This window comes from Bacillus sp. JHAA (genome assembly GCF_036961585.1).
Taxonomy (GTDB): Bacteria; Bacillota; Bacilli; order Bacillales; family Bacillaceae; genus Bacillus; species Bacillus velezensis.
In genome coordinates this window covers 229,675-345,017 of sequence record NZ_JBAMDE010000001.1, presented here as the reverse complement: position 1 = coordinate 345,017, position 115,343 = coordinate 229,675, and the positions used below count along the sequence as shown (strand labels likewise).

At 47.6% G+C, this 115,343-nt stretch carries 112 protein-coding genes, 1 other RNA gene, 1 pseudogene, 1 riboswitch and 1 other annotated feature (2 of these 116 only partly in view); of the genes and pseudogenes, 81 read left to right on the top strand and 33 right to left on the bottom strand.

Translation table 11 applies throughout. The features are described 5' to 3' along the window. A protein-coding gene (gene lutP / locus V7728_RS01755) for an L-lactate permease LutP (RefSeq protein WP_099567107.1) crosses the window boundary here: on the bottom strand, window positions 1-1,224 show its 5' portion. Its footprint begins 453 nt before the window's first position; only the first 1,224 of its 1,677 coding nucleotides appear in the window; the start codon lies at window positions 1,222-1,224; its stop codon lies beyond the left edge, outside the window. A 205-nt stretch (window positions 1,225-1,429) separates the two neighbouring features. On the opposite strand from lutP, the gene V7728_RS01750 reads away from it, so the two are divergent. The 5 genes from V7728_RS01750 to V7728_RS01730 all read left to right on the top strand — a co-directional run bounded on the left by V7728_RS01750 (window position 1,430) and on the right by V7728_RS01730 (window position 6,449). Beyond that, a complete protein-coding gene (locus tag V7728_RS01750; protein ID WP_015240627.1) occupies window positions 1,430-2,149 on the top strand; it encodes a FadR/GntR family transcriptional regulator in 720 nt (239 codons plus the stop codon). A gap of 30 nt (window positions 2,150-2,179) precedes the next feature. Continuing rightward, the gene (locus V7728_RS01745) at window positions 2,180-3,370 is read left to right on the top strand and encodes an aminotransferase-like domain-containing protein (RefSeq protein ID WP_099567106.1); all 1,191 of its coding nucleotides are present in this window, start codon (window positions 2,180-2,182) and stop codon (window positions 3,368-3,370) included. A 182-nt stretch (window positions 3,371-3,552) separates the two neighbouring features. After that, window positions 3,553-4,269, top strand: coding sequence for a (Fe-S)-binding protein (locus V7728_RS01740; RefSeq protein ID WP_007613889.1), 717 nt, complete (start codon window positions 3,553-3,555; stop codon window positions 4,267-4,269). Window positions 4,270-4,296: 27 nt separating this feature from the next. Next, a complete protein-coding gene (locus V7728_RS01735) occupies window positions 4,297-5,727 on the top strand; it encodes a LutB/LldF family L-lactate oxidation iron-sulfur protein (RefSeq protein WP_007407375.1) in 1,431 nt (476 codons plus the stop codon). After that, window positions 5,727-6,449: a LutC/YkgG family protein gene (locus tag V7728_RS01730; protein ID WP_015240625.1), complete on the top strand. Its 723-nt coding sequence runs from the start codon at window positions 5,727-5,729 to the stop codon at window positions 6,447-6,449. Before V7728_RS01735 ends, V7728_RS01730 begins: the two co-directional genes overlap by 1 nt. Window positions 6,450-6,484: 35 nt before the next feature. On the opposite strand, the gene V7728_RS01725 is transcribed toward V7728_RS01730, so the two are convergent. From V7728_RS01725 to V7728_RS01715, 3 genes are all read right to left on the bottom strand, one after another. Beyond that, on the bottom strand, window positions 6,485-7,813 hold the full coding sequence (locus V7728_RS01725) for a GntP family permease (protein ID WP_099567105.1): 1,329 nt from the start codon (window positions 7,811-7,813) through the stop codon (window positions 6,485-6,487). 26 nt (window positions 7,814-7,839) lie between these two features. Further along, complete coding sequence (gene gntK / locus V7728_RS01720) at window positions 7,840-9,384, bottom strand: gluconokinase (protein ID WP_007407372.1); 1,545 nt, start codon at window positions 9,382-9,384, stop codon at window positions 7,840-7,842. Between the two features lie 172 nt (window positions 9,385-9,556). Beyond that, complete coding sequence (locus V7728_RS01715; RefSeq protein WP_025285307.1) at window positions 9,557-10,414, bottom strand: MurR/RpiR family transcriptional regulator; 858 nt, start codon at window positions 10,412-10,414, stop codon at window positions 9,557-9,559. 74 nt (window positions 10,415-10,488) lie between these two features. Here V7728_RS01715 and V7728_RS01710 point away from each other — a divergent pair, with 74 nt between their 5' ends. The 4 genes from V7728_RS01710 to V7728_RS01695 all read left to right on the top strand — a co-directional run bounded on the left by V7728_RS01710 (window position 10,489) and on the right by V7728_RS01695 (window position 13,512). Continuing rightward, window positions 10,489-10,842, top strand: coding sequence for a hypothetical protein (locus V7728_RS01710; protein ID WP_145956852.1), 354 nt, complete (start codon window positions 10,489-10,491; stop codon window positions 10,840-10,842). A gap of 74 nt (window positions 10,843-10,916) precedes the next feature. Beyond that, entirely contained in the window at window positions 10,917-11,804 is an 888-nt protein-coding gene (locus V7728_RS01705) for a Cof-type HAD-IIB family hydrolase (RefSeq protein WP_025285306.1), read from the top strand. Next, window positions 11,801-12,469, top strand: a complete 669-nt coding sequence (locus V7728_RS01700; protein WP_072589591.1) for a YczE/YyaS/YitT family protein — start codon at window positions 11,801-11,803, stop codon at window positions 12,467-12,469. Before V7728_RS01705 ends, V7728_RS01700 begins: the two co-directional genes overlap by 4 nt. Window positions 12,470-12,537: 68 nt before the next feature. Continuing rightward, window positions 12,538-13,512, top strand: coding sequence for a LacI family DNA-binding transcriptional regulator (locus V7728_RS01695; RefSeq protein WP_099567104.1), 975 nt, complete (start codon window positions 12,538-12,540; stop codon window positions 13,510-13,512). A gap of 29 nt (window positions 13,513-13,541) precedes the next feature. Here V7728_RS01695 and V7728_RS01690 read toward each other — a convergent pair whose 3' ends face one another. Continuing rightward, complete coding sequence (locus V7728_RS01690) at window positions 13,542-14,849, bottom strand: N-acetylglucosamine-6-phosphate deacetylase (protein WP_099567103.1); 1,308 nt, start codon at window positions 14,847-14,849, stop codon at window positions 13,542-13,544. Between the two features lie 680 nt (window positions 14,850-15,529). Continuing rightward, window positions 15,530-15,769, top strand: a binding site (T-box leader). Between the two features lie 61 nt (window positions 15,770-15,830). Here V7728_RS01690 and V7728_RS01685 point away from each other — a divergent pair. Next, window positions 15,831-17,171 carry an amino acid permease gene (locus V7728_RS01685; RefSeq protein WP_025285304.1) on the top strand — a complete coding sequence of 447 codons (1,341 nt, stop codon included), beginning with the start codon at window positions 15,831-15,833 and terminating at the stop codon, window positions 17,169-17,171. Between the two features lie 34 nt (window positions 17,172-17,205). On the opposite strand, the gene V7728_RS01680 is transcribed toward V7728_RS01685, so the two are convergent. After that, a complete protein-coding gene (locus tag V7728_RS01680; RefSeq protein ID WP_025285302.1) occupies window positions 17,206-18,123 on the bottom strand; it encodes a DMT family transporter in 918 nt (305 codons plus the stop codon). 97 nt (window positions 18,124-18,220) lie between these two features. Between V7728_RS01680 and V7728_RS01675 the strand changes: the two genes are divergently transcribed. Further along, on the top strand, window positions 18,221-19,099 hold the full coding sequence (locus tag V7728_RS01675; protein WP_099567102.1) for a LysR family transcriptional regulator: 879 nt from the start codon (window positions 18,221-18,223) through the stop codon (window positions 19,097-19,099). Window positions 19,100-19,130: 31 nt separating this feature from the next. On the opposite strand, the gene V7728_RS01670 is transcribed toward V7728_RS01675, so the two are convergent. Beyond that, window positions 19,131-19,538, bottom strand: coding sequence for a hypothetical protein (locus V7728_RS01670; protein ID WP_335371327.1), 408 nt, complete (start codon window positions 19,536-19,538; stop codon window positions 19,131-19,133). 275 nt (window positions 19,539-19,813) lie between these two features. Between V7728_RS01670 and V7728_RS01665 the strand changes: the two genes are divergently transcribed. Next, entirely contained in the window at window positions 19,814-20,821 is a 1,008-nt protein-coding gene (locus tag V7728_RS01665) for an LLM class flavin-dependent oxidoreductase (protein ID WP_007409952.1), read from the top strand. Window positions 20,822-20,856: 35 nt separating this feature from the next. Here the strand turns inward: V7728_RS01665 and V7728_RS01660 are convergent, their stop codons facing one another. Beyond that, window positions 20,857-21,945, bottom strand: coding sequence for a GntR family transcriptional regulator (locus V7728_RS01660; protein WP_007409953.1), 1,089 nt, complete (start codon window positions 21,943-21,945; stop codon window positions 20,857-20,859). A 256-nt stretch (window positions 21,946-22,201) separates the two neighbouring features. Between V7728_RS01660 and V7728_RS01655 the strand changes: the two genes are divergently transcribed. The 17 genes from V7728_RS01655 to V7728_RS01575 all read left to right on the top strand — a co-directional run bounded on the left by V7728_RS01655 (window position 22,202) and on the right by V7728_RS01575 (window position 41,855). Then, the gene (locus tag V7728_RS01655; protein WP_003151605.1) at window positions 22,202-23,596 is read left to right on the top strand and encodes a sugar porter family MFS transporter; all 1,395 of its coding nucleotides are present in this window, start codon (window positions 22,202-22,204) and stop codon (window positions 23,594-23,596) included. Between the two features lie 264 nt (window positions 23,597-23,860). Continuing rightward, window positions 23,861-24,895 carry a gapA transcriptional regulator CggR gene (gene cggR, locus V7728_RS01650; RefSeq protein WP_003151607.1) on the top strand — a complete coding sequence of 345 codons (1,035 nt, stop codon included), beginning with the start codon at window positions 23,861-23,863 and terminating at the stop codon, window positions 24,893-24,895. Between the two features lie 33 nt (window positions 24,896-24,928). Further along, window positions 24,929-25,936 (top strand): type I glyceraldehyde-3-phosphate dehydrogenase, encoded by a 1,008-nt coding sequence (gene gap / locus V7728_RS01645; RefSeq protein WP_007409954.1) that lies wholly within the window; start codon window positions 24,929-24,931, stop codon window positions 25,934-25,936. Between the two features lie 321 nt (window positions 25,937-26,257). Next, on the top strand, window positions 26,258-27,442 hold the full coding sequence (locus V7728_RS01640) for a phosphoglycerate kinase (RefSeq protein WP_003151616.1): 1,185 nt from the start codon (window positions 26,258-26,260) through the stop codon (window positions 27,440-27,442). Between the two features lie 25 nt (window positions 27,443-27,467). Continuing rightward, complete coding sequence (tpiA, locus tag V7728_RS01635; RefSeq protein ID WP_099567100.1) at window positions 27,468-28,229, top strand: triose-phosphate isomerase; 762 nt, start codon at window positions 27,468-27,470, stop codon at window positions 28,227-28,229. After that, window positions 28,222-29,757, top strand: a complete 1,536-nt coding sequence (gene gpmI, locus V7728_RS01630; protein ID WP_003151620.1) for a 2,3-bisphosphoglycerate-independent phosphoglycerate mutase — start codon at window positions 28,222-28,224, stop codon at window positions 29,755-29,757. The genes tpiA and gpmI overlap by 8 nt, the downstream gene beginning before the upstream one ends. Before the next feature lie 27 nt (window positions 29,758-29,784). Further along, window positions 29,785-31,077: a phosphopyruvate hydratase gene (gene eno / locus V7728_RS01625; RefSeq protein WP_007409956.1), complete on the top strand. Its 1,293-nt coding sequence runs from the start codon at window positions 29,785-29,787 to the stop codon at window positions 31,075-31,077. Window positions 31,078-31,245: 168 nt separating this feature from the next. Continuing rightward, the gene (locus V7728_RS01620) at window positions 31,246-32,526 is read left to right on the top strand and encodes a M28 family peptidase (RefSeq protein WP_099567099.1); all 1,281 of its coding nucleotides are present in this window, start codon (window positions 31,246-31,248) and stop codon (window positions 32,524-32,526) included. Window positions 32,527-32,791: 265 nt separating this feature from the next. Next, window positions 32,792-34,126: a nucleotide sugar dehydrogenase gene (locus tag V7728_RS01615; protein WP_043020631.1), complete on the top strand. Its 1,335-nt coding sequence runs from the start codon at window positions 32,792-32,794 to the stop codon at window positions 34,124-34,126. A 48-nt stretch (window positions 34,127-34,174) separates the two neighbouring features. Then, a complete protein-coding gene (locus tag V7728_RS01610; RefSeq protein WP_012118481.1) occupies window positions 34,175-35,305 on the top strand; it encodes a DegT/DnrJ/EryC1/StrS family aminotransferase in 1,131 nt (376 codons plus the stop codon). Beyond that, window positions 35,302-36,231 (top strand): NAD-dependent epimerase/dehydratase family protein, encoded by a 930-nt coding sequence (locus tag V7728_RS01605; protein ID WP_099567098.1) that lies wholly within the window; start codon window positions 35,302-35,304, stop codon window positions 36,229-36,231. The genes V7728_RS01610 and V7728_RS01605 overlap by 4 nt, the downstream gene beginning before the upstream one ends. Beyond that, entirely contained in the window at window positions 36,197-37,453 is a 1,257-nt protein-coding gene (locus V7728_RS01600) for an aminotransferase class V-fold PLP-dependent enzyme (RefSeq protein ID WP_099567097.1), read from the top strand. The genes V7728_RS01605 and V7728_RS01600 overlap by 35 nt, the downstream gene beginning before the upstream one ends. A gap of 11 nt (window positions 37,454-37,464) precedes the next feature. Beyond that, window positions 37,465-38,346 (top strand): GNAT family N-acetyltransferase, encoded by an 882-nt coding sequence (locus tag V7728_RS01595; RefSeq protein WP_015240612.1) that lies wholly within the window; start codon window positions 37,465-37,467, stop codon window positions 38,344-38,346. Then, window positions 38,319-39,077, top strand: a complete 759-nt coding sequence (locus V7728_RS01590) for a WbqC family protein (RefSeq protein ID WP_007409964.1) — start codon at window positions 38,319-38,321, stop codon at window positions 39,075-39,077. The genes V7728_RS01595 and V7728_RS01590 overlap by 28 nt, the downstream gene beginning before the upstream one ends. After that, on the top strand, window positions 39,040-39,717 hold the full coding sequence (locus V7728_RS01585; RefSeq protein ID WP_053574060.1) for a PIG-L deacetylase family protein: 678 nt from the start codon (window positions 39,040-39,042) through the stop codon (window positions 39,715-39,717). Before V7728_RS01590 ends, V7728_RS01585 begins: the two co-directional genes overlap by 38 nt. Before the next feature lie 7 nt (window positions 39,718-39,724). After that, on the top strand, window positions 39,725-40,645 hold the full coding sequence (locus V7728_RS01580; RefSeq protein ID WP_082998449.1) for a sugar phosphate isomerase/epimerase family protein: 921 nt from the start codon (window positions 39,725-39,727) through the stop codon (window positions 40,643-40,645). Further along, window positions 40,620-41,855: an MFS transporter gene (locus tag V7728_RS01575; RefSeq protein ID WP_082998450.1), complete on the top strand. Its 1,236-nt coding sequence runs from the start codon at window positions 40,620-40,622 to the stop codon at window positions 41,853-41,855. The genes V7728_RS01580 and V7728_RS01575 overlap by 26 nt, the downstream gene beginning before the upstream one ends. Before the next feature lie 43 nt (window positions 41,856-41,898). Here the strand turns inward: V7728_RS01575 and V7728_RS01570 are convergent, their stop codons facing one another. Continuing rightward, window positions 41,899-42,360, bottom strand: coding sequence for a GNAT family N-acetyltransferase (locus V7728_RS01570; protein ID WP_082998451.1), 462 nt, complete (start codon window positions 42,358-42,360; stop codon window positions 41,899-41,901). 131 nt (window positions 42,361-42,491) lie between these two features. On the opposite strand from V7728_RS01570, the gene V7728_RS01565 reads away from it, so the two are divergent. After that, window positions 42,492-44,282, top strand: a complete 1,791-nt coding sequence (locus tag V7728_RS01565; protein WP_099567096.1) for a zinc ribbon domain-containing protein — start codon at window positions 42,492-42,494, stop codon at window positions 44,280-44,282. Between the two features lie 41 nt (window positions 44,283-44,323). On the opposite strand, the gene V7728_RS01560 is transcribed toward V7728_RS01565, so the two are convergent. Further along, window positions 44,324-45,034 (bottom strand): hypothetical protein, encoded by a 711-nt coding sequence (locus tag V7728_RS01560; RefSeq protein WP_099567095.1) that lies wholly within the window; start codon window positions 45,032-45,034, stop codon window positions 44,324-44,326. Between the two features lie 436 nt (window positions 45,035-45,470). Here V7728_RS01560 and V7728_RS01555 point away from each other — a divergent pair, with 436 nt between their 5' ends. Then, on the top strand, window positions 45,471-46,103 hold the full coding sequence (locus V7728_RS01555) for an NAAT family transporter (protein ID WP_007409973.1): 633 nt from the start codon (window positions 45,471-45,473) through the stop codon (window positions 46,101-46,103). A 20-nt stretch (window positions 46,104-46,123) separates the two neighbouring features. On the opposite strand, the gene V7728_RS01550 is transcribed toward V7728_RS01555, so the two are convergent. Beyond that, window positions 46,124-46,681: a GbsR/MarR family transcriptional regulator gene (locus tag V7728_RS01550; protein ID WP_099567094.1), complete on the bottom strand. Its 558-nt coding sequence runs from the start codon at window positions 46,679-46,681 to the stop codon at window positions 46,124-46,126. A 260-nt stretch (window positions 46,682-46,941) separates the two neighbouring features. On the opposite strand from V7728_RS01550, the gene opuCA reads away from it, so the two are divergent. From opuCA to opuCD, 4 genes are read left to right on the top strand one after another with little or no spacing between them, the layout of a single operon-like run. Continuing rightward, window positions 46,942-48,081, top strand: a complete 1,140-nt coding sequence (gene opuCA, locus V7728_RS01545) for an osmoprotectant ABC transporter ATP-binding protein OpuCA (protein ID WP_099567093.1) — start codon at window positions 46,942-46,944, stop codon at window positions 48,079-48,081. Window positions 48,082-48,101: 20 nt separating this feature from the next. Then, window positions 48,102-48,755, top strand: a complete 654-nt coding sequence (locus V7728_RS01540; RefSeq protein WP_003151654.1) for an ABC transporter permease — start codon at window positions 48,102-48,104, stop codon at window positions 48,753-48,755. A gap of 37 nt (window positions 48,756-48,792) precedes the next feature. After that, entirely contained in the window at window positions 48,793-49,686 is an 894-nt protein-coding gene (opuCC, locus tag V7728_RS01535) for an osmoprotectant ABC transporter substrate-binding lipoprotein OpuCC (RefSeq protein ID WP_087920808.1), read from the top strand. 17 nt (window positions 49,687-49,703) lie between these two features. After that, window positions 49,704-50,378 (top strand): glycine betaine/carnitine/choline/choline sulfate ABC transporter permease OpuCD, encoded by a 675-nt coding sequence (gene opuCD / locus V7728_RS01530; protein ID WP_012118473.1) that lies wholly within the window; start codon window positions 49,704-49,706, stop codon window positions 50,376-50,378. Between the two features lie 34 nt (window positions 50,379-50,412). Here the strand turns inward: opuCD and V7728_RS01525 are convergent, their stop codons facing one another. Beyond that, a complete protein-coding gene (locus V7728_RS01525) occupies window positions 50,413-50,946 on the bottom strand; it encodes a GbsR/MarR family transcriptional regulator (RefSeq protein WP_003151660.1) in 534 nt (177 codons plus the stop codon). 285 nt (window positions 50,947-51,231) lie between these two features. Between V7728_RS01525 and V7728_RS01520 the strand changes: the two genes are divergently transcribed. The 9 genes from V7728_RS01520 (at window position 51,232) to V7728_RS01480 (ending at window position 59,075) form a co-directional block, all read left to right on the top strand. Further along, window positions 51,232-52,377 carry a betaine/proline/choline family ABC transporter ATP-binding protein gene (locus V7728_RS01520; RefSeq protein ID WP_031378328.1) on the top strand — a complete coding sequence of 382 codons (1,146 nt, stop codon included), beginning with the start codon at window positions 51,232-51,234 and terminating at the stop codon, window positions 52,375-52,377. Window positions 52,378-52,393: 16 nt separating this feature from the next. Further along, on the top strand, window positions 52,394-53,047 hold the full coding sequence (locus V7728_RS01515; protein ID WP_099567092.1) for an ABC transporter permease: 654 nt from the start codon (window positions 52,394-52,396) through the stop codon (window positions 53,045-53,047). Window positions 53,048-53,061: 14 nt separating this feature from the next. Next, entirely contained in the window at window positions 53,062-53,979 is a 918-nt protein-coding gene (locus tag V7728_RS01510) for an osmoprotectant ABC transporter substrate-binding protein (protein WP_015240602.1), read from the top strand. Window positions 53,980-53,997: 18 nt separating this feature from the next. Further along, entirely contained in the window at window positions 53,998-54,675 is a 678-nt protein-coding gene (locus tag V7728_RS01505; protein ID WP_025285282.1) for an ABC transporter permease, read from the top strand. 110 nt (window positions 54,676-54,785) lie between these two features. Then, complete coding sequence (locus V7728_RS01500) at window positions 54,786-55,499, top strand: lantibiotic protection ABC transporter ATP-binding protein (protein WP_025285281.1); 714 nt, start codon at window positions 54,786-54,788, stop codon at window positions 55,497-55,499. Beyond that, window positions 55,496-56,230, top strand: coding sequence for a lantibiotic immunity ABC transporter MutE/EpiE family permease subunit (locus tag V7728_RS01495; RefSeq protein WP_099567091.1), 735 nt, complete (start codon window positions 55,496-55,498; stop codon window positions 56,228-56,230). The genes V7728_RS01500 and V7728_RS01495 overlap by 4 nt, the downstream gene beginning before the upstream one ends. Then, window positions 56,227-56,997, top strand: a complete 771-nt coding sequence (locus tag V7728_RS01490; protein ID WP_099567090.1) for a lantibiotic immunity ABC transporter MutG family permease subunit — start codon at window positions 56,227-56,229, stop codon at window positions 56,995-56,997. The genes V7728_RS01495 and V7728_RS01490 overlap by 4 nt, the downstream gene beginning before the upstream one ends. Window positions 56,998-57,018: 21 nt before the next feature. Next, window positions 57,019-57,681, top strand: a complete 663-nt coding sequence (locus tag V7728_RS01485; RefSeq protein ID WP_007613820.1) for a response regulator transcription factor — start codon at window positions 57,019-57,021, stop codon at window positions 57,679-57,681. Continuing rightward, window positions 57,672-59,075: a sensor histidine kinase gene (locus V7728_RS01480; protein ID WP_099567089.1), complete on the top strand. Its 1,404-nt coding sequence runs from the start codon at window positions 57,672-57,674 to the stop codon at window positions 59,073-59,075. The genes V7728_RS01485 and V7728_RS01480 overlap by 10 nt, the downstream gene beginning before the upstream one ends. An 84-nt stretch (window positions 59,076-59,159) precedes the next feature. Here the strand turns inward: V7728_RS01480 and V7728_RS01475 are convergent, their stop codons facing one another. The 3 genes from V7728_RS01475 to V7728_RS01465 all read right to left on the bottom strand — a co-directional run bounded on the left by V7728_RS01475 (window position 59,160) and on the right by V7728_RS01465 (window position 60,425). Further along, window positions 59,160-59,477: a winged helix-turn-helix transcriptional regulator gene (locus V7728_RS01475; protein WP_003151672.1), complete on the bottom strand. Its 318-nt coding sequence runs from the start codon at window positions 59,475-59,477 to the stop codon at window positions 59,160-59,162. 81 nt (window positions 59,478-59,558) lie between these two features. Continuing rightward, window positions 59,559-59,990, bottom strand: a complete 432-nt coding sequence (locus tag V7728_RS01470; protein ID WP_003151674.1) for a helix-turn-helix domain-containing protein — start codon at window positions 59,988-59,990, stop codon at window positions 59,559-59,561. Window positions 59,991-60,014: 24 nt separating this feature from the next. Then, window positions 60,015-60,425, bottom strand: coding sequence for a helix-turn-helix domain-containing protein (locus V7728_RS01465; protein ID WP_003151677.1), 411 nt, complete (start codon window positions 60,423-60,425; stop codon window positions 60,015-60,017). 195 nt (window positions 60,426-60,620) lie between these two features. Here V7728_RS01465 and V7728_RS01460 point away from each other — a divergent pair, with 195 nt between their 5' ends. The 8 genes from V7728_RS01460 (at window position 60,621) to V7728_RS01425 (ending at window position 66,804) form a co-directional block, all read left to right on the top strand. Continuing rightward, window positions 60,621-60,806 (top strand): helix-turn-helix domain-containing protein, encoded by a 186-nt coding sequence (locus V7728_RS01460; RefSeq protein WP_087920807.1) that lies wholly within the window; start codon window positions 60,621-60,623, stop codon window positions 60,804-60,806. Window positions 60,807-60,929: 123 nt separating this feature from the next. Next, entirely contained in the window at window positions 60,930-61,160 is a 231-nt protein-coding gene (gene secG / locus V7728_RS01455) for a preprotein translocase subunit SecG (protein ID WP_003151681.1), read from the top strand. A 118-nt stretch (window positions 61,161-61,278) separates the two neighbouring features. After that, the gene (locus V7728_RS01450; protein ID WP_007409986.1) at window positions 61,279-62,019 is read left to right on the top strand and encodes an alpha/beta hydrolase; all 741 of its coding nucleotides are present in this window, start codon (window positions 61,279-61,281) and stop codon (window positions 62,017-62,019) included. 18 nt (window positions 62,020-62,037) lie between these two features. Beyond that, the gene (gene rnr / locus V7728_RS01445) at window positions 62,038-64,371 is read left to right on the top strand and encodes a ribonuclease R (protein ID WP_099567088.1); all 2,334 of its coding nucleotides are present in this window, start codon (window positions 62,038-62,040) and stop codon (window positions 64,369-64,371) included. A gap of 139 nt (window positions 64,372-64,510) precedes the next feature. After that, window positions 64,511-64,981 carry an SsrA-binding protein gene (gene smpB / locus V7728_RS01440; protein WP_003151688.1) on the top strand — a complete coding sequence of 157 codons (471 nt, stop codon included), beginning with the start codon at window positions 64,511-64,513 and terminating at the stop codon, window positions 64,979-64,981. 167 nt (window positions 64,982-65,148) lie between these two features. Further along, window positions 65,149-65,511, top strand: a transfer-messenger RNA (tmRNA) gene (gene ssrA, locus V7728_RS01435). Window positions 65,512-65,589: 78 nt separating this feature from the next. Further along, entirely contained in the window at window positions 65,590-65,895 is a 306-nt protein-coding gene (locus tag V7728_RS01430; RefSeq protein WP_099567087.1) for a barstar family protein, read from the top strand. A 114-nt stretch (window positions 65,896-66,009) separates the two neighbouring features. Next, complete coding sequence (locus tag V7728_RS01425; protein WP_082998460.1) at window positions 66,010-66,804, top strand: SDR family NAD(P)-dependent oxidoreductase; 795 nt, start codon at window positions 66,010-66,012, stop codon at window positions 66,802-66,804. 38 nt (window positions 66,805-66,842) lie between these two features. On the opposite strand, the gene V7728_RS01420 is transcribed toward V7728_RS01425, so the two are convergent. Beyond that, window positions 66,843-67,733 (bottom strand): LysR family transcriptional regulator, encoded by an 891-nt coding sequence (locus tag V7728_RS01420; RefSeq protein ID WP_082998461.1) that lies wholly within the window; start codon window positions 67,731-67,733, stop codon window positions 66,843-66,845. Between the two features lie 151 nt (window positions 67,734-67,884). On the opposite strand from V7728_RS01420, the gene V7728_RS01415 reads away from it, so the two are divergent. From V7728_RS01415 to V7728_RS01375, 9 genes are read left to right on the top strand one after another with little or no spacing between them, the layout of a single operon-like run. Next, window positions 67,885-68,424, top strand: coding sequence for a GNAT family N-acetyltransferase (locus V7728_RS01415; RefSeq protein WP_012118461.1), 540 nt, complete (start codon window positions 67,885-67,887; stop codon window positions 68,422-68,424). Next, the gene (locus V7728_RS01410; RefSeq protein ID WP_069007348.1) at window positions 68,421-69,233 is read left to right on the top strand and encodes an amino acid ABC transporter substrate-binding protein; all 813 of its coding nucleotides are present in this window, start codon (window positions 68,421-68,423) and stop codon (window positions 69,231-69,233) included. The genes V7728_RS01415 and V7728_RS01410 overlap by 4 nt, the downstream gene beginning before the upstream one ends. A gap of 25 nt (window positions 69,234-69,258) precedes the next feature. Next, on the top strand, window positions 69,259-70,071 hold the full coding sequence (locus tag V7728_RS01405) for an amino acid ABC transporter substrate-binding protein (protein WP_012118459.1): 813 nt from the start codon (window positions 69,259-69,261) through the stop codon (window positions 70,069-70,071). 22 nt (window positions 70,072-70,093) lie between these two features. After that, complete coding sequence (locus tag V7728_RS01400; RefSeq protein WP_012118458.1) at window positions 70,094-70,816, top strand: amino acid ABC transporter permease; 723 nt, start codon at window positions 70,094-70,096, stop codon at window positions 70,814-70,816. A gap of 15 nt (window positions 70,817-70,831) precedes the next feature. After that, window positions 70,832-71,539 carry an amino acid ABC transporter permease gene (locus V7728_RS01395; RefSeq protein ID WP_020956345.1) on the top strand — a complete coding sequence of 236 codons (708 nt, stop codon included), beginning with the start codon at window positions 70,832-70,834 and terminating at the stop codon, window positions 71,537-71,539. After that, window positions 71,536-72,315: an amino acid ABC transporter ATP-binding protein gene (locus V7728_RS01390; protein WP_069007347.1), complete on the top strand. Its 780-nt coding sequence runs from the start codon at window positions 71,536-71,538 to the stop codon at window positions 72,313-72,315. Before V7728_RS01395 ends, V7728_RS01390 begins: the two co-directional genes overlap by 4 nt. Continuing rightward, on the top strand, window positions 72,312-73,319 hold the full coding sequence (locus V7728_RS01385) for an LLM class flavin-dependent oxidoreductase (RefSeq protein WP_082998462.1): 1,008 nt from the start codon (window positions 72,312-72,314) through the stop codon (window positions 73,317-73,319). Before V7728_RS01390 ends, V7728_RS01385 begins: the two co-directional genes overlap by 4 nt. An 11-nt stretch (window positions 73,320-73,330) precedes the next feature. Next, a complete protein-coding gene (locus V7728_RS01380; protein ID WP_072589568.1) occupies window positions 73,331-73,618 on the top strand; it encodes a glutaredoxin family protein in 288 nt (95 codons plus the stop codon). After that, window positions 73,615-74,943 (top strand): LLM class flavin-dependent oxidoreductase, encoded by a 1,329-nt coding sequence (locus V7728_RS01375; RefSeq protein ID WP_099567085.1) that lies wholly within the window; start codon window positions 73,615-73,617, stop codon window positions 74,941-74,943. The genes V7728_RS01380 and V7728_RS01375 overlap by 4 nt, the downstream gene beginning before the upstream one ends. Before the next feature lie 201 nt (window positions 74,944-75,144). Here V7728_RS01375 and V7728_RS01370 read toward each other — a convergent pair whose 3' ends face one another. From V7728_RS01370 to V7728_RS01360, 3 genes are read right to left on the bottom strand one after another with little or no spacing between them, the layout of a single operon-like run. Continuing rightward, a complete protein-coding gene (locus V7728_RS01370) occupies window positions 75,145-75,930 on the bottom strand; it encodes an amidohydrolase family protein (protein WP_099567084.1) in 786 nt (261 codons plus the stop codon). Between the two features lie 3 nt (window positions 75,931-75,933). After that, on the bottom strand, window positions 75,934-76,350 hold the full coding sequence (locus tag V7728_RS01365; RefSeq protein ID WP_007410005.1) for a carboxymuconolactone decarboxylase family protein: 417 nt from the start codon (window positions 76,348-76,350) through the stop codon (window positions 75,934-75,936). Then, window positions 76,350-77,567 carry an MFS transporter gene (locus V7728_RS01360; RefSeq protein ID WP_099567083.1) on the bottom strand — a complete coding sequence of 406 codons (1,218 nt, stop codon included), beginning with the start codon at window positions 77,565-77,567 and terminating at the stop codon, window positions 76,350-76,352. The genes V7728_RS01365 and V7728_RS01360 overlap by 1 nt, the downstream gene beginning before the upstream one ends. A gap of 103 nt (window positions 77,568-77,670) precedes the next feature. On the opposite strand from V7728_RS01360, the gene V7728_RS01355 reads away from it, so the two are divergent. Next, entirely contained in the window at window positions 77,671-78,522 is an 852-nt protein-coding gene (locus tag V7728_RS01355) for a helix-turn-helix transcriptional regulator (RefSeq protein ID WP_007410007.1), read from the top strand. Between the two features lie 354 nt (window positions 78,523-78,876). Continuing rightward, on the top strand, window positions 78,877-79,512 hold the full coding sequence (locus tag V7728_RS01350; RefSeq protein WP_015240584.1) for an FMN-dependent NADH-azoreductase: 636 nt from the start codon (window positions 78,877-78,879) through the stop codon (window positions 79,510-79,512). A gap of 44 nt (window positions 79,513-79,556) precedes the next feature. Here the strand turns inward: V7728_RS01350 and V7728_RS01345 are convergent, their stop codons facing one another. Further along, window positions 79,557-80,597: an oxidoreductase gene (locus tag V7728_RS01345; RefSeq protein WP_099567081.1), complete on the bottom strand. Its 1,041-nt coding sequence runs from the start codon at window positions 80,595-80,597 to the stop codon at window positions 79,557-79,559. A gap of 138 nt (window positions 80,598-80,735) precedes the next feature. Between V7728_RS01345 and csoR the strand changes: the two genes are divergently transcribed. The 6 genes from csoR to V7728_RS01315 all read left to right on the top strand — a co-directional run bounded on the left by csoR (window position 80,736) and on the right by V7728_RS01315 (window position 87,295). After that, a complete protein-coding gene (gene csoR, locus V7728_RS01340) occupies window positions 80,736-81,041 on the top strand; it encodes a copper-sensing transcriptional repressor CsoR (protein ID WP_003151723.1) in 306 nt (101 codons plus the stop codon). A gap of 75 nt (window positions 81,042-81,116) precedes the next feature. After that, entirely contained in the window at window positions 81,117-81,323 is a 207-nt protein-coding gene (gene copZ, locus V7728_RS01335; RefSeq protein ID WP_015240581.1) for a copper chaperone CopZ, read from the top strand. Window positions 81,324-81,406: 83 nt separating this feature from the next. Next, the gene (locus V7728_RS01330) at window positions 81,407-83,836 is read left to right on the top strand and encodes a heavy metal translocating P-type ATPase (RefSeq protein WP_099567080.1); all 2,430 of its coding nucleotides are present in this window, start codon (window positions 81,407-81,409) and stop codon (window positions 83,834-83,836) included. Between the two features lie 149 nt (window positions 83,837-83,985). Next, window positions 83,986-86,097, top strand: coding sequence for a heavy metal translocating P-type ATPase (locus V7728_RS01325; RefSeq protein WP_099567079.1), 2,112 nt, complete (start codon window positions 83,986-83,988; stop codon window positions 86,095-86,097). 117 nt (window positions 86,098-86,214) lie between these two features. Next, the gene (locus tag V7728_RS01320; RefSeq protein ID WP_099567078.1) at window positions 86,215-86,886 is read left to right on the top strand and encodes a DsbA family protein; all 672 of its coding nucleotides are present in this window, start codon (window positions 86,215-86,217) and stop codon (window positions 86,884-86,886) included. Continuing rightward, window positions 86,876-87,295, top strand: a complete 420-nt coding sequence (locus V7728_RS01315) for a disulfide oxidoreductase (RefSeq protein ID WP_007410015.1) — start codon at window positions 86,876-86,878, stop codon at window positions 87,293-87,295. The genes V7728_RS01320 and V7728_RS01315 overlap by 11 nt, the downstream gene beginning before the upstream one ends. Window positions 87,296-87,328: 33 nt before the next feature. On the opposite strand, the gene V7728_RS01310 is transcribed toward V7728_RS01315, so the two are convergent. Further along, entirely contained in the window at window positions 87,329-88,129 is an 801-nt protein-coding gene (locus V7728_RS01310) for a zinc-dependent metalloprotease (protein ID WP_015418210.1), read from the bottom strand. Between the two features lie 222 nt (window positions 88,130-88,351). Between V7728_RS01310 and V7728_RS01305 the strand changes: the two genes are divergently transcribed. The 5 genes from V7728_RS01305 to V7728_RS01285 all read left to right on the top strand — a co-directional run bounded on the left by V7728_RS01305 (window position 88,352) and on the right by V7728_RS01285 (window position 97,536). After that, window positions 88,352-88,960, top strand: coding sequence for a trimeric intracellular cation channel family protein (locus tag V7728_RS01305; protein WP_007410017.1), 609 nt, complete (start codon window positions 88,352-88,354; stop codon window positions 88,958-88,960). Between the two features lie 170 nt (window positions 88,961-89,130). Continuing rightward, complete coding sequence (helD, locus tag V7728_RS01300) at window positions 89,131-91,446, top strand: RNA polymerase recycling motor HelD (protein WP_099567077.1); 2,316 nt, start codon at window positions 89,131-89,133, stop codon at window positions 91,444-91,446. A 174-nt stretch (window positions 91,447-91,620) separates the two neighbouring features. Then, window positions 91,621-93,429: an assimilatory sulfite reductase (NADPH) flavoprotein subunit gene (locus V7728_RS01295; RefSeq protein WP_007410019.1), complete on the top strand. Its 1,809-nt coding sequence runs from the start codon at window positions 91,621-91,623 to the stop codon at window positions 93,427-93,429. A gap of 27 nt (window positions 93,430-93,456) precedes the next feature. Further along, window positions 93,457-95,172: an assimilatory sulfite reductase (NADPH) hemoprotein subunit gene (gene cysI, locus V7728_RS01290; RefSeq protein WP_003151735.1), complete on the top strand. Its 1,716-nt coding sequence runs from the start codon at window positions 93,457-93,459 to the stop codon at window positions 95,170-95,172. 348 nt (window positions 95,173-95,520) lie between these two features. Next, on the top strand, window positions 95,521-97,536 hold the full coding sequence (locus V7728_RS01285) for a Na+/H+ antiporter (protein ID WP_039253862.1): 2,016 nt from the start codon (window positions 95,521-95,523) through the stop codon (window positions 97,534-97,536). 39 nt (window positions 97,537-97,575) lie between these two features. Here the strand turns inward: V7728_RS01285 and V7728_RS01280 are convergent, their stop codons facing one another. Then, a complete protein-coding gene (locus V7728_RS01280) occupies window positions 97,576-98,061 on the bottom strand; it encodes a hypothetical protein (RefSeq protein ID WP_012118436.1) in 486 nt (161 codons plus the stop codon). A gap of 221 nt (window positions 98,062-98,282) precedes the next feature. On the opposite strand from V7728_RS01280, the gene V7728_RS01275 reads away from it, so the two are divergent. Further along, window positions 98,283-99,113, top strand: coding sequence for an aldo/keto reductase (locus V7728_RS01275; protein WP_007410023.1), 831 nt, complete (start codon window positions 98,283-98,285; stop codon window positions 99,111-99,113). A gap of 32 nt (window positions 99,114-99,145) precedes the next feature. On the opposite strand, the gene V7728_RS01270 is transcribed toward V7728_RS01275, so the two are convergent. The 7 genes from V7728_RS01270 to modA all read right to left on the bottom strand — a co-directional run bounded on the left by V7728_RS01270 (window position 99,146) and on the right by modA (window position 105,778). Continuing rightward, window positions 99,146-100,291 carry an ABC transporter permease gene (locus V7728_RS01270; RefSeq protein ID WP_082998473.1) on the bottom strand — a complete coding sequence of 382 codons (1,146 nt, stop codon included), beginning with the start codon at window positions 100,289-100,291 and terminating at the stop codon, window positions 99,146-99,148. A 1-nt stretch (window position 100,292) separates the two neighbouring features. Then, complete coding sequence (locus V7728_RS01265; protein WP_082998474.1) at window positions 100,293-101,387, bottom strand: ABC transporter permease; 1,095 nt, start codon at window positions 101,385-101,387, stop codon at window positions 100,293-100,295. Between the two features lie 23 nt (window positions 101,388-101,410). After that, complete coding sequence (locus V7728_RS01260) at window positions 101,411-102,346, bottom strand: ABC transporter ATP-binding protein (RefSeq protein WP_015240573.1); 936 nt, start codon at window positions 102,344-102,346, stop codon at window positions 101,411-101,413. Between the two features lie 119 nt (window positions 102,347-102,465). Then, complete coding sequence (locus V7728_RS01255) at window positions 102,466-103,569, bottom strand: sensor histidine kinase (protein WP_170919552.1); 1,104 nt, start codon at window positions 103,567-103,569, stop codon at window positions 102,466-102,468. A 5-nt stretch (window positions 103,570-103,574) separates the two neighbouring features. After that, the gene (locus V7728_RS01250; RefSeq protein ID WP_099567076.1) at window positions 103,575-104,222 is read right to left on the bottom strand and encodes a response regulator transcription factor; all 648 of its coding nucleotides are present in this window, start codon (window positions 104,220-104,222) and stop codon (window positions 103,575-103,577) included. A gap of 94 nt (window positions 104,223-104,316) precedes the next feature. Next, on the bottom strand, window positions 104,317-105,000 hold the full coding sequence (modB, locus tag V7728_RS01245; protein WP_082998477.1) for a molybdate ABC transporter permease subunit: 684 nt from the start codon (window positions 104,998-105,000) through the stop codon (window positions 104,317-104,319). Then, window positions 104,981-105,778: a molybdate ABC transporter substrate-binding protein gene (gene modA, locus V7728_RS01240; RefSeq protein WP_082998478.1), complete on the bottom strand. Its 798-nt coding sequence runs from the start codon at window positions 105,776-105,778 to the stop codon at window positions 104,981-104,983. The genes modB and modA overlap by 20 nt, the downstream gene beginning before the upstream one ends. 117 nt (window positions 105,779-105,895) lie before the next feature. Here modA and V7728_RS01235 point away from each other — a divergent pair, with 117 nt between their 5' ends. Continuing rightward, complete coding sequence (locus tag V7728_RS01235) at window positions 105,896-106,822, top strand: substrate-binding domain-containing protein (RefSeq protein WP_082998479.1); 927 nt, start codon at window positions 105,896-105,898, stop codon at window positions 106,820-106,822. A gap of 30 nt (window positions 106,823-106,852) precedes the next feature. Here the strand turns inward: V7728_RS01235 and V7728_RS01230 are convergent, their stop codons facing one another. After that, the gene (locus tag V7728_RS01230) at window positions 106,853-108,709 is read right to left on the bottom strand and encodes an LTA synthase family protein (RefSeq protein WP_039253879.1); all 1,857 of its coding nucleotides are present in this window, start codon (window positions 108,707-108,709) and stop codon (window positions 106,853-106,855) included. A 41-nt stretch (window positions 108,710-108,750) separates the two neighbouring features. Then, complete coding sequence (locus V7728_RS01225; RefSeq protein ID WP_003151759.1) at window positions 108,751-109,233, bottom strand: metal-dependent hydrolase; 483 nt, start codon at window positions 109,231-109,233, stop codon at window positions 108,751-108,753. Between the two features lie 183 nt (window positions 109,234-109,416). On the opposite strand from V7728_RS01225, the gene sspJ reads away from it, so the two are divergent. Both sspJ and V7728_RS01215 read left to right on the top strand, forming a co-directional pair. Next, a complete protein-coding gene (gene sspJ / locus V7728_RS01220; protein ID WP_007410034.1) occupies window positions 109,417-109,557 on the top strand; it encodes a small acid-soluble spore protein SspJ in 141 nt (46 codons plus the stop codon). A 122-nt stretch (window positions 109,558-109,679) separates the two neighbouring features. Next, a riboswitch (Lysine riboswitch) is annotated at window positions 109,680-109,860 on the top strand. A 110-nt stretch (window positions 109,861-109,970) separates the two neighbouring features. Beyond that, the gene (locus tag V7728_RS01215; protein ID WP_007613722.1) at window positions 109,971-111,383 is read left to right on the top strand and encodes an amino acid permease; all 1,413 of its coding nucleotides are present in this window, start codon (window positions 109,971-109,973) and stop codon (window positions 111,381-111,383) included. 51 nt (window positions 111,384-111,434) lie between these two features. Here V7728_RS01215 and V7728_RS01210 read toward each other — a convergent pair. Together V7728_RS01210 and V7728_RS01205 are read right to left on the bottom strand one after the other, a co-directional pair. Then, a pseudogene (locus V7728_RS01210) lies at window positions 111,435-111,641 on the bottom strand (class I SAM-dependent methyltransferase); the annotation flags it as partial. Between the two features lie 209 nt (window positions 111,642-111,850). Continuing rightward, on the bottom strand, window positions 111,851-112,789 hold the full coding sequence (locus tag V7728_RS01205) for an iron-hydroxamate ABC transporter substrate-binding protein (protein WP_012118425.1): 939 nt from the start codon (window positions 112,787-112,789) through the stop codon (window positions 111,851-111,853). A 247-nt stretch (window positions 112,790-113,036) separates the two neighbouring features. Between V7728_RS01205 and V7728_RS01200 the strand changes: the two genes are divergently transcribed. The 3 genes in view from V7728_RS01200 to V7728_RS01190 are tightly spaced (at most 18 nt apart) and all read left to right on the top strand, a layout consistent with a single transcriptional unit that may run on beyond the window. Then, window positions 113,037-114,074, top strand: coding sequence for a FecCD family ABC transporter permease (locus tag V7728_RS01200; RefSeq protein ID WP_189318620.1), 1,038 nt, complete (start codon window positions 113,037-113,039; stop codon window positions 114,072-114,074). Then, the gene (locus tag V7728_RS01195; RefSeq protein WP_033574859.1) at window positions 114,074-115,084 is read left to right on the top strand and encodes a FecCD family ABC transporter permease; all 1,011 of its coding nucleotides are present in this window, start codon (window positions 114,074-114,076) and stop codon (window positions 115,082-115,084) included. The genes V7728_RS01200 and V7728_RS01195 overlap by 1 nt, the downstream gene beginning before the upstream one ends. A gap of 18 nt (window positions 115,085-115,102) precedes the next feature. Next, window positions 115,103-115,343 carry the 5' end (the start) of an ABC transporter ATP-binding protein gene (locus V7728_RS01190; protein WP_012118422.1) on the top strand. 563 nt of this gene lie beyond the right edge of the window, so only the first 241 of its 804 coding nucleotides appear in the window; its start codon is at window positions 115,103-115,105; its stop codon lies beyond the right edge, outside the window.

Here is a 115,343-nt window from a genome sequence, read left to right as displayed (position 1 = left end):
CGTTTCTATAAACGCTTCGCCCCATGTCTTCCACGACATGCCGAGGGCGAACTTGGAGATGACGGCGGCAGTCAGAATCGCCGTCCCCGCTGAACCGAAAAGCTCAAGTTTGTACACGGCTTCAATCGGCGTGCCGTCCGCCTGAAGAATCTGCTGATTTACAAATGGGACGGGAGGCGTGAAGGTCAATGCACGCCCGGCTGCATTCAGCCAGGAAAGCCACATTGACGTTCCTTCGTAATGACCGGTTAAGGCAGCCTTCACGCCGGGAATCCCCCAAACGGATATCATGGCCGTCAGAAGAAGGAAAGGAGACCACGCTTTAAACACCGCGGCGCCCCCGTACTTGATCGGCGCCCGGTCAGCGGCCGCTGCTGATTCCCGTTCTGCCGCGAAACGAAAGGCCGTTTTCGGTTTCCAAAATTTCAAAAACACAGCGAGCGCGGCCATGGAAACAAGCGCCGACAGCACATCCGGAAGCTCAGGCCCTAAAAAATTCGAGCTTGCGTACTGCACGGCCGCAAAGGAGACGCCGGAAACAAGAATGGCCGGCCATATCTCAAAAGCCTTTTTAAACCCGCTCATCAAAATGATTAAGTAAAGCGGAATAAAGACGGATAAAAACGGAAGCTGCCGGCCGACCATTTGGGAAATTTCCATTGCCGGTATCCCGGTCGGACCTTCGACGGCGGTAATCGGAATGCCGATCGCGCCGAAGGCAACGGGCGCCGTATTGGCAATCAGGCAAATTCCCGCTGCATACAGCGGCTGAAAACCAAGTCCGACGAGCAAAGCGGCCGAGATCGCGACGGGTGCGCCGAAACCGGCGGCGCCTTCTAAAAACGCCCCAAATGAAAAGGCGATGAGCAGCGCCTGCAAACGCCGGTCATCTGTAATTGAGAGCACCGAACTCCGGATAATCTCAAACTGTCCCGTTTTCACGGTGATTTTATACAGAAAGACCGATGTGACGATAATCCAGCCGATCGGAAGCAGCCCGTACACCGCTCCCTGAGAAGCGGACATCACCGCTTTTTCCGCCGGCATGCCGTAAACAAATACAGCGATTAAAAGTGAAACGGCTAACGTTAAAAGCCCCGCGATGTACCCCTTCATCCGTTTCACCGCAAGCGCCCAAAAAAAGAAGATAATCGGCACGAGCGCGCAAGCTGCCGATAAAAGCAAATTTCCCCCTAAAGGAGCGTACCCCTGTGTCCATTGCATCCCTAAAAAACCCCTCCTTATGTCATGTAAGCGATTACTTTTTATGATAAGGTCATCTGATGACCGGGTTAATTAGCATTATATTTTGAAAGTTTTGAAAGTACAATACTTTTCTTGAACAAATTGTCTGAACCTGTCGGCGGTGCGAAAAAAGAAGTATAATAGACGATAAACATCAAGATTCACAAGTGACGGGGTGATCGCGTTGAAATATAAACAAATTAAAACGAAAAAAATCTACGAGGAAGTCGCTGACGCATTGCTGGAGAAGATAAAAGCGGGCGAGCTTAAGCCGGGTGAAAAGCTTGATTCCGTTCAGGCGCTTTCTGAGAGTTTTCAGGTCAGCCGCTCGGCGGTCAGAGAAGCGCTGTCGGCTTTGAAAGCGATGGGGCTCGTCGACATGAAGCAGGGAGAAGGCACATACATAAGAGAATTTGAGCCGTCTCATGTTTCCCAGCCGCTTTCTTCCGCCCTCTTGATGAAAAAAGAGGACGTCAAACAGCTGCTCGAAGTCAGAAAGCTGCTTGAACTCGGCGTCGCCGCCATGGCCGCTGAAAAACGCACCGAAGACGATTTACAAAAAATCCGCCAAGCTCTCCTGGAGATGAAAGATATTGACGGAGACGAAGAATTGGGCGAAAAAGCGGATTTCTCCTTTCACATGGCGCTGGCGGAAGCATCACAAAACGGGCTGCTCAAGCATCTCATGAATCATGTCTCCGCGCTCCTTTTGGAAACAATGAGAGAAACGAGAAAAATTTGGCTGTTTTCTAAACGAACGAGCGTGCAGCGATTGTATGAAGAGCATGAACGCATTTACAGCGCCGTCGCCGCCAAAGACGCGGATGAAGCGGAAGCCGCGATGACCGCGCACCTGACGAATGTGGAAGAAGTGCTGGGGGCTTATTTTGAAGAAAATGTATAGAAGCTGACTTGTGAAAGGGGATAACATCACATGCAGGCCGAATCTTTTTTTTCTGACCATGTAAAGAAAGCTCTGACAAACGATCCTCCCGGGGAATGGATGCCGGCAGTTCCGAAAGCGTGCATCCCCCTGCATTCCGGCTATCCCGATCCCGCACTCGTTCCTGATAAGGAGCTGAAAGAAGCCGCCGCCCGCCTTCTGGATGAGGAGCGCGATCTGCCGCTGCATTATATGGGAAGCCCGAGGACGGCCGTATTAAAAAAGCAGATTCAAGAACGGGTAGCCATCCGCGGCATTCACTGTCGGGACGATGAGCTGCTCGTGACGTCAGGCGCCTGTCAGGCGATAGATCTGGCTGCACGGGTTTTCCTCGATGAACAAACCGCCGCTGCCGTTGAAGCTCCGGTCTACATGGAAGCGCTCGAGATTTTTAAAAATTACACACCGCATATCATGAGCGTTCCGACAGATCAAGAGGGCCTGCAAACAGAAACATTAGCGTTCATGCTTGAGGAAAGAAAACGAAAAGGGCTTCTGCTTCCCCGTCTTCTCTACACGATACCCGCTTTTCAGAATCCTGCGGGAACCGTAATGTCAGCGAAGCGGAGAACCCGCCTGCTTCAGCTTGCCGAAACGTATGATTTTCTCATCTTGGAGGATGATGCATACGGAGAGCTCGGATTCACCGATATTCCGCCGCCCTTGAAAGCCATGGGTCAAAACGGCCGGGTGCTGTACGCCGGTTCATTATCAAAAGTCATCGCCCCGGGTATGAGGATCGGCTGGATTGCAGGGAACGCTGCATTCATCACGGCATTGTCATGGTTAAAAAAAGACTTAGGCCACCCGTTTTCCCAAGCGGTGACCGCCGTCTATCTGGAACAAACGAATGTTGAAAAACGGCTCGCCGTCTTGCGGGAAGCATATCAAAGCAAACGTGACGTTTTGCTCGCCGCATCAGCTCGATATCTTCCGGAATCCGCATCCTGGCACGTGCCTGAAGGCGGTTACTTTGTATGGGTGAAAGTGCCGGGAGCGGATACATCCGCAATGCTGGAGAGGGCTCTGTCTCACGGCGTTTCCTATGTACCCGGTAAATATTTTTTTCTGCATCAGGAAGACGGTGCGGAATATCTTCGCCTGTCGTTCAGTTATGCCGGTAAAGCCGCGATAAAAGAGGGTGTGCAAAAACTGGGACGTCTGCTGGAAAACGGGATGTAGAGCAGCTTGAGGAGCTTTCGGGCTTCTCTTTTTTTTGTCCCCTTCAGCGCATCGGACGAAAGGATTTTTCAGAAAAACCTTCCAATCCATATTCAGAATAGTGTAGGATATTCATAGAGCTTTCCCAAAAACAGGTCATCAGATGACCGGATCACATATTGAGGATGAAAGAGGGGTTCATCATGAAAGTCTCATTATTTGTCACGTGCCTTGTGGATATGTTCCAGACCAATGTCGGAAAGGCGACGGTTGAGGTGCTGGAACGGCTCGGGTGTGAGGTGGATTTTCCCGAGGGGCAGATTTGCTGCGGGCAGCCCGCATACAACAGCGGGTATGTGACGGATGCGAAAAAAGCGATGAAGCGGATGATTGCCGCGTTTGAAGAAGCGGAGTACGTTGTCAGTCCGTCAGGTTCCTGTACGACGATGTTCCGTGAATATCCGCATCTGTTTCAGGACGATCCGAAGTGGGCGGCAAAAGCGCAGCAGCTTGCGGACAAAACATATGAGTTAACGGATTTTATCGTCAACGTTCTCGGGGTGGAGGATGTCGGGGCGGTGCTGCATAAAAAAGCGACAGTCCATACATCGTGCCATATGACGAGGCTGCTCGGCGTGTCGGAGGAGCCGATGAAGCTTTTGCGCCATGTCAAGGGGCTCGAGCTGACCGCGCTTCCCGGAAAACACCAATGCTGCGGATTCGGAGGAACGTTTTCTGTGAAAATGGCGCAAATCTCTGAACAAATGGTGGATGAGAAGGTCGCCTGCGTGGAAGACACGGAGGCCGAGGTGCTGATCGGAGCGGATTGCGGATGTCTGATGAATATCGGCGGGCGTCTTGACCGTAAGGATAAAAACGTCAGAGTCATGCACATCGCCGAAGTGCTGAACAGCAGATAACACGAGAAACAACAAGGGGGGAAAATCATGGCGATGAAAATCGGTACCGCCGCTTTTAAAGAGCGGGTATCAGAAGGAATAGATAATGAGTTTATGAGAGGAGCCGTCTCCGGAGCGCAGGAACGGCTCAGGACAAGAAGGCTTCAGGCGGCCGAAGAATTGGGAAACTGGGAGGATTGGCGTTCCCATGCGGAAGAAATCAGACAGCATGTGCTGGACAATCTTGATTTCTATTTGGAACAGCTCGCCGAAAACGTCGCCAACAGAGGCGGACATGTCTTTTTCGCCGAAACGGCGGAAGAAGCGTCCTCCTATATCCGCGATGTCATCCGGCAGAAAAACGCTAAAAAAATCGTAAAATCCAAATCCATGGTGACAGAAGAAATCAATATGAACGAAGTGCTTGAGGAAGAGGGCTGTGAAGTCACAGAAACGGATCTCGGCGAATACATTCTCCAGATTGACGATCACGATCCGCCGTCACATATCGTTGCTCCCGCTCTTCACAAAAACAAAGAGCAGATCCGTGACGTGTTTAAAGAGAGACTCGAATACAAACAGACGGAAAAACCGGAAGAGCTCGTCATGCACGCGCGCAGCGTTCTCCGGAAAAAATTTCTCGAAGCGGATGTCGGCATTACAGGCTGCAACTTTGCGATCGCGGATACCGGATCGGTCAGTCTCGTGACGAACGAAGGAAACGGCCGCCTTGTGTCCGCGCTGCCGAAGACGCAGATCACCGTAATGGGAATGGAGCGGATCGTTCCGTCATTTTCTGAGTTTGAAGTGCTTGTCAGCATGCTGACGAGAAGCGCCGTCGGCCAGCGGCTTACAAGTTACATTACGGCGCTGACGGGACCCCGGCAGCAAGGAGAAGCGGACGGGCCTGAGGAATTCCACCTTGTGGTTGTGGACAACGGGCGTTCCCGCATACTCGGCACGGAATTTCAATCGGTGCTGCAATGTATCCGCTGCGCCGCCTGCATCAACGTCTGTCCCGTGTACCGGCATGTCGGCGGACACTCGTACGGGTCCATCTATTCGGGTCCGATCGGCGCCGTCTTATCGCCTCTTCTCGGCGGATATGACGAATACAAGGAGCTCCCGTACGCATCTTCCTTATGCGCGGCCTGTACGGAAGCATGTCCCGTTAAAATTCCGCTGCACGAGCTGCTGCTCAAGCATCGGCAGAACATCGTGGAAAAAGAGGGCAAAGCGCCGATCAGCGAAAAACTGGCGATGAAAGCCTTCGGGCTCGGCTCGTCATCCCCGTCCCTTTATAAAATGGGATCGAAATGGGCGCCTGCCGCCATGACGCCGTTTACGGAAGATGACAAAATATCAAAAGGGCCGGGGCCGTTAAAAGAATGGACGGCAATACGGGACTTCCCGGCGCCGCATAAATCGAGATTCAGAGATTGGTTTAAAGACCGGGAAAAACAAAAGGGGGAAGAATGATGATGAAAGGGACGGTTACACATCAGGAATCCTTTTTAAACCGGATCGCCGAACGTCTGGGCAGAGAGCGCAGGAAATCAGGCGTGTCCCTGCCTGAATGGAAGTATCAGCCTCAATATCAAACGCATGCGGGCTGTACGGAAGACGATCTTGTCACGATGCTGAAAGACCACTGCGTCAACATTCATACCGAACTGATCGAAACGGATGCAGCCGGGCTTTACGACGCTTTGCGCACGCAGGTGAACCGCTTTGAAGGAGGGCCTGTCATCATTCCGAAGGACAGCCGGTTTGAAACGTACGGCTTGCAGACCCTTATGACAGAAGAGTGGCCGGACGAAGGGATTCCCGTTTGGGAATGGGACGCGGAACAAGGAGCGAAAAATATTGAAAAAGCGGAACAAGCGAATGTGGGCATTACATTCAGCGAGATCACGCTTGCGGAATCAGCCACCGTCGTTTTGTATGCGTCAGAGCATGCCGGCCGTTCTGTCAGCCTGCTTCCGACCACCTATATCGCAATCATCCCGAAATCTTCCATTGTGCCGAGAATGACACAGGCCAGCGATATATTGAAACAGCAGATCAGAGACGGCGTCACCGTTCCTTCCTGCATTAACTATATTACTGGGCCGAGCAACTCGGCCGATATCGAAATGGATTTGGTTGTCGGCGTCCACGGACCCGTTAAAGCCGCTTATATCCTCGTGAATGACCGATAAAAAAACAAACCCCGGTTTGCGGCCGGGGTTTGTTTTTATATAAACGCGTTAATGATCATGATAAAACAGATTGCACTGACAGAAATAATCGTTTCCATCGCCGTCCATGTCAGGAATGTTTCTTTGACCGTCATTCCGAAATACTCTTTAATGAGCCAGAAACCGGAGTCATTGACATGTGAAAGAATCAAAGAGCCCGCTCCCGTTGCCAATACGAGAAGCTCACTGCTGACGCCCGGCATGACAGATGCAATCGGTGCAACAATGCCGGCCGCCGTCATCATGGCGACAGTCGCTGAACCTGTGGCGACACGGATGACCGCCGCGATCGTCCAGCTTAAAAGAACGGGAGAGAAGCTTGAGTGTTTCGCCATGTCAGCGATATACGTGCCGACGCCTGAATCAATCAGGACGTTGTTAAAAGCGCCGCCGGCTCCGATCACAAGCAGAATGGAAGCAATCGGTCCCAGACAGTCATTGCTGAATTTTAAAATGCTTTCTCTGTCAAAGCCCTGATAAAAACCAAGGCTGAAAAAGGAGTAAACCGTGGCGATCAAAAGCGCCGTGACAGGGTCGCCAATAAATTTAAAAGTTTCATAGAGCGTGCTTTTTTCCGGAAGCGCAATTTCGGCAAGCGTTGCCATAAGCATCAGGATCACCGGTACCAATATCGTAAACAATGTATTTGCGAATCCCGGAAGCTTGCGTTTTTCATTCCGTTCAATAAATTGTTTTTTCAACAGTTCGGGAACGGGTTTATGAATGCGCCTACCAATCCATTTTCCGTAAAGCGGCCCCGCGATGATGGCAGTCGGAATCCCAACGATTAAAGAAAACAAAATCGTTTTTCCGACATTGGCGTGATAAATGCCGACAGCCGCCATCGCCGCCGGGTGGGGCGGAACCAATCCGTGCACGACGGAAAGTCCCGCAAGGAGCGGAATCCCGATCGTCACTAATGAAACCCCGGTTTCAATCGCAATCGTAAACAAAAGCGGCACGAGCAGGACGAAGCCGACCTGGAAAAAGACCGGGATGCCGACAATAAAAGCGACGGCCATCATCGCCCAATGCACTTTCTTTTTGCCGAAGCGGCCGATCAGGGTGTGGGCGATACGCTCCGCACCGCCTGATTCAGCCATCATTTTTCCGAGCATCGTCCCGAGGGCCAGCACGATCGCAAGCAGCGACAGCGTATTGCCGAGCCCGGTTTTCATCGAAGCGATAATGTCCGGCAGATTCATGCCCGTTGCGAAACCGACAAGGATGGATGTAATCAAAAGACTGATAAACGGATTTAATTTAGCGACCGTAATCAATAAGAGTAAAACGATAATAGCGGCAATGACAATAAACAGTAACATGACCTTTTCACCCTTTCAAAGAAGAATTAACGGCTTTGTTTGAGCTGAAATTCACTGATGACGTCAAATTCATCTTTGAGCTTGTCATACAGCCGCTCGTATAAGTAAAACAGCTCAATATATGTTTCGCTGTTTTTGACGTTCGGTTCATGGCGGTGAGAAATTCTGATCCAGTCCTGAACATCCTCGATCCGTTCCATTTCGCCAAGGCTGTGCAAAGCGAGAACGGCCGCTCCGAGCGCCGAGGCTTCGTAACTTTCCGGAACGAGGACTTCCCGTCCCATCGTATCGGACAAAATCTGCCTCCACAGCGGCGATCTCGCAAATCCTCCCGAAGCCCGCACGTCTTTTGCGGGGCCCGCCAAATCTCTCAGTGCGACACCGATTGAAAAGACGCTCATGATGACGCCTTCCAGCACCGCTCTGATAAAATGCTCCCGTTTATGGCGGAGGCTGATGCCGAAAAACGTTCCGCGGGCATTCGGATTCCAAAACGGCGCGCGCTCCCCTGATAAAAACGGCAGAAACAGCAATCCCTCAGAGCCTGCGGGCACTTTATCAGCGATATCAATCATTAAATCATACGGATCAATGCCGAGCCGCTTCGCCGTTTCGACTTCCGGAGAAGCGAATTCGTCTCGAAGCCAGCGCAGCATAATGCCTCCGTTATTCGTCGGGCCTCCGATGACCCAATGCTTGTCAGTCAGCGCGTAACAGAATGTCCGCGCTTTTTCATCCGTAATCGGCGCATCCGTCACCGAACGCACGGCTCCGCTTGTTCCGATCGTAACGGCCACTTCGCCTTTGCCGATCGCGCCGACTCCAAGGTTGGCGAGCACGCCGTCATTTGCGCCGATAATAAACGGTGTATCCGCATGAATGCCCATCCGTGCAGCGATTTCCGGCGCAAGGCCGCGCAGCTGATGAGTGGTCGGCACGATGTCCGACAGCTGATCTTCCCGGATTCCGGCAATCCGGAGCGCTTCTTCATCCCAGGAAAGCGTATCTAAACGGAACAGCCCTGTTGCCGAAGCGATCGAATAATCGACGACATAAGTCCCGAAAAACTCGTGCAGAATATATTCTTTAATACTGATGAATTTGGCGGTTTTCGCGAATGTCTCCTTGTCCTGTTCTTTCATCCACACAATTTTGGAAAGCGGAGACATCGGGTGAATCGGCGTACCCGTTCTTTTATAAATATCAAAACCGTTCATCTCTTTTAAAATCCGTTTTGATTGCTCGGCGCTGCGGTTGTCCGCCCAAATGATGCTTTTGGTCAGCAGGCCGCCGTTTTGATCGACAGCTATCAATGAGTGCATGGCGGTGCTGATGCCGATTGCAAGCAGATTGTCAGGGCTCAGTCCGGCCTTTGTGACGGCGCCCCTGATGCTTCCGATAACCGCTTCCAGAATGTGCTCAGGATCCTGCTCGGCCCATGCCGGCTTTGGCTGTATTAAATCATAGTGAACCGAATGCTTGGCTAATACTTTGCCTCTTGGTCCGAACAGAACGGCTTTCGTACTGGTCGTGCCGATATCCAGACCGATAACAGCTTGGGTTTCCTTCATAATATATCCCGCCTAATCTGATTGAATAATAAGATAGATTAATAATGTATGCCCTTACAAAGTCAATTATAGGAATAATTTTTTTATAAATCAACGATGAAGAAGAAAATTTTTTTCATAAAATTGCCTCAATTCCCGCTGTATCGGCATTCTCTCTTTTGAAAAATAAATATTACAAACGTTTGTGCGCGATCATTTTTCTGATTTGCTGCAAGTTGGCGAGCGTTTTCTCCTGCCGCAGCCGGGCCGTGGCGAAATACAGTGTATCAATGACCGACAGCTGGGCAAGCCTTGCGGACATTGCTTCCGTTCTGAAAGCCGTCTCCCTTGTTGATGTATACAGCACCACGTCGGAAATCTGGGTGAGCGGCGACTTTTGGTAGCTTGTAATGCCGATCGTGCCGGCGCCGAGCGATTTGGCCGTTTTCACCGCGTCGAGCACGTCCTTGTTGCTTCCCGAATGAGAAATGCCGATGACTGCGCTTTCGGGACCGAGAAGACCCGCTGACATCGCCTGAAAGTGAGAATCCGTGTGCGCGATGCAATTTATACCCGTACGCATAAATTTATGATATGCGTCAGTGGCGATCAGCCCGGAACCGCCGTTTCCGTAAAATTCAATTCTGTCCGCGCGGTGGATCATTTCTACCGCTTTTTCAACGTCGGCCGGATCTAATAAATGAAAGGTATCGGTCAGACCGGAAATGTTTGTGCGGAAAACTTTCCGGATGATGACTTCGATATCGTCGTCGGGGTTCATTTCTTCATGAATGTGCTGCACCGGCTCCTGAACGATCTCCTGAGCAAGCGCGATTTTTAAATCCTGATAGCCGGAAAAACCGAGCCGTTTGCACAGCCTGAAAATCGTCGCTTCAGAGCTTTTCGTTTTTTCCGCCAGCTGAATGATGGAAAGGTGAATCACGTCTTTCGGTTCCTTCACGATATGGTCTGCAATCGCTCTTAATTTTGGCGACAAACCTTTGCTGGCCGCCTGAATCTTCCCGATGCTGCTTGAATTCACAGGGGTCATGCTATAACCTCCCTACTCGAATGTAAACGCATACTTTTATGATAAAGCAAGTTCTGGCATAAGGGAATCAGGTTTTGCTTTCTTTACCGCAAATGAAAGAAAAGAGACAAGTATATCGGGGACACCGCCTCAATGACACTTCATACATCCGATTTTCACAAAAAGTGATCGTTCTCTGGAAAGTGCCGGTGCCCAAGTCGCCGGCCATAAGTCAAACTCATGATGGAAAGCTGTCCTGCTACAGTCCGGTTTCTAGTGAGTTGCCAGCGCTTGAAATTCCAGATGAATTTCTTCAAATTAGTGTTCCGCCATTAGCAGTCAGTTCTTTATTAACTGGATTGAGCAAAAGAGAAGGATCATTAAGCAGGAGAACACTTGAGAAGCACAGGTCTAATCAGCTTCTGGAGAAAAACTTCAAATTAATATAATAATCTAATTGCTCTGAAACGCGTACCATACATTATACTTTCAATGATTTTTAAACTCTGAGGAGGAAATTCACATGAAAGTAATTGCAATTGACTTAGATGGCACGCTGTTATCAGAGAACTTAACTATCCAAGAACAAGATGTAAGAGCTTTAAAGCTTGGACAAAAACAAGGTCATCTTGTAACAATCGCTACAGGGAGAGCTTTATTTGATGCAAAACACATCATCAATAAATATGATTTGGATTTTCCGATTATTGCTTCAAACGGCGCTCAAATTGATGTGGGAAATCAGGTAATATTCGAACATTTTATGGATTCAGATGTAATCCAACCTATCATAACATGGTTAAATAAAGAGGAAATCTATTATCAGCTTTACTTATCTGACAAAATTGTCGTATCAAATCAAGGAATTCAGCAGCTTGAAAAAGAACTTTACAATACGGTAATGGAAGAACCTCATTTTAATCAAGAAGTATTTTGGAGTTCTATTAAAGCTCAAATCCATCAATACGGGTTAGAGGAAATACCGGGTACAATTGACCCTATCGATTATCGGTATGTCATAAAATGTATGATCGTTTCGCCAAACCAAAGAAAATTAAAAAAAGCTAAAGAATATTTTGGACAACTGAAGGAGTGTGCCGTAACGAGTTCAGGAGCATTCAATCTTGAAATCACAAGTGCAGGAGTAGATAAAGGAGCGTCATTAAATAAACTTTGTGAACATTATGGAACGGATGCGCGGAATGCAATCGCAATAGGTGATAATTTAAATGATCTGCCTATGTTTCATGCAGCAGGAATAGGGATAGCCATGGGAAATGCAGATAAGAAGCTTATTCAATTGGCTGCTTTTAAAACGTTATCGAATGATGAGTGTGGTGTATCTTATGCTTTTGATCATTACATTCTGACGAAAGAAGAAGACCCTAAACCGCGGAGTATACAGCCATGAGCCATTTTGTGAAAAGGTGTTTAATCTATATTGTCGGATTGTTTATTTTATCCGTGGGGGTTGTATGTATGATTAAATCTAATACCGGAATTGCCCCCTGGGATGCTCTAAACGTGGCTTTATCAGAACTCATTGGCCTTACAATCGGGTCATGGGTTTTCATTGTCGGAGGAATCCTTATCTTTATAAACAGCCTCATAAAAATGCGGTTTCCTAATCTAGCCGGTTTTATTCCGATTTTTATTATTGGAAGTTTTGTTGACCTTTTAAACCTAAAGGTTCTTTCGTTCTTAAAAACAGATGCTGTCATTCTTCAATGGAGTTTATTTTTGATAGGGTTGTGTATATTGGCTATGGGAATCGCTATTTATTTAAGAGCATCTTTTCCTTCGATACCGAATGATGAATTAATGTTGGCTATTACTGAACGCACAGGTTGGGGTATTAATATTACAAAGACGATAGGGGAAGCTTTAGCTTTTGTGCTTGCAATCATTCTTCAGGGGCCGATTGGGATAGGGACCATCATTGTGTTGCTATGTCTGGGGATATTAGTAGGTTTATTTGACAAACTATTACACAAGATGGGGAAGCCTCGTTCTATTTATAGTGTGGGACAGGAAGGCGCACATATTCATGCAGGCCATGATAAAACAATTCATTAAATGCTTATTTTCCCTTGTGTTGTTCAGTGTAAAATCCTGATAACGCTGTCTAAGAAGGAGTAACAGTAATGACAAACATTACAGAGATAGCAAAGAAAGCGAACGTTTCTCGGACAACAGTTTCCAGAGTTCTCAACAATCATCCTTATGTAAAACCTGAGAAGCGGGACGCTGTGTTAAAAGCTATGAAGGAATTAAATTATGTACCAAATTTCAACGCGATTAACCTATTCAGGGGGAAGACAAATGTATTCGGAGTCATTGTTCCTAAAATCAACCATCCGTTTTTCAGTAAACTGATTGCCGGAATAGGCGAAGAGTGTAATAAACATAATTACAGTTTACTTGTGCACCAATCAAATAACGATCCTGAACAAGAAATGGAGTTTTTTAACAGATTGAAATACAAACTGATTGACGGTCTTATTTTGGGATCCTGTGTAAGCCCCCCTCACGTACTCGACGAGATATCTGAGTTTGGCAATATTGTTTCCTGTGAAGCTTCTGCAAGCAAACAGGTTGCACATATATTTATTAATCATGAGTCAGGAATTAAAATGGCAATTGATCATCTGCGAAATCGAGGACATCAATCCATTGGTCTGTGTATAGGAAATCCTAAGAGCGGTGTTGGCATAAGCAGAAAAAAATCATTTTTTCACTTTCAAAATGAATACGGATTGAAATGGAGTGATAATTGGTACTTTGAGGAACAGTACACTATTGAGAATGGTATAGAAATAGCAAAATTATTGCTAAATAAGTCACCTCGTCCTGCGGCAATGGTTGTAGGAAGTGATTATGTTGCGGCGGGGATCATTTATGAAGCGAAAAGACAGGGAATACGAATACCTGAAGAACTGGCGGTTATAGGATTTGATAATCAGCCGATATCTAAGGTAATAGAACTTTCAACGATACATCAACCTATTAAAGAGTTGGGACAAACAGCAGCAAATTTATTATATAACTTAATGAATAACAAAGATGTCTCCAATATAAATAAGTTGAACCTAAAACTTATTAAAAGAAAGTCAACTTAAAAAGACCACTTTATGGTGGTCTTTTTTGCTTAGCGCAGAATCAGTTCTGGGGCAGGCGCTTTGAAATGAGTTCTTTTTTTCGTTTCATCTATAAAACTGAAGGGCTTCAAGGAAAGGTTTTCAAGTTCATTTAGGAAGTGACAAGCTTTTAATGGTACAAATGATGTCATATTCCATACAACTTTCTCATTAAAACCTATAGCACGAATATTATGCATAAGCCGATCAATTGTGTAAGACCCTGCTGCTACATACCCTTTTCCTTGATACCACAGATTATTCCCTTCAATTTTCTCCAGTGATTGGCCGCACATGGAATCTGTGTCAATGCGATCTGTCATTGCTATAATACCCTTAGAGCCAACAAGTTCTACAACCCGCCGTGCAACTTCTAAGTCTACATGTTCACTATTAAAATTCATACAAATGGTTAATAGACCTTCTTTCGCGGCTCTCATCAAAGTACCGGGAACTTCTCCGACAAGTGTGTTTATATTATCTATGTTCCATTTATCTAACCGAGCATCTTTTAACCCCTCTAATCTATGTACTCTTTCTTGGGGTGTTCTCCAGGTGTGTTTAAAATTGTTCGGCATATCATTAAACAAATGATCTGTTAAAACGGCATCTGATCCAGTGTAATTGCTGCGTTTTTGCGCTGTATCTATAACTTTCATTATAAGTTCAGAGGTTTCCTCCGGGTATGCTTTTTGGAAGTGACCCAGCGCCGGTTTTACTCCAGCCTCCACAAGTGTATCTACAATCCATTCTAAACTCGGATGTTCTTCGGTGATATATTTCTTTAGATAGGAGTTTTCAGTCATAGCATCTGGGGACAGTACAGTATAAATAAGACCGTATTCTCCGCAAGAAGCGATCTTTTCCCATTCTTCTTTTAAGGGTGCCCAATTCCCTTTTTCCGGTGTGCCTACAAAGCTGGCCAATAATGGTCCTTCTAGTGAAATACCTAAAATATTACGGTAACGTCCCTTTCTCTTTTGTGTATGGAACTCTTTCATAAAGGCTGCAAATTGATCTAATTGATTATGAGGAAGAAAAATAGAGGGTACACAGAAAATCCCTTCTATTTCAGCTAGTGTATTGATCTTTTCAATATCTAATTGATCTAAATTGCTAAAATCATAGTGACCGATTCCATGACAATGAAATTCTACTGGAAGAGATGGAACTAAATAAGAACCTGATCTCTTAAAAATTCCTTCTCCTCCAATGTCGAAGTTCAGCCATTCGTTATCACTATAAGTTATATCAGCGATTTTCATTACTCCATTTGTTTCAAGGTAAGCTGGGCTATTAAATGATGTGCTAGACTGCATAGGAAACGCCTCCTGGAAATGTTTATTTAGTATTCAGTGAAGACACATCATCATCTTAAAGTATGAAACCCGTACCATATCAACCTTTTATTATCAATTTTTGTAAAAATATAGGTTTTTTATTCAACTTTCTACACCTGATGTTGCTCGTTATTGTTATTTGTATCCTGAAAATCTCCTTTAAACACTCAAAAACACTAGCTGTAACGCCACAAATGCTTCTATACTGTTTCGTGTTACGCCAACTAGTGTTCTCCACGAGTTTAATTTGTGGAATTGGTTTCATGTCAATAGCTTTAATAAATGGAATATGACTTCCGGGTATAGAACCTTGTGGAGTCATTGGAGTTGAACGATTAGAAATGATATGCAGTTACTAAGCTGGGATACCAGCATAAGAGTAAAACCTTTCATATTTCTGCTAACTTTTTGCCGCTCAGTCCATATATCGTAGAAAACCTTTCGTCGGAATTTCTGTTTGAACAATATACATAAAGTGCTGATTACGCTATATTAGGGGCCGGCTCACCCCGCATATGAATATAAACATGGTCAGTCAAAATGTCTTAAATAGGTGATAAGAAAACCAGCGGAAAAAATTAGTATTGACTTTGAAAATAGAAGACTGTATATTATGTTACTATATTCAGAAAATAAAAACTCAAGAGATTCATTTAACATAAAACACTGTGAACGGGAGCAGTAAAAGAATCCAGTCAGAAAAAGAGAGCCGCGGGTTGGTGCAACGCGGACTGATTGTTCTTTGAACTCGCCCGGAAGTGGCAGGGCGGAACGGAATTATCGGAATATTCCCTATGTCCTAACGGCTGACCTTCGTTAAAAGGTTTTTAAGCTGGATTCCGGATATTCGGGATCAACAAGAGTGGTACCGCGGCTGCCTGAGGCACGCCGTCTCTTTTCCCAAAGAGGCGGCGTGCTTTTTTATGTGATGAACACTTTTTGCGAGAGGGCGTGTGATAGATGGAAAAGGACAAGCAAACGTTAAAACGGACGATGTCGTCCAGACACATTATGATGATGGCGCTTGGAGGCGCAATCGGGGCCGGGCTCTTTAAAGGCAGCAGCACGGCGATTGATGAAGCGGGGCCGTCCGTGCTGCTGGCCTACCTCCTCGGCGGAATCATTCTGCTGTTTATTATGCAGGGGCTGGCCGAAATGGCTGTCAGAAACAAACATGCAAGGACGTTCCGTGATTTGGTTCAGCAGTCTCTCGGGTCGTACGCTGCATACTTTTTAGACTGGATCTATTGGAAAATGTGGGTGCTCAATATTGCCGCTGAGGCGGTCGTAGCCGCCATTTTCATTCAATATTGGCTGCCGGAATGTCCGATATGGATATTGGCTTTGATCATTTCCATTGTGGTGACGGTCGTAAACATGCTTTCTGTGAAACTGTTTGCCGAGACGGAGTACTGGCTCGCGCTCATTAAAATTACAGTGATTGTCATCTTTATTTTATGCGGGATTCTGCTATTATTTTTCTCATTCGGCAATCACACGGCGCCGGGGCTGTCTCATTTAACGGATCACGGAGGGTTTTTCCCGCATGGAGCGGGGGGTGTCATTACGGCGATGCTCGTCGTGATCTACTCATACGGCGGAACGGAAATCATCGGCGTCACGCTGGCGGAGACAAAAAACCCCGAAAAGGTGATCCCGAAAGCTGTCCGAAGCACGTTAACGCGGATTGTCGCTTTTTACTTGCTGCCGTTTTTCATCATCGTCAGCCTGATTCCTTGGAATCAAGTCAACAGCGTTCCCGAAAGCCCGTTTGTCATAGTATTTAAGATGATCGGAATTCCGGGTGCCGACCATATTATGAATGCCGTCATTCTTCTTGCGATTATCTCGTCTATGAACTCGGGACTGTACGGATCATCCCGCGTCTTGTTTACGCAGGCTTCTGACGGCCGGCTGCCGAAAATCTTTTCAAAACTATCGAAGAAAAAGGTTCCCGTCTATGCGATTCTGACTTGTACGTCATTTTTATATGTAGGCGTCCTGATTTCTTTATTCGCAGGAAGCCAGACGTTTAATTATTTGATGGGTTCCCTTGGCTATACCGTGCTGTTCATCTGGCTGATTATCGGATTCGCCCATTTGAAATCAAGAAAACATTCAACAAAACAGCCGGCTTATTACGTCAAATGGTTCCCGTACACGACATGGTTTGCGGTGCTTGCGCTTTTGGCCATCCTGATCGGCGTAATTGCGACGACATCCATCGTCATCACATGCATCACTGCGGCCATCTATCTCCTCATTACGGCTGCGTATCTCGTGAAAGGGAGACGTCAATAAATAAAAAAACTCTTGCCCCGCGGCAAGAGTTTTTTTAATGAACGGCCTTTTTTTCTGCGGCCAGAGCAGGTGTTTTCAGTTTCTTCGGTGTTATATTCACAAAACAAATGCTTGTGACGATCAGAAGCAGTCCGGCTAAAAGGCTGACGGTCAGCGGCTCATGCAGGAATATCGAGCTGACGGTAATGGATATGAGCGGGATCAGGAAGGTGTAAGAGGCAACCTTGCTTGCTTCCCCTGAACCGACAAGCGTAAAAAAGGCGAGCCAGCCGAGCGCGATAACAAAAACTGAAATGAACAGAAGGCTGAGAATGAACGGAGCTTTCCATTGAATCGCTGAAAAGCTTTCTGAAAAATGGCCGGAGCTGACAAGCAGCAAGCCGCCGATCAGAAGCTGCAGAGCGACCATCCAGATAGAGTCCGCGCGTCCGCCCGTTCTTTTCACATATACCGTGCCGAGCGCCCAGCTGACCGCAGAGCCTAAGGCCAAAAGAATGCCGGCGATGGAAATATGGCCTCCGAAACCGGCTGCGCTGATGACGGCGACACCGGCAAAGCCCAGAATAAGACCGGCTATTTTTAAAGGATACATCGATTCCCCGAGCCACAGCCAAGAAAAAACGCCCATTAACACCGGCTGGAAAAACACGATGGCTGAAAATAAGCCGGCAGGCAGGTAATTCAAGCCGACCGTTTGCAGGCCGTAAAATAAAGTAATATTTAAAATGGCAGAAATAAGATAGATCGGCCACGTTTCTTTAAAACGCAGCTTTTTAAAACGGGGCAGCGCCACCATTAATAATAGAAGTCCGCCGATCAGCGTGCGGATTCCGGCAAACAGAAGAGGCGGCGAATAGGCAAGCGCGGCTTTTGTCAGCGGCCAGTTAATTCCCCACACCGTGACTAGAAACGCCAGCATAAGAGCCGTCTGTATTTTCGAAAGCTGTTTCACGTCGTTCACTCCTTGTAGAACAATTCCATCATATGATACGGTAATCAGTAAGATAAATAAAATGAATCTTTTTTATAAGGAGCATAAGTAAAACGTTATGACGATTACACAACTGCGGGTTTTTGTTCAAATCGCTGAAACGGGAAGCTTTACAAAAGCGGGGCAGGCGCTGAATATGACGCAGCCCGCTGTCAGCCATGCCATCTCTGCGCTTGAGTCAGAGCTCGGCATCAAGCTGATCATCCGCGAGCGCCGCAACGGCGTAAGGCTCACGGACACGGGCGGAAAAATTCTCGTCCATATCAGAGAGGTGCTCAAAGGCATAGAAAAAGCCGAGCAGCTGGCGGCCGCGGAAAGAGGGCTTGAACAGGGAACAATTCATATCGGCACATTTCCGGCCGCTTCCGCTTATTTCATTCCAAAGCTGATCAGCATGTTTAAAAAGCGGTATCCGAAGCTTGAATTGGTGCTTCATGAAGGAACGGTCAACGAAGTAAAGGAATGGCTCCGCTCCCGGGTAATAGACGCAGGTATTACTCTTTTTCCTACGGAAGACATGGAATATCTGCCGTTGAAAAAAGATAAAATGGCCGTCGTGCTTAGAAATGATCATCCGCTTTGCAGCTGTGAGTCAATCACTCTGAAAGACCTTGACTGCCAGCCGATGATCATCTGTGACGGAGGGTACGAATCACCGCTTATTGATATGTTTAGGGAGGCAGGATCTGTGCTGACTTCCGCATTCACTGTTTACAATGTCAATACGTCTATCAGCATGATCAAAGAAGGGCTGGGGATTGCGATATTATCACAAATGTCTATGTCGGGAATATCGCTGCCGGACAATGTCGTGACGAGAGACCTGAATCAGGCGGTGTACCGCGATGTTCTGCTTGCCGTTCCTTCCGTAAAGGAAGCTTCATTGGCGGCAAAACTTTTTATTCAAATCGCGCAGGAACTCACAAAGAATGAATAAAAAGACCCTAATCATCTTAGGGCCCTGAATCTTATCGGTTAATTTTAAAAGAGTTTGTCGTATTGACAAGTTTTGAACCGCTGAACGTGGCTTTGACACGATAATAACCTCTCTTGCATCCTTTTAAAGGGAATGACTTAGTTACGTGATATTTGAAAGTGAAGCTTGTCTTTTTGCAAGTCGTCCATTTCTTTCCTGACTTTCGCTGTAAGTATAGGTTTCCTTTAAAAGTTCGATCTGACGGATACGCTGTACTGAGAGTAAAATCGACACTTTTCGCTTTTTTCGTGTAGTAGGAGGCATCGGTAAATCCGCTTACATTTAAATGCTGCTGAGTGCCGGAGTAAAAGTCTGCGGCATATGCCTTATCGGTGTTTCCTGTAAAGAAGATTGCTGCCAGTAAAGCTGTTGTAAGTGCCATTAAGATTTTTTTACGCATATAGACTATGACTTCCTTCCTATTCAATATCATACATATCTTAACATTATTGGGTCTGTTCTTTCAACGATAGATTTTCATTTTTATAGGATGAAAAGCTCATCATATCTGAATGTAATAGATTCATTCATAAAGAGTTCACTAGTGACGACCGCTGACTGATTGTTCGAAGATCATCGAATCAAATTGTTTAACTCACGGGAAAAGCTGTGGTAAGGTGTGTGGTAGAGACCTTGTTTAAGATCTGCTTACACTAAACCGCAAAGGAGAAAACGATGGCTGAACATACATTGAAAGATACTGCGTTTTCCGTATTGAATTTATCGCCGGTCGTACAGGGGGGAACGGTTGCTGAATCGTTCCGCAACAGCATGGATTTAGCGCGCCGCGCCGAGGAGTGGGGCTATAACCGCTATTGGCTTGCGGAGCATCATAATATAGAAGGAGTTGCCAGCTCGGCAACGGCGGTGCTGATCGGCCACATCGCCGGAGGCACGAAAAAAATCCGCGTCGGTTCTGGGGGTATTATGCTGCCGAATCATTCTTCACTTGTGATCGCGGAGCAATTCGGAACCCTTGAAACGTTGTATCCGGGGCGGATTGACCTGGGGCTCGGACGCGCGCCGGGGACCGACCAATTAACGGCGAGAGCCTTACGAAGAAACATAAACAGCGGGGAAGATTTTCCAGAGCAGCTTGAAGAATTGAGAAATTACTTCAAACCGACAGGCAATGTGCGCAATCAAGTCCGCGCCATTCCGGGCGAAGGGCTGGACGTGCCGATCTGGCTTTTGGGCTCAAGCGGCTTCAGCGCGCGTCTTGCGGGAGAGCTCGGGCTTCCGTTCGCCTTTGCGGCTCACTTTTCACCGAAAAACACCGTGCCCGCCCTTGAGCTGTACCGCAGCTCCTTCCGTCCGTCAGACGTACTGGATCAACCGTACGCGATGGTCGGCGTCACCGTCATTGCCGCCGATACGGACGAAAAGGCGGAGCATCTGGCAACATCGCATTATCAAAGATTTTTAGACCTCGTCCGCGGCACGCCGAACCAGCTGAAGCCTCCTGTTGAAGACATGGATCAAATCTGGTCGCCGTATGAAAAAGCGATGGTCAATGAACAGCTCAGTTCAACGATCGTCGGCGGACCGGAGCGTGTGAAGGAAAAGCTGGAAAGCTTCATCCGGACAACACAGGCGGATGAAATCATGGTGAATTCAGAAAGCTTTGAGCATGCCGACAGAATGAGATCATTTGAGATCATCGCCGAATTAAAAAACAGCTGAGCAAAAAAAGCAATGTGCCGCGCACATTGCTTTTTTTATTCGCCGATCCGCTTGACTGAATTCCGGATGACGAGTTCCGGTTCATACACGACGTCATCCTTCTTCGGTTTTTTATGCTCTAAGCAGTCGATGACGTATTTTGCCGCCGCTTTCCCCATAATGGATTTCGGATGCTTGACAGAGGTGAGCTTCACCTCGGAAATCTGGGCGAAATGTGAATCGTCATAGCCCATGACCGATACGTCATCAGGCACCTTTAACCCAAATTCCCTGAGAAGATTAATCGTCTTCAGCGCAATTTCGTCATTGTAGCAAAGAATGGCCGTCGGGTGTGATCCGCTGTTTTGCTCAAGGGTATGCTTAATTTTTTGGAGAAGCACGGTTTCTTTTTCTTCAGTCGTGTAAGTGACGATCATGTCCGGAGACGGGAAAATCCCGCGCTCCCGATGCGCCTGCAGATAGCCGTTCATCCGTTTGACGCCCTGCGTGTCATCCGCTTTAAAGATTCCCATAATGTGCGTGTGGCCGAGGGACATGACGTATTCGCAAGCCATCATGCCGCCTTTGACATCATTGACGGAAAAGCTTGGTGCGGCCAGCTCCGCATAAGAGGCGTTAATCATGGCAAACGGAATGCCGTTTTTCTCCAGATTGAGATAGTAGCCGATGTTGGGCGTCTGCAGCGCGCTTTTCGTAGGCTCGACAATCAGCCCGTCTATATTTTTGGACAGCAGGTTTTCAAGACCGCGCCGCTCACTTTCTGTATTGTTGTTGGTGCTCGTCAGCAGCATGGAATAGCCCTGTTCGCTTAAATAAGATTCGATTCCCCTGATGATGCTCGGGAAAATATAGTCTGATATGTACGTTGTAATGACGCCGATCGTTTTGTTTGAATGCATGGCTGATTTCGCCGTGCGTGAAGCGACAAAGGTGCCTCCGCCCTGAACGCTGTACAGCAGCCCCTGCGAGACCAAATCTCCGATCGCCTTTCTGATGGTATGGCGGCTGACGCCGAACTGCTGCATCAGCTCATTTTCCGTAGGCAGCTTTTCGTCCGGCTGTATTTTTCCCTGATTCAGCCATGAACAAATTTCTTCTTTTACTTGAGCATATTTCGGTAGCATATCAATTCCTCCAAAATGTATACGGACAAATTCCAGTATAACATAGTAAGCCCTTTCATCAAGCTGTAAAAATAATTGACAGATTATGAAAAACTGCTTATTCTTTATTTGTACGTACTAATTTCCCTTATTTTTAGATAAAATTCTTTATAAGTACGTACAAATGTGGCGGTTCTGAAGAAAACAAAGCAACATCAAGCGCCGCACTCAGATTTGTAAGCGTTTTTATTCTATTATTCGCGGGAGGGTAAAATTCATGAAGAATCACCCGGCACCAATTGGCTCAAATGTACCTGTCACTCGGCAGCATTCCAAGTGGTTTGTCATTCTCATCTCATGCGCGGCCGGACTGGGAGGGCTTTTGTACGGTTATGACACGGCGGTGATTTCCGGCGCTATCGGTTTCCTGAAAGATTTGTACCGCTTAAGTCCTTTTATGGAAGGGCTCGTGATTTCAAGCATTATGATCGGCGGTGTTTTCGGCGTCGGGATTTCCGGATTTTTGAGTGACCGTTTCGGACGGAGAAAGATTTTGATGGCAGCGGCGCTGTTGTTTGCGGTGTCAGCGGTTGTCTCTGCGCTTTCTCAAAGTGTGTCTTCCTTAGTGATCGCCAGAGTCATCGGCGGTCTGGGAATCGGCATGGGCTCCTCGCTTTCTGTCACGTATATTACCGAAGCCGCTCCGCCGGCCATACGCGGCAGTCTGTCTTCCCTGTATCAGCTGTTTACGATATTAGGGATATCCGGCACTTATTTTATTAACCTCGCCGTCCAGCAGTCCGGCTCGTATGAATGGGGAGTGCACACCGGCTGGCGGTGGATGCTCGCTTACGGCATGATTCCGTCCGTCATCTTTTTTATCGTGCTGCTTATCGTGCCGGAAAGTCCGCGCTGGCTTGCGAAAGCGGGGCGCCGAAATGAAGCCCTCGCCGTGCTGACGCGCATTAACGGCGAGCAGACCGCGAAAGAAGAAATCAAACAAATCGAAACGTCTTTACAATTAGAAAAAATGGGTTCATTGTCTCAGCTGTTTAAGCCGGGGCTGAGAAAAGCGCTTGTGATCGGGATTCTGCTGGCTTTATTCAATCAGGTCATCGGCATGAACGCAATTACGTATTACGGGCCGGAAATTTTCAAAATGATGGGTTTCGGACAGAATGCGGGGTTTATCACGACATGCATCGTCGGTGTCGTTGAAGTGATTTTCACCATTATCGCGGTTCTTTTAGTCGATAAGGTAGGCCGGAAAAAGCTGATGGGGGTCGGATCTGCCTTTATGGCGCTGTTCATGATCTTAATCGGGGCATCCTTTTATTTTCAGCTGGCGAGCGGTCCGGCTTTAGTCGTCATCATATTGGGATTCGTCGCCGCTTTCTGCGTATCAGTCGGGCCGATTACATGGATCATGATTTCGGAGATCTTTCCGAACCACCTCCGCGCACGCGCCGCCGGTATTGCGACGATATTCTTATGGGGGGCCAACTGGGCGATCGGCCAGTTCGTGCCGATGATGATCAGCGGGTTAGGGCTCGCGTACACCTTCTGGATATTCGCCGTCATTAATATTCTCTGTTTCTTGTTTGTCGTGACGATCTGCCCTGAGACGAAAAATAAATCATTAGAAGAAATAGAAAAACTCTGGATAAAATGAAAGCGTTTTACGACAAAAGTCCGCTCCGGCGGGCTTTTGTCTGTCACCTTCATTCCGTTTCTGTATATAATGACTGTATCAAGGAGATACTGGAAAATCCTGCGAAGAATGTCGAGGAATTGACCTTTAACAGTTGAATTAACAATGTCATCCTGTTAAAATAATTAAAGAAAGCAGACATAATTTTTTTTGGCTATGATGGGACGTTTTTTGTCATAGCGGGACATTTTCTGTCCAGTATGAATAGGAAGGAACGTTTGAGTCATGAACCAGTTAATACAAGCTCAAAAAAAATTATTGCCTGATCTTTTGCTTGTGATGCAGAAAAGATTTGAAATCTTGCAGTATATCAGGCTTACCGAACCGATCGGCCGCAGAAGTCTTGCAGCCAGCCTCGGATTGACCGAGCGCGTTCTCAGAAGCGAGGTTCAGTTTTTGAAAGAACAGAATCTCATCGATATTAAAACAAACGGCATGACAATGACGGAAGAGGGCTATTCACTGCTTTCGATTCTGGAAGATACGATGAAGGATGTTTTAGGGTTGACGCTTTTGGAAAAGACATTAAAAGAGCGGCTTAATCTGAAAGACGCCATTATCGTTTCCGGAGACAGCGACCAATCTCCTTGGGTCAAAAAAGAATTAGGGAGAGCGGCCGTTGCATGTATGAAAAAGAGATTTTCAGGCAAAAATATCGTCGCTGTAACCGGCGGTACGACAATTGAAGCCGTCGCCGATATGATGACGCCGGATTCAAAAAACCGCGAGCTCCTGTTTGTGCCCGCAAGAGGCGGTTTAGGCGAAGATGTGAAAAACCAGGCGAACACCATATGCGCGCATATGGCGGAAAAGGCTTCAGGCACTTACCGGCTTTTGTTCGTTCCCGGGCAGCTGTCACAAGGCGCCTACTCATCTATTATTGAAGAACCTTCCGTAAAAGAGGTGCTTCACACGATTAAATCAGCGAGTATGCTCGTTCACGGAATCGGCGAAGCTAGAACAATGGCGGAGCGAAGAAACACGCCTTTGGAAGATTTGAAGAAAATAGATGACAATCATGCGGTGACAGAGGCATTCGGCTACTACTTTAATGCGGACGGAGAAGTCGTTCACAAGGTGCATTCAGTCGGAATGCAGCTTGATGACCTCGATGCCATTCCCGACATTATCGCGGTAGCGGGCGGATCATCAAAAGCAGAAGCAATCGAAGCTTATTTTAAAAAGCAGCGAAACACGGTTCTCGTCACGGACGAAGGAGCCGCAAAGAAGTTATTAAGGGATAACAGTCCCTCAATATAAATATCTCTCACTTATTTAAAGGAGGAAATAATCATGGCAGTAAAAGTCGGTATTAACGGTTTTGGTCGTATTGGACGTAACGTATTCCGCGCAGCATTAAACAATCCTGAAGTTGAGGTAGTAGCGGTTAACGATTTAACAGACGCTAACATGCTTGCTCATCTTTTACAATATGATTCCGTACACGGAAAATTAGATGCAGAAGTTAAAGTTGACGGCAGCAACCTTGTTGTTAACGGCAAAACAATCGAAGTTTCTGCTGAGCGCGATCCTGCGAAACTCAGCTGGGGCAAACAAGGCGTTGAAATCGTAGTTGAATCTACTGGTTTCTTCACAAAACGCGCAGACGCTGCGAAACACTTAGAAGCAGGCGCGAAAAAAGTTATCATCTCTGCACCTGCTAACGAAGAAGATATCACAATCGTTATGGGTGTTAACGAAGACAAATACGATGCGGCTAACCACGATGTTATCTCTAACGCATCTTGCACAACAAACTGCCTTGCGCCGTTTGCAAAAGTACTTAACGACAAATTCGGCATCAAACGCGGTATGATGACAACTGTTCACTCTTACACAAACGATCAGCAAATTCTTGATCTTCCGCACAAAGACTACCGTCGTGCGCGTGCAGCAGCTGAAAACATCATTCCTACATCAACTGGTGCTGCTAAAGCAGTTTCCCTTGTTCTTCCTGAACTGAAAGGCAAACTGAACGGCGGAGCTATGCGTGTGCCGACTCCAAACGTTTCTCTTGTTGACCTAGTTGCTGAACTGAACAAAGACGTAACGGCTGAAGACGTAAACGCAGCTCTTAAAGAAGCGGCTGAAGGCGATCTTAAAGGAATCCTTGGCTACAGCGAAGAGCCATTAGTATCCGGAGACTACAACGGCAATGCTAACTCTTCTACAATCGATGCTCTTTCTACAATGGTTATGGAAGGCAGCATGGTAAAAGTAATCTCTTGGTACGATAACGAAAGCGGCTACTCTAACCGCGTTGTTGACCTTGCAGCTTACATCGCAAAACAAGGTCTTTAATTCATAGCTCCCGGAAAGGGCCGGACTTGGTTCTTTCGGACAGAAACGCTATAATGAAAGCGGACAAGGGAAGGGGACGGACTCCCTTTCCCTTTTTCCATGAGAACCGGCTTTCAGAAAGCGCCGGATTGCTGCAGAACGTCCGCGTTTTGAAGTTTCCGCGGCACTTTCGTTTTCTGAGCCGCCTGCCCTGGCTCAGAAAACGATCTGTCCCGTGCCCGGAAGCTGCAATCTGCCCCGCGGCGGAAGCATCATGAGGCGGTTTCACGTTTCACGTTTTTCGTGCTATGCAAACCATTTTGAAGGAGGATCTCCTAAGGCATGAATAAAAAAACAGTAAAAGACATCGACGTAAAAGGCAAAGTCGTATTCTGCCGCGTTGACTTTAACGTTCCAATGAAAGACGGGGAAGTAACAGACGATACTCGTATCCGCGCTGCGCTTCCAACAATCAAACACCTTGCAGACCAAGGCGCGAAAGTCCTTCTTGCGAGCCACTTAGGCCGCCCGAAAGGCGAAGTGGTTGAGGAGCTTCGTTTAACTCCTGTCGCTGCACGCTTAGGCGAACTGCTCGGCAAAGAAGTGAAAAAAGCGGATGAAGCTTACGGCGATGCTGTAAAAGCACAAATTTCTGATATGAAGGACGGAGACGTTCTTGTATTGGAAAACGTACGTTTCTACCCTGGTGAAGAGAAAAACGATCCTGAGCTTGCTAAAGCATTTGCTGAGCTTGCGGATGTATATGTCAATGACGCATTCGGTGCTGCCCACCGTGCTCACGCATCTACAGCCGGAATTGCCGAGCATCTGCCGGCGGTTGCAGGATTCCTGATGGAAAAAGAGCTTGACGTTCTCGGCAAAGCCGTGACAAATCCTGAGCGCCCGTTTACGGCAATCATCGGCGGCGCGAAAGTAAAAGACAAAATCGGTGTAATCGAAAGTCTGCTTGATAAAGTGGACAACTTGATCATCGGCGGAGGTCTTGCTTACACATTCGTAAAAGCGCTTGGTTATGAAGTCGGTAAATCTCTTCTTGAAGAAGATAAAATCGAACTTGCAAAATCATTCATGGACCGCGCGAAAGAAAAAGGCGTTAAATTCTATATGCCGGAAGACGTTCTCGTTGCTGATGATTTCTCTAACGATGCAAACGTCCAAATCGTGCCGATCTCTGAGATCCCAAGTGATTTAGAAGCGATCGACATCGGAACGAAAACCCGCGAAACGTACGCTGAAGTTATCAAAAACAGCAAACTTGTCGTATGGAACGGACCGATGGGCGTATTCGAAATCGACTTGTTCGCTCAAGGCACAAAAGCAGTGGCTGAAGCATTGGCAGAGGCAAACGATACATACTCTGTCATCGGCGGAGGAGACTCTGCGGCAGCCGTTGAAAAATTCGGCCTTGCTGACAAAATGAGCCATATCTCAACAGGCGGCGGCGCATCCCTTGAATTCATGGAAGGCAAAGAGCTTCCAGGTGTAGCTGCGCTGAACGATAAATAAAAACTGCTATAAGGAAGTGGAACAGATGAGAAAACCAATTATAGCCGGTAACTGGAAAATGAACAAAACACTCGGCGAGGCTGTCAGCTTCGTTGAAGAAGTGAAATCTTCCATTCCAGCAGCAGACAAAGCGGAAGCCGTTGTTTGCGCACCAGCTCTTTTCTTAGAAAAGCTGACTTCTGCTGTTAAAGGAACTGACCTGAAAGTCGGCGCCCAAAACATGCATTTTGAAGAAAACGGTGCGTTCACAGGTGAAATCAGCCCGGTCGCTCTGAAAGACCTTGGCGTGGATTACTGCGTCATCGGCCACTCTGAGCGCCGTGAAATGTTCGCTGAAACTGATGAAACAGTTAACAAAAAAGCGCATGCCGCTTTCAAACACGGCATTGTGCCGATCATTTGCGTAGGTGAAACGCTTGAAGAGCGCGAAGCCGGAAAAACAAATGATCTTGTTGCCGATCAAGTGAAAAAAGGTCTTGCGGGTCTTTCTGCAGAGCAAGTTGCCGCTTCCGTTATTGCGTACGAGCCAATCTGGGCAATCGGAACAGGCAAATCTTCTACAGCGAAAGATGCTAACGACGTCTGCGCGCATATCCGTAAAGTCGTTGCTGAAAGCTTCAGCCAGGAAACTGCTGACAAGCTCCGCATTCAATACGGCGGCAGCGTAAAACCTGCAAATATTAAAGAATATATGGCAGAGTCCGATATTGACGGTGCTTTGGTCGGCGGCGCAAGCCTTGAACCGCAGTCATTCGTTCAATTATTGGAGGAAGGTCAATATGAGTAAAAAACCAGCTGCACTCATCATTCTTGATGGGTTCGGATTACGCAATGAAACAGTCGGAAACGCAGTCGCACAAGCGAAAAAACCGAATTTCGACCGTTATTGGAACCAATACCCTCATCAGACGCTGACGGCATCAGGCGAAGCAGTCGGACTGCCTGAAGGACAGATGGGGAACTCTGAAGTCGGTCATTTGAATATCGGCGCAGGACGTATTGTGTACCAAAGCTTAACACGCGTGAACGTTGCCATCCGCGAAGGCGAATTCGAACGCAATCAAACGTTCCTTGACGCCATCAAAAACGCGAAAGACAACGACAAAGCGCTGCACCTGTTCGGCCTTCTTTCTGACGGAGGCGTACACAGTCATATCAATCATTTATTCGCGCTGCTGAAGCTTGCGAAAAGTGAAGGACTGACGAAGGTGTATATTCACGGTTTCCTCGACGGCCGCGATGTAGGTCCGCAAACAGCGAAAACTTACATTCAGCAGCTGAATGAGCAAATCGAAGAAATCGGTGTCGGCGAAATCGCCAGCATTTCCGGACGCTACTACTCCATGGACCGCGACAAACGCTGGGACCGTGTGGAAAAAGCGTACCGCGCAATGGCTTACGGTGAAGGCCCGTCTTACCGCAGCGCGATGGATGTAGTCGACGATTCTTATGCGAACGGCATTCATGATGAATTCGTCATTCCGTCCGTCATCACAAAAGAAAACGGTGAACCCGTTGCGAAAATTCATGACGGCGATTCTGTGATTTTCTATAATTTCAGACCGGACCGCGCCATCCAGATTTCAAACACGTTTACCAACAAAGATTTCCGCGATTTCGACCGCGGTGAAAATCATCCGAAAAACCTGTATTTCGTCTGCCTGACTCACTTCAGTGAATCTGTTGACGGATATGTGGCTTTTAAACCGGTAAACCTTGACAATACGGTCGGTGAAGTATTAGCACAGCACGGGTTAAAACAGCTTCGCATTGCAGAAACTGAAAAGTATCCGCACGTTACGTTCTTTATGAGCGGCGGCCGCGAAGAAGAATTCCCGGGCGAAGAGCGCATCCTCATTAACTCGCCGAAGGTCGCGACATATGACCTGAAGCCTGAAATGAGCGCGTATGAAGTGAAGGATGCTCTTGTAAAAGAAATCGCGGCTGACAAGCACGACGCGATCATCCTGAACTTTGCAAACCCTGACATGGTCGGCCACTCCGGAATGGTCGAACCGACGATTAAAGCAATTGAAGCAGTGGATGAATGCTTAGGCGAAGTGGTTGACGCCATCATCGCTAAAGGCGGACATGCCATCATTACCGCTGATCACGGTAATGCAGACATTCTGATTACAGAAACAGGCGAACCGCACACTGCCCATACGACAAACCCAGTCCCTGTCATTGTGACGAAAGAAGGCGTGACGCTGCGCGAAGGCGGAATCCTAGGCGACCTCGCACCAACGTTATTAGACCTTCTCGGTGTTGAAAAACCGAAAGAAATGACCGGAACATCTTTAATTCAAAAATAAGCGTAAATCAAAAGGAGAGACAAACTCATGCCATACATTGTTGATGTTTATGCACGCGAAGTCCTTGACTCCCGCGGCAACCCAACAGTTGAAGTTGAAGTATATACAGAAACAGGAGCTTTCGGCCGCGCATTAGTGCCAAGCGGAGCTTCTACAGGTGAATACGAAGCGGTTGAGCTTCGTGACGGCGACAAAGACCGTTACCTTGGAAAAGGCGTGTTAACTGCTGTTAACAACGTAAACGAAATCATTTCTCCAGAGCTTCTCGGCTTTGACGTAACTGAACAAAACGCAATCGATCAGCTTTTAATCGAGCTTGACGGAACTGAAAACAAAGGCAAACTCGGTGCGAACGCAATCCTTGGCGTATCTATGGCTTGTGCGCGCGCAGCTGCTGATTTCTTACAGATTCCTCTTTACCAATACCTTGGAGGATTCAACTCAAAAACGCTTCCTGTACCGATGATGAACATCGTAAACGGCGGAGAGCATGCTGACAACAACGTAGACATTCAAGAATTCATGATCATGCCTGTAGGCGCGCCTAACTTCCGTGAAGCGCTTCGCATGGGCGCTCAAATCTTCCACAGCCTGAAATCAGTTCTTTCTGCTAAAGGAATGAACACAGCTGTAGGTGACGAAGGCGGATTCGCTCCGAACCTTGGTTCTAACGAAGAAGCGCTTCAAACAATCGTTGAAGCAATCGAAAAAGCCGGCTTCAAACCTGGCGAAGAAGTGAAACTTGCGATGGATGCTGCATCTTCTGAGTTCTACAACAAAGAAGACGGCAAATACCATCTGTCTGGCGAAGGCGTTGTGAAAACATCTGCTGAAATGGTTGACTGGTACGAAGAAATGGTTTCTAAATACCCAATCATCTCTATCGAAGACGGACTTGACGAGAACGACTGGGAAGGCCACAAACTTCTTACAGAGCGTCTTGGCAAAAAAGTTCAGCTTGTCGGTGACGACCTTTTCGTTACAAACACGAAAAAGCTTGCTGAAGGTATCAAAAACGGCGTAGGCAACTCTATCCTGATCAAAGTAAACCAAATCGGTACATTGACTGAAACATTCGATGCGATCGAAATGGCGAAACGCGCGGGCTACACTGCCGTTATCTCTCACCGTTCAGGTGAAACTGAAGACAGCACAATCGCTGACATCGCTGTGGCAACTAATGCAGGACAAATCAAAACAGGTGCTCCGTCCCGTACGGACCGTGTTGCGAAATACAACCAGCTTCTTCGCATCGAAGATCAGTTGGCTGAAACTGCTCAATACCACGGTATCAACTCTTTCTATAACTTGAATAAGTAATGGAATGGACGCCGGGAGATATTCTCCCGGCGTTTTTTTATGCTCCCGGGCTTTTCCCTCCTTTTTCATCATCTTCATTTGGTCAATAATATTCATTTTTCCCCTTTTTAAAGGAATCAGTGTTCTTCAATCGAAAGGGAAGAGGTGTTAATAAGAGGAGGGATTATGATGAAATTTTCATTTATGTCAGCCGCGGTGGCAGCAAGCGTCATATGGGGCGCGTCTGCCGGGCCGCTGTCCGAAACTCATGCTTATTCAGCCGTGACTGCGCCGGTTTTTGATGCTGATGAGGCATTGGACACGATGCATGATCTGAGTGAAACCATCGGACCGCGGGAAACCGGAACTGCGAAAGAAAAGGAAGCGGCTGAATACATATCGAATCGCCTGCGGGCTCAGGGCGCCAGTGTCAAAGTACAGTCATTTCCATTGAAAAAGTACTTTTCAGGTTCAGTCACAGCGGGAGATCATGAATTCCCGCTCCGCTCCGCTGATCAATCCGCTGTTGAAAAAGAGCTGAGAATTGAGGGAGGGATTTTTGACGGCGGCTGCGGATCACGCGATGACGTAACAGGAGCCAAAGGAAAGATTGCAGTGATACGCGAAGGAAAGATCCCCGTTTCTCAAAAGATCAAACATGCCGAACAAGCGGGAGCCAAAGCAGTCATTATTTATAATCAGACAACAAAACCGCTCGCCGTCCGTCCGCATACCGATAAAGGAATCACGATACCGGCGGCGGGTATGAAAAAAGAAGACGGTGAAGCACTGCTGCAGGAAAAGCAGGCAGTCATTCAATTTAAAAACTATAAAAACCGCACCTCACAAAATATTATAGGAACACGCAAAGCGGCACAGGCCAACTCTTCTGATGCTGATATTATTTATGTCACAGCGCATTATGACAGCGTAAAAGGCGCGCCCGGAGCGGATGATAACGCCTCAGGCACATCTGCCGTTCTGGAAATCAGCAAACAATTGACACACATACCGAAAGACAAAGAGATCCGCTTTATCCTGTTCGGTGCAGAAGAATTATGGTCTGCGGGTTCATCTTATTACGTCAGTACACTCACGAACAATGAAAGAAAGCACAGCCAGGCCAATTTTAATGCCGATATGATTGCGACTGACTGGGAAGAAGCGAGTCAAATGTGTGTCACGACTCCTGACGGCAAGGAAAACCCGAGCGTCCGGTATGCTGAAAAAGCCACTGAAAAATCCCGCTTGGTCAAGCCAAACCTGATTCAGCTCGGTTACTCAGACCATGTCTCTTTTTATGAAGCAGGGATTCCGTCGGCTAACTGGATTTGGCTCAGCCCCGATACACAGGAGCCGGGGCCTTGGTATCACACCGAGAATGATAATATGAAACACATCAGCAAAGAAAGATTAGAGAAAGCGGGATCACTCGTTTCCGCTGCTGTAACTGAGGCAGTGAAAGAATAAAAAACAGGCTTCGGCCTGTTTTTTTATATTGTTTTCTGTATATTCCCTCAATTAAGGGAGATTTTCTCACTTGTTACCAGATATATACCATTTGACAGGATTTTATTTTACAAATAAAAGAAAAATAAATAGATAATACCTAATTTATAAAAGGATGTAAAACTCATTTATCAAATTTTAACTTTTGTTATAATTGCGATATCGATCGATATTTGTTTTAAATTGTAAAAAACAATACTCTTTTCTATCTATTAGGGGGCGAAAAATGAATACTGTCACAAAAGAAGCCAGCAACCTTGGTCAAAAACGGCTGTTACATCTGATTGAAACGAAGCAGGCGATTGTAGGCGTGTTAGGCATGGGATATGTGGGATTCCCTCTTGCGCTGGAATGCGTCGATAAAGGATACAATGTTATCGGGTTCGACAAAAACAGTGAAAAGGTTTCCTTGTTAGCCGCCGGAAGCAGCCATATTCAAGATATAGAGGACGACAGACTGAACTCGGCTTTACAAACAAAACGCTTTCAAATCAGCGCCGACATGTCGCTCATCCAAAAATGCGACATCATTGTGATATGTGTGCCGACACCCCTGAACAAAAAAGACAAGATCCCCGATTTAACCTACATCGACAGTGCAGTTGACAGCATGATCGCTTATGGAAGGCAGCATCAGCTTTTAATTTTAGAAAGCACCACCTATCCCGGAACAACGAAAAAAAAGATTGCCGACAGAATGGCATCAAGCCGCGGCATGAAAATAGGAACAGACTTTTTTACGGCTTATTCTCCGGAAAGAATCGATCCGGGCAACAGGCAATATGAAGTTTCAGATATTCCTAAAGTAGTCGGCGGAACCACACAGACTTGCACAGAACTTGCCTCAGCGTTTTACAGCACCATTGTTACAAGCATTCACCCGGTCACCTCACCCGAAGTAGCTGAAACAGCTAAACTCCTAGAGAATACTTATCGTTATGTCAATATAGCTCTTATCAATGAAATGGCGCTTAATTGCCGTGAACTTGATATTGATATATGGGAAGTCATCTGCGCGGCGGACACGAAGCCGTTCGGCTTTCAAAAATTTATCCCGGGCCCCGGAGTCGGAGGCCATTGTATCCCGATTGATCCTTTTTACTTCAAATGGATCGCGAATGAAAAAGGGCTGCAGACAAAATTAATTGATCTCGCGGACGAAATCAATTCCAACATGCCGATTTCTGTCTCTGACTATGCTTTAAAACTGGCGGGCAAAGACAAATGCAGCATCTTAATAATAGGGGCCGCTTATAAAAAAAATACAAATGACCCGCGTGAATCCTCAGTGTTTACGATAATGGAAGAATTGATGGACAAGGGATGCGCGATTGATTATCATGATCCGTTTATCAGCGAGATCCGCTTGAATGACGGAAGCCGCAAACAATCTGTCCCTTTCACAAAAGAACAAATCAATCAGTACGACGTCATCATCATTCATACAGATCACGATGTAATCGACTACAGTATTTTGAAGGATGCCTCACCGATTATCTTTGACACAAGAAATGTATGCAAGGAAAAATCAGCCGACAATTGCAGAGTTGTCACTTTATAGGAGGGAACGGTCATTAGTAATCGATTTATCTCTTTTCACAGACCTGATATGACAAACGAAGAAATCGCAAGCGTAACCGAAACGATTCAATCGGGCTGGATTTCGAAAGGCCCGAAGGTAATCGATTTTGAAAAAAAGCTGGGAGAATGTATAGGAGCCGAACACGTCATCAGCTGTAATTCAGGCACCGCTGCATTACATATGGCTTTATTGGCGCTCGGGGTGGGAGAAGGCGATGAAGTCATCGTGCCGAGCTTCACGTTCTGTTCCAGCGTCAATGTCATTCTGCACGCCGGAGCCGTTCCTGTGTTTGCGGATATATGCGAGAAAAGTCTATGTGCCGATCCTGAAGATGTCAGGAAGAAAATAACGCCGCGCACAAAAGCGGTAATTGCGGTTCATTTTGCCGGCTATCCGGCTGATCTGGAAAACTTGCAATCCATTTGTAAAGAAAACGGATTGTATCTGATTGAAGACGCCGCTCATGCGCTCGGTACAAAATATAACGGAAGCATGATCGGCACTCACGGCGATGCCGTGTGCTTCAGCTTTTATGCCACCAAAAATATTACAACGGGGGAAGGCGGAGCCCTCGTTATGAAAGACGAACAGGCCGCAGAAAGAGCGAGGCTGTACGGCTGGCACGGCATCACAAAAAATGCCTGGAACCGGTACGGTGAAAAAGGCAGCTGGAGATACGACGTTTTACTGCCGGGCTTTAAATATAATATGACGGATATTCAGGCCGCGCTCGGTCTGGTTCAATTGAAACGCGCAAACGACATTCAAGAAAAACGGGAACAGATCGCTCAATTTTATGTACGTGAACTGTCAGGTCAATCTGACAAAGCGGCGCTTCCGCTTTCTGACATTCCAAGCGGCATAACGCACTCATGGCATTTATTTATTTTGCGGATTCGAGAAAACGGCGGTATGGACAGAGATCTGTTTATTGAGAAAATGAAAGAAAAACAAATCGGGCTGAGCGTGCACTTTATTCCCGTGCATTTGCATCCTTACTATAAAAAACATTTTCCTGCCGAGCTTCCGGTAACTGAACGTGTTTTCCGGGAGATCGTATCACTGCCTCTTTACAGCCAGTTATCAGATGAGGATTGCAGCTATATTGTCAAGTCTATAAAAGAAGTGTTGACTATCAGCCAGGAGGTAGGATCATGAAACATATTGCGATTATCGGAGGAGCCGGTTTTATCGGAAGCGAACTGGCGGCATTATTACAGGATAAAGGTTATCACACCATCATTGCAGACCAAAAGAAGCCGGCTTTTGACACTGAATACCGCCAAACGGATATCCTTGACCGGACGTCCCTCCGCGAATCACTGCGGGGAGCGGATGCGGTTGTCCATTTGGCGGCAATGGTCGGAGTGGACAGCTGCCGAAGCAATGAAGAAGACGTCATACGGGTCAATTTTGAAGGAACGAAAAACGTCACTGAGGTATGCGGTGAATTGGGAATCAGCACACTTCTTTTCTCATCGAGTTCAGAAGTGTTCGGAGATTCACCGGATTTTCCTTATACCGAGACAAGCAGAAAGCTTCCGAAATCAGCTTACGGAAAAGCCAAACTGCAATCAGAGGAATATTTGAGAGAACAGGCTTCCGACGAACTTCATATTCGGGTCGTCCGGTACTTTAATGTATACGGGCCGAAACAGCGCGAGGATTTTGTCATCAACAAGTTTTTCAGCCTGGCCGAGAATGGCTCTGAGCTGCCTCTTTACGGGGACGGCGGACAAATACGCTGCTTCAGCTACATCAGTGATATCATCACCGGAACTTATCTCGCTCTCATTCATGAAGGAGCCGTCTTTGAAGACTTCAATATCGGGAACGACCAGCCGATCACGATAAAAGAACTGGCTGAAAAAGTCAATGTGCTCTCAGGCAGAGAGAAGGATAACTATCTGTATAAAAAGCTGGGCGAAGACGGCGTGAGGGGAAAAGACATCGAGATTTTTAAACGGGCGCCGTCAATCGAGAAGGCGAAACGTTTGCTCGGTTACGCTCCGAAAGTAAGTCTGAATGAAGGCCTGGAGATCATAAAAGATGAAAGACAAAAGCACAAACTTTCACTTTCCTAAAAACCCGGAAGAGATCAAGTATCCCATTTATCCGGGTCAGTTTTCAGTCAGCGGCCGTCTGCGCGCGGTGAAGCACTTGCTTACTGCCGGACAAAGCGGACTGACTGAAAAACTGGAAAAACGTTACGGAAAAGGGGTCGTGCTGACCTCCAGCGGCAGTGCGGCACTGGTGCTCGCATTAACTTATTCGGGGGCCGGACCGGGGAAAGAAGTGATTTTCTCATCCTTCAGCTGCCCGAATGTCATTGATGCCGTGCTGCAATCCGGTGCGACGCCTGTGTTTGCGCAGCTGGATGAGCATCTATCCTTATCTTTTGAGGATGTCAAAAAAAAAGCGACGAGGCGTACGTGTGCGGTTATCCTCACACATGTATACGGCCGGAGAGAAAATACCGCTATCATTAACTGGGCGAAGGAAAACGGAATTGCTGTCATTGATGATGCCGCTCAAGCCATGTTTACAAAACAAGCGGATACATTTGCCGGCGGTTTGGGCGATTTCGGCATTTTAAGCTTCGGCCCCTCAAAGCCGCTTGCGAGTATCGGAGGCGGCGCGTTAATCGCGCCGAAAGAATGGCTTCGGCAAAAAGCAAATCTCCCGATGGAACAGCGCAGCCAAGTGGCAGCTGACTATCGAATCTATATCAGAAATCAAAGAATCCAAGCTGTAATGAAACGGAAACGGCATCATCCTATTTCATATATGTTTAGAAAAGCGGGCGCCATGCCTTCCATGAAAGCCACAAAGCTCGAAACTCTGCCGGATAAACCGGCTGTTGTACCCGTGCTTCGCATGCATCCGGCAAGGGAAGCCATTATTGATGATCAGCTTTCACGTATGGATCAGCTTGTAACAGCTTCGCTCCGAAACATAGAGACGGCGGGAGAAATCTTTGCAAAGGCGGGAGAAACAAACGGCATAAGAATGATCCAGCCCCAAGAAGGAGAACATCTGAATTATTTAACAATTGTATTTCCCCGGGATGAAGAGCGGTACGGGTGTTCCGTTTATTTAGCCGAAAGAGGCATCCAAACATGCTGGAACTATCTTCCCCTCGAACGTATTCCGATTTATGAAACATACGCGGGGGAAGGCGGGGAAGACCCGCTTTGGAAGAGAGTTCTTTCCCTGCCGTTTAAACCTCCTCTTCAAAAGGAGCAAGTCAGATATATAGCCGAATCCGTTTTATCATATTGTGAGCAACAGAATAAGACTGAATAGTGGTGATAAATATGCAAAAAACAGCAGTATGCACGACCCGCCAGGCATGGGATCGGGCCGCTGACATGTATCAGGCGGGATTGTTTCAAAGCTATGATTGGGGAATCCTCATGGAAGAGCTTCCCGGCACGTCATTTCACCCTGTCAGACTGACAACGGACGGAGGACAGGTCATCTATCTTCCGCTTTTTGAACAGAAGGGCGTATTATCCGGCAATATGATCGGATACGGCGGCGTTATTTCAGATCGCCCCATCTCATTTGAATGGCTTCAAAGTGAAATCCAGGCCATATTCGGCCGGAACATATCCCGGATGCTGCTGCCGTACGGTCAGACTTCTTTTACAGAAGAAATCAGGGAAGGATGGACGGAAAAGGCGACACGGATTCTTTCGCTTCCGGACACGTTTGACGAGCTTTGGACGGGCATTTCCGGAAAAGCCCGGACAGCAGTCAGATACGCTGAAAAAGAGAATATTGTCACCCGGCTGATCGGGCGAAAAGAACTTGGCGCGTTTTATGACCTCTACAAAGAGCATACATCGGCAATCGGCGCGGCTTATGTGCTGAGCCAGGGCTTTTTCCAAAAGCTGCTTGACACGTTTGCGGACCGAATGTTTTGGATCGGAGCATATCAGGATGAGACGCTGATCAGCAGCAGTATTTTTCTCTATGACCGCTCTCATTTCTATTATTGGCAGAATGTAAACAGCCTGGCGGGAAAAAAAGCGCAGGCCTCTTACTTATTGATGCGTGACGCCCTGCAATTCGCCATTTGCCGCAAGCTTCAATGGGCTGATTTTGGCTATTCACACAGTAAAGAAATCGCAAGACCGAAACGATATTGGGGAGCTGAAGAAAAACAATGCCGACTTTTTACGAAACCGGAATGAAAACAATAAGCGGCCATCAATCCAGTTATCTGCCGTGGTACGGTTTTTTTGAAAAAATGTATAAGTCGGATCTGTTTGCCATTCATGACACAGCTCAATTTGAGAAAAAAGGATTTCTCAACCGCAACAGAATCAAAACGCCGCAAGGCCCCAGATGGCTGACAGTGCCTTTGCAGATGAAACAATATAAAGACATAGAGCTTCGGCATATGAAAATCGACCAGACACAGGATTGGCGGAAAAAACATTGGATGGCGATTAAAATGAACTATGCGAAAGCTCCCTATTTTGAGCGATACCAGCATTTTTTTCAAGATGTCTATCAGCGGGAGTGGGAATATCTCCATGATTTGAATATGCACATCATTGAATTTTTCCGAAAAGAGCTCCGAATTGAAACGCCGCTCTGTTATGTCTCTGAGCTTGAATGCCGGAAGGAGAAAAAAAGCGATTTTGTTTTAGCGCTTTGTCAGGAGCTGGGGGCGGACCGTTATTATTCAGGCAGTCAGGGTTCCGACTATTTAATAGAAAGCGATTTTGAAAGAAACGGAATTGTCATTGAGTATCAGCAGATCCGACATTTTGGCTATCCTCAATTATTCGGGGAGCATATCCCTCACCTCTCCATGCTTGATATGCTGATGAACTGCGGAGCGGATACAGCCGAAATGTTAGTTAAAGGAGGGCAATATGATGAAAGTAATGGTATTTGCAGCGCATCCCGACGATGAAATTATCGGCGTCGGCGGCACGCTCGCCAAACATGTCCGCCAAGGTGACAGCGTGTCGGCAGTCATTATGGCGGAAGGCAAATCATCAAGAAAAACGGATTACAAAAAGCCTGAAGATTCCGTTATGGAGCATTCTAATCAAGAAACGGAGCAGGCGCTCAGCACTTTGGGCATCCATGATTTTGTCAGGCTGAACCTTCCTGATAACAGAATGGATTCAATGGATTTGCTGGATGTCGTGAAGGAAGCGGAGAAACAAATCAATCGTTTTCAGCCTGACATTGTGTATACCCAGTACGGCGGTGACATTAATATTGACCACTCCGTCGTATTCAGAGCGGTCATGACGGCAACCCGTCCGCTTCCCGGTCATACGGTAAAACGGGTTTTTGCCTATGAAACATTGTCTTCGACGGAATGGAATTACTGTCAGAAGGATCAGTTTCATGCCAATTTCTTCGTTAATATTGAAGACGAGCTTGAAACGAAATTGAAATCGATGGCGTGTTACGGTTCCGAGCTCAGAGACTTCCCTCATCCCCGCTCTTTGCAGGCGATCGAACATAATGCCCGTGTGTGGGGAGCAAAAGCGGGTTTTTCGGCTGCGGAAGCGTTTATGCTTGTGAGAGGAACATGGTGACTGTCCTATGATTGCTCAAATTCCGTTTTTCGGACTTGATCCGAAGCAAATCGATGAGAAATGGGTGGAAGCGGGATACGGTCTGGAAGCGAATATTTTTGACGGCCATTCCTTTGAGGAAGCGGATTATCTCAAAACATTCAATCAGACGCTGGAATATGCGAAACAGCTTGATCCTTCATTATTAACGCTGCATTTTCCGACAGATCATGCCGATTATGTGAATGAAGATCACATCAAAAAACAGCTTTATCACTTTGCGGAGCTCGCTGTGAAATACGGCGCCAAAGGCATAACCGTTCATGCCAATCAATTTATGACGGTTGAGGAATTTCAAGTCTATGACCTGGAAGGAAACCGTAAAAAAATCGTTGAGTTTTTCGCGGAGTTTGATGAGCGGCTGAAAGGGACGGACATTTGGATCGGTGTGGAAAACCTTCCGATCATCGGGAATCTGGGAGAGGATTTTGATCCGATTTTCATTTATCCTGAGGATTTTACAGAGCTGGTGCAGTTGGATCTGAAGCATGTCGGTATTACGTGGGATCTGTGCCATTGGGCGATTACCTATCAGACTCACTTATCTTCCGCGCTTATGTTCAGAAATGATCAGCTGAAATATCCCGATTTCTTTCAGTTTCTGTCGATAAAAGAGAGCATTAAGCATTATCACTTCAGCTCATTTCGCCAGCTTGCGTTCCCGCATGGGGGCGTCCGCTGTTTTGAGGGCCGCCATCCGAGTGAAGGGACAATCGCTGAGGAGCTGCTGAGACGGGCTGCCGATACTTTGCAGGAGCTTTATCGGAATCAAGATACCGGCATTGTATTTGAGGTGATGGAAGAGGATTATACGGAAAGACGGGAATCATGGAGAACGCTGGAATGGTTCGGCGGTGTATCTGATGACGAGGATCAAAAAAGGGCCTGATATGACATATCGAACACCGAACTATGCAAAGCTTTGGTGTGCACAGGTGTTTTCTTCAGCAGCGGACGGGGTCTGGCTCATTGCTCTGCCGCTGTTAGTGCTGGAATTGACCGGCAGCAAAATTCTAGTCGGCGTTATTTCTTTTATCGAACTCGTGCCCTTGACATTTGGCGTGCTGGCGGGGCCGCTGATTGATTTATTCCGAAAAAAGTCGATCTTGTATTTGTGCAATACGGGTCGGGCCGCCATTATGATCCTCTTGGCGGTGCTCAGCGCGAACGATTTATTAACCGTGTGGATAGCCGGGGTGTGCGCCTTTTGTCTATCTCTGCAATCGATGCTGTTTGCGCCGGCGAAAGTCGCGATCATTCCGCTGCTCGTCCGCAAACAGCATCTTGATCAGGCGACATCTCTGATCAATACGAGTGACTTGATCGGACTCATCGTCGGAAAATTGATCAGCGGGATCATGATTGCGGCTATTCCGTTCGGGATGCTGTTTGCCCTAAACGGCACTGCTTTTTTGATCTCTGCGGCATTTATCGCGTTCATTCGTATTTCAGAACAGCCCGATGAAAAAAGCAACGGAACTGAAGATGTAAAAGCCGGTTACAGAATGCTGAAAGGAAATGCGGCATGGCTGACATCGGTCGGATACTTTTTCATCGTAAATCTCGTCATTGCCGGCCTTATTTCAGTAATGGGGCCGATTCTTGCTGTGGAGCGTTTTCAGCAGAACTATTCTGTATGGTTTGCCGTCATGTATTCAATGTTTCAGGCGGGGATGCTTTTGGGCAATCTGGCCGTATTTTTCAAATGGAATACAAAACGCTTGAACCGGCTGTACCCGCGGACGTTAACGGCAGCGGGACTGCTCATTATGCTCCTGTTTTTTCCCCTTCATGGGTTTGAGTGCATCATCTTCCTGGTGCTTGGCATCATCATCTCGTATATTGATGTGCAAACGGTGCTGTATTTCCAAAAGACGGTTCCGGCCGCATATTTCGGAAGGGTCTTTGCACTGATTTTTTCCATTGTCAAAATGGGTGAACCGCTGTCGGCCGCTGTCTACACAGGGCTTCTGCTGTTGATGAATGCGGATTATATTTTTGCGGCGGTCGGACTGACCCTTACGATCGTTTTTGCTATTTTTTCAGTCAGACAAGGGAGTCAAAGAAATACAGAGAAACAAGCGGATCAATCCGTCTGAATGGTAAACGAAGGGGCGCCGATGTCAGCCGGCGCCCTTTTTATCATAAATCCAAATAAAGCCGTATCATATCCCGGCATTGAATGCCGTTTTCAAAAATGTCATCATCATAATGTCTGATAAAAAAATCATGGTCGACAGCCTGAATGCGGAATCCGCATTTTTGATAGAGTGACAGCTGATGAATACTGGAATTTCCGGTGCCGATTTCAATCGTGTCAGCCCCCGATTGTCTCGCTTTTTCAATGGCATCCCGCACCAGCTGTTTTCCGAATCCCCTGTTCTGCAGCGATTCTTTTACCGCGATGTTTACGATTTCTATCGTTTTAGGCCTTGTTTGCAATAAAACGTAAACCCCTGCAAGCTCGTCTGACGTCCAGGCCGTATAGCATTCTCCTCTTACAAGATAATCATCGACAATCTCTTTCGACGGATCGGCCAGCAGCAATAGTTCATACAGTGCTTCATCCGGCTCCGCGGCTTTTCGGATGCTCAGTTTTTGCATGTCCGTTTCTCCTCCTCTGTTATGATCGACAGCTATTTTTGAAAATAACTCCAAAATCATTCTACTTTATTATAAAATATGAAACATAGGAAAAGTTATACAAGTTTTGCAGATTGAATAGGAGGAAAGTCATGTTTTTTTGTAAGCATTGCGGCCAGCAGAACAATGAAGAAGCGCATTTCTGTAAAGAATGCGGAAAACCGATCGGGAAAGGAAGCCGGCTGGAGCGGCAGGCGGCTGTAAAAGCGGCTGAACCTGCTTCACAAATGAGAAAGCCGATCCCTAAAAAAACGCTCTTCATGTGGGGCGGCATTGCCGCAGCGCTGATCTTATTGATTGCCGCATATAAAACCGGAGCCTGGCTGACATCTGAAAAAAGGCTCACGGATCAATTCGAACAGGCGGTTCATGACGGGGACACGAAAAAGCTCGCAGCCCTGCTCACTCCTTCAGACAAAAAACTGAAGCTGAATGAGACCAATGTCAAACCGCTCCTTGCATACGCAAAGAAACACGATGAACTGCTGGCATCGCTTCGCGGCAATTCATCAGAAACAGATGCGGTATACGTCAAAAAAGAGGGAAAAACCCTTCTTTTGTTTGACCATTACGAACTGAAAGTCGATCCGGTTTATTTCCGGGTCACAAGCAATTATAAAGGCGCCGATCTTTATATCAACAGCGAGAAAACAGGTACGGTCAAAAAAGCCGATGAAACCCAAATCTTCGGCCCGTATGCACCCGGTGTCTACACGGCGGAAGCCAAGCTTAAAAATGAGACGGTTGACGTTGTCAAAAAGCAAGAGGCAGAGGCGGCCGGCAGCCGGAATGTTGAGTTTGACCTGCCGTTAGACGCCGAGGATGTGACATTCACTCCGGCAGACAGCTTCAAAAGCGCGAAAGGCGATCTGCTGATAAACGGCAAGTCTGTCCATAAAGATCCGTTTACATCCGTTACATATGGTCCGCTCTTAACTGACGGTTCCATGACAGCCGCCGTGGAGGCTGATTTTCCTTGGGGGAAAATGAAAACTGCCGATGTCCCGATCAACAGTACTGATGTGGACTTAACGCTTATCCCGGATCAAGATACACAACAAACAATCATGGACACGATTGTCAAAACAACGAAGCAGTATACAAAAGCGATGGCAGACGGAAATACCGATCAGATGACCGAGGCTGGTTCCGCCTGGAAAGAGCAGACGAAAGAAGTGGTATCCGGCATGAAGAGTTCCGGCACCTTTTTGAAGGATCAGTATAAAGAGACAAGCTTTGATCTGGATTCATTTGCGATTTCTCAAGAGAACGGCCGCTGGCAAGTAACTGTTACGGGTAAAGAGCTTCATGAGTCTGCTTATTTCGACGGGAATACGAAGCCTGATATGGAAGAGGCTGAGCCGAGCTTTCACTATGTACTCTCATATGATACAAAACATAAAAAATGGGTTTTCGAAAAAGCTGACCCTGCCTCAGATTCTTCTGGGACAAATGTAAAAAAAATAAAAAACGACCAGCCGAAAACCTATACATCCGCATGGGCATCATCCAAAGGAAATACAGCTTCAGGCAGCCTCACGAATGAACAAGTCACATCGTTTATGACTGATTACCTGACAAACCAATCAAGCGCCGTCAGCCTTAACAATTTCGCGATCATGGAGGGTAATTTAGAAGAGGGAAGCCCTTTGTATGCTGATCAGCAGAAACTGGTCAAAAAACTGCACAGCGAGGGGACGACCGAAGTATTTAATGAAGTGAATGTCAAAAGCTTTTCACAGAAAGGCTCTCATCTGACGATTCATACGTACGAGGAGTTTTATATTACGAAAGCCGGCGGCAGTCCGAAGCTCAGAACATACAATTGGACGTATGGCGGCATTGTTAAAGACGGAAGAATTTATTTAACATCCATTCAATAAAATAAACCCCCGCGCCAATCAGGCGGCGGGGGTTTCCGTTTTTAAAAGAAGAAATAATTCATGAGTTCTTTTATATAATGCTTGATCGTGAATTGAAACGTTACGCAAATGATCAAATAGATGACGATAACAGAATAAATGATATCCGCCTTAGTAGTGAGCTGATGCTGATAGCTCGCCAGCATGAGCGGAGGCACGGCAAACGCCGCTCCTAAAAGACCGACAGCCAGAATGGTGAAGCAAACGGTTGTATGAAGCAGCATAAAAATGAGGGCAAGAAGCAAAATAGCTGTAAACGGAATCAAAAATGCCCCGAATCTGGACAGCGAATCTTTAAATGACACCTGCGCGCCGCCGGCCTTCAAAGCGATAAAAGTCAAGAGATACAGGCAAAAAACGCATAATGCAAAGGTAAGCGCCGGTTTGATCACAATCGCGGTAAAACTGACGTCACGAAAGCCGTCTGATAAGAGAATATAAAACATAATCGGCGTCACCAGGCAGAAAAGCACCATGTTGATGATGCTGCTGACAAGCTGTTCGCCGCCTGTCGTTTTACATGTTTGATACGGTTGCTTTAACACATCAAGCACGAATAAGGCAAATTGCTTTGAAGCCTGCTTAGCCGCGGCGCCGGCCTGAGCGGCCTGGCCTTGCGTTTGGCCTGCGCCTCCCTGCCCGGGCTGGGGCGCCCCGCACTTTTCACAAAACTTTCCGCCATCAGTATGATGGCCGCATTGAGAACAATACATTCTAAAACTCCTTTTACAAGTAATATAGGGATTTTGTTCAATATTTACATTATAAAAGAAAATAGGACGGATGTAACGGAGTTTTCTAAAGATATACAAATCACCTTCTCTATGAATTGATAATAGAGAAAAAGTACCCTTTATGGTAGAATTTTATTGGAGCTGATAGATATCATGTCTCTCGGCGCATTGATTCAGAGTGAAAAAGGAAATTAACGCATGCTAAAAAAATTGAAAATGCTTTATCGGCTGTTGAAATTCGGAAAAGGCTTATGGAGATAGCAAACAGAAAAAACCGTCCTTACAAGGACGGTTTTTCTGTTTCCGGATTGTCCGGCTGAGGTTATAAAAAGCAGACCCCGGGGTAAAAACCATGCATAAGAAACAGCGGAGAACAAAACATAACTCAATAACGGCAAGTCATAAGGAGGTACGCATGTTTTCATTCATCATTCATGTCTTCATTTCACTGTTTGCAGTCTCCAATCCCATCGGAAACGTGCCGATTTTTCTTTCACTGACGGAAGGGTACTCGGAGAAAGAACGGACAGCGATCGCGCGCAAGGCTTCCGTGCTGTCGTTTATCATCTTGGCGGCTTTTTTAATCTTCGGCCATCTGATCTTTAAACTGTTTGACATTAACATTCATGCCTTACGTATCGCGGGCGGCATTTTTATTTTCGGCATCGCTTATAATCTTCTGAACGCGAAGAAATCTCATGTACAGTCTCTCCATCATGAAGAGAAAGGGGAGAGCAAGGAGAAAGCCGATATATCTGTGACGCCTTTGTCGATTCCGATTATCGCCGGACCCGGTACGATCGCGACGGTGATGAGTCTGTCGGCCGGCCATGGCGGCATCTTCCATTACATCAGCGTGCTTATCGGCATTGCGGCCGTCATCGCGATGACGTTCATCTTCTTTCACTATTCATCTTTCATCAGCAATAAGCTCGGGAAAACCGAAATGAACGTCATTACCCGACTGATGGGGCTGATTTTGGCGGTGGTGGCCATCGGCATGATCGGCGCCGGTCTGAAAGGCATGTTCCCGATATTGGTTTCCTGACTTAAAAAAGCAGCGCCCGGTTATCTTCGGGTGCTGCTTTTTTCTATTTTCGGCACATGCTGAAACACTTCTTCACTCTCAAAAAATTCTATCAAACGGCTCAGCCAGTCATAATAATGGAGCCAATCCGTCAGTTCATCCAAAAGCTGACGGGCTTTTTCTTCAATATCGGGACTGAGATTTTTCGATTCCAGAAGCTCAGTCAGCTCGCGGTTCAGCTTTTTATAGAGCATTTTGTTTTTGCTGACCGCTTTTGTCCAATTTGCCGTAAACAGGGAGATAAACGTCTGGTAATAATCACGCTCGACGTCATAAAGGTCTTTGCGAACGCCTTTTTCAAACACTTTTTCAGCCAGATTGACATCGGTCATTTCGCGGACCACCTGGCTCATCCTCGTTTTGCTCATCCCGGTCGCCTCTGACAGCTCATTTAACGTCATCGGCTTGCGGTTCATATAAATAATACCGAGCACACGTCCCAATGTGGCCGGCATTCCGAATGTATGCATATTCTCGGCGATTCTCTCAATGAGATGCTCTTCAGCATGCCCGATGATATCAAGAGCGTTTTTTTCCACGGCTGATCATCCCTTCACTGGCTTTTCATGCTGACAATATATCATATTTTTTACAGTTGATGAAAAAGATGATGCGGCAGGATATGCGAGCTATCGGGAGCGATTGTAAGAACATCCGCATTGTCAGCGGGATAACATGAAAAAATACGTATATTGTATATAATTTCAACACATTGTAAACTTTTTATTTTACAAATTTCATCTTATAATAAAGATTATACTTTTCAGAAAAATAACGGAACCCTTCGGAGGTGCACGGATTGCTGAGATTAGAAAATGTATCAAAAGTCTATAAAGGCGGAAAAAAAGCTGTCAACAGCATTGATTTAAATATCGAAAAAGGCGAGTTTATTTGTTTTATCGGGCCGAGCGGCTGCGGAAAAACGACGACGATGAAAATGATTAACAGACTGATTGAGCCGTCATCCGGAAAGATTTTTATCGATGGCGAAAACATTATGGAGCAGGACCCGGTGGAGCTGAGACGGAAAATCGGCTACGTCATTCAGCAGATCGGACTTTTCCCTCATATGACCATTCAGCAGAACATTTCCCTCGTGCCGAAACTGCTGAAATGGCCGGAACAAAAGCGGAAGGAACGGGCGCGGGAGCTTTTGAAGCTCGTCGATATGGGCCCGGAATATTTAGACCGCTATCCTCACGAGCTGAGCGGGGGACAGCAGCAGAGAATCGGCGTGCTGCGCGCCCTTGCAGCGGAACCTCCCCTTATTCTCATGGATGAACCGTTCGGAGCGCTTGACCCGATTACGCGGGATTCCCTTCAGGAAGAATTCAAAAAACTGCAAAGAACATTGAATAAAACGATTGTGTTTGTAACCCACGATATGGATGAAGCCATTAAGCTGGCTGACCGGCTCGTCATTTTAAAAGCGGGAGAGATCGTTCAGGCCGGCACTCCTGATGACATTCTCCGGAATCCGGCTAATGAGTTTGTCGAAGAATTTATCGGCAAAGAACGGTTATTGCAATCAAGACCGGATATTGAACGCGTCGAGCAGATGATGAATAAAAAGCCTGTCACCGTTACGGCGGACAAAACGCTTTCACAGGCGATACAGGTGATGCGGGAGCACCGTGTCGATTCCCTGCTTGTCGTTGATGATCTGAATGTGCTGCAAGGGTATGTGGATGTCGAGATCATTGATCAGAACCGGAAAAAAGCGAGCCTCGTCGGCGACGTGCTCCGCTCTGATCTGTATACAGTCGAGCAGGGGACACTGCTGCGCGATACCGTACGCAAAATTTTAAAGCGCGGAATGAAATATGTACCCGTCGTTGATGAACAAAGGCATTTAGTCGGAATTGTCACGAGAGCGAGCCTTGTCGACATCGTTTACGATTCAATCTGGGGCGAGGAAGACCAGCTGGTGACAGGCTGACAAGGGGAGGAACGCTTACAATGAATGAAATGATTAAGTTTTTGCAGACGAACGGCGGAGAACTGTTATATAAAACGTGGGAGCATTTATACATTTCGATCATCGCCGTCATATTAGGCATTGTCGTCGCCGTTCCGCTCGGAGTGGCGCTGACGAGAATGAAAAAGGGCGCAGGCGCCGTCATCGGCGCCGTCAACATTGTGCAGACCTTGCCGAGTCTCGCGATACTGGCGTTTTTTATCCCGCTGTTAGGCGTGGGAAAGGTGCCCGCGATCGTCGCGCTGTTTTTCTATTCGGTGCTGCCGATTCTCAGGAACACGTATACCGGCATTCAAGGCGTAAACAAAAATCTGCTGGAATCGGGAAAAGGCATCGGCATGACGGTCTGGGAGCAGATCAGGCTTGTGGAACTGCCGCTTGCGGTTCCGGTGATCATGGCGGGCATCCGCACATCCACCATTTATCTGATCGGCTGGGCGACGCTTGCTTCCTTTATCGGGGGCGGCGGGCTCGGAGACTATATTTTTATCGGCCTGAATCTCTATCAGCCTGAATATATTATCGGCGGCGCCGTGCCGGTCACCATTTTAGCCATTATCATTGATTATCTGCTAGCGGCGACGGAACGGAAGGTGACGCCGAAAGGGCTGAAAGGACTGAAGGAAGTATCATAAGGAGTTGGCTGTTTTGAAAAAAAACCAAAAGAGATGGATGTGCGCACTGGCGCTGTCAGCTGCTCTGCTTCTAGGCGGCTGTTCCCTTCCCGGCCTGAGCGGGGCTTCCGATGATACGATTAAAATCGGGGCGCAAAGCATGACGGAATCAGAAATTATCGCCAATATGATCGCACAGATGATTGAGCACAATACAGACTTGAATACGGCATTAATTAAAAACCTCGGATCGAACTATGTCCAGCAGCAAGCGATGCTCGGCGGTGAAATCGATATCGCCGCGACGCGCTACTCGGGAACGGATTTAACGAGCACCCTCGGCATGGAAGCGGAAAAAGACCCGAAAAAAGCATTATCCATCGTACAGAAAGAATTTGAGAAACGCTTCCATTACAAATGGTTTGATTCTTACGGATTTGAGAACACATACGCTTTTACCGTCACGAAAGAGCTTGCGGAAAAAGACCATTTAGACAAAGTGTCCGATATTAAGAAGCATGCGGATCAATTTAAGCTCGGTGTAGACAATGCGTGGCTGAAAAGAAAAGGTGACGGCTATAAAGGCTTTACCGACACGTACGGTTTTGAATTCGGCACAACCTATCCGATGCAGATCGGACTTGTATACGATGCCGTGAAAAACGGGAAAATGGACGCCGTCCTCGCTTATTCAACGGACGGACGGATTAAAGCGTACGATCTGAAAATTTTAAAAGACGACAAGCAATTTTTCCCGCCGTATGACTGTTCGCCGGTCATTCCCGACAGCGTGCTGAAGCAGCATCCTGAACTGAAGGGCATTGTGAATAAACTGATCGGCAAAATCGATACGGAAACGATGCAGGAATTGAATTACGAGGTGGACGGCAAGCTGAAAGAACCGTCCGTCGTCGCTAAAGAATTTTTGGAGAAACATCATTATTTTGAATAAGAAATGAGGTGGGGCAAATGGAAGTGCTGCAGCAGCTCGGCACTTATTATTCTCAAAACGGCGCCTATGTGCTTCAGGAGTTTTACCGCCATTTTCTCATGTCGGTATACGGCGTTTTATTTGCGGCGATCGTTGGGGTTCCGCTCGGCATCTTCATTGCCAGGCACAGAACATTAAGCGGCTGGGTATTCGCGGTGACAAACGTGATTCAGACCGTGCCGGCGCTTGCGATGCTTGCGGTGCTGATGCTAGTCATGGGGCTCGGCGCCAATACGGTGATATTGTCGCTGTTTTTATATTCGCTTCTTCCGATCATCCGGAATACGTACACGGGAATCGCCAGTATTGAACACGCTTATCTTGAATCGGGAAAAGCGATGGGCATGACCAAATTTCAGGTGCTCCGCATGGTGGAGCTGCCGCTTGCGCTTTCCGTCATCATGGCGGGGCTGCGGACGGCGCTCGTCATCGCGATCGGCATTACGGCAATCGGTACGTTTGTCGGCGCGGGCGGGCTCGGTGACATCATTGTCAGGGGCTCAAACGCCACGAACGGAACCGCGATTATTTTGGCCGGCGCCATTCCGACAGCGCTGATGGCCGTTATCGCAGATCTTGTGATGGCGTGGCTGGAGCGGGCGCTGAGTCCGGTGAGAAAGAAAAAACGAACCAAAGCGCCGAATGCGGCATGAAAAAAAACGCCTTGCGGGTCAGGGCGTTTTTTTCTTATGGCTTCGGAACATGCTTGAAAATTTCTTCGCTTTCAAAAAATTCGATCAGGCGGCTGATCCAGTTGTAGTAATCAAGCCAATCCTTTAATTCTTTCAGCAGTTCGTTGATTTTTTCCTCAGCTTCTTCCGGTACGCCGTTTTCAAGGACGGCTGTCAGTTCGCGGTTCAGCTTTTTATGCATCATTTTATTTTTGCTGACGACCTTGCTCCATGTGGCCGTAAACAGCGTAATAAAGGTTTGGTAATAATCCTGCTCGACGTCGTATAAATCTTTGCGGACGCCTTTTTCAAACACTTTTTCCGCCAGATTGACGTCAAGCATTTCACGGACCGCCTGACTCATTCTCGTCTTGCTCATGCCGGTCGCTTCTGATAATTCAGTTAAGGTCATCGGCTTGCGGTTCATATAAATAATGCCTAAAATGCGCCCCACCGTCGCGGGCATTCCGAATGTATGCATATTTTCAGCGATTCGTTCTATCAAATGATCTTCAGCTTGTTCGATTACGTGTAACGGATCTTTCTCCAACAGTTTCAATCCTTTCAGTCAGCAATTCCGATGTCAATATACCACATTTTTAAACCGGCGGAAATGCTCTTCCGAGAGAATTTGGCAGTAATCCGGAGCAATAAGAAGAACTTTGCCGGTCAATACGGGTTAATCAGTGCTTACACAACCTTTATATATAATATGGACAAATTGTAAACTTTTTAATTTACAAAGTTTAATTTATAATGGAAAACGTTCAATTGTCTGAAAAGTTAAATTTGAATTTAACGAATTGAATAAACTTAATCGTGGAGGTGTGAGTGTTTGCTGACATTAGAAAATGTCTCGAAAATGTATAAAGGCGGGAAAAAAGCCGTCAACAGCATCAACCTGAATATCGCCAAAGGCGAATTTATTTGTTTTATCGGGCCGAGCGGCTGCGGCAAAACGACGACGATGAAAATGATCAACCGCTTAATTGAACCGACAGAAGGCAGAATCCTGATAGAAGGCCGAAACATTATGGAACAAGACCCGGTGGAACTCAGAAGAAGCATCGGCTATGTCATCCAGCAGATCGGGCTGTTTCCGCATATGACCATTCAGCAGAACATTACGCTCGTTCCGAAGCTTTTAAAGCATCCTGCCGAAAAACGGAAGGAACGGGCGCGGGAGCTTTTAAAGCTCGTTGATATGGGGCCTGAATATTTAGACCGTTACCCTCATGAACTGAGCGGAGGACAGCAGCAGCGAATAGGTGTATTACGGGCACTTGCCGCAGAGCCGCCGCTCATCTTAATGGATGAACCGTTCGGGGCGCTTGACCCGATTACGAGAGATTCCCTTCAGGAAGAATTTAAAAAACTGCAAAAAACCTTACATAAAACCATCGTATTTGTTACCCATGATATGGACGAAGCCATCAAGCTTGCGGACAGAATCGTCATTCTGAAAGCGGGAGAAATCGTCCAGGCCGGAACGCCTGATGAGATTCTCAGATTTCCGGCGAATGAATTTGTTGAGGAGTTTATCGGCAAGGAACGGCTGATCCAATCATCCAGCCCTGATATTGAACGGGTGGAGCAGATCATGAATCCCGATCCCGTGACGGTAACACCTGAGAAAACACTGTCAGCCGCCATTCAGCTGATGCGTGCCGAGCGGGTGGATTCGCTGCTCGTCATTGATGAAAAGAACGTTCTCCAAGGTTATGTCGATGTGGAGATGATTGACCGCAAACGAAGACAAGCGGTAACCGTCGCGGAAGTGCTTGACCGGGATCTGTACACGGTCAGAAGCGGCACTCTGCTCCGCGACGCCGTCCATAAAATTTTAAAAAGAGGCATGAAATTTGTGCCGGTCCTTGATGAAGCCGGCCGGCTAACGGGAATCGTGACAAGGGCAAGCCTCGTTGACATCGTCTATGACTCCATCTGGGGAGAAGAGAATCAGCTCGCGGTGATGTCATGAGGAGGCTTCAATTGATATGAATCAGACCGTGCAATTTTTACAGGCAAATGGAGGAGAGATGCTTTATAAAACATGGGAGCATCTGTACATCTCATTAATCGCCGTCATGGCGGGCATTCTCGCCGCCGTTCCGCTCGGCGTCGTGCTGACGAGGATGAAAAGAGGAGCCGGCGCCGTCATCGGCATCGTCAACATCATTCAAACCTTGCCGAGCCTTGCCATTCTTGCGTTTTTTATTCCGCTTTTAGGCGTAGGAAAGATCCCGGCCGTTGCGGCGCTGTTTTTCTATTCCATGCTGCCGATTCTCAGAAACACGTATACGGGGATTCTCGGCGTCAATCGGCATCTTCTGGAATCGGGAAAAGGAATCGGCATGACGGCATGGGAGCAGATCAGGTTTGTAGAACTCCCGCTTGCCGCTCCGGTCATCATGGCGGGCATCAGGACGTCTTCGATTTATTTAATCGGCTGGGCGACGCTCGCCTCCTTTATCGGCGGAGGCGGGCTGGGAGATTACATTTTTATCGGCTTAAACCTTTATCAGCCGGAGTATATTATCGCAGGCGCCGTTCCGGTCACAGTGCTTGCGGCAGCCGTCGATTACATGCTGGGGATGACAGAACGGAAAGTCACGCCTGACGGGCTGAAAAGCATAAAGGATGCTTCATAAGGAGGAGGTCTCTCATGGGGAATAGATGCAAAAAACGGCTGCTCGCAATCGCCTGTATCGGCATGCTGCTCCTTGGCGGATGCTCGCTCCCGGGATTGAGCGCCGCATCGGAGGATACCATCAAAATCGGCGCGCAAAGCATGACCGAATCAGAAATCATCGCGAGCATGCTCGGACAGATGATCGAACATCACAGCGGGTTGAAGACAACGGTTATTAAAAATCTCGGCTCCAACGCCGTACAGCAGCAATCCTTGATAAACGGTGATATTGATATCGCCGCGACGCGCTATACAGGAGACGCGCTGACCGGGACGCTTCGCATGGAGCCGGAAAAAGACCCGGACAAAGCGCTGCGGCTCGTTCAGCGTGAATTTCAAAACAGATATGACATGAAATGGTTTGATTCTTACGGCTTTGATAATACATACGTCTTTACCGTTTCCGGACAGCTTGCCCGCAAGTACCATTTAGAATCGGTATCCGATGTCAAAAAAGAAGCGTCTCATCTGAAATTCGGCGTCGATAACTACTGGATGAAGCTGAGAGGCAACGGATATCAGGATTTTATGAACACATACGGAATGTCATTTGAAGGCACGTATCCGATGCAGATCGGCCTTGTTTACGACGCGCTGAAAAGCAGAAAGATGGATATCGCGCTCGCTTATTCCACCGACGGAAGAATCATCGCTTACGGACTGAAAACGCTGAAGGATGATAAGCGGTTCTTTCCTCCGTATGACTGTTCACCCGTCGTTCCGGATCAAGTATTAAAAGAGCATCCCGAACTGGAGGGCGTGATCAATAAAATGATCGGCGCGATTGATACAAAGATGATGCAGAAAATGAATTACGAAGTTGACGGCCGATTAAAAGAGCCGTCCGTCGTGGCCAAGGAATATTTAGAAAAACATCATTACTTTGAATAACGGAAAGGAGATGTGCGGATGGACACGATGAAGGAGCTGTTTACGTATTATGCTCAAAACGGCAGTTATGTTCTGTATGAGTGCTGGCGGCACTTTCTCATGTCGGCGTACGGCGTCGTTTTCGCCGCCATTTTCGCCATTCCGGCCGGAATTGTGACAGCAAGGCACGGGCGTCTCGCCGGCTGGGTGTTTGCTGCGGCGAACGTGATTCAAACCGTTCCGGCGCTTGCGATGCTCGCCGTCCTGATGCTCGTCATGGGACTCGGCGCCAATACGGTCATCACGGCTTTGTTTTTGTATTCACTGCTGCCGATTCTCAGAAATACGCACACGGGCATTATCAATATCGAGCACGCTTATCTCGAGTCGGGAAAAGCGATGGGCATGACGAAATACCAAATCCTTCGTATGGTGGAGCTGCCGCTTGCGCTTTCCGTCATTATGGCGGGTCTCCGAACGGCGCTCGTCATTGCCATCGGCATCACAGCGATCGGAACTTTCGTCGGCGCGGGCGGCCTCGGGGATATGATCGTCAGAGGGTCGAACGCGACAAACGGAACCGCCATTATTTTGGCGGGCGCCATCCCGACCGCGCTGATGGCGGTAGCCGCAGACCTGCTGATGGCGTGGCTGGAACGAGCCCTCAGCCCGGTGAAAAAACAAAAAAGAAAGCTGATCGTACGCTCAGCCTCATGAAAAAAAGCATTCTTCCGCGTGAAGGATGCTTTTTTTGATTTCTTGATTAAATTTTGATAACTGCGCTGTAAAGTCTTACTTATCAAATAACAAAGCAGAGGGGTAATCATATGAGCAACATCTTAGAAACGAGACAGCTGCAAAAATCATTCGGCAGACAACAGGCAGTGGCTGATGTGTCTCTATCGGTTAAGCGAAACAGTATTTACGGCCTGCTCGGTCCGAACGGCGCGGGAAAATCAACGACACTTAAAATATTGACCGGCATGCTGCAGCAAACATCCGGCGAAGTTCTGTTCGACGGACATACATGGAAGCGCGAAGATTTGAAAAGCATCGGTTCCCTGATTGAAGCGCCGCCGCTTTACAGCAACCTGACAGCCGCTGAAAATCTGAAAGTCCGCTGCGTGATGCTCGGACTGCCTGATTCAAGGATTGCGGAAGTGTTGGAAATCACGGGATTAACGGGAACCGGAAAAAAGCGTGCCGGACAATTTTCCATGGGGATGAAACAGCGTCTCGGCATTGCGTTAGCATTATTAAACCGTCCGTCGCTTTTAATTCTTGATGAGCCGACAAACGGATTGGACCCGATGGGAATTCAGGATTTGCGGGAATTTATCCGCTCCCTGCCCGGACAGGGAATAACGGTTATTTTATCAAGCCACCTGTTATCAGAAGTCGAGCAGATCGCAGACCATATCGGAATCATCAGTGACGGCGTTTTAGGATATCAGGGAGAAATCAGCCGGGAAGACGATCTGGAGCGGCTGTTTCTGGAGGTTGTCAAATCGACACGGGAGAAAGCGGGGACTGGGAAATGATTCAGTACATGCAGGCGGAACACCTTACATCTAAAAGAACATTTATCAGAAAGCTGATCATTCTGATTCCGCTTCTAAACACGGCTTTTTCTTTTCTGCTGAATACGGCTTATTTTATGACGGGCACGTTCAATTGGTGGGCGGTTATTTTCATGCCGCTCATGATTGCTCTAATGTGCGGTTTATCTGTTAAAAAAGAGAAAAAATCAGCGAATGACCGCGCGGTGTACTCACTGCCGGCTGACTTGAAGAGCATATGGTTCTCAAAAATAAGCTTGATCGCGCTGTATTCACTCCTGTCGCAAATCGTCTTTTTAGTCATCATGTTTTTTCTTGGCCTTGTGTTTCCGGCAATTGCTGCGGTTCAGCTGAAAGGTATTGAAGCAAGTTCCCTTTTGTGGCTGTCTACGCTTTGGGAAATTCCGTTCTGCTTATGGATTGCCAGACAGTTCGGGTTTACGGCAGTCATTCTCGTGAATATGATCGCCGCCTTTGTTTTAGGCATTGTGCCGGCGTCAGGCTCATTGTGGTGGCTGAGTCCATGGAGCTGGTCAGTCCGGCTGATGTCACCGATTCTCGGGATCCATCCGAACGGAATTCCGCTTCCCGCAAACAGCGGCTTATTAAACGGAAACGTGATCATTCCGGCTATTATTCTTTCTATTCTTTCTTTTATCGCAATAAGTTTTGTTTCCGCCGTGTCTTTTTCAAAAGGGGGAAACCGGTCATGACCGTGCTTTTACGATATATGTGGGCCGATGTATTAAAAATGAAGCGTACGCCGCTCATATGGATGCATGCTGCGGCGCCGGTTTTATGCGCGGGATTTTTCCTGTTGTATATGTATGGAAGGGTTCAGGAGCCTTATATGCTGTACAGTGTGTTTTTCAGCGCGATTGCCGTTTTATACCCTTTCATCATCAGTATTGTCTGCGGCATGTCTGCCTCGATTGAGGAACAGGCGGGCCATTTTCAGATGATGCTGGCGGTTCCGCATTCTAAAATCATCAGTTTTGCGGGCAAGCTGCTTCTGCTGCTTCTATTGAATGTGTTATCGGCAGGTCTCGCCGTCTGTCTTTATTTGGCGGGGATGAAATTTGTTCTTCACATCAATGATCTCCCGTATCTTCTCTTTTTAAAAGGAGGGGCGTGGCTGATTGCCGGCAGTATACCGCTTTATATGATGTCTTTTTTTGTCGGCATAAAGTACGGCATGGGACCGTCCGGGCTTTTAGGGGGTGCGGGATTATTAATGGCGGCGCTCATGAATACGGGACTTGGCGATACCATCTGGCGTTTTTTCCCGTGGGCATGGAGCGTACGGCTTTCAGGCCTTGCAGGACTGCTGCATTTTGACAAAGTCAAAAAAGAGTTCCTCCCTTATGTAAGATACGATATGAGATTCGGAGAAATAATGTTATATTTTTCTATAGTGATATTATGTCTGGCCGGCCTCTATTGGTGCAGAAGATGGGAAGGGCGGCGTTCATATGAATAAAGGCAAGGAGCGATTCGGCCGGTGGCAAACATTTTAGCAATTGATGATGAAAAAGATATTCTCGTTCTGATCAGAAACATTTTACAGCGTGATCAGCATACAGTAACGATTCTGGAAAAAGCGGAGGATCAGTCATTGGATTTTTTTCAAGGCTATGATTTGATTCTTCTTGATGTCATGATGCCCGGAACCGACGGGATTGAACTCTGCCGGAGGATTCGGCCGCTGGTGGACAGCCCGATCCTGTTTTTAACGGCAAAGTCTGACGAAGAATCCATTGTGAAAGGCCTCATGACAGGCGCTGATGATTACATCACAAAGCCGTTCGGCGTACAGGAATTGATGGCAAGGGTAAACGCGCATGTCAGAAGGGAACGGCGGGAAAAGCATCAGACGAAACGGCTGATATCAGGCTTCATGTTTGATTTTGACAATAAAGAAGTATGGATTGATGACCGGAAACTGCCTCTTACGAAAAACGAATATAAAATCGTTGAATGTCTGGCACAGCATAAAAACAGAACATTCTCACGGGAGCAGATTTACGAGGAAGTGTACGGCTTGGACGGCGATGCGCTCTATTCAACCATTACGGAGTTTATCAGAACCATCCGGAAAAAATGTAAAGAACACGGGGCTGATCCGATCAAAACGGTGTGGGGTGTCGGATACAAATGGGAATAGCAAAAGGAAAATCCAGCATCCGCAAAGAGCTTGTCAAATTTACGATCACACTGTGTCTGAGCACGATGGGGGTGGCGGCATTATGTGTCGCCTTAAATGCCATTGCTATGAATGCCGGAGCGATCCTGCCCGCAAACTACAGCGAGCATGAGGCGGAACAGATCAAACCCCGCCTGAAATCAGCGGAAAAGATAACAGAAGACATGATCCCCGCAGGTATGACATACGCCGTTTTTGATAAAAAAACAAAGCGGATGACAAAAGGAACGATGACGGAACAAGATGCAGCCAACGCCAGAAAAAAGATTCAGCATCAGCCGTATTTTAATTATGCTCAAAAAGGATTCATGGTGATAAATCGGAAAGATGAATACGGCGTTCTCCAATATTCACTCAGGTCGGAATTTCAGTCGCCGCTGTTAAGGCGCTATCTGCCGAATTATGAATGGACGGGTCTTACAATTCTGATCACTTTGCTTCTTTTGACCGTTTTTATTGTGACGACGCGTTTCGCCAATCAGCTGAGACGGCATTTCAGCACACTCAGCTCCATTACGGCAAGCATTCAAAAACAGAATTTAAATATCAATCCAAAAAGGTCGCGTATAAAAGAATTTGACGATGTCATTGACTCTCTGCTGAAAATGAAAGACGCGCTTCAGGCATCTCTGGCGGCGCAATGGGAGGCGGAGCGGATTAAGAAAGAACAAATCGGCGCGCTTGCGCATGATATTAAAATTCCGGCAACGATCATTAAAGGAAATGCCGAGCTGCTTCAGTTAACAGAGCCTGATGAGGAGCAGGCGGAATATGCGCAGTATATTCTGGATGCCGGAAACAAAATCGAGCATTATGTCGGACAGCTGATCCAGCTTTCTAAAGCGGAGGAGGCAGTTGCCGTTCATGTGGAATATACCGACCTCAAAGAGTGGATTCAAAACATATATCGTGACGCGGCGGCGCTTGCGGGGCCGAAGCAGATTGATCTCGTTCTCAGCGAACGGGGAATTGACAGAAAAGAAGCGCCGATCGATCATGAGCTGCTCCACAGGGCGGTCATGAATATCGCGGCAAATGCCGTCGACTATACGCCGGAAGGAGGGGAAATCCGTGTGGACGTCCTGTGCAACGATTCCGCCCTCCATCTCGCCGTATCCGACAGCGGAAGCGGGTTCTCGCCGGAAGCGCTGAAAAGAGCGACACAGCTTTTTTACACGGAGGATAAAAGCAGACATTCGGCGGGGCATCACGGCATGGGGCTTACATTCGCCCATCATGTCGTACATCTTCACCACGGCGAATTAATACTTGAAAATCAGGAGTCTGGAGGAGCCCGGGCGGAGATTCGAATTCCGCTGGAAGGCGTCAGACAAAAACAAGCCCTGCACGCCTGAGGGCTTGTTTTTCTGTTTAAGAAAAGCAAAAATAAAAACGGCTGTCCGTTTGAAAGATCAGCCGCTTATGCGGAAAAGAGTTTATCAGGAAGGATCAATCCATGTTGAAGACCACTTGGAAATTTCCTCTAAAATAGGGGCTAATGCGCAGCCTTTTTCCGTTAAAGAATACTCAATGCGGACAGGCGTTTCGGGGATAACATCCCGTTTGATGACACCTTCTGTTTCAAGTTCTTTCAGACGTTCTGACAAGACTCTTCCGCTTAAATTCGGAAGCGCCGCTTCAATTTCGCTAAATCGCTGCTGTCCGTTCAATAACTGAAAGACGATTAGAGCCACCCAGCGTTTACTTAGGATGTCGACCGCTTTTTCGAATCTGGGGCACATTTCTGATTGGTTCATGCTTTTTCACCTCGTCTTCTGCTATTATACCGCAAAATCGGAGGGAACGTACGTCTGGCGCTTGTTAAGTTGAGGAGAGGATCAAAAAGAGGATGAGGAATCCGGGGAGCGCTTTTTCGCTTCAGCCGCGATAAAATCAAAGTATTTGCTGACGCTTTCAATATCTTCTTTTGTGAAATGCTGCCACTTTTTGCTGTCAAACAGCGGCAGATGCTCCGCGCCTCTGTCAACGGCGGTCTGATAGATGGCGCAGATGGATTGATAGCTTTCGGAGGTTTCGCGGATTTCTTCCTGAAATGCCTTGATGTGTCCGGCCCGCGCCATTAACTCCTCGTACGGAATTTTTAATGTGTCCGCCAATTTTCGGATGGTCGCGGGTTTAGGAATGCCGCGGTGCCCGTTTTCAATTCTGGAAATGGTCGCCGAACTGACGCCGGAATAGACGGCAAGCTGATTGACGGTAAGCTTCCGGGCGCGGCGCAGCTCTCTTAATTGCTTTCCGAATGTGTTCAATAAGATCGCCTCACATGTGCAAAGTCATGAGTCTTCATTTGTTCTTTTTTTGGCTTCAGCCGATAAGAACGCAAAGTATTTATCAAGCAGAACCAAGTCTTCTTTCGACAGGTGCCGCCAGTTCTCCCGCTCCAATAGGGATAAATCATGCAGCTCATACGTTTCGGCTTTTTCCAGCAAGGTGCAGCCCGTGTCGTACGGGGCTCTCGTTTCCTGAACGGTCTCTATGTATCCCGCCGTCTGCATCAGTTCCTCATACGGGATTTTTAACGCATCTGCGAGCTTTTTAATGGTTGCAGGTTTCGGCACCCCGCGTTTGCCGTTTTCAATCCGCGAGATTCCCGCGGCGCTGACGCCTGAATACGTTGCCAGCTGGTTCACTGTCAGATGCCTTTTTTCCCGCAATGTCCGCAATTGTTTCCCGAAGCTTTCCACAGTCTCTCCCCCTCCCGCGGTCTATTTATATTCTAGTATGTTTATTGACTAAAGGGAATAGCCAGGCTGGAAAAGTATTGACAAAAGTTAACAAAAGCCGTATCTTATGTATAAGAAAGAAAGTATTTGACAGAACGGAAGGTGAAGAAAGTGGTCGAAAAGATACAGATCAGAAGAGATTATGTGCTGCAGTATATGGTCAATAATGACTACTCGTTAAACCAGCTCGCCCTGGAGATCGGAATATCTCCCGCCACACTGAGCCGTGTACTGAATGGAGAGCGGAGGCCGGGCCAGCTGGTCATCGGAAAAATGCTCTATTACTTTGACATGAAATTTGAAGATCTTTTTTACTACGACTTTGTTGACAAAAGTCAATGATGATGGAAGTTTCAAACGCATTTCCGTTTTTCTGACATGATGTGCACCGATACGGCGTGACATGCCTTTGTTTTTCATGTAAAATAGAAGCAATGTAGGCCAGTCAGTCTGGAGGTGTATGGGATGCACACATTATTGATTACCTTATTGGTCATCGTCAGTATTGCACTTATTATTGTCGTATTGCTTCAAACCAGCAAAAGCGCCGGTTTATCGGGTGCAATTTCAGGCGGGGCGGAGCAGCTTTTCGGAAAACAGAAAGCAAGGGGCCTTGATCTGATTCTTCACCGCACAACCGTTGTGCTGGCAGTCTTGTTTTTCGTGTTGACGATTTCGCTGGCGTATATCGTATAAGGCAATGTTTGTATAAGGTCTGATTTAATATCAGGCCTTTTTCTTGTTGAGAGACGGCGTTTGTTTCTCGCAAAACTGTGGAAAACTAAATTGAATGTGCAAAAAAGGGGTTATGAGCATGAAAATTGTGACACCAAAACCATTTACATTTAAAGGCGGAGACAAAGCGGTGCTTCTGCTGCACGGATTTACGGGAAATACGGCAGACGTCAGAATGCTCGGCCGCTACTTGAATGAGCGCGGCTACACTTGTCACGCGCCTCAATATAAAGGGCACGGCGTTCCGCCGGAAGAGCTGGTACATACAGGGCCTGAAGATTGGTGGAAAGACGTCATGGACGGTTATGAATATTTACGGTCTGAAGGCTATGAAAACATTGCGGCCTGCGGACTGTCGCTTGGCGGGGTTTTTTCATTGAAATTGGGTTACACTGTACCCATAAAGGGAATTGTTCCTATGTGTGCGCCGATGCACATTAAAAGTGAAGAGGTTATGTACGAAGGAGTTCTCTCCTACGCGCGCAATTATAAAAAATTCGAAGGAAAACAGCCGGAGCAGATTGAAAAGGAAATGAAGGAGTTTGAAAAAACACCGATGAATACGCTCAAATCGCTTCAGGAGCTGATTGCCGATGTGCGCAAAAACGTCGACATGATCTATTCCCCGACATTTGTGGTTCAGGCACGGCATGACCATATGATTAATACAGAAAGTGCGAACATCATTTACAACGAGGTGGAAACGGACGACAAACAGCTGAAATGGTATGAAGAATCAGGTCATGTCATTACGCTCGATAAAGAACGGGACCTCGTTCATCAGGATGTGTACGAATTTTTAGAGAAACTCGATTGGTAACAAACAGGAGGTCGAATAATGGAAAAAGAAGCGTTTATGGACCGTCTTCTCGCGTTTATGAAGGAAGAGGCGTACAAGCCCCTTACCGTTCAGGAACTTGAGGAGATGCTGAACATCACGGAAGCAGATGAATTTAAAGAGCTGGTAAAAGCGCTGGTGGCGCTCGAGGAGACGGGACAGATCGTCCGCACCAGAAGCAACCGCTACGGGCTTCCGGAAAAAATGAATTTAGTAAAAGGAAAAATTTCCGCGCATGCAAAGGGATTCGCGTTTCTATTGCCGGAGGATACCTCTTTAAGCGACGTGTTTATTCCGCCGAATGAGCTGAATACGGCCATGAACGGCGATATCGTCATGGTGCGGCTCAATTCCCAGTCAAGCGGATCGAGACAGGAAGGCACGGTCATCCGCATCTTGGAAAGAAGCATCGACCGCGTCGTGGGCACATACACAGAAACGAAAAGCTTCGGCTTTGTCATCCCGGATGATAAGAAAATCACGAGTGATATTTTTATTCCGAAACATGCCAATAACGGCGCTGCGGAAGGCCATAAAGTCGTCGTCAAACTGACAAGCTACCCTGAAGGCAGAATGAACGCCGAAGGAGAAATCGTTGAAATACTCGGCCATAAAAATGATCCGGGCATCGATATTTTATCAATTATCCATAAGCACGGCCTGCCGGGAGATTTTCCGGCTGACGTGATGGAGCAGGCAACAAGCACGCCCGATACCATCGATGAAAAAGACATTAAAGACCGCCGTGATCTCCGCGATCAGGTCATTGTCACCATTGACGGCGCGGATGCGAAGGATCTGGATGACGCCGTCACCGTGACAAAGCTTGATAACGGCAGCTACAAGCTCGGCGTCCATATTGCCGACGTCAGCCATTACGTCACGGAGAATTCCCCGATTGACAAAGAAGCGCTGGAAAGAGGGACAAGCGTGTACTTGGTTGACCGGGTCATTCCGATGATTCCGCACAGACTGTCTAACGGAATCTGTTCTTTAAATCCGAAGGTCGACCGGCTGACGCTTTCCTGCGAAATGACAATCAACCAGCAGGGCCAGGTGACAGAGCACGAGATCTTCCAAAGCGTCATTAAAACGACGGAAAGAATGACCTATTCAGATGTCAACCAGATACTCACAGAAGACGACGCCGAGCTGAAAGAAAGATATGAGCCGCTCGTCCCGATGTTTAAAGACATGGAACGTCTGGCGGAAATTCTCCGGGCGAAACGGATGGACCGCGGCGCCGTGGATTTTGATTTCAAAGAGGCGAAAGTGCTCGTCGATGAGGAAGGCGCCGTAAAAGACGTCGTCATCAGAGAGCGCTCAGTAGCGGAAAAGCTGATTGAAGAATTCATGCTTGTCGCAAACGAAACGGTGGCCGAGCACTTCCATTGGATGAACGTGCCGTTTATTTACCGGATTCACGAAGAGCCGAACGCCGAAAAACTGCAAAAGTTCTTGGAGTTCGTCACGACATTCGGTTATATCGTTAAAGGAAAAGCCGGAGACATTCATCCGCGCGCGCTGCAAAGCATTCTTGATGAAGTGCGGGACCGTCCGGAAGAAACGGTGATTTCAACCGTCATGCTCCGTTCCATGAAGCAGGCGAAATACGACCCGCACAGCTTGGGCCATTTCGGGCTGGCGACTGAATTTTATACGCACTTCACATCGCCGATCCGCCGCTATCCTGACTTAATCGTTCACAGGCTGATCAGAACGTATTTGATCAACGGACAATCGGACGAAGCGACTCAAGAAAAGTGGGCCGAACGCCTTCCGGAAATCGCTGACCATACGTCAACGATGGAACGGCGCGCCGTTGATGCAGAGCGGGAAACGGACGATCTGAAAAAAGCGGAATATATGCTTGATAAAATCGGCGAGGAATTTGACGGCATGATCAGTTCCGTCACGAATTTCGGAATGTTTGTCGAGCTGCCGAATACGATTGAAGGTCTTGTGCACGTCAGCTTTATGACGGATGATTATTACCGTTTTGACGAGCAGCATTTCGCCATGATCGGCGAACGCACGGGCAACGTTTACCGGATCGGAGATGAAATCACGGTCAAAGTCGTCGACGTCAATAAAGATGAGAGAAACATCGACTTTGAAATTGTCGGCATGAAAGGCACCCGCCGTCCGAGAGAAACGACAGGCGACCGCAGAAAACGCGGCAGACCGGCGCGGAAACGCGTGTTAAACAGCAATACCCCGGCTTCACCGCCGAAATCGGAGGAAAAAGGGGAATGGTTTACAAAACCGAAGAAGAAAAAGAAAAAACGCGGTTTCCAAAACGCGCCGAAACAAAAACGCAAAAAGAAGAAGTAAATGCGAAAAGCAAATGGGGCAAAATGCTCTGTTTGCTTTCTTTCGCAAGCCGCATTTTCATTGTCGCGGAACGCTCCATTTGCTAAAATAAAGCGTATCGCACACATGAACGGTTTTTGCGGAGAGAGGAGGATAAGGCATGCCAAAAGGATCAGGCAAAGTACTATCGCAAAACAAAAAAGCAAACCATGATTACTTTATAGAAGAAACCTATGAAACAGGCATCGTGCTGCAGGGAACAGAGATTAAGTCCATCCGCGCCGGCCGCGTAAACATGAAGGATTCCTTTGCGAAAATCGAGCGCGGCGAAGTGTTCCTCCACAACATGCACATCAGCCCGTACGAGCAGGGAAACCGCTATAACCACGACCCGCTCCGGACGAGAAAGCTTTTGATGCACAGGAAAGAAATCAATAAGCTGATCGGCCTGACGAAAGAGAAAGGCTATTCCCTCGTGCCGCTGAAGCTGTACTTGAAAAACGGTTTCGCCAAAGTGTTAATCGGCCTCGGAAAAGGGAAGAAAACATACGATAAACGCGAAGATTTAAAACGAAAAGACGCCAAAAGAGAAATCGAAAGAGCGTTCAGAGACAGACAAAAAGGCTTCTGATGTATGAGCCTTGATGTGATAACTGCCGTATGCTATACTGTTCACACATCAGATTCACAGGCTGTTTATTGAAGACATTCCCAATTGAATTTGTCTGTGATCATGATATAATAACAGTACAGCCAGTTGAGCAAGAGCTTGATAGATCTCCCGTATACCCTTAACAAGGGGACGTTACGGATTCGACAGGGATGGATCGAGCTTGAGCTGCGAGCCGAGAGGCGATCTCGTTAACACGCACCTAAATATAACTGGCAAAACTAAAAGTTTTAACCAAAACTTAGCACTAGCTGCCTAATAAACGCAGCGAGCTCTTCCTGACATTGCCTATGTGTCCGTGAAGAGCACATCCAAGTAGGCTACGCTTGCGTTCCCGTCTGAGAACGTAAGAAGAGACTGACAGACTAGCTCTCGGAAGGCCCGCCCGCAGGCACGAAGACGAGTGAAACACGAAATATGCAGGCTACGCTCGTAGACGCTTAAGTAATCGATGTTTCTGGACGTGGGTTCGACTCCCACCGTCTCCATACATAACAGAGGAACCGCAGTGCCGTCACTTGACCGCACTGCGGTTTTTTTCATGCCCAAAAATCAAGGAGTGAATGTAAATGGAAATCGTCATCATAGACGGAAAAGATGTTACAAGCACAGAAGCTTTACACCGAATCTTAAAAGATCAATTAGATTTCCCGGACTTTTATGGTGAAAATCTGAATGCCTTATGGGATTGTCTGACAGGCTGGATCGAACTTCCGCTGACTTTGGTGTGGAAGAATTTTGAGATCAGTCAGAAGGAATTGGGTTCGGATGCTGATGATGTATTAAGGATATTAAAAAAGGCTCAGGCAGAATTAGATGGTGAATTTTTCATTCAAATCGATCAGCCGTCAGCCGGGACAACGGACAGGCACTAAAAAGTGCGTACTTCCCCTCATCTATTTTTCTATCCGATAATAGGGACGGAAGGTTTCAGGCTTTCGATTTCTGTCCATATATAAGAAGAGACTTGCGATAGGGAGGAATGGATGATGGATTTGCAGTTGAAAGGAAAGACGGCGCTTGTGACGGGATCTACGTCAGGCATCGGGAAGGCGATTGCGGCTTCGCTGATTGCAGAAGGTGCGGCCGTGATCATTAACGGCCGCCGTGAAGAAAAGGTGAACGAAACGATCCGGGAACTAGAGAAACAGACGCCGGATGCCCGTCTCTATCCGGCCGCATTTGATTTAGGCACGGCGGAAGGATGCGGCGCGATTTTTCAGCAGTATCCGGATGTGGATATTCTCGTCAACAATTTAGGAATCTTTGAACCTGCGGAATACTTTGATATTCCTGACGAAGAGTGGCTCCGGTTTTTCGAGGTGAATATCATGAGCGGCGTGAGGCTGACACGCCGGTATGCAAAGCGGATGATTGAACGGAAGGAAGGGCGGGTGATTTTTATCTCGAGTGAAGCGGCCGTCATGCCTTCTCAGGAAATGGCCCATTACAGCGCTACGAAAACAACGCAGCTGTCGCTGTCACGCAGCCTGGCCGAACTCACGGAAGGGACGAATGTGACGGTGAATACGGTCATGCCCGGCTCCACGAAAACAGAGGGCGTCGAAACAATGCTCGAGTCGCTTTATCCGGGTGAAAACCTGACCGCGGCGGAGGCGGAGAGACGATTTATGAAGGAAAATCGTCCGACGTCGATCATTCAGCGATTGATCCGTCCGGAAGAAATCGCCCACTTTGTCGCCTTTTTAAGCAGCCCGCTGTCGTCTGCCATTAACGGATCTGCATTGCGGATCGACGGCGGCTTGGTGCGGAGCATTATATAAGATGAACGTACAAAAACCCCCGTAAAGCGGGGGTTTTTTTAATGCGGATCACGCTGAAACCGGCCGATGATCCTGCTGATTAAATCTTTTGTAGCAGAGTCAAAATGCTCTTCTTTCTGGTTTGTCAACAGCCCGACCGGCGGTGAAATTGTTAAGTTACGGATCGGAATGACCTTCGTGCCCTCGATCGGTTCTGAGTGCGCCGTCGCCGTAAAGATTGAGACGCCGATATTTTCCCTGACATAGTATTGGTGAGCCATGCTGCTGGTCAGCTCCATTTTTCGATAGCGGCTGCCGATGGACCGCTGCAGGTGCTGTTCAATTTGAATCCGGATCGGGCAATTGGCGGGCGTGAAAATCAGGCATTCATTTTCTAAATCCTCGAGATTGACGCTTGCTTTGGCGGCAAGGGGATGTCTGTCTGACACGATGACATTGAGCGAGTCATGGAAAAACGGATCGAAATAATTTTCCAGAATCAGCTCCGGCTCGCCGCATACGGCAAAATCAATGGCGCCCTCCAGCAGTTTGCGGCTGCATGTATTGGCATCATCCACGCTGACATTGACCGACATGTCAGGATAATCATCTAAAAACCCCCGCAGTACGGCAGGGAAGATCAGGCTTGCCGTCGGTTCGGATATGCCGATGTGAATAAGGCCGGCCTGCCCCTGTCTGATGTCGGCCAGAGTATGGTCAAGCACCTCGTATTGCGCGAGAAGCTGCCCGGCCCGCTCATGAAACAGCCGCCCCGCCCTTGTCAGCTTCAGCTTCTTTCCCCGTTCAAACAGCTGCGCGCCTACATCCTGTTCCAGCTGTTTAATCCGCATTGAAATCGTCGGCTGTGAGTAGTTCAGAATTTCGGCGGCTTTATAAAAGCTGCCTGACTGTACGATCGTATGGAACGTTTTAATGGTGCGTAATTCCAACGAAATCCCCTCCCGGCTGTTCATTAATTTTCTTGAACCTTTCCTTTACTTTTTTTGATTAGTCAAATAAATTAGTTTGCTTTATAGTATAAACAATCAAAGCTTAGTAAACAAATTGGAATTATATATTTTTGCGGGGAGAGTGACCGGAATGAGTGAAGACATATTTCGATTGGCTGAGAAAAAGGATGCGCCGGAGTTTTTAGAGCTGCTGTACAGCGCGTTTCAGCCGATCCGCAATTTGGAGATTGACTGGCCGTCGGCGCGGGCCGACATCGATATGGTAACAGAAAATATTGAAAATCATTCAGCCGTCGTGCTTGAACGGGACGGACGGCTTCTTTCAACAATTACGATCCGTTTTCCGTGGGAGAGTGAAACGCCTCCGTCAAAATATCCGTTCGTCTGGTGGTTTGCGACGCTTCCTGAGCTGAAGGGGCAGGGCATCGGCAGCAAACTTTTGACTTATGTGGAGGAACACGTGCTGCGGGATACGCTGAAGGCCCCGGCCATCACGCTCGGCACTTCGGCGCGCAAGCATCCCTGGCTTGTAGATATGTACAGACGGAGGGGGTATGAAGTGTATTTTGAGCAGGAGAAAGACGGAGACATCGGAGTCATGATGAGAAAGGTGCTCATACCGGAGCGGTTTGACGCGTCGCTGTTAGGCACACCGAGCTGGGCGCAATGATAAAAAAACGGATCAGAGCCGGCTGTCTGCTTCTGCTGCTCGGCGTGCTGGCCGGGTGCGGGCAAGGAGAAAGCACAAAAGCGGGGAGCGGCGTGCAGACCGTCATTGTCGGCACGGGAACTGATTTTCCGAACATTGCTTTTATGGATGAAAAAGGCGAGCTGACCGGCTATGACATTGAAGTGATGAAAGCCATTGATAAACAGCTGCCGCAATACAAATTTGTCTTTAAGACGATGGATTTTTCGAATCTGCTTACAAGTCTCGGAAACCGGAAAATTGACGTGATCGCGCACAATATGGCGAAAAATAAGGAACGGGAGAAACGCTTTTTGTATCACAAAATCCCGTATAACTACTCGCCGATGTACATCACGGTGAAGGCGGATAATGACGCGATACACACGCTCCGGGATTTAAAAGGGAAAACCGTCATCGTCGGCGCGACGTCAAACGCGGCGGATTATATGACGGCATACAACAAAACCCACGGCAGCCCGATACATTTGAAATACGCCGGGCAGGGCAGCAGTGATACAGCAAACCAAATGGAGACAGGACGCGCTGACGCCACCGTATCCACGCCGTTTGCCGTCGATTTTCAAAATAAGACGCACGCGTTCAAACAAAAAACGGTCGGTGATGTGCTGCTGGATACCGAGGTGTATTTTATGTTCAATAAAAACAGCCAAACCCTGGCCGACGATACGGATCGGGCGATTCAAAAGCTTGAGAAGGACGGCACATTGAAAAGACTGAGTGAAAAATGGCTCGGCGCGGATTATTCAAAATCAAGTTTCACGAAATAATTGAAGCAGAAAACGGGGCGATCACATGAAAATAAGATTGGCGGTCATGTCATTAACAATTGCCGCAACGGCGGCGTTATCAGCCTGCGGCGCGGGCGGGGAGGCGGCATCAGGCAATCAGAAAAACGTGAAGAACATCACGGTCGGCACGGGAACTCAATTTCCGAATATTTGCTTTATTGATGATAAAGGCAAATTGACGGGCTACGACGTTGAGCTGGTGAAAGAGCTTGACAGGCGCCTGCCGGACTATCGTTTCACTTTTAAAACGATGGATTTCTCCAACCTGCTTGTCAGCCTCGGCCAGCATAAAGTCGATATCGTAGCCCATCAAATGGAGAAAAGCGCCGAACGGGAGAAAAAATTTCTGTTCAATCAAGTCGCGTATAACAACTTCCCGCTGAAAATCACGGTGCTTCAAGAAAACGGGAACATTCACGGCATTGATGACTTGAAAGGAAAGCGGGTCATTACAAGTCCGACGTCAAACGGCGCGCTTGTGCTGAAAAAATGGAATAAAAAACACGGCAGTCCGTTTGAAATCGCTTATGCCGGCCAAGGCTCCAACGATGCGGCAAATCAGCTGAAATCCGGCCGCGCCGATGCGACGATTTCTACGCCGTTTGCCGTCGATTTCCAAAACAAAACGAGCGCGATCAAAGAAAAAACGGTCGGCGGGGTGCTGTCAAATGCCAAAGTGTTCTTTATGTTTAACAAAAATGAACAAACGCTGAGCGATGACATTGATAAAGCCCTGCAGGAAATCATTGATGACGGCACGCTTAAAAAGCTGAGTGAAAAGTGGCTCGGCGCTGATTATTCAAAGGAGCAATATTAAGTGAAAAAGAGAGGGATCGGCAATGGAAAAAGCGTTTGATATCAGTATGATCGCGTCCTTTGTGCCGACATTGCTCGGGTATTTGCCCGTCACGCTGTATATATTGGCGGTGTCTTTGCTGTTCGGCTTTCTATTGGGGCTGCTTTTGGCGCTGCTCCGCATCTATCGTATTCCCGTTTTGAATCAGTTTGCGAAGCTGTATATCTCTTTTTTCAGAGGAACGCCCATCATGGTGCAGCTGTTCATTGTATTTTACGGTATTCCGGCGCTCACGGCGCTCGCCGGGATTGATACCTCCAAAATGGACCCTTTGTATGCGGCCATCGCCACGTACGCGCTGAGCAGCGCGGCAAGAGCGGCCGAAATCATCAGGGGAGGTGTGAACAGCGTCGACCGCGGGCAGGCGGAGGCGGCTTTCAGCATCGGGCTGAACGGGGGGCAGACATTCCGGCGCATCATTCTGCCGCAGGCGCTTGTGCAGGCCTTTCCCAACATCGGAAATATGGTGATCGGTTTCTTAAAAGATACATCACTCGCTTTTTCGATCGGGGTGATGGATATGTCGGGCAGAGGACAGACCTTGATTACATCGAGCAATCATTCTTTAGAAGTGTATATCTCGCTTTCTGTTCTGTATTATGCGGCCGCCCTTTTATTTGAATGTGTCTTCAGATGGGCCGAAAAACGAATCAAGAAAGATGAGACGCGCCTTGTGACGGTTTTTGACATGAGCGCGCACGGCTGAAAAGGAGGGAGAACAGTGGAGCTGGACATTCCATTTATCGGCACTGCGATCAAACAAATGATGAAAACCGTTCCGCTTACATTGGCGATGACGGTCATTCCGATTATTGCCGGATTTTTCATAGCTCTCGGCAATATCACGGTGCGTATATTCCGCATCAAATGGCTGCTGGCCTGCTCAGCGTTTTACGTGTCTTTTTTCCGCAGCACCCCGGCGATTCTCCATATTATGCTGATTTATTTAGGGGTTCCGCTGATTGCCGATCAATTCAGCCGCGCGTTTCATCTCGGCTGGTCGGCCAATCAGATTCCGGTCGCCGTGTTTGTCATCATGGCACTGTCATTAACGGCAGGCGCTTATATGACGGAAATTCTCCGATCCGGGATCATGGCCGTCGATACGGGGCAGGCGGAGGCGGCATATTCAATAGGCTTGACGCGGGGCCAGATGATTCGGCGCGTGGTTCTGCCGCAGGCGTTCATGATATCGCTGCCGAACTTCACCAACATAGGCATCGGCTTTTTGCATACCACTTCCATCGCGGCAATTGTTGCGGTGCCTGAAATTACAGGAACGGCGACGATTGCGGCATCCGATAACTATGCATTTCTGGAAGCATTTATCGGGGCTGCCGTGATTTATTGGGGATTAACGCTGATTCTCGAAGCTGTAAACAGTCTGGCGGAAAAAAGGGCGGCCAGATATCAAGGAGGCGCATTATGATCGAAATCCGAAACATTCAGAAACATTTTGGCAGTCATCACGTGCTAAAGGGGATCAATTTAAGTGTCCGGAAAGGAGAAGTCGTGACCATCATCGGCCCGAGCGGTTCCGGGAAAACCACTTTTCTGCGCTGCCTTAATTTACTTGAGCGGCCGGATGAGGGCGCCATTTCGCTGCACGGTGAAGTCATTAACTGCAAAAAGCCTGCCAAAAAAGACATTCTCAGACTGAGGAAACAGACGGCGATGGTTTTTCAGCAATATCATTTGTTTTCGCATAAAACGGCGATTCAAAATGTTATGGAAGGCCTGACGGTCGCAAGGAAAATGAAAAAACCAGATGCGTACGCCATTGCCGAGCGGGAACTGGCCAAGGTGGGGCTTCAGGATAAATTGCACGCCTATCCGAATCAGCTGTCGGGAGGCCAAAAGCAGCGGGTCGGAATTGCCAGGGCGCTTGCCATTCATCCTGATGTGATGCTGTTTGATGAACCGACCGCAGCCCTTGATCCGGAGCTTGTCGGCGAGGTGCTCGAGGTGATGCTTAACATTGTGCGGACCGGCGCCACCATGATCATTGTCACACATGAAATGGAATTCGCCAGAAAAGTGTCCGACCAAATTGTGTTTATGGATGAAGGAGCAATCGTGGAACAAGGAACGCCTGAGGAAGTCTTTTACAAGACGAAAAAAGAAAGAACGAAGAAGTTCCTCCGCCGCGTGCTGCCTGATTACGGTTATGACATAAAAGAGCGCATAAAGGAGCCTGTCGTATGATTCGTTTAAGCATTTTAGACCAAAGTGTCACCGCGGAAAACCAAACCGCAGAAGAAGCCTTGCGGCAAACGGTGAGATTGGCTCAGGAGGCCGAACAATACGGATATGACCGTTTCTGGGCGGCGGAGCATCATAACAATGAAGAGATAGCGGGATCAGCGCCGGAAATTGTTCTGGGGTATCTTGCCGCAAGCACGAAAAAAATCCGTCTCGCGTCCGGCGGGGTGATGCTGCAGCATTACAGTCCTTATAAAGTGGCAGAGCAGTTCCGGGTTCTGTCCGCTCTTGCTCCCGGCCGTGTGGCGCTTGGTGTCGGCAAAGCGCCCGGCGGATTTCAGCTGTCAACCGATGCGCTGCAGCGGGAGCTTATCCAGCCCGCCCGTTTATTTGAAGAAAAGCTTGAGGAGCTGACTCATTTCATCCGAAATGATTTTCCGGACTCGCACCGCTACGCGTCATTGCGGCCGGCGCCGCATACTGAGTATGCGCCTGACCTCTTTTTGCTCGGCGGCAGCGCGGAAAGCGCGATATCCGCGGCCAAACTCGGCATTTCCTTCGTTTTCGCCTATTTCATAAACGGTGAAGAGGCTGCGTTAGAAAAAGCGCGCCACGCCTTTGACGAGCATCTGCCGAAAGGGTCTAAGGCGGAATTTCACCTTGCGCCGATGGTCTTTACCGCGCATACAAAAGCAGAAGCGGAAAAACACGTGGTATCGCGTGAGTCGGTCAAAATCATTCTCGAAGACGGCAAAAAGGTGAATGTCGGTTCCCGGGAACAAGCGGAAGCGTTTCTTGAACAAGTCACGCAGCCATATAAGCTGATTACACAAAAGACGGGTGTGATTGCCGGGACAAAAGAAGAGGCCGCCGCCGAGCTGCGACGATTATCCGTTCCGTACAGCATTACTGATTTTGTGATTTTGTCGCCTATCAAAAACGCTGAGGAAAAACGATTGTCTTACCGGCTGTTAAGCGAAGCGGTGCAGCCGGCCCCGCAATTATAGGAGGGATGAACATGAGTCATGAAGTAAACGTAGTGGTCTGGAGCAAACAGGGCTGCTCCTATTGCGATGAAGTGAAAGGATATTTGCGGGAAAATGCCGTTGCATACGAAACAATTGATGTGACAGAGCGGGACGAATTGAGTGACGTGCTGCAGACGAAGTACGGCATCCGTCATGTTCCCGTCGTTGAAATCGGCAGCGGTGACAGCCGTGTGTATCAGGCCGTTACTCAAGTCGGCATTGAACATGTAGAACGGGCGCTTGCTGATTACGAGGGGAAAAAGGGGGAGAGAAAATGAGCCGGACAGATCTTATTCAATTCGGAGCCATGATTCACGGTGTCGGCGGCACAACGGACGGCTGGCGTCATCCCGACGCCGATCCGACAGCAAGCACGAATGCGGCGTTTTACAGGCAAAAAGCGCAGACTGCTGAAAGAGGGCTGTTCAGCTTTGCTTTTATTGCGGACGGCTTGTTCATTTCTGAAAAGTCCATCCCGCATTTCTTAAATCGGTTTGAGCCGATCACTATCTTATCGGCGCTTGCCGCCTCTACAACCCATCTTGGTTTAATCGGCACATTTTCCACATCGTTCACTGAGCCGTTCACCATCGCAAGACAGCTGATGTCTCTTGACCATATCAGCGGCGGCCGGGCGGGCTGGAATCTCGTCACCTCTCCGCAGGCGGGAGCTGCGCGCAATCACAGCAAAGAAAGCCTTCCCGACCACAGCCGGCGCTATGCCATCGCCCAGGAACATGTGGACGTGGTGCGCGGTCTGTGGAATTCCTGGGAAGAAGATGCCTTCGTCCGCAACAAAGAAACCGGGCAGTTTTTTGACCCTGACAAACTGCATCGCCTGTATCACAAAGGCGAGTATTTTCAAGTGGAGGGCCCGCTGAATATCGGCCGGTCCAAACAGGGAGAGCCGGTCGTTTTCCAAGCGGGGTCTTCAGAAACCGGCCGGTCGTTTGCCGCGAGGAATGCAGATGCAGTCTTTACGCACTCCAATTCACTTGAGGAAACGAAGGCTTTTTATGATGATGTGAAGAAGCGGGCGGCGGATTACGGCCGGGACGCTTCCAAGCTGCGGATTTTTCCGGGAATCAGTCCGATTATAGCCGGCTCACAAGAAGAAGCGGAAGCGAAATACCAAGAATTTGCCGAGCTGATTCCGATAGAGAACGCTGTTAAATATGTGGCCAGATTTTTTGACGATTATGATCTGAGCCGTTTTCCGCTGGATGAGCCGTTTCCTGATTTGGGCGACGTCGGGAAAAACGCGTTTCAAAGCACGACAGACCGTATCAAAAGAGAGGCGAAAGCCCGGAATCTTACGCTGCGTCAAGTGGCGCGCGAAGCCGCGTTTCCGCGAACCCATTTTATCGGCACACCTGAACGTGTAGCGTCATTAATTGAAACATGGTTTCAGCGGGAAGCGGCGGACGGGTTTATCATTCACTCTGACATCCCCGGCATGCTTGAAGCCTTTGTGGATCATGTCATACCAATCCTCCAGGAAAAGGGGCTGTACCGAAAAAGCTATCCGGCCGATACACTGCGGGGGAATCTCGGGTTGGATATTCCGGTCTGTAAATCAAACCCGATTTTGAGCAGAAACTAAATGTTTCTGCTTTTTCTGCTGCTTGCCATTCCCGTCATTAAAGGGATCCCGCCAGCATTTTGGATAAGAAAAGAGCCGATTTACCCCGTTAACCGTTAAGAGTAAATCGGCTCTTTATTATTTAAAAGACGTAAGGAATGAAAACCTGCTGAATGCAATCCTTCAAACTTATATTCCCTAAGAAATTGTTATAAAAATAAGTTAAATCTTTAAGAGGTTAGCAATATTTCCGCCTAGTACTCGTTGTACGACTTCTTCACTTGAAGCATGGCGTTCAACTGCCAACTTATTTAGGAATGGATCACCATATGGAAAATCAGAACTAAATAAAGTGTTCTCTGGGAGTTCTTTTATAGCCAAAGATAATGCATAGGTTGTATAAAATGCAGAAATATCTAGGTAGGCGTTCTTTGTTTCTTTTGTTAATGCAATAACTTGCTGCCAATGAATCCCTCCCAAATGGCCATAGATTACAGGGACAGTGGGATATTTACGAGTTAAAGCGAACAATTCCTGAATATCATTTAAATTGAGTGGATGGAATGTATGCACCCAAATCGGAAAGGAATTATAATCACCAGCTGCCTGGAATACAGGCTCAAGCATTTTAATTTGGCCTGAACCAAGGGTGAATTCTCCAAGTCCCTTCATTTTATAATCTTTTACAATCTTCTCAACCCAATCACGCAGTTCTCCGGAGGAACTTAAAAGGGGAACTGATCCAAATCCAATAAAACGGTCAGGATATTTTGCGATAGCATCCCTTAATTCTTCTAGAGCTTTTACTCGTGCTTCTAGGGGGTTTATCTCGTTATTTAAAATTTGATTCAGTACATCCATTTCCTGAATAAATTCATCGTAGCTTTCACTTTTTTCTGGATGAACAAGCGTAGAGAATAAAATAGTTTTATCTATCCCGCTTGAATCCATCATTTCAATGTGTTTTTCTACAGGTAGAACTACGTGGGCATGACTATCAATAATCATTTTTTACTCTCCTTCCAATAAATTGGCTGACAGCTGATTTCGTCTTTTAGAAAATACTTCAGTAGCTATTGTTAAAATGGTATTTAATGCGACAGGAAAGCCTGCATAAATTAACATTTGCATCATAGCTTCCACAATTTCTTCTTCGGTCCATCCGACATTTAAAGCTCCGTTAATATAAAATTTTAATTGTTCCGTATTTCCTAAAGCAGTCAGACCAGCAACTGCTGCAAGAAGGCGGGATTTTAAATCTAATCCCGGTCTGGAAAAAATTTGACCGTAATTAAATTCCACAGCCAAAGTTCCCAAGTCAGGTGCTGCTGAATCTTTAAAACTGTTCACGATATTTTGATAGTTGTGCGGATCTATTTTTGATAGAACTTCCAATCCCTTTTTGTAGTTTTCTGTATTTTCAGACATTAGATATGACTTCCTTTCTCGAATTCTCTATTTTTTACTGTTCTTTTTTTAGGTAAGCTAAATAAGGAACTAAAAGCAATACCTATCATGAGTATCCCAACTGTACATACTCCATACCAATGCCATTTGCTCCAAGCAAGTACACCTAGATATGATCCTAAAGATCCGCCTAAGAATGTAGATACCATGTATAAACCATTTAATCTGCTTCTCTTTTCAGGAGATAGTTGAAAGATAGCAGCTTGACAAGCAACTTGATTTGCTTGCGTGCCAACTGTTACTAATAGTGCGCCAAGAATTAATCCCGGTAACCAATATCCTAAGAATATTAAGGTCAGAAAAGCGATTAAAGAAATAAACATACATAAGGTATTAGCAAATTTTGATCCTTTTTTATCGATCGCCCGGCCTATCATGGGAGTTGCAAAGGCTCCAGCTATTCCCACTAAACCTATTAAACCTGCCGCGGTGCTCCCATAAGAATACGGAGAAGTATTTAATAAAAAAATAAGAGTTGTCCAGAAGGCACTAAAGGAACCAAACATCATTCCTTGACTCAGGCAAGCTTTTTGCAACACTTTTTCTTTTTTAAATAACGGGCCTAAAGATGCAAGTAATGTTTTATACTGCATTGCATGATTTCCTTTGCTTTTTGGAAGATACATTGCCATTAAAATGATCATTATCATTGTGCCAGCAAAAGAAGCCCAATACATTGATCTCCATCCAAAATGGGAATCTGCAAAACCACTGATAAATCGAGCGCCTAAAATCCCACACACTAAGCCAATGGCAACATTCCCTAACACTTTTCCTCTGTTCTCTTCTGAAGCTAAATTAGCAGCAAGAGGAACAATAATTTGAGGGACTATGGTAACAAATCCAAGAATTAAGTTTGCTGCAATCAGCCACGTTACATTCATTGATAAAGCAGTTGCGGCTAAAATTATACATACAATAGATAATAAACTTAGGATCAATTTTCTCCGTTCAAAAATGTCACCTAATGGTACCAATAAAAGATTTCCCAATGCATATCCCACTTGAGTTAAAGTTGCTACAATTCCTATATTGTTTTCAGAAACGTGAAAAGTATTTGCCATACTGACTAAGAGCGTTTGATTTAAATAGACATTAGCTACTGTAAAACCACATGCTGCAGCCATGAGGAGAACTAATCCTTTCGGGAAAGGCTCAGCCCTATTTTTGAAAACCATAAAACTCACCTCCTTCATTTATTAGAATAGATGAAGGTTTATAATGGGAATAGGAGTGTGTTTATCCTATTATTAAAACTACTACTTATAAGGGGAGAAGTTCATGTTAAGTGACAAAGAAAGAAGGAAAGAACTAGGGGATTTCTTAAAAACACGACGGGCGCGATTATCTCCTCAAGACTTTGGTTTACCTATTGGTCCGCGCAGAAAAACAGAAGGACTGCGCCGAGAAGAAGCAGCTCAGCTGGCAGGAATAGGAGTAACCTGGTATACATGGTTAGAGCAAGGGCGTGATATACAGGTATCTTCAGACGTATTGGAGGCTATTTCGCGTGTATTCAGGTTAAATGAAGAGGAAAAAGAGCATCTATTTTTATTAGCAAATCGGCCATTGCTATCTAAGGTGGGAAGACCTCTCGTTGAAAGTGTAAATAGCGTCCTGAAAAATGTATTGAGTCAATTAGAATACTGCCCTACATATGTAACCGACGAAAAATTGAACATAGTAAGCTGGAATAAAGCTGCTGCCGTGGTTTTTGGTGACTTTAATAAAATGAATGATCGAGATCGTAATGCAGTCTGGCGTTGCTTTACGTCTAAAGAATACCGAGACCTCTTTCTTAATTGGGAAGATCATGCGCAACGCTTGATTGCTCAATTTCGTTTAGCCTATACACGTTTTGTCGGTGATGAGTGGTTTAAAGATATTATTAAAGAACTTACCAATAAGAGCCCTGAGTTTCGTAATTGGTGGTCCAAGCATGAAGTTCTAGGTACTCCTTGCGGCAAAAAAACACTGCTGCATCCTTTAGTTGGAGAAATGATTATGGATCATATTACTCTTCAAGTGTACGATGCCCCTGAACTAAAATTAACCATTTACCAACCCCGCCAAGAAGGTGAAACAGAACAGAAAATGAAACATTTGTTAAACTGGCAAGCAGACCTGCAATAAAAGAGTGTGATAAATTCGAACGTATGAAGCGGAATTCGTTTGTCTCTAATATAAGAGCAGGAACATTTTGCATGGATAAATTCCACACAACTGTCTGAAATGAAACAGCCGATTTAGGCTTAACATGGTCAAAATCGGTCTTTTCTTTGTCGAAATTTGCTTAACGCGGGTTTTTTTCGATTTGCTGGAGGTACTTCTTGCAGTCTTTTCAAAAAAATATACTGATTTCGAGATATTATTGTTGCGAAAAGATTTTTTTGTAACTATAATTATTACAGAACTGATCAGTATAAAAAAACATTCATATTTCATAATAAATGTGTGTGTAATCTGAAAACGAAAGGGCTGTTTACAATGGCAAAAGTACTTTATATCACTGCTCATCCTCATGATGAAAAGACATCTTACAGCATGGCGACAGGAAAAGCGTTTATCGATTCTTATAAAGAATCAAACCCGAATGATGAGGTTGTACATATCGACCTTTACAAAGAGAACATTCCTCATATCGACGCGGATGTATTCAGCGGCTGGGGAAAACTTCAATCCGGCACAGGTTTTGAAGAGCTTTCTGAAAACGAAAAAGCGAAAGTCAGCCGTCTGAACGAGCTGAGCGATCAATTCGCGGCAGCTGACAAATACGTATTCGTCACACCGCTTTGGAACTTCTCATTCCCGCCTGTTATGAAAGCGTACCTTGATTCTGTGGCTGTAGCCGGAAAATCATTCAAATATACAGAGCAAGGCCCGATCGGTCTGTTGACAGACAAAAAAGCGCTCCACATTCAGGCGCGCGGAGGCTATTACTCTGAAGGACCGGCGGCTGACATGGAAATGGGCCACCGTTACATCGGCATCATGATGAACTTCTTCGGCGTTCCTTCTTTTGACGGATTAATCGTTGAAGGCCATAATGCTGAACCGAATAAAGCACAGCAAATTAAAGAAGATGCGATTGCCCGCGCGAAAGAAGCCGGAAAATCATTCTGATCTTAAAAAAACCTCCCCGCCGTACGGCTGGGAGGTTTTTCATATTAAAGGGCAATCGTCCGTTTTTGTTCGCTGCTTTTCATCGCCGCTTCAATGACACGGATGACATCGATGCCTTCTTTTGCCGTAACGGGAAGCGGTTTTCCGTTTAAGATGCTGTCTGCCAGCAGTTTGTAGTACGTAAGGTAAGAGCCGTTCTCAGAGGGGATTGTTTCTGTATGCCGTTTTTCATCCGCTGCGATTGTCAGCTCTCCGAAGTTGTCAGGATCATCGGCGCCCCAGCTGTCGTCAATCGGCTTTTTGCCCGCTGAAAGCGCATCTTCCTGTCCATCCATTCCGTATTTGATAAAGCTTGCATTCCGTCCGTGAATCTGATAGCGCGGGCCGCTTGCCGCATTCATGGAGCCGGATTGAAGAATGAACTGAAGTTTGCCGTAATGGAGCGCGGCCAGAAAATTATCAACGGTTTCACTGTTGTCCCGCTGTTTCATCACATGTGCGGTGACGGATTCCGGCATTCCGAAAAGCAGAAGTGTCTGGTCAATAATATGTGAACCGAGATCATACAGCGTTCCCGTGGCGGGTCCGTTCTTTTCGCGCCATTTTTCCTGTACAACCGGGTTGTATAGATCATAGCTGACTTGATATGTATGAATGTCTTGAAGCGCCCCGTCCCGAATCAGCTTTTGTATTGTTAAAAAGTCATTGTCCCAGCGCCGGTTATGGTACACGCTCAGCAAGACGCCTTTATCTTCAGCCGTTCTTCTCAGCTCCTCCGCTTCTGCTGAAGTCGCCGTCATCGGTTTTTCCACGACGGTGTGTTTTCCCGCCAGGAGACATTTCATCGCTGATTCATAATGCATTCCGCTCGGTGTCGTGACGATGACGAGATCAATGTCAGGATCACCGGTAATGTCTTCAATCGCGCGCACGGCTTCAGCCCCCGGCAGATCACGTTTGACCTCATCCGTTCTGGACGTCATGACTTTTTTGATCTGATAATCATCAAGGACGTCCAAAAGCGGCGCATGAAAAACTTTACCCGACAAACCATATCCCAATATGCCAACTTGTATCGTTTTCAATGAGTTTCCCCCTCTTGATAAGTGATAACATTATATACCCCGCGGGTGTACTGGTAAAACTTGTGTGTTGAAAATTTTTTACACCGGATTTTCAAGTCTGTATAATGAAGATAACGAAGAAAAAAACCGAGGTGGAAAATGGACAAACATACCGAGCATCAATCGTTAAATCATAAAAGCGCCAAAGAAAAAGACCAGATCCTGAACCGGCTTAAACGGATTGAAGGCCAAGTCAGGGGCATTCAGAATATGGTGGATAACGAACGATACTGCGTGGATATTCTCGTGCAGATTTCAGCCGTACAGGCGGCCATGCAGAAAGTCGCGTTTCATCTGCTGGAAGATCACGCCCATCACTGCGTAGCCGGCGCCATTGAGAGCGGAAACGGGGAGCAGGCGATTGCCGAGCTGCTTGATGTTGTGAAAAAAATCGCAAAATCGTAAAATAAAATGTTTTGAAATACCCTACAGGGGTATGGTAACATGAAGAAGAAAAAACAAGACGTGGAGGGAATTATCATGGAACAAAAAACACTGCAAGTCGAAGGCATGTCCTGTCAGCACTGCGTCAAAGCAGTAGAGACCGGAGTGGGAGAACTGAACGGAGTGACGGCGGTTCAGGTGAAATTGGAAGCCGGACAGGTGGATGTGACGTTTGATGAGAACAAAGTCTCCGTATCAGATATAAAAGACGCGATTGAAGATCAAGGTTATGACGTCGTATAGGATTTATCGCGCTGCGGAAACGGGCGCGGTTTTCTTTTATGAAAATGATACCCCCTGGGGGTTTGTGAGAAGAGGTGAGGGCATTGAGTGAACCGAAAGAGATGACCATTCAAGTGGGAGGCATGACATGCGCCGCCTGCGCTTCAAGAATTGAAAAAGGGCTGAAACGGATGGACGGCGTCAATGACGCTTCCGTCAATCTTGCGCTTGAGACCTCAAATATTTCCTATCAGCCTGACAAAATCGAAGCTGGCGCCATAAAGGATAAAATTGAAAAACTCGGCTACCATGTTGTGACGGAAAAAGCCGAGTTTCAGATTGAAGGCATGACGTGCGCCGCTTGCGCCAATCGGATTGAAAAGCGCCTGAACAAAACAGAGGGCGTTGTGGGCGCGCCGGTGAATTTCGCCCTTGAAACGGTCTCCGTTGAATACAACCCCAAAGAGGTGACACCGAAAGAACTGAAAGAGACCGTGGCAAAACTCGGCTACAGATTAGACGAGAAGCAAGCGGTTGATGGAGATGGCGGATTATCCCAAAAGGAGAAAGAGCAGCGAAAGCAGCTGATCAGGCTGATATTTTCTGCCGTTCTCTCCTTTCCGCTTCTCTGGTCGATGGTCAGCCATTTTTCTTTTACTTCTTTTATCTGGATGCCGGATATCCTGATGAATCCGTGGCTGCAATTCGCGCTTGCCACCCCGGTGCAACTCGTCATCGGCTGGCCTTTTTATATGGGAGCGTACAAGACGATGAGAAACAAAAGCGCCAATATGGATGTTCTCGTTGCGCTCGGAACGACGGCCGCTTACGCATACAGCCTGTACATGACGATTGCGTCTCTCGGACGAGACGGACATGTAGAGGGGCTTTATTATGAAACGAGCGCCATTTTGCTGACTTTGATTTTGCTTGGAAAGCTTTTAGAGATGAAAGCGAAAGGCCGCTCATCAGAAGCGATTAAAAAGTTAATGAAGCTTCAGGCGAAGACGGCGGCGGTTGAGCGGGAAGGGAAGGTACAGGTGATTCCGATTGACGAGGTCCGGACGGGGGATATCGTATATGTGAAACCGGGAGAACGTGTTCCTGTCGATGGCGAAGTGATTGAAGGCCATTCCGCAATTGATGAATCGATGATTACGGGGGAGAGCATGCCTGTCGATAAGTCTCCCGGAAGCACCGTCACCGGGGCGACGATCAATGCAAACGGCTTTCTCAAAATCAGAGCGGTGAATGTCGGGAAAGATACCGCGCTTGCACACATTATTAAAATCGTGGAAGAAGCCCAAGGATCAAAAGCCCCCATTCAGCGGCTCGCAGATCACATTTCAGGCATTTTCGTCCCGATTGTGCTGGGGCTGGCCGTGCTGACTTTTCTCATTTGGTATGTATGGGCGGCGCCGGGACAGTTTTCTGAAGCGATCGGCAAATTCATCGCCGTGCTTGTCATTGCCTGTCCGTGCGCACTCGGGCTCGCCACTCCGACGAGCATTATGGCGGGCTCCGGCCGTGCAGCTGAATTCGGCATTCTCTTTAAAGGCGGAGAGCATTTAGAAAAAACACAGCGTCTGACGACCATCGTACTGGATAAAACAGGAACGGTGACAAACGGCAGACCGGTTCTGACAGATGCCGTACCGGCAGCGGGAATGAGCGAAGAGGAACTCCTGCGGCTGGCGGCGGCCGCCGAAACGGGATCAGAGCACCCGCTTGGAGAAGCCATCGTGTCAGGAGCCGAAAAACGGGGGATTGCCATCCCGAAAATCACCCGGTTCCAAGCCCGGATCGGTTCCGGAATATACGCCGAGGCTGACGGCAGAACGATTCTTGCCGGATCAAGACGGCTGATGGAATCAGAACACATTGAACATGAGGCGCTGCTTCCGCACATGGCCCGCTTGGAGGCGGAAGGAAAAACGGTGATGCTTATTGCGGCAAACGGCAAAGCGGCGGGCCTTATCGCAGTCGCCGATACAATCAAAGAAACATCTCCGGCCGCGGTGAAACGCCTGAATGATATGGGGCTTGACGTCATCATGATGACCGGTGACAACAAAAAGACCGCGGAAGCCATTGCAAAAGCCGCGGGCATCGGCAGCGTGATCGCTGAAGTGCTTCCCGAACAAAAGGCGGCGGAAATTTCCCGGCTGCAAAAAGAAGGCCGGCGCGTGGCGATGGTCGGTGACGGCATCAATGATGCTCCGGCGCTGGCTGTGGCCGATATCGGAATGGCCATCGGCACCGGCACAGATATCGCAATGGAAGCGGCGGATATTACGCTGATCCGCGGTGACCTGAACGGCATTGCCGACGCCATCGGCATGAGCAGGCTGACCATGAGAAACATCAAGCAGAATTTAGGCTGGGCATTGGGATACAACAGCATCGGCATTCCGATTGCGGCGTCCGGCTTTCTGGCCCCGTGGGTGGCAGGCGCTGCCATGGCGTTCAGCTCAGTATCGGTCGTCCTTAATGCTTTGCGTTTACAGAGGGTAAAAAAAGACAAAATAGGCTGAGGCCTGTTTTGTCTTTTTTATTGACACTTTATTCAAAGCCTGCATATAATAGAGAAAACACATATATGAGTATATGTTCATATATATAAATTCGTTTAGCTGTATTGATGTTATGGGAATCCTATTACGGAAAGTAGGGTGAGTCGAAAATGAAAGCAGCCAAAGGTGAATTTGTATTAGACGGACTTGATTGCAGCAACTGTGCAAAAAAAATAGAAAACGGCGTAAAAGCCATTGACGGCATAGACGGCTGTGCTGTCAATTTTGCGGCAAGCACCATCACGGTCTCAGCCGGCGGCAAAAACGAACAATGGATGAAAGATGAGGTTGTGAAAAAAGTAAAGTCCATTGATCCTCATGTGACCGTTCGTTCGAAGCACGAAGACAAACCCGGCGAGGATGAGTACCGCAAAAAGCTGCAGCTGATGTTAGTGAGGCTGGCTGCGGGAGCCGTTTTGGCCGTCATCGCTTACTTCGCGCACACGAGCGCCGTCCTTGAGTTTCTGCTCTTTTTTGCTTCATATTTGATTATTGGCGGCGATATCGTAGCCAGAGCGGGAAAAAACATTGTCCGCGGCCAGGTATTTGATGAGCATTTTCTGATGGCGCTTGCCACGATCGGCGCATTTATGATTCATCAGTATCCGGAAGGCGTCGCGGTCATGCTGTTCTACCAAATCGGTGAATTGTTTCAGGGAGCGGCCGTCAGCCGATCCAGAAAATCGATCAGCGCGTTATTGGACATCCGTCCTGAGTACGCCAATGTGAAAACGGAAAACGGCATGACTGCCGTTTCGCCGCAGGACGTCAAAGTCGGACAGGTCATCGTCGTGAATCCCGGAGAACGGATTCCGCTGGACGGAAAGGTGCTGAGCGGTTCTTCGATGGTTGATACATCCGCTTTAACGGGCGAATCCGTGCCAAGAAAAGCGGAGCCGGGGCAAGATGTGATGGCCGGATTTATGAATCAGAACGGCGTGCTTCATATTGAAACCTCTAAAGGATATGAAGACTCTGCCGTGTCAAAAATATTGGATATGGTCGAAAATGCGGCCGGACGCAAAGCGAAAACGGAAAACTTTATTACGAAGTTTGCCAAGTATTATACACCGGTTGTTGTCATTGTTGCGGTGCTTCTCGCCTTTTTACCGCCGCTTCTCGTGCCTTCAGCCGCGCTATCCGACTGGGTGTACCGCGCGCTGATTTTCCTTGTGATTTCTTGTCCGTGCGCACTCGTCGTCTCCATTCCGCTCGGGTTTTTCGGCGGTATCGGAGCTGCGTCTAAAGCAGGGGTGCTCGTGAAAGGAAGCAACTATTTAGAAGCGCTCAATCAGGTGGCATACGCCGTGTTTGATAAAACGGGAACCTTAACGAAAGGCAATTTCGCCGTTACTGATATCAAACCGGCGGCGGGATTTACGAAAGACAGCCTGCTTCATGCGGCCGCGCTTGCAGAAGCCCATTCCAATCATCCGATTGCTTCTTCCATCCGTGAAGCTTACAATCAACCGCTCTCGGCTGAGGAGATTGAAGAATATGAAGAAATACCCGGACACGGCATTCGGGTGAAAACCGGCGGATCAACGATTTTAGCCGGAAATCAAAAACTGATGGCAAAAGAACAAATCGCTTCCGGCACAGCTGAAAACAACGGAACCGTCGTCTATGTCGCCGTTGATCAGCAGTATGCGGGGGCGATCGTGATCGCCGATGAAATCAAAGAGGACGCCAAACAGGCCATTGCCAATTTAAAAGCGCTCGGCGTGAAGCGGACAGTGATGCTGACGGGTGATTCAAAGCAGACCGGAGAAGCTGTCGGCCGAGAGCTCGGTATTGATGACGTGTACACAGAGCTTTTGCCGGGTGACAAGGTAGACCGCGTCGAAGAACTTGAAGCGGCGCTTGCACCGAATGAAAAACTGATGTTTGTCGGCGATGGGATTAATGATACGCCTGTGCTTGCCAGAGCTGACATCGGAGCTGCCATGGGGGCTCTCGGCTCTGATGCCGCCGTTGAAGCGGCCGATGTTGTCCTGATGACAGACCAGCCGTCAAAAGCAGCCGAAGCCATCCGGATTGCACGCCGTACACGCCTGATCGTCTGGCAGAACATCGGATTTGCTTTAGGCGTAAAAATCATTTTTCTCCTGCTTGGCGCATTCGGATTCGCCACCATGTGGGAAGCGGTCTTTTCAGATGTAGGCGTCACGCTGATCGCCGTTGCCAACGCGATGCGCGTCATGAGAGTGAAAGCGGAATAATTGTCAAAGATAATTCGTTTTTCAGGGTTTTCTTAAACAAGGTTGTCTTGGTAAAATAGAGAAGCGGGCCATCCGGCATCCGCTTCTTTTTTATTTTAAAAACAATGAGGTGTCTGAGTGAAAAAGAAACAATCGTCTGCGAAATTTGCGGTGATTCTGACGTTAATCGTTGTCGTTTTATTTGCGGCCATCGTAATTATTAACAACCAAACGGAAAAAGCGGGCGAAACAGTCGCCGAACAGCCTTCCATTAAAGGACAGCCCGTGCTTGGCAAAGACAGAGCCCCTGTTACGGTAGTTGAATTCGGAGATTACAAGTGTCCGTCATGCAAAGTATTTAACAGCGATATCTTTCCGAAAATCAAAAAAGATTTTATCGATAAAGGCGACGTGAAATTTTCATTTGTGAACGTCATGTACCACGGAAGCGGCTCGCGTCTGGCGGCTCTTGCTTCAGAAGAGGTGTGGAAAGAAGACCCGGCATCATTCTGGGCATTCCATGAAAAGCTGTTTGAACAGCAGCCGTCAAGCGAACAGGAATGGGTCACGCCTGCATTGCTTGAAAAAACGGTCAAAAGCACCGCGAAAAAGGTTGATCCTGACAAGCTGAAGGAAAACCTTGATAAAGAGACATTTGCAAAAGAGCTGAAAGCTGACACTGACCTGAATGATAAATTAAACATTACGGCGACACCGACGATTTACGTAAATGACAAAGTGATTAAAGAATTCTCTGATTATGATGAGATTTCAAAAACGATTAAGAAAGAGCTGAAAAATGAAAAATAGAATCGTATTTTTATATGCTTCTTGGGTGATAGCTCTTGCTGCCATGCTCGGCAGCCTATATTTCAGCGAGATCAGAAAATTCATACCGTGCGAGCTGTGCTGGTATCAAAGAATTCTCATGTACCCGCTTGTCCTGATTTTAGGAATCGCCACCTTCCAGGGTGACACGCGCGTAAAAAAATACGTGCTGCCGATGGCCGTCATCGGCGCGTTTATATCGATCATGCATTACCTTGAGCAGAAGGTGCCCGGTTTCAGCGGCATCAAGCCGTGTGTCTACGGCGTGCCTTGCTCATCTGAATATATTAACTGGTTCGGTTTCATTACCATTCCTTTCCTGGCATTGACGGCATTTATTCTCATTATTATCTGCATGTGTTTTGTCAAAACGGAACGCACGGCAAAATAAAGAGCCTGCTCCATGGGAGCGGCTCTTTTTCTATTATTTGTACCAAGCTTTGTTTGTCTCAATCTGTCTGTTATGGGAGCTGTCCCAAATATCCACGGAATAGGCATAATCATAATTCATGACGCAGCGGATGCCGCTGCCTTGGGCGTCATGCTGAAGTCCGAAGTTATGGGAAAACTCGTGCTGTGCCGCTTTCGCCGTGTTGGCCGTTCCTTGATCAAGGTTCACGCTGAAAGCCGGGCCGCTCGGTTTGCCGTTATATACATACGCGATACCGCCGGCGTCAAAACTTGATTTTGCGGTAAAACCGACGACAAAATGATAATTTTGATTTCTGAAGCTGCCTTGGAGATTCGATAAAATCTGAGAACTGTTTGAGCCCGAGGAATTCCAAGCCTGCACGGCCTGTACGACGAAATCAATGTTGTGATCACGGTTAAAAGCAACATCCGCCTGCTCCACGATCTGGACGATTCGCGTTTGCCAGTCGCTGTATTTGGCGCGGTATTCAGCGTCCGCCACCGCCAGCACTCTGACCTTCTGGCTGCCCGTGCTGGCTTTAGTTGAGGCTTTATCCTGACTGACATTGGCATTGAATCGTTTCGTGCCGACCTGCTTGCCGTTTTCATCCAGAATTTTTGTGTCAACCGTCTGTTCGACTTGGACCGGGCCCTTCAGATCTTTAAAATGATCGGCTTTCGGAAGCGGGTCCGTATACACCGTTTTCGCCGGCTCCGCATGAGTGTGCGAATGCGTATGGCTTTCGGCTGACGGCAGGCCGGGAATTAATCCGGCGGCCAATAAAACAGGAAAAACAAGTGAACTGATTTTCATCTCATAACCCCCTTTTTGTTAGAGAAAGTATTCAATGAAACTTCCAATAAACCTCCCAAAATAGTATAAAATAGGTAAATGTTCTTGCTCCCAGCCGTTGCGAGTGAGGTTGTCCCGGGTTAGGAATCAGAATCTTTCAAAAATAAGGTTGATTTTAAGAGAAAGCGATTATAAAATCTAATGGTCGTCAGAAAATTTAACAAATAAAAAGGAGCATATGGAATGGCCTGGGAGCTGCTTAGTGTAATCGGCATCATTGCGTTTGCGGTCAGCGGAGCGATTGTTGCGATGGAAGAGGAGTATGATATTTTAGGCGTGTACATCTTGGGGATTGTAACGGCGTTCGGCGGAGGAGCGATCCGAAATCTGCTGATCGGTGTTCCGGTCTCCGCCTTGTGGGAGCAAGGCGCGTTTTTTCAAATCGCTCTCGCATCAGTTACGATTGTCTTTTTGTTTCCGAAGCTGCTGTTAAGACATTGGAGTAAATGGGGCAACCTATCCGATGCCATCGGGCTTTCGGCGTTTGCCATCCAAGGCGCTTTATATGCCGTGAAAATGGGCCATCCGCTCAGTGCGGTGATTGCGGCAGCGGTCCTCACCGGCAGCGGGGGCGGCATCATACGGGATTTGCTCGCGGGCAGGAAGCCGCTTGTGCTCAAGGCGGAAATTTATGCAGTCTGGGCCGCGCTCGGAGGGTTAATCGTGGGCCTCGGCTGGGCCGGGGATGCCGCCGGTTTGTATGTGCTGTTTCTTGTGCTTGTGGCATGCCGCATCTGCAGTTATGTGTTCAGGTGGCGCCTGCCGAATCGTTCCTATCATATAGATCAGTAAAAAACCGATTTCATAAAGAAATCGGTTTTTTTTCATAACGGCTTCTGATAAAAAAAGACGCCCGATATGATAAGAAAAAGGGTATTTGACCATAATGCTGAATAATATGTTGCATATATGTTTGTATGATGAAAGCCGGATTTGTCAGCTTGATGTCGGAGGTGCCGCTGATGGCAAAACGTGATAAAGAGTGGAAAGAAGAGCAGGAAAGAATCAATTTTGTCATGAAGGAACTGGAACAGAAACAAACTCATCTTGAAGCCTCATCGGGCGGATTGAAGCAGGATATTGTCGGGCTGAGAAAAACGTTTTGGGATGATGTCACCGTGAATATGGATGACGCCCACGAAGCGGCTGAGACATTTTCAAGCATTAAACAGCAGGCAGAAATGCTTTCAGAACGTGAACGGACGCATCGGCTTCAATACCGGCAGCTTCAAAAAATCCAAAAGCTGAAAACCTCTCCTTACTTCGGCCGTGTCGATTTTACGGAAAAAGGGGAGTCCTCTTCCGAGCGGATTTATATCGGGCTGACTTCTTTGATGGATGAAAACAACGAGCAATTTCTCATTTATGATTGGCGCGCGCCCATCTCATCTCTTTACTATCAATATTCCCCGGGAAAAGCCCGCTATGAAGTTCCCGAAGAAACGATAGAAGGAGACATCACACTGAAGCGGCAGTTTATCATTAAAAAAGGGACGCTTAAAGCGATGTTTAACACGGATATGACGATTGGTGACGAAATGCTGCAAGAGGTGCTGAGCGGGCATTCCGGACAGCATATGAAAAACATCGTGTCAACCATCCAAAAAGAACAGAACGAAATCATCCGGGATGAAAAAAGCAAATATCTCATTGTTCAGGGAGCCGCCGGAAGCGGGAAAACATCCGCGGCGCTTCAGCGGGCCGCTTACTTGCTGTACCGCGGGCGCGGGGTGCTTGATGCCCGTCAGATTGTATTGTTTTCCCCGAACATTTTGTTCAACAGTTATGTTTCCGCCGTATTGCCGGAATTGGGAGAAGAGAATATGGAGCAGGCCACCTTTCAGGAATATATCATCCGCCGGCTCGGACGAAAGTTTGATTGTGAAAGCCCGTACGAGCAGCTTGAATATTGCCTGACTGAACAAAATCAGGACGCACTTTCCGTAAGGCTCGCAGCCATTGCTTACAAAGCGTCATCAGCTTTCCAGGCCATGATTGACCGCTACGCCTGCTCGCTTTCCGGCTCTGGCCTGATGTGTAAACAGATCAGCTTCCGGGGAGACATCCTGATTTCAAAAGAGCGGATTGAAGACTATTTTTATTCGCTTGATCAGCAGCTGCCGATTCCGAACAGAGCGGAGCTGACAGCGGAATGGCTTCTCGCGGAAATCAGCGCTCTCGAAAAAAAGGAGCGTAAGAAGGAATGGGTCTTGCAGGAGAGCGAGCTGCTTGATAAGGAAGACTATGCTGAGGTTTATCAAACACTCAAGAAGCAGGCGGCAGATGATGAACCTGCATTTGACGACCATCAGCGCGAACAGCGGCTGCTTGGCGCCATTATTGTCGGCAAAGCCTTTAAACCGATTAAGCAGGCCGTCAGACGGCTCGGCTTTCTCGATATAAAACGGATGTATCTCCGGCTGTTTTCAGACTGGGGAGCTGATGAAAAGCCCGATCATTGGGAGAGCATCGGCGCTTTGACCAGAAACGCATTTGCAGAACGATCACTTCCGTATGAAGATGCCGCTCCGTATCTGTATTTGCAGGATCTGTTAGAAGGAAAAAGAAAAAACACACAAATGAAGCACGTCTTCATTGATGAAGCGCAGGATTATTCCCCATTTCAGCTCACGTATATTCAAAGCATCTTCCCAGCGGCAAAGATGACGGTGCTCGGTGATGTCAGCCAGTCGATTTATGCCCACACCATTACGGGCCCTTCTTCCCTCGCCGGCTGCTTTCGCAATGGTGCAGAAAAGTATGTCAGCCTGAAGCGGACTTACAGATCGACGCGGCAGATTGTTGAATTTACGAAAGCGCTGCTGGCTGACGGCGATGACATTGAGCCATTTAACCGGAACGGGGAAAAACCGCGTGTTTTGCGGACGGATACAGAAAATGCGCGGCAGGAACAATTGGCGGATACAATCCGGGAGCTCAGACAAAAAGGCTGGGAGACGGTCGCCGTCATCTGCAAAACGGCCGCGGAAGCCAAAAAAGTGTTTCAGGCAGTCAGCGCCGAGAGCGGTGTCCGCTTGATCAATAAAGAAAACCAGCCTTTTCAAAAAGGGGTATGCGTCATTCCCGTTTATTTGGCAAAAGGCATTGAGTTTGACGCCGTCATTGCCGCTGACGCCTCTGCTGTCCAGTACAAAAGCGAACATGACCGTAAGCTGTTATATACGGCCTGTACGCGGGCGATGCATCATCTGACCGTATTGTCTCCGGGAGAACACTCTCCTTTTATTAAAGAAGTGCCCGCCGGCTTATTCGTGTAAGCCCTTTGCCAAGTGCAAAGGGCTTTTTATCATTAGTAATCTTAATCGTTGTCATCATGATTATATATTTTACTTACATACAAACTTTCGGTAAAGTTTCAATTAGAATATTATTTTGACAATTCCTATAGAAATAACGTACGTTACGTTTAATTCCTTGTGAGGTGGATATCGTTGCAACTTCAGGTCATGAACAGTCCGTTTAATCAGGAGCAGGCAGAGCTCCTTAACCGCCTTCTGCCGACCTTGACAGAATCACAGAAAATCTGGCTGAGCGGTTATTTGGCTGCGGCCCGGTCCGAATCCGGTGAAACAGCCGCACCCGCTGCTCCGGCTCCTGCAGAAAGCCCGGCAGTCTCAAGAGAAGTGACCGTATTATACGGATCGCAAACGGGAAATGCGGAAGGTCTTGCGAAACAGACGGTAAAGACGCTTGAGGAACGGGGATTCCAGGTCACCGTCGCGTCGATGAACGATTTTAAGCCGAATAATCTGAAAAAAATAAACAATTTACTGATCGTGGTGAGCACGCACGGAGAAGGCGATCCGCCGGATAACGCGCTGGCCTTTCATGAATTTCTTCACGGCAGACGCGCGCCGAAGCTTGAAGCGCTCCGTTACTCCGTTTTGGCGCTCGGGGACAGCTCGTATGAATTTTTCTGCCAGACCGGCAAAGAGTTTGACGAGCGTCTTCAAGAGCTCGGCGGCACCCAGCTTGCGCCGCGGGTTGATTGCGATCTTGATTATGATGAGCCGTTTTCTGAATGGCTTGACGCGGTCATCGGCGGTTTGAACGAAGGAGCGGGAAATCAAACAGCCGAAGCGCCTGCCGAGACGCCGGCTCTCGGTGAATCCGTTTATTCCAGAACGAACCCGTTTCGGGCGGAGGTTCTTGAGAACATCAATCTGAACGGACGCGGTTCGAATAAAGAGACACGCCATCTTGAGCTTTCGCTTGAAGGATCGGGCCTCGCGTATCAGCCCGGAGACAGCCTCGGCATCTATCCGGAAAATGATCCGGCGCTCGTTGATGAGCTGATCAATGAGCTGAAATGGGACCCAAAACAGGAAGTGGCGGTGAATAAACAAGGAGAGCGCCTCCCGCTGAAAGATGCGCTTACTTCTCATTTTGAAATAACCGTTTTAACAAAACCGTTCCTGCAAAAGGCCGCACAGTTTACGGCTGACCAAAAGCTGAGTGAACTTCTGGCCGAAGGAAACGAAGAGCAGCTGAAAGCGTACATCAACGGCCGTGATCTGCTTGATCTCGTCCGGGATTTCGGTCCGTGGGAAGCGACAGCGGAAGACTTTCTTTCCATCCTGCGTAAAATGCCGGCCCGGCTCTATTCGATCGCAAGCAGTTTAGAAGCGAATCCGGAAGAGGTGCATCTGACAATCGGAGCGGTCAGATATGACGCGCACGGCAGAGAACGAAAAGGCGTCTGCAGCATTCTGTGCGCGGAAAGACTCCAGCCGGGAGATACGCTTCCGATTTACATTCAGCACAACCAAAACTTCAAGCTGCCGGAAAACCCGGATACACCGATCATTATGGTCGGGCCGGGGACAGGCATCGCGCCGTTCCGTTCCTTTATGCAGGAGCGTGAAGAAACCGGAGCTGAAGGGAAAACATGGCTGTTTTTCGGGGATCAGCACTTTGTCACTGATTTTCTGTACCAGACGGAATGGCAAAAATGGCTGCAAAACGGTGTTCTCACAAAAATGGACGTCGCTTTTTCCCGGGATTCGGAGGAAAAAGTATATGTGCAGCATCGCATGAAAGAACAAAGCAAAGAGCTGTATGAATGGCTGCAGCAGGGAGCCGCCGTATACATCTGCGGTGATGAACAGCATATGGCGCATGACGTGCACCAGGCGCTTCTCGATATCATTCAGGAAGAAGGCGGCATGAGCCGTGAAAAAGCGGAAAGCTTCCTGGCAGACATGCAGCAGAAAAAACGCTATCAGCGTGACGTATATTGATTTTGGTTTGAAAGGAGCTTATTCAGCATGGTGAACAACATTTTAAAAGCGCCGGAAGGCCCTCCAAGTGATGTTGAGGAAATTAAAGAAAAAAGTGATTATTTGCGCGGCACATTGAAAGAAGTCATGCTCGACCGGATTTCAGCCGGCATCCCGGACGATGACAACCGGCTGATGAAGCATCACGGAAGCTACTTGCAGGATGACCGCGATCTTCGTAATGAACGTCAAAAACAAAAGCTTGAACCGGCTTATCAGTTCATGCTGCGCGTTCGGATGCCAGGCGGCGTGTCAACTCCGGAACAATGGCTTGTCATGGATGAACTGGCGCAAAAATACGGAAACAATACATTGAAGCTGACAACGCGTGAAACGTTCCAAATGCACGGAATTTTAAAATGGAACATGAAAAAAACGATTCAGAAAATCAATGCGGCGCTGCTTGATACCATTGCGGCCTGCGGAGATGTCAACCGAAACGTCATGTGCGCTTCAAATCCGCACCAGTCTGAAATTCATGCGGAAGTATACGAATGGTCGAAGAAATTGAGCGATGACCTTCTTCCGCGCACGAGAGCCTATCATGAAATCTGGCTTGATGAGGAACGTGTGGCGGGCACTCCTGACACGGAAACGGAACCGATGTACGGGCCGCTGTACCTGCCGCGGAAATTCAAAATCGGAATCGCCGTGCCTCCGTCCAATGATATCGATGTCTTTTCTCAAGATCTCGGCTTCATTGCCATCGTGGAGGAAGGCCGTCTTATCGGATTCAACGTTGCAATCGGCGGCGGTATGGGAATGACGCACGGCGATACGGCCACTTATCCGCAGCTTTCAAAAGTCATCGGCTTCTGCAAACCGGAGCAGCTGTATGATGTAGCGGAAAAAACCATTACGATTCAGCGCGATTACGGAAACCGTTCCGTCAGAAAGAATGCCAGATTCAAGTACACTGTTGACCGTCTCGGGCTGGAAAACGTAAAAGCCGAGCTGGAAAACCGCCTCGGCTGGCAGCTGGATGAAGCGAAACCTTATCATTTTGACCATAACGGCGACCGTTACGGATGGGTGAAGGGTGTAAAAGGTAAATGGCACTTTACGATGTTTATCGAAGGCGGCCGCGTCACGGACTATGAGAATTATAAGCTGATGACGGGATTGCGTGAAATCGCCAAAGTCCATACGGGAGATTTCCGTCTCACCTCTAATCAAAACCTGATTATCGGCAATGTCTCGAGCCAGAAAAAGAAACAAATCAGCGCATTAATCGAACAATACGGTCTGACAGACGGCCGGCAGCATTCCGCCCTCCGCCGCAGTTCAATGGCTTGCGTCGCGCTTCCGACATGCGGGCTCGCCATGGCCGAAGCCGAGCGGTATCTGCCGAAATTGATTGATAAGATTGAAGACATTGTTGACGAAAACGGGCTGCGGGATGAAGAAATCACCATCCGTATGACCGGATGCCCGAATGGCTGCGCCCGCCATGCGCTCGGCGAAATCGGATTTATCGGAAAGGCGCCCGGAAAATATAATATGTATTTAGGAGCGGCGTTTGACGGCAGCCGTTTGAGCAAAATGTACCGGGAAAATATCGGTGAAGAAGAAATTCTGAATGAGCTTCGCACCATTCTCCCGCGCTACGCGAAAGAGCGTGAGGAAGGCGAACACTTCGGCGATTTCGTCATCCGCGCCGGCATCATTAAAGCGACGACAGACGGCACGAATTTTCACGAATAAGATGAGCACTTAAAACCAAGGATAGAGACACACTGACGGTGCGTTCTCTATCCTTTACTAAGAAGCATAAACGCTGCACCGCGTCATGAAACAGATGACGCAGCTTGCGAAAAAGCCTGTTTTCAGAGAAAACAGGCTTTTTCTTTTTTCGGAAAAAATGTAGCTGAAGGCAAAAAAAGTTCCCCGTGAGCACGTTATGAGAAATTTTAAATAAAAACGGGTAAAATAAAAGAAGAATGGTTGCGTGCGGAAAATATATTGAATCTGCCCGATCATCGGCTCCGGCCTTTGGCAAAGGCAGAGATCAGGCAATAATGATATGATGCAGCAGATGAAGGAGGTCATGCTTTGGACATATTTTTAGTCGTACTCGTACTTTTAACCATCATCGCGATCTCAAATATCGTAAATCGGTTTGTCCCCTTTATCCCGGTGCCTTTGATTCAGGTGGCGCTCGGTATCATTGCGGCGTCATTTCCGCAGGGGCTTCACTTTGAACTGAATACCGAATTGTTTTTTGTTTTGTTTATCGCTCCGCTGCTTTTTAACGATGGAAAACGGACGCCGCGTGCGGAACTTTGGAATTTAAGAGCGCCGATTCTGCTGCTTGCGCTCGGGCTCGTGTTTGCCACGGTGATTGTCGGCGGTTACACGATTCATTGGATGATTCCGAGCATTCCGCTGGCTGCCGCGTTCGGGCTGGCGGCGATACTGTCACCGACTGACGTTGTCGCGGTCAGCGCGCTGTCAGGGCGAGTGAAGATGCCAAAAGGCATTCTGCGTCTCCTTGAAGGAGAAGGACTGATGAATGACGCATCCGGCCTGGTCGCTTTTAAATTTGCGATTGCGGCTGCCGTGACGGGCGCATTTTCGCTGGCGCAGGCCGCCTTCAGTTTCGTACTGATTTCAGCCGGCGGTTTACTCAGCGGTGTCGTCATTTCTTTTTTGATTATCCGTTTCCGGCTGTTTTTGCGCCGCCTCGGCATGCAGGATGTCACGATGCATATGCTGATTCAAATTCTGACGCCGTTCGTCATCTATCTCGCGGCTGAAGAAATCGGCGTTTCCGGCATTTTAGCTGTTGTGGCCGGCGGCATCACGCATGCGGTGGAGCAGGACCGTCTTGAATCAACGATGGTCAAACTGCAAATCGTCTCTTCAAGTACGTGGAATATTATTTTGTTCATTCTGAACGGTCTTGTTTTCGTTATTTTAGGGGCGCAAATACCGGATGTGGTTTCCGTCATCTTTAATGATACCGCGTTTAACAATATGATGGTCATCGGGTACATTATCGTCATTACGCTGACGTTAATGATTCTCAGGTTTTTGTGGGTGCTGTTTTTTTGGAACGGCAAGTGGTTTTTTAACAAGGATCAGAGCATTTATAAACCCGGCCTGCGCTCGACCCTGCTGATTTCGGTTTCAGGCGTCAGGGGAGCGGTCACGCTTGCGGGTTCCTTTTCCATTCCTTACGTGCTCTCTGACGGCTCACCGTTTCCTGAACGGAATTTGATTCTCTTTTTAGCCGCGGGTGTTATTATGTGCACATTGGTGCTGGCGACAATCGTACTGCCGATTTTGACAGATAAGCCGGAAGACAATGTGAAAGAGAAGAAAGTCAAATTGCTGACAGCGAGACGGAAGCTGATAAAGGCTGCCTTAACCGCCATTAAAGAAAATATGAATGAGACAAACAAAACGGCTTCTTTTGCGGTCATTGCCGAATACAATGAGAAAATGAAAAATCTCAGATTTCAGCAGTTCACCGTCAAAAACCGCACGAAAAAAGATGAGCGGAAAGTCCGCGCCCAAGGGATACAGGCTGAACAGGAAGAATTGCTGCGGCTGATTGAGCGGGGCGACATACCGGAAGAAACGGCTGACAGCCTTCAGGAACGGTTTGATGAACTGGAAGTGCTGTATACGAATCCGTTTAAAGTCGGCTTATCTAAGAAAAAGCTGAAACGCCTGATGTACTGGATCTTTTTCGGTGAACAAAAAAAGCCGGAAATGACGATTTTAAATGAAGAAGGCCTCATCCGCGCCACAAGGGTTAAAACGGCAAAAGCGGCCATTGAAAGCCTGAAAAAACACATGACTGAAGAAAATAAAGATGTGACGCTTGCCGTCATTTCCTTTTACAATCACTTGATTTTCAGGCTGGGGCACTCGTATCACGAACAGAGTCCGAGCCGCCGTTTTGAAAATCAAAAACTCGAAATCAAACTGCGGGCCGTGCAGGCCATCCGCAACGAAATCCAAACATTGTTCGAAGAGCGGGAAATTTCCCGCGATATGTCACATGAGCTTCGCCAATACATCAATGATGTAGAAGCGGCCATGCTTGACGGAGATGAATAAATCAAAAAAGTCCGGCATCTGTCGCCGGACTTTTTTTGATTACGGACGATGGAATTCGACGTGATCGCCGTCGCGGTCAAACCAGCCTCTGAAGGCCCAGTTGATCCAGCCGCCATCACCTTTATTGGTGAAGCTTCCGTCTTCAAACACCCAAATGCCGTACGTGATGCCGTCATAAACGGCGGAACCGTAGAACTGAACACCGTTAAAATGATCTTCATATTCCTGGCTTAAATTAAACACCATGACGTTATATTTTTGTCCGGAAGCGTAGAATGAAGATTCCATTAAGTTTTTGACGAAGCCGTCACGGTTTTGCGCCGACTTAATCGCGTCAGCAATCGAATTGCCGATGCCGAGCAGGTCAACGTCAATGTTTAATCCGACATCTTTTGCTGAGGCATCTGATGATTGCTGTGCCATGTTTTGAGGGACCGGGGTTTCTTTTGCGGATACAAAGGACAGAGGAGTCAGAGACAAAGCGGCGCCAAGGGCAACGGACATCGGGATACGCATACGTTTCATATGATTTCCTCCTTCAATTGTGTGGTGGCTACAGTAGCGATTTACCCGGACAGTTACCCGGTTAACCGGAATTTTTGAAAAATAGGAAAATAATAACGGAAGTGGTGCTTGGGCACTAAAGATGGTTTTTGTGATGACGATGAGCGTATAATTGGTTTCTTACGGCGGAAATGTGAGATAATAATAACCGTTTACATAATGACTAGAAAGGATGGTTCAACGTGGCAAAAAGCTTAAAAGATACTGTAAAGCTTCATAATGGCGTTGAAATGCCGTGGTTCGGCCTTGGCGTCTTCAAGGTGGAAAACGGAAGCGTAGCGGCGGACTCCGTCGAAGCGGCAATCAGAAACGGCTACCGCAGCATTGATACGGCGGCTATTTACAAAAATGAAGAGGGTGTCGGCGAAGGCATCAGAGCTGCGGGCGTTGCCAGAGAAGAGCTGTTCATCACGTCAAAAGTGTGGAATGAAGATCAAGGATACGAAACGACACTTGACGCGTTTGAGAAAAGCCTTGAGCGCCTCGGCCTCGATTACCTCGACCTTTACCTGATTCACTGGCCGGGCAAGGATAAATATAAAGACACATGGCGCGCTCTTGAAAAGCTGTACAAAGACGGCAAAATCCGCGCCATCGGCGTCAGCAACTTCCAAGTGCATCATTTAGAAGAACTGCTGAAAGATGCTGAAATCAAGCCGATGGTCAACCAGATTGAATTCCACCCGCGCCTGACTCAAAAAGAAGTAAGAGATTTCTGCAAAGCGCAGGGCATTCAAGTGGAAGCTTGGTCTCCATTGATGCAGGGACAGCTTCTCGATAACGAAGTGCTGTCACAAATTGCGGAAAAACATAACAAATCGGTTGCTCAAGTGATTTTGCGCTGGGATCTTCAGAACGAAGTCGTTACCATTCCGAAATCGATTAAAGAGCACCGCATCATAGAAAATGCCGATATTTTTGATTTCGAACTGTCACAGGAAGAAATGGAAAAGATCAGCGCATTGAACAAAGACGAGCGTGTCGGCCCGAATCCGGACGAGCTTCTGTTCTAAGAAAAAACAGCCCTTTACGGGGCTGTTTTTCTTTACATAAATGTCTGTGTCTGACGTTTTACGCTGAACCTGTATGCGGCTATTAATAACAGGGCGGCGGCGAAGGCTCCCAAAATGATGATGTTCAGCATCAGGCTTTGGAACGTGCGGCCTTGCTGCAATTGATCGACCGTATCGAGCACCCAGCGCTGAGGCAGAAATTCGGCGATTGTCTGCACCGTTTTCGGCATAATATTGCCCGGAAAGAAGCAGCCGGCCAGCAAGCATGTCGGCACGACGATCAAATTCAAAAGCGCCGATGCCGAAGCGCTGCTATTGGAAAAACCGACGGCAATAAAGGCGACCCCGATCGCGCTTAATGCAAACAGCATCATCAGGACGAACAGCTGCCACAGCGGGAATGACGTATGAATATGAAAAGCGGCGCCCATAAAGAGAACGGCGAATAGAATTTGGACGGCCATGATAATGATATTCACCGCCGCGTTCGCCAATACATACTGCTTTGATGTGATCGGCGTTGACAGAAGCCTGTAGTATGTCCTGTTTTCTCTCTCTTTAATCATTAGTTCCGTCAGGTTGCCTGCGGAATAGAGCATAATGATAATGAGATACCCGATGACTGAGTAAGTCATTTCTTTATGGTTCGATGTATCTTGTAAAACAGCGGACTCCGTTTGAATGGGAGAATGCTTGAAATCGGCGTACATCGCCTGAAAGGCCTTTGCGTCTCCGCCGGAGGATTTGCCGATTGAGGCGATGCTGTTCATATAATTGTACAAATAAGAGCTGACATATCCGGTGACCTGGGCGCCTTTCAGCGAGGTCATGCCGATGTGAGACGGTTTCCCGTCTTTTACGCTTTGGGAGAAGCCTTTTTCAAACGTAATGAGCGCCTCCATTTTTCCTGAAGCGATCTTTGATGTGGCGGACGCAGCCGTTTCCTCCGAAATCTTCACATGATCCAGTCCTTTTAAAAACGCGGCCGTATCCTGCGCCACTTCTCCGCCGTCTTGATCGAGAATGCCGATATTGAGCGTTTCGGCTCCGCCGTTGGCATTGGTCATGAAGGAGAGGAAGACGCCGATCAGCGGAGCCCCGATATAAAGAATGAGCTGTTTTTTGCTTTTTGTAATCCCTTTGAGAGTGTGCGCAAACAGCCACCAGAAGTTTTTCATATTACAGTCCCTCCCGTCTTTGAAATTTAAATGCGGCGATCAGCAAAAAGAGTGCCGCCAATGCTGTATTTAAACCGAGTGCAGGCCATGCCGCTGATACATCATTTGCGTAAATGATGCTGTTAATCGCCTTATTGATCCAGGATAAGGGCGACAGGGCGGAAATTCCTCCGCCTTCATATTTGTAATAGGCGCCGCCGATAATGGACATCACCTGAACGATGATGACGGTGATTAATCTGGCGCTTTCGGGTTTTCTGGTCAAATAGCTCAGGCTGAGTCCGAAGCTGACGGCCAAAAGAATTTCAGAAACGAGAATCAAAAGCACAAGTCCCATGTGGCTGCCCCAATTCGCTTTTAAGATAAATTTGCTGAAGGCGACAACGGCAAGAATCGTCAGAACATTCACAGCCAAAATGCCGAGCATCTTTCCGAGAAAGATATCGCTTTTCCGGAGCGGGGCGGCGATCAGGCGATCTGCGGTGTGCCGTATTCTTTCCCCGCGGAATAAGCTGCTTGCAAAAATCGAGGCGTACAGCCCGATCATCGTCGTCATGGATATCGCGTAAAAATCTTTCGCTTTCGGTTCTTTCGCTTTGTGTAAAGACGTCTGCTTCATATAATCGCTTTTGATTTGTCCGGCGGAAGGCGCCTTATGCGCCTTGTAAGCGGCGGCGCCTGCTTTGTATTGATTGGTAAAAGCGGTCAGCATGCCTTGGACGATCGTGCCGTTTATGCCGCTCCGGTCATTTGTATAGACTTGAAAACCGGTGTTTTTTACAGTGACGAAAGCATCCGCCTGATTTTCTCGAACCACGTTTTTGCCTTTTGCCTCCGTGTCCGCTTTTTGAAAATAGACATGCTCTTTTTTTGCGGCTTTCATAAACTCAGTGAAATCATGAGAAAGAGGGCCGTTTGACTGGTCCGTATATACGACCTTGATGTTTCCGACCGTCACCTCTGAATCAAAGGCGTTTGATAATGCCGCAGTGAAAATCAGCATGAAGACGATCGGAAAAGCAAGCATGAAAATAAAAGTCCGTCTGTCGCGAAAACTGATTTTGATTTCTTTCCCGGCGATGTGCAGAATATTCATTTGCAATCCTCCTTTCAGTGGGGTCAGTCGCGCAGGCTTCTGCCTGTCAGCGTGAGAAATACCGTTTCTAAGTCAGGGGCCTGTTCCTGCAAGGAGCGGATTTCAATTCCTTTGTCCATGAAGTACCGGATCAGGCGGTTTAAATTGTTGACCCCTGTGTCAGAGCTGATTTTCACGCTGTTTTCTTCCAGTGCGGCGGCTCTGACGCCGGGCAGCTCCTGAATATCGCCGAGGCTGATGCCGTTTCCGGATGACAGCTCAATCACGACGTCCTTCGTGTCGGTAATGATGGAGGTCAGCTGTTCTTTTGTGCCTTCTGCGATGACTTTTCCGTGGTCAATGATGGCGATGCGCGTGCATATTTCTTCCACTTCCTCCATGTAGTGGCTCGTGTAGATGATCGTGCAGCCCATTTCATTCAGCTTTTTCACTGATTGCAGAATATAATTTCTTGATTGCGGGTCAATGCCGACCGTCGGTTCATCCATGATGATCAGTTTCGGCCGGTGGGCAAGAGCGCACGCAATATTAAGCCTGCGCTTCATTCCGCCGGAAAAATGCTTCGGCAAATATTTGTGTTTATCGCTCAAGCCGACGAATGTCAGGGCCTCCTCGACCCGTTCTTTCAGAGCCGCCCCTCTCAGGCCGTACAGCCCGGCGAAGAACTTCACATTTTCATAGGCGTTTAATTCTTCGTAAATCGCGAGGTCCTGAGGGACGATGCCGATATTCATTTTCGTTGCTTTGCTATATTTGAAAATATCTTTTCCGAGAAACAGAATGTCTCCGCCTGAAGGTTTTAAAAGGCCTGAGATCATATTGATCGTCGTGCTTTTTCCGGCTCCGTTTGCGCCGAGAAACCCGAAAATCTCACCTTCTTTTACGGCAAGCGACATCTGGTCAACGGCGGCATAATCACCGAATTTCTTACTCAGCTGTTTGAGCTCCAAAATGTTCATGTTTCCACCTCTATGTCTTATGATGCTCTTATTATAAAAAAAAGAATGAACGGCCGTTAGTGCAGCTGTTCATTCCTTTGACATGAGAATCTTCATATTTTTCACATGAAAACATTCACTTATTCAACCGGAAGCAATGTCGTGACGGAAAAACCGGCCGTGCCGTCAAAAATAACGGTTCCGTGCAAGACGGCCGCCCGTTCTTCCATACCGAGCATGCCGAGGCCTTTTTTAAAGCGGACGGCGCCGTTTCCGTTATCTTTCACTTCCGCTTTCACGGCTTTGTTCAGCACATGGATATCAATGAAAATCTGCGTGGCATCGGCGTATTTCATTGCATTGGTCAAGGCTTCGGTTACGTTTTCCTGAATGACTCTCCAATGCATTTGCGTCAGCCTGTCCAAATCGCCTTGATGCGTAAACGGAACCGGCATCCCGTTTTTGGCCGAAAATTCATCAATAAACGTTCTTAATCTGTGAATGCCCATTTGTTCAGCGGGCGGTTTCATATTTTTCAGCGTAATACGGATATCCTCTATGCCCTCTTTGGAAATGGTAATGGCATTTTGGAGCAGTTCAGCCGCTTTGTCCGGATGGGAGCCGAGCATCCGTTTCGCCGCTTCCATCTGAATGAGCGCGCCTGTCATGGAATGGCCGATTTTGTCATGGATGGCTTGGGACAATCTGTTTCTTTCTTCGAGTTTGCCGGTATACTCCGATTGTTTGATATATTCTGTGCTGCTGTGCAGCTGTTTCGTCAGTTTTTCAATGCTTGAGCGCATGTTGTCTGACTGCTCTTCATATTTTTTCAGCCGGTCGCTGGACCGGGCGGCCAAAACGAATATCGCCAAGCAGAACAACGTCATGACGATATAAGTCGGAAGGTCGCCGTACGGGATAAATAAAAACGGCAAAAACACGAGCAGGCAGAACACATAGCGGTGAACCGGATATTCGGCAAGAACCGCAAAAATGGCGGGCGGCAAAAGAAATAGAAACGCCGGATGGCCTAAGGCGGAAAGCCAAGCGGTCAATGCCAGCGCCATGAGGGTGATCCCGCGCCTCCAAGCGGTCTGCCTGATCATGCAGACCGCAATGCCCAAAGATAGATAAAGCAGCAGAAACAAGACGGCGTACGGTGTGTAAGGGCGGTCTGCCGATACAAACAAAAAAGCCGTATAAAAAATGGCGATCAGTCTGCTCATCAGCATCCAAAAATCCATACCGTTCAACGCCCGTTATCCACCTTCCCGGTGATATAATAAATCGCGATCTGCGTTCTGTGCTCAAGCCCTGTTTTCCCTAAAATAGATGAAATATAATTGGCCGTCGTCCCTTCAGAAATGAAAAGCTGTTTTGAAACTTCCCTGTTCGACAGTCCTTTCGCAATAAGCGACATGATGCTGAGCTCTCTTTCAGTAAACTGGCTTTCATCAATCTGATGCGCGGCTTCCGCCGGCCGGAAAAGGCTGTCTTTTATTTTATCCAGCACGGTGTCCTGAAGAATGCTGTGTCCGTTGAAAACGCTTTTGATCGCATCGCGTATCCGTTCCGGTTCGGTGTTTTTTAATAAATATCCTTTCGCGCCGTTTTTAATCGCTTCTAAAATATACTCATCGTCGTCAAATGTCGTCAGGATCATCGGCTTCGTATCCGTTTCCTCCGCGATCCGTTTTGCGGCTTCGACGCCGTTCATCACCGGCATGCGGACGTCCAGCAAGGCGATATCGACGGGATTGTGTTTACAATACTCTGCCGCCTCCAGTCCGTTTTCCAATGTTGCCGATACAGTAAATTCCTCATATGTATGCAAAATGATTTTCATTCCTTCTCTGATGAAAGAATTATCATCCGCGATAATGACATTAATCTTCATGGCCGCACCCTTTGTGTGTTTTTTGTTTCATTATATACCATCCGATTTTAAATCAAAAAGCCTTCCGGCGAAAGGTGCGCGGAAGGCGGATCGGTCAAGCGGGTTTTTTCAATTGAATGAAAAACAGCATCAGGAAAGAAATGATCACAATACAGATCACCCACACCCAGGCGAGTGTTTCATTGCCGGAGTCCATCGCGACGTAAATCGCTGTCGGCAGCGTTTGGGTGACGCCGGGAATATTTCCCGCAAACATTAAAGTCGCCCCGAATTCACCTAGCGCACGTGCAATACTGAGAATGCTTCCGGTCAAGAGGGAGGGAAAGGCAAGCGGGACGGAAATACGGGTGAACACCTGCCACCTGCCGGCTCCGTCTACTTTCGCCGCTCCCTCGATGTCAGCATCAACCGCGGCGAAGCCCGTTTTAGCGGACTGATACATAAGCGGGAAGGCGACAATGGCCGAAGCGATCACCGCGGCCGACCACGTGAAAATGACGGGCTGGTGAAAAATCCGCTCAATCGCCCGGCCGATAAAGCTGTGTTTCCCGAAAATAATAATGAGAATGAAGCCGACAACGGTAGGCGGAAGAACGAGCGGGAGCATAAACAGGGTCTCCACAGCCGTTTTTCCGGGAAATCGCGCTTTCGCCATCCAGGCGCCGGCAAGCGTCCCGAGAATGATGACGGCGATGCCTGATGCCAAAGCCACCTCAAAAGACAATGCGACTGGGGTGAAAAATTCCGAAGCCGTAATGTTAATTGGCAGTAAATCCATATTTCTTAAACACTTTCATCGCTTCATCTGACTGCAGATACTGACAAAACGCTTCTGCTTCTTTACGGTGCTTTGTATCCTTGACGATGCCGAGCGGATAAACGATCGGATCGTGCGTTTTCGCCGGCGCTTCATCGGTGATTTTCACCTTTTTCGAAATCAGCGCGTCTGTTTTATAGACAAGCCCGGCATCGACATTTCCGGTTTCAACATAAGAAAGCACCTGGCGAACGTCTTTTGCATAGACGACTTTATCTTTTACCTTGTCCCACAGGGATAATGCCGTCAATGACTGTTTGGCGTATTGTCCGGCCGGAACGGATTCAGGCGTGCCGAGCGCGATTTTTTCCGCGCTGTCTTTTTTCAGGTCATTCAGATGTGTCAGGTGTGCGCTGTTTTTCTCAGGTACGATCATGACGAGATCATTTTTCAAAAGATCCGTGCTGTCCTTTTTGTCGATATCTCCGTCATGAACGAGCTTTTCGAATTTATCTTCGGCTGCCGAGAAGAATAAATCAGCTCCCGCGCCTTGTGAAATTTGTTTTTGCAATGTGCCTGATGATCCGAAGTTGTCTTGAATGGTTACGTTTGAATGAGATTTTTCGTAGTTGGTCTGGATTTCTTCAAGTGCATCCTGAGCGCTGGCTGCCGCAGAAACGGTCAGCGTGACTTTTTCGTTTTGTCCGCCTTTGGACGATTGTCCGGAAGAGCAGCCCGCAGTTGCGAGGAAAACGGCCATAGCCGCAGTTGTTAGTAGTGTCGCTTTCTTTTTCAACATTGTGCACCCCTTATAGCTAAATATCATTAGATCAAACTAATTATAACGCAATTGTACGTGGTGGTGCGGTTTTTTTTCAATATCTGAACAGTTATAATAAAAACGGAGCGTGATAATATGACAGAAGCCACTTCCTATACAATAGAAGAAGTTGCGGGCCTTTTGAAGGTCTCCAAACTGACAGTATATGATTTGATAAAAAAAGGACTCATTCCGGCGTACAGGGTCGGAAGACAGATGAGGGTCGATGAAGAGGACTTAAAACAATATAAAGCAAACATGAGAATGTCAAAAAAGCCATCCGTATCAGAAGCGCCTGACCCGTCCCGCGGGCGGGAGCCGGAAAAAAGGCAGTCCGTTATCATCAGCGGGCAGGATGTGTCGATGGACCTCCTCAGCAAACAGCTGGAACAAACAATACAGGCGGCTCCGCTCCGCAAGTACAGCGGCAGTTTGAACAGTCTGATCGAGATGTACCGCGGGGCCTGTGACATCGTCAGTCTGCATTTATACGATGGGGAGACGGGGCAGTATAACATCCCGTACGTGAAGCGCATTCTTTCAGGGGAGCCGTTTGCGCTTTTTCATGTCGTGCTTCGGCAGGCCGGATTATATGTGAAAAAAGGTAATCCGCTGAACATTCAGGGTTTTCAGGACATGAGCCGAAAAGATGTCCGCATCGTCAATCGCGAAAAAGGATCAGGCGCGAGGGTGCTGCTGGATGAACAGCTCAGATCTTTCGGCATTACGCCGTCTGATGTCGCCGGCTATCATGACATTGTCACGGATCATCTGTCAGCGGCTTCACAAGTATCAAGCGGAAAGGCGGATATCGGAGTCGGGTCGCAGCATGCGGCGCATATGGCGGGCACGGACTTTATCCCGGTGATCAGTGAGCAGTACGATGTGGTCGTCTTAAAACAAAACCGGGAGCTTTTTCAAAGCGTGCAGGACATTCTTAATTCTGAGGAATTCAAGTCTCAGCTTTCTCAATTATCCGGATATGATACGAAAATGACCGGACGGCTTATATATGAAACATGAAAAATCCCTCCATATAACGGAGGGATTTTTTTATTGCTTATAAAACCGCAGCAGGTCGCCGTTTAATATTTTATCGGAAAGCATCAGCTCTTGTTCCGCTTTTTCTTTCTCATCGCTGCACGCGCTCATGTCAGAAAGCGGTTCACCCGTCTTACGGCTGTAACACGTATTTTTCGTATAAATATGATCATCCGTGATAAAGCTGCCGTTTCTCAGTACCGCAAACGGGGTCCGCTCTCCGGAAAACAGATCATTGCCGAACTGAATGCTGCCTTTCGTTTCAATGCCGAGCAGGTGAAGCAGCGTCGGTCTTACATCAACCTGTCCCGCGGCCGAAGCAATCGTTTCCGGCGCACGGTCGGTCACCCCGGGAATATGAATGATAAACGGCACGCGCTGAAGCTGAACCGTATCAAACGGAGTGATTTCCTCTTTCCCTAAGAATTCGGCAAGTCCTTGATTATGGGCTTCGGATATACCGTAATGATCTCCCATCAGGACGATCATCGCGTTGTCATACAGTCCTTCTTTTTTCAGCTTCTTGAAAAAGTGTTTCAGGGCCTCATCTTCATAGCGGACCGTCGTCACATAGCGGTTTAATAACTCGCTGCTTGTGTCCGGTTCCTCAATGAGCTGATCCTGTTTATCAATTTCAAAAGGAAAATGGTTGGTCAAAGTCAGCAGGCTCGCGTAAAACGGCTGCGGAAGCTTCTTTAATTTTTCCGCTGACTGTTCGAGAAATTCCTTGTCCTTCAGGCCCCAGCCTGTTGAATTTTCCTGTGTCACCTTAAATTCATCCGCGTCGAAAAAACGGTCGATTCCGAATGCCCCGTACATCTCATCCCGGTTCCAAAAGGCCTTATGATTGGCATGCAGAACGGCTGAATAGTATTGACGGTCTTTTAACATATGGTACATCGTATTGAACCGGTGGCCGCTTTTTGTGAAAAAAACGGCGCCGCTTGAAGACGGATACAGCGAATTCGCAGTAATGAATTCTGAATCTGAGGTTTTTCCCTGTTCAGTCTGCTGATAAAAATGAGTGAAGTCATAACTTTTTTTCCGCAGTTTATTTAAAAACGGGGTAATCTCCCGCCCGTTGACCCGCTCATCCATTACAAAACGCTGTGTTGATTCGAGCGTAACAAAAATCACATTGCGCCCCTTTGCGAGCCCGAACTTTGATTCGGACGGCCTGCTGTAGTCGGCTTGAGTGTAATTCGCGACCGCCGCAAGGCTGTCTTCATCGGCAAACGCTTTTGCCCCTGCATTCAGCGTCTGCGAAATGGTGTCATACAAATGAAAGTGGAACAGGCCGATTCCTTTTACGAGCGCTTCACGATCAAAAGGGTGCTTGAACAGCTTCGGCTGCTCGGCCTCAGACAGTGCAAGGTTGCACAGCATGAGGCCGGCTGATGCCCACGCATACGCTTTAACGGTACGGGTGCTGGCTTTCCCTTTATCGGCTTTATGCCTTTTACCAAGGTAAAACAAAACCGCAATATCCAAAAATAAAGCGATATAAAGCGGGTGAAACAGCTCTTGGACGCTGCTTCCCATATCGCCCATATTGCTCGCCTGAAACAAAACCGGTATGGTGATAAAATCAATATAAAACCCGTAAAACACCGTATTCGCGATTAAAATTCCCGTCAGCATCACATTTGCCGAAAGCAGAAAGATCCGCTGTTTTTTTTCTGTCAGCAAGAGGGCAATGCCGAACAGCGGCACAATGAAGCTCAGCGGATTAATGAGAAGCAGACATTCCTCAAGAACCGAGTTGTTCTGCAGATCAAAACCGAGCTTATAAACGGCATAGGTTTTCATCCACATGAACAGGATGGACAGGCATAAAAACCGATGATTGCTGAAAAAGGTTTTCTTCATATGTATGACTCCTCACCCTAAAAGCGAAAGATGCTTTTTGTTTAAGAGATACGGCCGTGAACCAGTTCGTATAAATAATAGCAGGATACAATCGTTAAGCCGGCCAGCACAAGCTGCTCCGAAAAACTCCCCGTTCTCATATAAAGGGGAAGACGGAAGCGGATGGCGGACGGAAACAGCAGTTTAATGCCGTTGACGGTCCATGCGTCAAGCACAAGATGACTCGCCATTCCGATCATCAGTCCGGCGGAAATGCTCGGATTCGGAATATAAGTTGCCGTAATGAAAAACATAATAAGCATAAACAGCAGGCTGTGTGTAAACGTTCTGTGGCCGAACACCGTGCTTACGATTTTGGACAGAACGGGCAGCGTTCTGCCGATTTTGCTTTTCGTATGGCATATGTCGGGAATCAGCGCCCCGAGGGCACCCGCTGAGGTCATAAGGACCGGATCATACCCGTAATAATACGCAATTGCGGAACAAGAAGCGATGCCTCCCATGATGTGTGTTTTTCCTGTCATTTTTCGCTTCTCCTTTTTATTTTTGCCAAAATCCCCTGAATTACAAATATATCAAGAGAATGCATGTTTGATCAACAAACTTTACCTGTTCCGCCAAAAGGAAGGAGACGGGGATTCCGCATATTCTGCCGCGGAAAAAGACACATTATAGGTGTACCTATATTTGATAAAGAGGTGATACAGATGGCTTTCTTTAACAAAGAAAAAGGAAAAAACAGCGATAAAAACAAAAACGTCATTCAAGGCGCGCTTGAAGACGCCGGTGCAGCTCTGAAAGACGATCCGCTTCAAGAAGCTGTTCAAAAGAAAAAAAACAACCGCTGACCATATAAGACGGGTAGGGCGAACGCTCTATCCGTTTTCCATCTAATTTTTCCCTTTGACAGATCTTTTTATCTCTGATAACCTCTGAGTAGAATTGAATGATAAAAATCCTCACTCTTTCTCGGTGAGGTAGAGGTTGCGCTTGATGATGAGTCGCACATGCCAGGCTGATAGGGGCCGCAAAACATGTGTTAAAGGCATCAGCGCCGAAGTGTAAAGAAAGCCGATCCTTCTTTATGCTGGGACTGTATCTGAATAAGTGCAGGACTGCCGCGTGCTTTTTCGCGGAGGGCTATCCGGAGATCAAGGGTGTGTGTGTTTCTTTAAGCATGGACTTTTGTTCAGGCTTTTTTTGCGTGTAAATATGATCTCGGGGTCTGGTCCGTACGAATGAACAACCAGGAGGTACAGGAATGGAACAGACGAAAAAATGGGGTTTTTGGTTATTAACGGCGTTTGTCGTAGGAAATATGGTAGGCTCGGGCATCTTTTCGCTTCCGAGTTCGCTCGCAAAAATCGCGAGCCCGTTCGGCGCCACATCGGCATGGCTTTTAACGGGAGCCGGTGTGTTAATGATCGCGCTGGTCTTCGGCCACTTATCCATCCGCAAGCCTGAGCTGACGGCGGGGCCGCAAAGCTATGCGCGTGCGCTGTTCAGCGATCGGAAAAAAGGGAATGCAGCGGGCTTCACGATGGTGTGGGGCTACTGGGTGGCGAGCTGGATCAGCAACGTGGCGATCATCACGAGCCTTGCCGGATATTTAACATCATTTTTCCCGATTTTAACGGATAAGCGTGAAATGTTTTCGATCGGCGGTCAGGCGGTTACGCTCGGCCAGCTGCTGACGTTTGCCGTATGTACGGTTTTATTATGGGGCACTCACACGATTCTCGTCACCAGCATTAACGGTGCGAGTAAATTAAATTTCGTCACGACGTTTTCAAAAGTATTAGGATTTATCTTCTTTATCATTGCAGGTTTATTTGTGTTTCAAACGTCGTTTTTCGATCATTTTTATTTTCCGGTTCAAACAGGTCCTCACACAGTTGAGGGAATCGGCGGACAGATCCACAATGCGGCGATTTCAACATTATGGGCGTTCGTCGGAATTGAATCGGCAGTCATCTTATCCGGGCGCGCCCGTTCGCAGCGCGACGTGAAACGCGCCACCATTACCGGATTATTGATCGCGCTTGGCATCTATATCATCGTAACATTGATTACGATGGGCGTGCTTCCGCATGGTAAGCTTGTCGGCTCGGAAAAACCGTTTGTTGACGTATTGTACGCGATCGTCGGCAATGCGGGAAGTGTCATCATGGCGATTCTGGCGATTTTGTGTCTGTTCGGAACGATGCTCGGCTGGATTCTTCTCGGCTCTGAAGTTCCGTATCAAGCGGCGAAATCAGGAGACTTTCCCGCTGCTTTTGCAAAAACGAATAAACAGGGCAGCCCGGTTGTGTCGTTAATCGTAACGAACGTGATGTCACAGATCTTTATCTTTTCAGTTATTTCCCGGACGATCAGTGACGCGTTTACGTTTTTAACGACGGCGGCGACGCTCGCTTATCTGATTCCGTATCTCGTGTCAGCGTTTTACAGCCTGAAGCTCATTTTTACGGGTGAAACGTATGACGAGATAAAGGGTTCAAGAGTAAGAGACGGTATCATCGCCATCCTCGCCTGCATTTATTCTTTTTATGTCATTATTACCGGAACGGCCGATTTAACGACCTTTATTCTCGGTATCGGGCTGTTCTTCGTCGGTTTGCTGTTATATCCTTTCGTCTCAAAGAAATTTGCAAACAACAGACAATCGGTATGACAAAAAGACATCTCACGTCTGTGAGATGTCTTTTTTATTTGCGGCAGCGGGTTACGTTTTGACGGCGTGTATATAATGAATGGTCTCGAATGCGGTTAAATGGTCAGTGCGTCCGCTGAAAAAACGGTCATTGACGTCCGCCGGAGATAAATGTTCATAAATAAGCAGACCTGATGATTCTAATATTTTTTCGATTTCTTTATAACTGAAACACGATAACATCGGTTCTCCGCTTGCTGCAGCCATTTTCACCATATTTACTGTGGTACGCCCTTCCGAAAGCGGACAGCAGGGAAGTCATACTCGCCTTGTTTTCTTTCATATAAAGATCCTCCGTTATTTACATCAATCTCCGGCCGGGAGAATCTTATTATACATGTTAATCCAAAAATGTAAATTATAGCATAAATAAATTTTTTGTCAAGTTTTAAGCATAATAAAAAGCCGCTGTGACAGCGGCTTCGGGGTTACTTTGTTAAGCTTTTTGTGATGTAGTCGAGCTGGCCTTCAAGTGAGATCGGGTCTGAGAAATAGAAGCCGATCGGATCAATGCGGTAGACATGGTTTTGTTTGACGGCATCGAGGTTCTTCCAGATTGAGCTGTCAAGCACGCCTTTGTCGTCACCGCCGGCCTGCCATGGCCCCATAAAGATGTAGTCTCCCGCGAAGTCAGGCAGTTTCTCGAGTGAAATGCTGGCGTAGCCCGGCCCTTGATTAATGGCTTTTTCCTGCGTCAGTTTTGTGGCCTTCAGCCCGAGTTTGTCATAAATGATGCTTCCGCCGCGGCCGAAGTCTTTACCGAATACATAGATGTCTTTTCCGTTTGTCTGCATGATGGAGATGGTTTTTGAGCCGACCGCTTTTTGAACCTTTGTTTTAGCGGCAGCGGTTTTCTTATCCCATTCAGCCAGCCATTTGTCTGCTTTATCTTCAGTGCCTGTCATTTTCGCAAACTCTTTGAATTGATCAATGTTGCTGAGCTTGTCATATTTAATGGCGATGGTCGGTGCGATTTTTTCCAGTTTTTCAATATCGGCGCCTTGTGTCGTCCAGACCACGATTAAATCCGGCTTTAAGTCAATGATTTTTTCAACGGACGTGCCGTCGCCGATGTTTGTCACACCTTTTGTTTTCCCTTTGTAATAAGGGTTTTTAAATACGTTTTGCGGCGCGCCGACAACATTGATGCCGAGCTGTTTAAAGTCGCCGTAGTAGCCGTCAGCCATGACGACGACCCGTTTCGGGTGCTTCGGAATTTTAATATTGCCGTTTTCGGCTTTATACGTGATGGTTTCTTCTTTTTCAGAAGAACCTTTCGTGTCTGAAGAATTGCCGCATGCGGCCAAAGCGGCGATGAGCAGCATGGCAATCAGCGCTGCGCCGATTTTCTTGTATGTATGGAACATCTGACATTCCTTCTTTCATAAAAATTAGTGATAAAGAGAATCATTATCAGTGTGATTATATCACTGCTTTCATAGAGAAGCACGCTCTTTTTTAAGAAAAACTTTCTTTTTTTATATGAAATTAGGTCTATTAAAAGAGAAGATAAAAGTGCTATACTGAAACAAGTCATTGATAATCATTATCATTACCATTCTTGTTTTGAGAAAGGAAGAACGAGTGTTGGGTCTATTGAAAAAGAAACAGACAATGACGGCTCAAGGGGCATCAGGGAGTGAAATCCAGTGGACGGCGCGTTCATTCCGGGCGGCTGTGCTGCTGTGTGCCGGGATTGCGGTTTTATTGATCGGCGCGGCTCTGTCTGTTTCCATCGGAGCTGCCGATATTCATCTGCGGACGGTGTGGGATGCTCTCTTTCACTTTCAGCCGCAAAATACATCTCATCAAATCATACGCGATCTGAGGCTGCCGAGAACCGCTGCCGCCGCGCTCGTCGGGGCTTTTTTAGCTGTGTCCGGGGCGATTATGCAGGGGCTGACGCGGAACCCGCTTGCTGAGCCTTCCATTATGGGCGTGACGTCGGGGTCAGGATTTGCGATCGCATTGGCGTTTGCTTTTTTTCCGGGGCTCTCTGCCGCTGGGCTTGTTTTGTGGTCCTTTGCGGGAGCGGGAATCGGAGCGCTTATTGTGTTTGGCATCGGCCTGTTTCCAAAAGGCGGTCTGACACCGGTGAAGCTCGCGCTGGCCGGTACGGCAGTCGGCTATTTCTTAACGGGGCTTTCAAGCGCGATTGCGATCCGTTTTGATGTCGCCCAGGATGTGAAGTTCTGGTATGCCGGAGGAGTCGCTTCCGTGAAATGGGAAGGCGTGCAGCTGCTGTTGGCGGTCGGGGTTATCGGACTTTTGCTGGCATTTCTGATTGCGCGCTCAGTGACGGTGCTGAGCTTGGGTGAGGAGCTGGCCAAAGGGCTCGGGCAGTACACATCGCTTGTGAAAGTAATCGGAATGTTTGTCGTTGTCCTCTTGACGGGGGCTTCAGTCTCAGTCGCCGGAGCCATTTCTTTTATCGGCTTGGTGATTCCGCATATCACCCGATTTTTAGTCGGGGTAGATTACAGGTGGATCATTCCCTGTTCGGCGGTATTCGGCGCCGTTCTGTTAGTCTTCAGTGATATTGCCGCAAGACTCGTCAATGCGCCGTTTGAAACACCGGTCGGCGCTTTAACCGCCCTTATCGGCGTTCCCTTTTTCTTTTATTTGGCGCGCAGGGAAAGGAGAGGGCTGTAATGAATGTAAAATCGAAAAAACCGCTGGCGGTCATGGCCGTTACGTTTTTGCTCATATGCATCGTCTTTTTTATCAGCTTAAACATGGGTGTGATCCGGATTGCGCCTCTTGATACGCTGCGTGTCTTTTTCGGACAGGGGGATGCCCGGGATCAGCTCGTTTTATTTGAATTCAGACTGCCGCGCATGGTGCTGTCATTGCTGGTCGGCGCCGGAATCGCGGTTTCAGGCGCGATTTTTCAAAGCGTGTCTCAAAATGACTTGGCGGAGCCGGGCATTCTCGGGATTAACGCCGGGGCGTCTTTGGCGGTCGTTCTGTTTATCTTCTTTTTCCAAGGATCAGCTGTTGATTTAAGCATGGCCGGTACATGGCTGCTTCCGGTGAGCGCTTTGGCGGGGGCTTTTCTGGCTGCGCTGCTCATCTATGTGATGGCTTGGAAAAAAGGCGTTTCACCTGTCCGGCTCGTTTTGGTCGGGATCGGCGTCAATGCGGGGTTTAATGCGCTTCTCTTGATTTTTCAGCTGAAAATGGACCCGCGGGATTTCATGCAGGCGCTTGTATGGATTTCCGGTTCGATTTGGAACGCCAATTGGAAAATGGTGCTGTCCATTTTGCCGTGGCTGCTGGTTCTTTTACCGTTCAGCCTCTATAAAGCCAGGTATTTAAATGTGCTTCAGCTCGGTGATCAGCTGGCGGCGGGGCTCGGCACCCGGGTTGAAAAGGAGCGGCGCGTTCTGCTGATGTGCGCCGTTGCCCTGACCGCGTCATGTGTTGCGGCAGCCGGCGGAATCGCTTTTCTCGGACTCATTGCGCCGCATTTGGCCAGAAGGCTTACCGGACCGCGCCACCAGACGCTTATCCCGGTTTCGGCTTTAATCGGAGCATTTTTATTTCTGCTTGCCGATACGCTGGCGAGAAATGTGCTTGCACCGTCCGAAGTTCCCGTCGGCCTGGTGATTTCCGTGCTCGGAGCGCCGTATTTTGTATATTTGCTGATGAAAACGAAATAGAGGAAGGAGACTGCCGCGATGAACTCATTATCGGCGGAACAGCTTACTGTCGGTTATGGCGACCGTTTGATAGCGAAAGAATTGGATATCGCCATCCCGAAAGGAAAAATTACAACACTGATCGGTCCGAACGGCTGCGGAAAATCGACGGTTCTCAAAACGATGTCAAGAATCATGAAACCGAAATCCGGCGCCGTCTATTTAAATGGACAGGCGATCATGCAAAAATCCACGAAAGACATCGCCAAGGAAATGGCAA

Excerpts from the sequence above, each read along its gene's own strand:
- V7728_RS01745 (WP_099567106.1), top strand. The coding sequence starts at position 2,180 with ATGCAGGCCGAATCTTTTTTTTCTGACCATGTAAAGAAAGCTCTGACA.
- V7728_RS01740 (WP_007613889.1), top strand. The coding sequence starts at position 3,553 with ATGAAAGTCTCATTATTTGTCACGTGCCTTGTGGATATGTTCCAGACC.
- V7728_RS01735 (WP_007407375.1), top strand. The coding sequence starts at position 4,297 with ATGGCGATGAAAATCGGTACCGCCGCTTTTAAAGAGCGGGTATCAGAA.
- V7728_RS01730 (WP_015240625.1), top strand. The coding sequence starts at position 5,727 with ATGATGAAAGGGACGGTTACACATCAGGAATCCTTTTTAAACCGGATC.
- V7728_RS01725 (WP_099567105.1), bottom strand. The coding sequence starts at position 7,813 with ATGTTACTGTTTATTGTCATTGCCGCTATTATCGTTTTACTCTTATTG.
- gntK (WP_007407372.1), bottom strand. The coding sequence starts at position 9,384 with ATGAAGGAAACCCAAGCTGTTATCGGTCTGGATATCGGCACGACCAGT.
- V7728_RS01715 (WP_025285307.1), bottom strand. The coding sequence starts at position 10,414 with ATGACCCCTGTGAATTCAAGCAGCATCGGGAAGATTCAGGCGGCCAGC.
- V7728_RS01705 (WP_025285306.1), top strand. The coding sequence starts at position 10,917 with ATGAAAGTAATTGCAATTGACTTAGATGGCACGCTGTTATCAGAGAAC.
- V7728_RS01700 (WP_072589591.1), top strand. The coding sequence starts at position 11,801 with ATGAGCCATTTTGTGAAAAGGTGTTTAATCTATATTGTCGGATTGTTT.
- V7728_RS01695 (WP_099567104.1), top strand. The coding sequence starts at position 12,538 with ATGACAAACATTACAGAGATAGCAAAGAAAGCGAACGTTTCTCGGACA.
- V7728_RS01690 (WP_099567103.1), bottom strand. The coding sequence starts at position 14,849 with ATGCAGTCTAGCACATCATTTAATAGCCCAGCTTACCTTGAAACAAAT.
- V7728_RS01685 (WP_025285304.1), top strand. The coding sequence starts at position 15,831 with ATGGAAAAGGACAAGCAAACGTTAAAACGGACGATGTCGTCCAGACAC.
- V7728_RS01675 (WP_099567102.1), top strand. The coding sequence starts at position 18,221 with ATGACGATTACACAACTGCGGGTTTTTGTTCAAATCGCTGAAACGGGA.
- V7728_RS01670 (WP_335371327.1), bottom strand. The coding sequence starts at position 19,538 with ATGCGTAAAAAAATCTTAATGGCACTTACAACAGCTTTACTGGCAGCA.
- V7728_RS01665 (WP_007409952.1), top strand. The coding sequence starts at position 19,814 with ATGGCTGAACATACATTGAAAGATACTGCGTTTTCCGTATTGAATTTA.
- V7728_RS01660 (WP_007409953.1), bottom strand. The coding sequence starts at position 21,945 with ATGCTACCGAAATATGCTCAAGTAAAAGAAGAAATTTGTTCATGGCTG.
- V7728_RS01655 (WP_003151605.1), top strand. The coding sequence starts at position 22,202 with ATGAAGAATCACCCGGCACCAATTGGCTCAAATGTACCTGTCACTCGG.
- cggR (WP_003151607.1), top strand. The coding sequence starts at position 23,861 with ATGAACCAGTTAATACAAGCTCAAAAAAAATTATTGCCTGATCTTTTG.
- gap (WP_007409954.1), top strand. The coding sequence starts at position 24,929 with ATGGCAGTAAAAGTCGGTATTAACGGTTTTGGTCGTATTGGACGTAAC.
- V7728_RS01640 (WP_003151616.1), top strand. The coding sequence starts at position 26,258 with ATGAATAAAAAAACAGTAAAAGACATCGACGTAAAAGGCAAAGTCGTA.
- tpiA (WP_099567100.1), top strand. The coding sequence starts at position 27,468 with ATGAGAAAACCAATTATAGCCGGTAACTGGAAAATGAACAAAACACTC.
- gpmI (WP_003151620.1), top strand. The coding sequence starts at position 28,222 with ATGAGTAAAAAACCAGCTGCACTCATCATTCTTGATGGGTTCGGATTA.
- eno (WP_007409956.1), top strand. The coding sequence starts at position 29,785 with ATGCCATACATTGTTGATGTTTATGCACGCGAAGTCCTTGACTCCCGC.
- V7728_RS01620 (WP_099567099.1), top strand. The coding sequence starts at position 31,246 with ATGAAATTTTCATTTATGTCAGCCGCGGTGGCAGCAAGCGTCATATGG.
- V7728_RS01615 (WP_043020631.1), top strand. The coding sequence starts at position 32,792 with ATGAATACTGTCACAAAAGAAGCCAGCAACCTTGGTCAAAAACGGCTG.
- V7728_RS01610 (WP_012118481.1), top strand. The coding sequence starts at position 34,175 with ATGACAAACGAAGAAATCGCAAGCGTAACCGAAACGATTCAATCGGGC.
- V7728_RS01605 (WP_099567098.1), top strand. The coding sequence starts at position 35,302 with ATGAAACATATTGCGATTATCGGAGGAGCCGGTTTTATCGGAAGCGAA.
- V7728_RS01600 (WP_099567097.1), top strand. The coding sequence starts at position 36,197 with ATGAAAGACAAAAGCACAAACTTTCACTTTCCTAAAAACCCGGAAGAG.
- V7728_RS01595 (WP_015240612.1), top strand. The coding sequence starts at position 37,465 with ATGCAAAAAACAGCAGTATGCACGACCCGCCAGGCATGGGATCGGGCC.
- V7728_RS01590 (WP_007409964.1), top strand. The coding sequence starts at position 38,319 with ATGCCGACTTTTTACGAAACCGGAATGAAAACAATAAGCGGCCATCAA.
- V7728_RS01585 (WP_053574060.1), top strand. The coding sequence starts at position 39,040 with ATGAAAGTAATGGTATTTGCAGCGCATCCCGACGATGAAATTATCGGC.
- V7728_RS01580 (WP_082998449.1), top strand. The coding sequence starts at position 39,725 with ATGATTGCTCAAATTCCGTTTTTCGGACTTGATCCGAAGCAAATCGAT.
- V7728_RS01575 (WP_082998450.1), top strand. The coding sequence starts at position 40,620 with ATGACGAGGATCAAAAAAGGGCCTGATATGACATATCGAACACCGAAC.
- V7728_RS01570 (WP_082998451.1), bottom strand. The coding sequence starts at position 42,360 with ATGCAAAAACTGAGCATCCGAAAAGCCGCGGAGCCGGATGAAGCACTG.
- V7728_RS01565 (WP_099567096.1), top strand. The coding sequence starts at position 42,492 with ATGTTTTTTTGTAAGCATTGCGGCCAGCAGAACAATGAAGAAGCGCAT.
- V7728_RS01560 (WP_099567095.1), bottom strand. The coding sequence starts at position 45,034 with ATGTATTGTTCTCAATGCGGCCATCATACTGATGGCGGAAAGTTTTGT.
- V7728_RS01555 (WP_007409973.1), top strand. The coding sequence starts at position 45,471 with ATGTTTTCATTCATCATTCATGTCTTCATTTCACTGTTTGCAGTCTCC.
- V7728_RS01540 (WP_003151654.1), top strand. The coding sequence starts at position 48,102 with ATGAATGAAATGATTAAGTTTTTGCAGACGAACGGCGGAGAACTGTTA.
- opuCC (WP_087920808.1), top strand. The coding sequence starts at position 48,793 with ATGTGCGCACTGGCGCTGTCAGCTGCTCTGCTTCTAGGCGGCTGTTCC.
- opuCD (WP_012118473.1), top strand. The coding sequence starts at position 49,704 with ATGGAAGTGCTGCAGCAGCTCGGCACTTATTATTCTCAAAACGGCGCC.
- V7728_RS01515 (WP_099567092.1), top strand. The coding sequence starts at position 52,394 with ATGAATCAGACCGTGCAATTTTTACAGGCAAATGGAGGAGAGATGCTT.
- V7728_RS01510 (WP_015240602.1), top strand. The coding sequence starts at position 53,062 with ATGGGGAATAGATGCAAAAAACGGCTGCTCGCAATCGCCTGTATCGGC.
- V7728_RS01505 (WP_025285282.1), top strand. The coding sequence starts at position 53,998 with ATGGACACGATGAAGGAGCTGTTTACGTATTATGCTCAAAACGGCAGT.
- V7728_RS01500 (WP_025285281.1), top strand. The coding sequence starts at position 54,786 with ATGAGCAACATCTTAGAAACGAGACAGCTGCAAAAATCATTCGGCAGA.
- V7728_RS01495 (WP_099567091.1), top strand. The coding sequence starts at position 55,496 with ATGATTCAGTACATGCAGGCGGAACACCTTACATCTAAAAGAACATTT.
- V7728_RS01490 (WP_099567090.1), top strand. The coding sequence starts at position 56,227 with ATGACCGTGCTTTTACGATATATGTGGGCCGATGTATTAAAAATGAAG.
- V7728_RS01480 (WP_099567089.1), top strand. The coding sequence starts at position 57,672 with ATGGGAATAGCAAAAGGAAAATCCAGCATCCGCAAAGAGCTTGTCAAA.
- V7728_RS01475 (WP_003151672.1), bottom strand. The coding sequence starts at position 59,477 with ATGAACCAATCAGAAATGTGCCCCAGATTCGAAAAAGCGGTCGACATC.
- V7728_RS01460 (WP_087920807.1), top strand. The coding sequence starts at position 60,621 with ATGGTCAATAATGACTACTCGTTAAACCAGCTCGCCCTGGAGATCGGA.
- secG (WP_003151681.1), top strand. The coding sequence starts at position 60,930 with ATGCACACATTATTGATTACCTTATTGGTCATCGTCAGTATTGCACTT.
- V7728_RS01450 (WP_007409986.1), top strand. The coding sequence starts at position 61,279 with ATGAAAATTGTGACACCAAAACCATTTACATTTAAAGGCGGAGACAAA.
- rnr (WP_099567088.1), top strand. The coding sequence starts at position 62,038 with ATGGAAAAAGAAGCGTTTATGGACCGTCTTCTCGCGTTTATGAAGGAA.
- smpB (WP_003151688.1), top strand. The coding sequence starts at position 64,511 with ATGCCAAAAGGATCAGGCAAAGTACTATCGCAAAACAAAAAAGCAAAC.
- V7728_RS01430 (WP_099567087.1), top strand. The coding sequence starts at position 65,590 with ATGGAAATCGTCATCATAGACGGAAAAGATGTTACAAGCACAGAAGCT.
- V7728_RS01425 (WP_082998460.1), top strand. The coding sequence starts at position 66,010 with ATGGATTTGCAGTTGAAAGGAAAGACGGCGCTTGTGACGGGATCTACG.
- V7728_RS01415 (WP_012118461.1), top strand. The coding sequence starts at position 67,885 with ATGAGTGAAGACATATTTCGATTGGCTGAGAAAAAGGATGCGCCGGAG.
- V7728_RS01410 (WP_069007348.1), top strand. The coding sequence starts at position 68,421 with ATGATAAAAAAACGGATCAGAGCCGGCTGTCTGCTTCTGCTGCTCGGC.
- V7728_RS01405 (WP_012118459.1), top strand. The coding sequence starts at position 69,259 with ATGAAAATAAGATTGGCGGTCATGTCATTAACAATTGCCGCAACGGCG.
- V7728_RS01400 (WP_012118458.1), top strand. The coding sequence starts at position 70,094 with ATGGAAAAAGCGTTTGATATCAGTATGATCGCGTCCTTTGTGCCGACA.
- V7728_RS01390 (WP_069007347.1), top strand. The coding sequence starts at position 71,536 with ATGATCGAAATCCGAAACATTCAGAAACATTTTGGCAGTCATCACGTG.
- V7728_RS01385 (WP_082998462.1), top strand. The coding sequence starts at position 72,312 with ATGATTCGTTTAAGCATTTTAGACCAAAGTGTCACCGCGGAAAACCAA.
- V7728_RS01380 (WP_072589568.1), top strand. The coding sequence starts at position 73,331 with ATGAGTCATGAAGTAAACGTAGTGGTCTGGAGCAAACAGGGCTGCTCC.
- V7728_RS01375 (WP_099567085.1), top strand. The coding sequence starts at position 73,615 with ATGAGCCGGACAGATCTTATTCAATTCGGAGCCATGATTCACGGTGTC.
- V7728_RS01370 (WP_099567084.1), bottom strand. The coding sequence starts at position 75,930 with ATGATTATTGATAGTCATGCCCACGTAGTTCTACCTGTAGAAAAACAC.
- V7728_RS01365 (WP_007410005.1), bottom strand. The coding sequence starts at position 76,350 with ATGTCTGAAAATACAGAAAACTACAAAAAGGGATTGGAAGTTCTATCA.
- V7728_RS01360 (WP_099567083.1), bottom strand. The coding sequence starts at position 77,567 with ATGGTTTTCAAAAATAGGGCTGAGCCTTTCCCGAAAGGATTAGTTCTC.
- V7728_RS01355 (WP_007410007.1), top strand. The coding sequence starts at position 77,671 with ATGTTAAGTGACAAAGAAAGAAGGAAAGAACTAGGGGATTTCTTAAAA.
- V7728_RS01350 (WP_015240584.1), top strand. The coding sequence starts at position 78,877 with ATGGCAAAAGTACTTTATATCACTGCTCATCCTCATGATGAAAAGACA.
- csoR (WP_003151723.1), top strand. The coding sequence starts at position 80,736 with ATGGACAAACATACCGAGCATCAATCGTTAAATCATAAAAGCGCCAAA.
- copZ (WP_015240581.1), top strand. The coding sequence starts at position 81,117 with ATGGAACAAAAAACACTGCAAGTCGAAGGCATGTCCTGTCAGCACTGC.
- V7728_RS01325 (WP_099567079.1), top strand. The coding sequence starts at position 83,986 with ATGAAAGCAGCCAAAGGTGAATTTGTATTAGACGGACTTGATTGCAGC.
- V7728_RS01315 (WP_007410015.1), top strand. The coding sequence starts at position 86,876 with ATGAAAAATAGAATCGTATTTTTATATGCTTCTTGGGTGATAGCTCTT.
- V7728_RS01310 (WP_015418210.1), bottom strand. The coding sequence starts at position 88,129 with ATGAAAATCAGTTCACTTGTTTTTCCTGTTTTATTGGCCGCCGGATTA.
- V7728_RS01305 (WP_007410017.1), top strand. The coding sequence starts at position 88,352 with ATGGCCTGGGAGCTGCTTAGTGTAATCGGCATCATTGCGTTTGCGGTC.
- helD (WP_099567077.1), top strand. The coding sequence starts at position 89,131 with ATGGCAAAACGTGATAAAGAGTGGAAAGAAGAGCAGGAAAGAATCAAT.
- cysI (WP_003151735.1), top strand. The coding sequence starts at position 93,457 with ATGGTGAACAACATTTTAAAAGCGCCGGAAGGCCCTCCAAGTGATGTT.
- V7728_RS01280 (WP_012118436.1), bottom strand. The coding sequence starts at position 98,061 with ATGAAACGTATGCGTATCCCGATGTCCGTTGCCCTTGGCGCCGCTTTG.
- V7728_RS01270 (WP_082998473.1), bottom strand. The coding sequence starts at position 100,291 with ATGAAAAACTTCTGGTGGCTGTTTGCGCACACTCTCAAAGGGATTACA.
- V7728_RS01265 (WP_082998474.1), bottom strand. The coding sequence starts at position 101,387 with ATGAATATTCTGCACATCGCCGGGAAAGAAATCAAAATCAGTTTTCGC.
- V7728_RS01260 (WP_015240573.1), bottom strand. The coding sequence starts at position 102,346 with ATGAACATTTTGGAGCTCAAACAGCTGAGTAAGAAATTCGGTGATTAT.
- V7728_RS01255 (WP_170919552.1), bottom strand. The coding sequence starts at position 103,569 with ATGGATTTTTGGATGCTGATGAGCAGACTGATCGCCATTTTTTATACG.
- V7728_RS01250 (WP_099567076.1), bottom strand. The coding sequence starts at position 104,222 with ATGAAGATTAATGTCATTATCGCGGATGATAATTCTTTCATCAGAGAA.
- modB (WP_082998477.1), bottom strand. The coding sequence starts at position 105,000 with ATGGATTTACTGCCAATTAACATTACGGCTTCGGAATTTTTCACCCCA.
- modA (WP_082998478.1), bottom strand. The coding sequence starts at position 105,778 with ATGTTGAAAAAGAAAGCGACACTACTAACAACTGCGGCTATGGCCGTT.
- V7728_RS01235 (WP_082998479.1), top strand. The coding sequence starts at position 105,896 with ATGACAGAAGCCACTTCCTATACAATAGAAGAAGTTGCGGGCCTTTTG.
- V7728_RS01230 (WP_039253879.1), bottom strand. The coding sequence starts at position 108,709 with ATGAAGAAAACCTTTTTCAGCAATCATCGGTTTTTATGCCTGTCCATC.
- V7728_RS01225 (WP_003151759.1), bottom strand. The coding sequence starts at position 109,233 with ATGACAGGAAAAACACACATCATGGGAGGCATCGCTTCTTGTTCCGCA.
- sspJ (WP_007410034.1), top strand. The coding sequence starts at position 109,417 with ATGGCTTTCTTTAACAAAGAAAAAGGAAAAAACAGCGATAAAAACAAA.
- V7728_RS01215 (WP_007613722.1), top strand. The coding sequence starts at position 109,971 with ATGGAACAGACGAAAAAATGGGGTTTTTGGTTATTAACGGCGTTTGTC.
- V7728_RS01205 (WP_012118425.1), bottom strand. The coding sequence starts at position 112,789 with ATGTTCCATACATACAAGAAAATCGGCGCAGCGCTGATTGCCATGCTG.
- V7728_RS01200 (WP_189318620.1), top strand. The coding sequence starts at position 113,037 with ATGACGGCTCAAGGGGCATCAGGGAGTGAAATCCAGTGGACGGCGCGT.
- V7728_RS01195 (WP_033574859.1), top strand. The coding sequence starts at position 114,074 with ATGAATGTAAAATCGAAAAAACCGCTGGCGGTCATGGCCGTTACGTTT.